The sequence below is a fragment of the Streptomyces sp. NPDC045287 genome, assembly GCF_056432325.1.
The window spans coordinates 1-115,343 of the sequence record NZ_JBWKJG010000002.1; the positions used below are offsets into that span (position 1 = coordinate 1).

87 protein-coding genes and 4 pseudogenes (1 of these 91 running past the window's edge) are annotated in these 115,343 nt (G+C 73.7%); 42 read left to right on the plus strand and 49 right to left on the minus strand.

What is annotated here, in order from left to right; all coding sequences use genetic code 11:
• A pseudogene (locus AC07D6_RS03320) lies at positions 1–284 on the minus strand (D-alanine glycine permease); the annotation flags it as partial.
• Positions 285–1,382: 1,098 nt separating this feature from the next.
• Between AC07D6_RS03320 and AC07D6_RS03325 the strand changes: the two are divergent.
• On the plus strand, positions 1,383–2,777 hold the full coding sequence (locus AC07D6_RS03325) for a cellulase family glycosylhydrolase (protein ID WP_315879093.1): 1,395 nt from the start codon (positions 1,383–1,385) through the stop codon (positions 2,775–2,777).
• A gap of 225 nt (positions 2,778–3,002) precedes the next feature.
• Here AC07D6_RS03325 and AC07D6_RS03330 read toward each other — a convergent pair whose 3' ends face one another.
• From AC07D6_RS03330 to AC07D6_RS03340, 3 genes are all read right to left on the minus strand, one after another.
• Positions 3,003–3,263, minus strand: coding sequence for a GlsB/YeaQ/YmgE family stress response membrane protein (locus AC07D6_RS03330; protein ID WP_315879092.1), 261 nt, complete (start codon positions 3,261–3,263; stop codon positions 3,003–3,005).
• A 134-nt stretch (positions 3,264–3,397) separates the two neighbouring features.
• The gene (locus tag AC07D6_RS03335) at positions 3,398–4,639 is read right to left on the minus strand and encodes a PP2C family protein-serine/threonine phosphatase (protein WP_479041595.1); all 1,242 of its coding nucleotides are present in this window, start codon (positions 4,637–4,639) and stop codon (positions 3,398–3,400) included.
• Between the two features lie 305 nt (positions 4,640–4,944).
• Positions 4,945–6,657, minus strand: a complete 1,713-nt coding sequence (locus AC07D6_RS03340) for a RecQ family ATP-dependent DNA helicase (protein WP_479041597.1) — start codon at positions 6,655–6,657, stop codon at positions 4,945–4,947.
• A 1,414-nt stretch (positions 6,658–8,071) separates the two neighbouring features.
• Here AC07D6_RS03340 and AC07D6_RS03345 point away from each other — a divergent pair.
• The 4 genes and pseudogenes from AC07D6_RS03345 to AC07D6_RS03360 all read left to right on the plus strand — a co-directional run.
• Positions 8,072–8,230: pseudogene (locus AC07D6_RS03345) on the plus strand (DUF2795 domain-containing protein); the annotation flags it as partial.
• A gap of 242 nt (positions 8,231–8,472) precedes the next feature.
• Positions 8,473–9,375, plus strand: a complete 903-nt coding sequence (locus AC07D6_RS03350) for a hypothetical protein (protein ID WP_479041599.1) — start codon at positions 8,473–8,475, stop codon at positions 9,373–9,375.
• Positions 9,375–14,039 (plus strand): caspase family protein, encoded by a 4,665-nt coding sequence (locus AC07D6_RS03355; protein ID WP_479041601.1) that lies wholly within the window; start codon positions 9,375–9,377, stop codon positions 14,037–14,039. Before AC07D6_RS03350 ends, AC07D6_RS03355 begins: the two co-directional genes overlap by 1 nt.
• Positions 14,040–14,355: 316 nt before the next feature.
• Positions 14,356–15,360, plus strand: coding sequence for a GerMN domain-containing protein (locus tag AC07D6_RS03360; protein ID WP_479041603.1), 1,005 nt, complete (start codon positions 14,356–14,358; stop codon positions 15,358–15,360).
• A 137-nt stretch (positions 15,361–15,497) separates the two neighbouring features.
• On the opposite strand, the gene AC07D6_RS03365 is transcribed toward AC07D6_RS03360, so the two are convergent.
• The 3 genes from AC07D6_RS03365 to AC07D6_RS03375 form a co-directional block, all read right to left on the minus strand.
• Positions 15,498–16,586 (minus strand): cellulose binding domain-containing protein, encoded by a 1,089-nt coding sequence (locus AC07D6_RS03365; RefSeq protein WP_479041605.1) that lies wholly within the window; start codon positions 16,584–16,586, stop codon positions 15,498–15,500.
• A 292-nt stretch (positions 16,587–16,878) separates the two neighbouring features.
• Positions 16,879–17,301 carry a DUF7848 domain-containing protein gene (locus tag AC07D6_RS03370; RefSeq protein WP_479041607.1) on the minus strand — a complete coding sequence of 141 codons (423 nt, stop codon included), beginning with the start codon at positions 17,299–17,301 and terminating at the stop codon, positions 16,879–16,881.
• Positions 17,298–17,495, minus strand: coding sequence for a hypothetical protein (locus tag AC07D6_RS03375; RefSeq protein WP_479041609.1), 198 nt, complete (start codon positions 17,493–17,495; stop codon positions 17,298–17,300). The genes AC07D6_RS03370 and AC07D6_RS03375 overlap by 4 nt, the downstream gene beginning before the upstream one ends.
• A 156-nt stretch (positions 17,496–17,651) precedes the next feature.
• Here AC07D6_RS03375 and AC07D6_RS03380 point away from each other — a divergent pair, with 156 nt between their 5' ends.
• Positions 17,652–18,374 carry a GntR family transcriptional regulator gene (locus AC07D6_RS03380; RefSeq protein ID WP_479041611.1) on the plus strand — a complete coding sequence of 241 codons (723 nt, stop codon included), beginning with the start codon at positions 17,652–17,654 and terminating at the stop codon, positions 18,372–18,374.
• Between the two features lie 57 nt (positions 18,375–18,431).
• Here the strand turns inward: AC07D6_RS03380 and AC07D6_RS03385 are convergent, their stop codons facing one another.
• Positions 18,432–18,770, minus strand: coding sequence for a hypothetical protein (locus AC07D6_RS03385; protein ID WP_479041613.1), 339 nt, complete (start codon positions 18,768–18,770; stop codon positions 18,432–18,434).
• Positions 18,771–18,867: 97 nt separating this feature from the next.
• On the opposite strand from AC07D6_RS03385, the pseudogene AC07D6_RS03390 reads away from it, so the two are divergent.
• Positions 18,868–19,269: pseudogene (locus AC07D6_RS03390) on the plus strand (tyrosine-type recombinase/integrase); the annotation flags it as partial.
• A gap of 133 nt (positions 19,270–19,402) precedes the next feature.
• Here AC07D6_RS03390 and AC07D6_RS03395 read toward each other — a convergent pair.
• Positions 19,403–19,654 (minus strand): hypothetical protein, encoded by a 252-nt coding sequence (locus tag AC07D6_RS03395; protein WP_479041615.1) that lies wholly within the window; start codon positions 19,652–19,654, stop codon positions 19,403–19,405.
• Positions 19,651–27,384, minus strand: a complete 7,734-nt coding sequence (locus tag AC07D6_RS03400) for a ricin-type beta-trefoil lectin domain protein (RefSeq protein ID WP_479042309.1) — start codon at positions 27,382–27,384, stop codon at positions 19,651–19,653. Before AC07D6_RS03400 ends, AC07D6_RS03395 begins: the two co-directional genes overlap by 4 nt.
• Before the next feature lie 646 nt (positions 27,385–28,030).
• Between AC07D6_RS03400 and AC07D6_RS03405 the strand changes: the two genes are divergently transcribed.
• Entirely contained in the window at positions 28,031–31,210 is a 3,180-nt protein-coding gene (locus tag AC07D6_RS03405) for an FG-GAP repeat domain-containing protein (RefSeq protein WP_479041617.1), read from the plus strand.
• 143 nt (positions 31,211–31,353) lie between these two features.
• Here AC07D6_RS03405 and AC07D6_RS03410 read toward each other — a convergent pair whose 3' ends face one another.
• A complete protein-coding gene (locus tag AC07D6_RS03410; protein WP_479041619.1) occupies positions 31,354–32,745 on the minus strand; it encodes an ROK family transcriptional regulator in 1,392 nt (463 codons plus the stop codon).
• A 188-nt stretch (positions 32,746–32,933) separates the two neighbouring features.
• Between AC07D6_RS03410 and AC07D6_RS03415 the strand changes: the two genes are divergently transcribed.
• From AC07D6_RS03415 to AC07D6_RS03430, 4 genes are all read left to right on the plus strand, one after another.
• Positions 32,934–34,613 (plus strand): ABC transporter substrate-binding protein, encoded by a 1,680-nt coding sequence (locus AC07D6_RS03415; RefSeq protein ID WP_479041621.1) that lies wholly within the window; start codon positions 32,934–32,936, stop codon positions 34,611–34,613.
• A gap of 89 nt (positions 34,614–34,702) precedes the next feature.
• Positions 34,703–35,692 carry an ABC transporter permease gene (locus tag AC07D6_RS03420; protein WP_315879080.1) on the plus strand — a complete coding sequence of 330 codons (990 nt, stop codon included), beginning with the start codon at positions 34,703–34,705 and terminating at the stop codon, positions 35,690–35,692.
• A 19-nt stretch (positions 35,693–35,711) separates the two neighbouring features.
• The gene (locus AC07D6_RS03425; RefSeq protein WP_479041624.1) at positions 35,712–37,706 is read left to right on the plus strand and encodes a dipeptide/oligopeptide/nickel ABC transporter permease/ATP-binding protein; all 1,995 of its coding nucleotides are present in this window, start codon (positions 35,712–35,714) and stop codon (positions 37,704–37,706) included.
• A complete protein-coding gene (locus AC07D6_RS03430; protein WP_479041626.1) occupies positions 37,703–38,701 on the plus strand; it encodes an ABC transporter ATP-binding protein in 999 nt (332 codons plus the stop codon). Before AC07D6_RS03425 ends, AC07D6_RS03430 begins: the two co-directional genes overlap by 4 nt.
• Before the next feature lie 127 nt (positions 38,702–38,828).
• Here AC07D6_RS03430 and AC07D6_RS03435 read toward each other — a convergent pair whose 3' ends face one another.
• Entirely contained in the window at positions 38,829–41,012 is a 2,184-nt protein-coding gene (locus tag AC07D6_RS03435; RefSeq protein WP_479041628.1) for an alpha-galactosidase, read from the minus strand.
• A gap of 203 nt (positions 41,013–41,215) precedes the next feature.
• Here AC07D6_RS03435 and AC07D6_RS03440 point away from each other — a divergent pair, with 203 nt between their 5' ends.
• Positions 41,216–42,238, plus strand: a complete 1,023-nt coding sequence (locus AC07D6_RS03440) for a LacI family DNA-binding transcriptional regulator (RefSeq protein WP_479041630.1) — start codon at positions 41,216–41,218, stop codon at positions 42,236–42,238.
• An 85-nt stretch (positions 42,239–42,323) separates the two neighbouring features.
• On the plus strand, positions 42,324–43,091 hold the full coding sequence (locus AC07D6_RS03445; protein WP_479041632.1) for a class I SAM-dependent methyltransferase: 768 nt from the start codon (positions 42,324–42,326) through the stop codon (positions 43,089–43,091).
• Between the two features lie 69 nt (positions 43,092–43,160).
• Here AC07D6_RS03445 and AC07D6_RS03450 read toward each other — a convergent pair whose 3' ends face one another.
• Positions 43,161–43,667 (minus strand): GNAT family N-acetyltransferase, encoded by a 507-nt coding sequence (locus AC07D6_RS03450; RefSeq protein ID WP_479041634.1) that lies wholly within the window; start codon positions 43,665–43,667, stop codon positions 43,161–43,163.
• 69 nt (positions 43,668–43,736) lie between these two features.
• A complete protein-coding gene (locus tag AC07D6_RS03455) occupies positions 43,737–44,468 on the minus strand; it encodes a hypothetical protein (RefSeq protein WP_479041638.1) in 732 nt (243 codons plus the stop codon).
• A 363-nt stretch (positions 44,469–44,831) separates the two neighbouring features.
• Between AC07D6_RS03455 and AC07D6_RS03460 the strand changes: the two genes are divergently transcribed.
• Positions 44,832–46,109 carry an RICIN domain-containing protein gene (locus AC07D6_RS03460; protein ID WP_479041640.1) on the plus strand — a complete coding sequence of 426 codons (1,278 nt, stop codon included), beginning with the start codon at positions 44,832–44,834 and terminating at the stop codon, positions 46,107–46,109.
• 28 nt (positions 46,110–46,137) lie between these two features.
• On the opposite strand, the gene AC07D6_RS03465 is transcribed toward AC07D6_RS03460, so the two are convergent.
• The gene (locus AC07D6_RS03465) at positions 46,138–47,205 is read right to left on the minus strand and encodes a class I mannose-6-phosphate isomerase (RefSeq protein WP_479041642.1); all 1,068 of its coding nucleotides are present in this window, start codon (positions 47,203–47,205) and stop codon (positions 46,138–46,140) included.
• A gap of 184 nt (positions 47,206–47,389) precedes the next feature.
• Here AC07D6_RS03465 and AC07D6_RS03470 point away from each other — a divergent pair, with 184 nt between their 5' ends.
• Both AC07D6_RS03470 and AC07D6_RS03475 read left to right on the plus strand, forming a co-directional pair.
• On the plus strand, positions 47,390–47,995 hold the full coding sequence (locus AC07D6_RS03470; protein ID WP_315879072.1) for a TetR/AcrR family transcriptional regulator: 606 nt from the start codon (positions 47,390–47,392) through the stop codon (positions 47,993–47,995).
• 156 nt (positions 47,996–48,151) lie between these two features.
• Positions 48,152–49,690, plus strand: coding sequence for an MFS transporter (locus AC07D6_RS03475; protein ID WP_479041644.1), 1,539 nt, complete (start codon positions 48,152–48,154; stop codon positions 49,688–49,690).
• 178 nt (positions 49,691–49,868) lie between these two features.
• Here AC07D6_RS03475 and AC07D6_RS03480 read toward each other — a convergent pair whose 3' ends face one another.
• The 5 genes from AC07D6_RS03480 to AC07D6_RS03500 all read right to left on the minus strand — a co-directional run bounded on the left by AC07D6_RS03480 (position 49,869) and on the right by AC07D6_RS03500 (position 56,097).
• Positions 49,869–50,399: a GNAT family N-acetyltransferase gene (locus tag AC07D6_RS03480; protein ID WP_479041646.1), complete on the minus strand. Its 531-nt coding sequence runs from the start codon at positions 50,397–50,399 to the stop codon at positions 49,869–49,871.
• 187 nt (positions 50,400–50,586) lie between these two features.
• Positions 50,587–52,956, minus strand: coding sequence for a beta-xylosidase/alpha-l-arabinosidase (locus AC07D6_RS03485; RefSeq protein ID WP_479041648.1), 2,370 nt, complete (start codon positions 52,954–52,956; stop codon positions 50,587–50,589).
• 50 nt (positions 52,957–53,006) lie between these two features.
• Positions 53,007–53,825 (minus strand): carbohydrate ABC transporter permease, encoded by an 819-nt coding sequence (locus AC07D6_RS03490; RefSeq protein WP_315879069.1) that lies wholly within the window; start codon positions 53,823–53,825, stop codon positions 53,007–53,009.
• Positions 53,825–54,772, minus strand: a complete 948-nt coding sequence (locus AC07D6_RS03495; protein WP_315879068.1) for a carbohydrate ABC transporter permease — start codon at positions 54,770–54,772, stop codon at positions 53,825–53,827. Before AC07D6_RS03495 ends, AC07D6_RS03490 begins: the two co-directional genes overlap by 1 nt.
• 17 nt (positions 54,773–54,789) lie before the next feature.
• A complete protein-coding gene (locus AC07D6_RS03500; RefSeq protein WP_479041651.1) occupies positions 54,790–56,097 on the minus strand; it encodes an ABC transporter substrate-binding protein in 1,308 nt (435 codons plus the stop codon).
• A 139-nt stretch (positions 56,098–56,236) separates the two neighbouring features.
• Between AC07D6_RS03500 and AC07D6_RS03505 the strand changes: the two genes are divergently transcribed.
• The 4 genes from AC07D6_RS03505 (at position 56,237) to AC07D6_RS03520 (ending at position 62,351) form a co-directional block, all read left to right on the plus strand.
• Positions 56,237–57,334: a LacI family DNA-binding transcriptional regulator gene (locus AC07D6_RS03505; RefSeq protein WP_315879066.1), complete on the plus strand. Its 1,098-nt coding sequence runs from the start codon at positions 56,237–56,239 to the stop codon at positions 57,332–57,334.
• 475 nt (positions 57,335–57,809) lie between these two features.
• Entirely contained in the window at positions 57,810–58,892 is a 1,083-nt protein-coding gene (locus AC07D6_RS03510) for an endo-1,4-beta-xylanase (protein ID WP_479041654.1), read from the plus strand.
• 1,364 nt (positions 58,893–60,256) lie between these two features.
• Positions 60,257–61,249 (plus strand): glycoside hydrolase family 11 protein, encoded by a 993-nt coding sequence (locus AC07D6_RS03515; RefSeq protein ID WP_479041656.1) that lies wholly within the window; start codon positions 60,257–60,259, stop codon positions 61,247–61,249.
• A 103-nt stretch (positions 61,250–61,352) separates the two neighbouring features.
• The gene (locus tag AC07D6_RS03520) at positions 61,353–62,351 is read left to right on the plus strand and encodes a polysaccharide deacetylase family protein (RefSeq protein WP_479041658.1); all 999 of its coding nucleotides are present in this window, start codon (positions 61,353–61,355) and stop codon (positions 62,349–62,351) included.
• A gap of 94 nt (positions 62,352–62,445) precedes the next feature.
• Here the strand turns inward: AC07D6_RS03520 and AC07D6_RS03525 are convergent.
• The 3 genes and pseudogenes from AC07D6_RS03525 to AC07D6_RS03535 form a co-directional block, all read right to left on the minus strand.
• Positions 62,446–62,583: pseudogene (locus tag AC07D6_RS03525) on the minus strand (GTP-binding protein); the annotation flags it as partial.
• Positions 62,580–62,750, minus strand: a complete 171-nt coding sequence (gene rpmF, locus AC07D6_RS03530; RefSeq protein ID WP_479041660.1) for a 50S ribosomal protein L32 — start codon at positions 62,748–62,750, stop codon at positions 62,580–62,582. The pseudogene AC07D6_RS03525 and the gene rpmF, both read right to left, overlap by 4 nt.
• 348 nt (positions 62,751–63,098) lie before the next feature.
• Positions 63,099–63,491, minus strand: coding sequence for a nuclear transport factor 2 family protein (locus AC07D6_RS03535; RefSeq protein ID WP_479041662.1), 393 nt, complete (start codon positions 63,489–63,491; stop codon positions 63,099–63,101).
• Positions 63,492–63,682: 191 nt separating this feature from the next.
• Here AC07D6_RS03535 and AC07D6_RS03540 point away from each other — a divergent pair, with 191 nt between their 5' ends.
• The 6 genes from AC07D6_RS03540 to AC07D6_RS03565 all read left to right on the plus strand — a co-directional run bounded on the left by AC07D6_RS03540 (position 63,683) and on the right by AC07D6_RS03565 (position 69,248).
• Positions 63,683–64,291: a TetR/AcrR family transcriptional regulator gene (locus AC07D6_RS03540; protein ID WP_479041664.1), complete on the plus strand. Its 609-nt coding sequence runs from the start codon at positions 63,683–63,685 to the stop codon at positions 64,289–64,291.
• Positions 64,288–65,298, plus strand: coding sequence for a DMT family transporter (locus AC07D6_RS03545; RefSeq protein ID WP_479041666.1), 1,011 nt, complete (start codon positions 64,288–64,290; stop codon positions 65,296–65,298). The genes AC07D6_RS03540 and AC07D6_RS03545 overlap by 4 nt, the downstream gene beginning before the upstream one ends.
• Positions 65,299–65,619: 321 nt before the next feature.
• Positions 65,620–66,504: a fructosamine kinase family protein gene (locus AC07D6_RS03550; protein WP_315881585.1), complete on the plus strand. Its 885-nt coding sequence runs from the start codon at positions 65,620–65,622 to the stop codon at positions 66,502–66,504.
• A 177-nt stretch (positions 66,505–66,681) separates the two neighbouring features.
• The gene (locus tag AC07D6_RS03555) at positions 66,682–67,398 is read left to right on the plus strand and encodes a restriction endonuclease (RefSeq protein ID WP_479041669.1); all 717 of its coding nucleotides are present in this window, start codon (positions 66,682–66,684) and stop codon (positions 67,396–67,398) included.
• A 45-nt stretch (positions 67,399–67,443) separates the two neighbouring features.
• Positions 67,444–68,106 (plus strand): ribonuclease H family protein, encoded by a 663-nt coding sequence (locus AC07D6_RS03560; protein WP_479041671.1) that lies wholly within the window; start codon positions 67,444–67,446, stop codon positions 68,104–68,106.
• 188 nt (positions 68,107–68,294) lie between these two features.
• Positions 68,295–69,248: a GNAT family N-acetyltransferase gene (locus tag AC07D6_RS03565; RefSeq protein ID WP_479041673.1), complete on the plus strand. Its 954-nt coding sequence runs from the start codon at positions 68,295–68,297 to the stop codon at positions 69,246–69,248.
• A 3-nt stretch (positions 69,249–69,251) separates the two neighbouring features.
• On the opposite strand, the gene AC07D6_RS03570 is transcribed toward AC07D6_RS03565, so the two are convergent.
• From AC07D6_RS03570 to AC07D6_RS03585, 4 genes are all read right to left on the minus strand, one after another.
• The gene (locus tag AC07D6_RS03570; RefSeq protein ID WP_479041675.1) at positions 69,252–70,343 is read right to left on the minus strand and encodes a chitinase; all 1,092 of its coding nucleotides are present in this window, start codon (positions 70,341–70,343) and stop codon (positions 69,252–69,254) included.
• Between the two features lie 147 nt (positions 70,344–70,490).
• Positions 70,491–70,895 (minus strand): DUF5955 family protein, encoded by a 405-nt coding sequence (locus AC07D6_RS03575; protein ID WP_315881580.1) that lies wholly within the window; start codon positions 70,893–70,895, stop codon positions 70,491–70,493.
• Between the two features lie 9 nt (positions 70,896–70,904).
• The gene (locus tag AC07D6_RS03580; RefSeq protein ID WP_479041677.1) at positions 70,905–73,205 is read right to left on the minus strand and encodes a hypothetical protein; all 2,301 of its coding nucleotides are present in this window, start codon (positions 73,203–73,205) and stop codon (positions 70,905–70,907) included.
• A 115-nt stretch (positions 73,206–73,320) separates the two neighbouring features.
• The gene (locus AC07D6_RS03585; protein ID WP_479041679.1) at positions 73,321–73,686 is read right to left on the minus strand and encodes an MmcQ/YjbR family DNA-binding protein; all 366 of its coding nucleotides are present in this window, start codon (positions 73,684–73,686) and stop codon (positions 73,321–73,323) included.
• Between the two features lie 150 nt (positions 73,687–73,836).
• Here AC07D6_RS03585 and AC07D6_RS03590 point away from each other — a divergent pair, with 150 nt between their 5' ends.
• Positions 73,837–74,481: a class I SAM-dependent methyltransferase gene (locus tag AC07D6_RS03590; RefSeq protein WP_479041681.1), complete on the plus strand. Its 645-nt coding sequence runs from the start codon at positions 73,837–73,839 to the stop codon at positions 74,479–74,481.
• A gap of 81 nt (positions 74,482–74,562) precedes the next feature.
• Here AC07D6_RS03590 and AC07D6_RS03595 read toward each other — a convergent pair whose 3' ends face one another.
• A complete protein-coding gene (locus AC07D6_RS03595; RefSeq protein WP_479041683.1) occupies positions 74,563–76,008 on the minus strand; it encodes a glyceraldehyde-3-phosphate dehydrogenase in 1,446 nt (481 codons plus the stop codon).
• A 198-nt stretch (positions 76,009–76,206) separates the two neighbouring features.
• Here AC07D6_RS03595 and AC07D6_RS03600 point away from each other — a divergent pair, with 198 nt between their 5' ends.
• Complete coding sequence (locus AC07D6_RS03600; RefSeq protein WP_315881575.1) at positions 76,207–76,650, plus strand: RrF2 family transcriptional regulator; 444 nt, start codon at positions 76,207–76,209, stop codon at positions 76,648–76,650.
• Between the two features lie 91 nt (positions 76,651–76,741).
• Complete coding sequence (locus AC07D6_RS03605; RefSeq protein WP_479041686.1) at positions 76,742–77,938, plus strand: globin domain-containing protein; 1,197 nt, start codon at positions 76,742–76,744, stop codon at positions 77,936–77,938.
• Between the two features lie 76 nt (positions 77,939–78,014).
• Here the strand turns inward: AC07D6_RS03605 and AC07D6_RS03610 are convergent, their stop codons facing one another.
• Both AC07D6_RS03610 and AC07D6_RS03615 read right to left on the minus strand, forming a co-directional pair.
• Entirely contained in the window at positions 78,015–79,259 is a 1,245-nt protein-coding gene (locus AC07D6_RS03610; protein WP_315881573.1) for a cation:proton antiporter, read from the minus strand.
• Positions 79,260–79,262: 3 nt separating this feature from the next.
• Complete coding sequence (locus AC07D6_RS03615) at positions 79,263–79,733, minus strand: cation:proton antiporter regulatory subunit (protein WP_479041688.1); 471 nt, start codon at positions 79,731–79,733, stop codon at positions 79,263–79,265.
• A 293-nt stretch (positions 79,734–80,026) separates the two neighbouring features.
• On the opposite strand from AC07D6_RS03615, the gene tatA reads away from it, so the two are divergent.
• Positions 80,027–80,227: a Sec-independent protein translocase subunit TatA gene (gene tatA, locus AC07D6_RS03620; protein ID WP_315881571.1), complete on the plus strand. Its 201-nt coding sequence runs from the start codon at positions 80,027–80,029 to the stop codon at positions 80,225–80,227.
• Between the two features lie 259 nt (positions 80,228–80,486).
• Here the strand turns inward: tatA and AC07D6_RS03625 are convergent, their stop codons facing one another.
• Positions 80,487–81,578, minus strand: a complete 1,092-nt coding sequence (locus tag AC07D6_RS03625; protein WP_315881570.1) for a glutamate--cysteine ligase 2 — start codon at positions 81,576–81,578, stop codon at positions 80,487–80,489.
• Between the two features lie 14 nt (positions 81,579–81,592).
• The gene (locus AC07D6_RS03630) at positions 81,593–82,120 is read right to left on the minus strand and encodes a DUF6328 family protein (RefSeq protein WP_479042311.1); all 528 of its coding nucleotides are present in this window, start codon (positions 82,118–82,120) and stop codon (positions 81,593–81,595) included.
• Positions 82,121–82,545: 425 nt separating this feature from the next.
• Between AC07D6_RS03630 and AC07D6_RS03635 the strand changes: the two genes are divergently transcribed.
• From AC07D6_RS03635 to AC07D6_RS03650, 4 genes are all read left to right on the plus strand, one after another.
• The gene (locus tag AC07D6_RS03635) at positions 82,546–82,962 is read left to right on the plus strand and encodes a CBS domain-containing protein (protein ID WP_315881569.1); all 417 of its coding nucleotides are present in this window, start codon (positions 82,546–82,548) and stop codon (positions 82,960–82,962) included.
• A gap of 119 nt (positions 82,963–83,081) precedes the next feature.
• Complete coding sequence (locus AC07D6_RS03640) at positions 83,082–84,101, plus strand: DUF72 domain-containing protein (protein WP_479041691.1); 1,020 nt, start codon at positions 83,082–83,084, stop codon at positions 84,099–84,101.
• Entirely contained in the window at positions 84,086–84,229 is a 144-nt protein-coding gene (locus AC07D6_RS03645) for a hypothetical protein (RefSeq protein WP_315881567.1), read from the plus strand. Before AC07D6_RS03640 ends, AC07D6_RS03645 begins: the two co-directional genes overlap by 16 nt.
• A 219-nt stretch (positions 84,230–84,448) precedes the next feature.
• Positions 84,449–85,795, plus strand: a complete 1,347-nt coding sequence (locus AC07D6_RS03650) for a serine hydrolase domain-containing protein (protein WP_479041693.1) — start codon at positions 84,449–84,451, stop codon at positions 85,793–85,795.
• A gap of 304 nt (positions 85,796–86,099) precedes the next feature.
• Here the strand turns inward: AC07D6_RS03650 and AC07D6_RS03655 are convergent, their stop codons facing one another.
• The 3 genes from AC07D6_RS03655 to bdeA all read right to left on the minus strand — a co-directional run bounded on the left by AC07D6_RS03655 (position 86,100) and on the right by bdeA (position 91,421).
• Complete coding sequence (locus AC07D6_RS03655) at positions 86,100–87,398, minus strand: PucR family transcriptional regulator (protein ID WP_315878963.1); 1,299 nt, start codon at positions 87,396–87,398, stop codon at positions 86,100–86,102.
• Positions 87,399–87,483: 85 nt separating this feature from the next.
• The gene (locus tag AC07D6_RS03660; RefSeq protein ID WP_479041695.1) at positions 87,484–90,294 is read right to left on the minus strand and encodes a helix-turn-helix transcriptional regulator; all 2,811 of its coding nucleotides are present in this window, start codon (positions 90,292–90,294) and stop codon (positions 87,484–87,486) included.
• 227 nt (positions 90,295–90,521) lie between these two features.
• A complete protein-coding gene (gene bdeA, locus AC07D6_RS03665; protein WP_315878965.1) occupies positions 90,522–91,421 on the minus strand; it encodes a bis(hydroxyethyl) terephthalate hydrolase in 900 nt (299 codons plus the stop codon).
• Between the two features lie 250 nt (positions 91,422–91,671).
• On the opposite strand from bdeA, the gene AC07D6_RS03670 reads away from it, so the two are divergent.
• Entirely contained in the window at positions 91,672–91,950 is a 279-nt protein-coding gene (locus AC07D6_RS03670) for a hypothetical protein (protein WP_479041698.1), read from the plus strand.
• A gap of 255 nt (positions 91,951–92,205) precedes the next feature.
• Here AC07D6_RS03670 and AC07D6_RS03675 read toward each other — a convergent pair whose 3' ends face one another.
• From AC07D6_RS03675 to AC07D6_RS03695, 5 genes are all read right to left on the minus strand, one after another.
• Positions 92,206–95,289 carry a glycoside hydrolase family 3 protein gene (locus AC07D6_RS03675; protein WP_479041699.1) on the minus strand — a complete coding sequence of 1,028 codons (3,084 nt, stop codon included), beginning with the start codon at positions 95,287–95,289 and terminating at the stop codon, positions 92,206–92,208.
• 43 nt (positions 95,290–95,332) lie between these two features.
• Positions 95,333–97,228 (minus strand): ricin-type beta-trefoil lectin domain protein, encoded by a 1,896-nt coding sequence (locus AC07D6_RS03680; protein ID WP_479041701.1) that lies wholly within the window; start codon positions 97,226–97,228, stop codon positions 95,333–95,335.
• 353 nt (positions 97,229–97,581) lie between these two features.
• On the minus strand, positions 97,582–97,938 hold the full coding sequence (locus tag AC07D6_RS03685; RefSeq protein ID WP_315878969.1) for a hypothetical protein: 357 nt from the start codon (positions 97,936–97,938) through the stop codon (positions 97,582–97,584).
• 142 nt (positions 97,939–98,080) lie between these two features.
• Entirely contained in the window at positions 98,081–98,863 is a 783-nt protein-coding gene (locus AC07D6_RS03690) for a DUF72 domain-containing protein (protein WP_315878970.1), read from the minus strand.
• Positions 98,864–98,914: 51 nt separating this feature from the next.
• Positions 98,915–99,700: a LysR family transcriptional regulator substrate-binding protein gene (locus AC07D6_RS03695; protein WP_479041704.1), complete on the minus strand. Its 786-nt coding sequence runs from the start codon at positions 99,698–99,700 to the stop codon at positions 98,915–98,917.
• A 57-nt stretch (positions 99,701–99,757) separates the two neighbouring features.
• On the opposite strand from AC07D6_RS03695, the gene AC07D6_RS03700 reads away from it, so the two are divergent.
• Positions 99,758–100,153 (plus strand): DUF5997 family protein, encoded by a 396-nt coding sequence (locus AC07D6_RS03700; protein ID WP_315878972.1) that lies wholly within the window; start codon positions 99,758–99,760, stop codon positions 100,151–100,153.
• Between the two features lie 252 nt (positions 100,154–100,405).
• Here the strand turns inward: AC07D6_RS03700 and fusA are convergent, their stop codons facing one another.
• Positions 100,406–102,400, minus strand: a complete 1,995-nt coding sequence (gene fusA / locus AC07D6_RS03705; RefSeq protein ID WP_479041706.1) for an elongation factor G — start codon at positions 102,398–102,400, stop codon at positions 100,406–100,408.
• Positions 102,401–102,954: 554 nt separating this feature from the next.
• Here fusA and AC07D6_RS03710 point away from each other — a divergent pair.
• Entirely contained in the window at positions 102,955–104,445 is a 1,491-nt protein-coding gene (locus AC07D6_RS03710; RefSeq protein WP_479041708.1) for a dienelactone hydrolase family protein, read from the plus strand.
• 316 nt (positions 104,446–104,761) lie between these two features.
• Here the strand turns inward: AC07D6_RS03710 and AC07D6_RS03715 are convergent, their stop codons facing one another.
• The 7 genes from AC07D6_RS03715 to AC07D6_RS03745 all read right to left on the minus strand — a co-directional run bounded on the left by AC07D6_RS03715 (position 104,762) and on the right by AC07D6_RS03745 (position 112,113).
• On the minus strand, positions 104,762–105,949 hold the full coding sequence (locus tag AC07D6_RS03715) for a S8 family peptidase (protein WP_479041710.1): 1,188 nt from the start codon (positions 105,947–105,949) through the stop codon (positions 104,762–104,764).
• Between the two features lie 433 nt (positions 105,950–106,382).
• Entirely contained in the window at positions 106,383–107,579 is a 1,197-nt protein-coding gene (locus tag AC07D6_RS03720) for an ABC transporter ATP-binding protein (protein ID WP_315878983.1), read from the minus strand.
• Positions 107,580–107,641: 62 nt separating this feature from the next.
• Positions 107,642–108,475, minus strand: a complete 834-nt coding sequence (locus tag AC07D6_RS03725; protein WP_315878984.1) for a carbohydrate ABC transporter permease — start codon at positions 108,473–108,475, stop codon at positions 107,642–107,644.
• On the minus strand, positions 108,475–109,425 hold the full coding sequence (locus tag AC07D6_RS03730; RefSeq protein WP_479041713.1) for a carbohydrate ABC transporter permease: 951 nt from the start codon (positions 109,423–109,425) through the stop codon (positions 108,475–108,477). The genes AC07D6_RS03725 and AC07D6_RS03730 overlap by 1 nt, the downstream gene beginning before the upstream one ends.
• Positions 109,422–110,771, minus strand: coding sequence for an ABC transporter substrate-binding protein (locus tag AC07D6_RS03735; protein ID WP_479041715.1), 1,350 nt, complete (start codon positions 110,769–110,771; stop codon positions 109,422–109,424). The genes AC07D6_RS03730 and AC07D6_RS03735 overlap by 4 nt, the downstream gene beginning before the upstream one ends.
• 156 nt (positions 110,772–110,927) lie before the next feature.
• The gene (locus tag AC07D6_RS03740) at positions 110,928–111,368 is read right to left on the minus strand and encodes a J domain-containing protein (protein WP_315878986.1); all 441 of its coding nucleotides are present in this window, start codon (positions 111,366–111,368) and stop codon (positions 110,928–110,930) included.
• A 58-nt stretch (positions 111,369–111,426) separates the two neighbouring features.
• Positions 111,427–112,113, minus strand: coding sequence for a type III effector protein (locus AC07D6_RS03745; protein WP_315878987.1), 687 nt, complete (start codon positions 112,111–112,113; stop codon positions 111,427–111,429).
• Between the two features lie 189 nt (positions 112,114–112,302).
• Here AC07D6_RS03745 and AC07D6_RS03750 point away from each other — a divergent pair, with 189 nt between their 5' ends.
• From AC07D6_RS03750 to AC07D6_RS03765, 4 genes are all read left to right on the plus strand, one after another.
• The gene (locus tag AC07D6_RS03750; protein ID WP_315879059.1) at positions 112,303–112,743 is read left to right on the plus strand and encodes an Hsp20/alpha crystallin family protein; all 441 of its coding nucleotides are present in this window, start codon (positions 112,303–112,305) and stop codon (positions 112,741–112,743) included.
• Positions 112,744–112,812: 69 nt separating this feature from the next.
• Positions 112,813–113,208 (plus strand): DUF2267 domain-containing protein, encoded by a 396-nt coding sequence (locus tag AC07D6_RS03755; protein ID WP_315878988.1) that lies wholly within the window; start codon positions 112,813–112,815, stop codon positions 113,206–113,208.
• A 59-nt stretch (positions 113,209–113,267) separates the two neighbouring features.
• Entirely contained in the window at positions 113,268–113,666 is a 399-nt protein-coding gene (locus AC07D6_RS03760; RefSeq protein WP_479041718.1) for a DUF2267 domain-containing protein, read from the plus strand.
• Positions 113,667–113,781: 115 nt separating this feature from the next.
• The gene (locus AC07D6_RS03765; protein ID WP_479041720.1) at positions 113,782–115,071 is read left to right on the plus strand and encodes an FG-GAP repeat domain-containing protein; all 1,290 of its coding nucleotides are present in this window, start codon (positions 113,782–113,784) and stop codon (positions 115,069–115,071) included.
• A gap of 82 nt (positions 115,072–115,153) precedes the next feature.
• On the opposite strand, the gene AC07D6_RS03770 is transcribed toward AC07D6_RS03765, so the two are convergent.
• Positions 115,154–115,343, minus strand: the final stretch of a protein-coding gene (locus AC07D6_RS03770; RefSeq protein WP_479041722.1) for a vanadium-dependent haloperoxidase. 1,133 nt of this gene lie beyond the right edge of the window; 190 of the gene's 1,323 nt are visible here — the last part of the coding sequence; the start codon falls outside the window, past its right edge — the gene reads right to left on this strand; it ends in the stop codon at positions 115,154–115,156.

Here is a 115,343-nt window from a genome sequence, read left to right on the forward strand (position 1 = left end):
GCGGCGGTCAGCGCCTGGAAGTGGTTGACCTCACCGGCCGACCCCTCCTCGTCGTACTTGCCGCGCACCACGTCGATGGCCAGCTTGAACTTGCGGATCTGCACGAGCCCGAACCAGGCGGTGAAGACCAGGCCGGCGACGACGAGCCAGGCGACGATGAGCGGGAGCTCCGTCCCCGCGACGGGAACGGAATAGAAGACGACTTCCCCGAGCCAGGCGGCTATGGGCTCGAAGAGGCCGCTGACGGCTTCGTCGACGGACGTGGTGATGGAGTCGAGTGACACGGTGGCTACCTCGATGGCGCAGTACCGGCGCACAGGAGGGTGCGCCGGGAAGAAGTGCGGTCTTTGAGCGAACGCCGTTGTCCGATCGGCGACCCTGGGTGGCGTGCCCGCGGACTCGGACCGTGATCACCCTGGTCGTACAGCCGGTGTGTGTACCGGCACTCCGCTCGGCCGCGATGGGTGGTGCGACCTGCGGAGTTGCGCAGTTCTACCACGCCCGACCCCTACTGGTGAGTGATGCAGATCACATTACTGTCGGTGGCATTCGAAAATGACAGCGAACGAAATAAGACCGTTATACGGCGAGGCGAGTCCGTTCATCGGACACCTATGTCCGTGAGGTGAGATCGGTGGGCTGGAGGACGGCCCTGCGACCCTCGGGCGAGGTGAGTGGGGGCGCGGGGGGCTTCGCCCCTTTCCCGGTCGTTCGCCCTCCGGTGGCCCACCCGGCCCCGCGGCTGACAGGGGCGGTGACGCGCCGGCCTGCCGGCCGGCTCCACCACTGCGCGACGCCTGCCGGAAGCGGGCGATCCGGCCTGCTCGTCACCGCGTCGCGGATCGGTCGGGCGGTGGGCGTCCTCATCTGGTGTCCTGTCGTCCCGAACCGTCGGTGGGCTGGTCACGGGCGCCGTCGGAGGGGGCGCGGTCCGCCTCGTCGCTGCGGGCGCCGCCGCCCTCGCGAGGTCCTGGACGACGCCGACGCTCCTGCTCGGTGAGGCGCCGTTCCCCTGCCCGGCGCCCGTCACCGGGCTCCTCGGACCCGCCGGCGCGGGCCCGGGACGCCGCCCGCCCGTAGGGAGCCGCGCCCGCAGCGAGGGGTGCCGGGCGCCGCGCCCTCCCGCATCCGGGCGGAACCGCGCCCGACCGGTGAGGGCGCGACGGCCGCGGCCGGTGGGGAGACGGCCCGCACGGGTGTGCCGGGTGCCGGCGCCCGCGTCCTCGGCCGAGGGGTCCCCTGGGGGCGGCGGCCGTTCGACCCGTCGCACCGTTCGGCGTCCGGATGTCTATACACGCATCGGCGGCCGGTGTACGGTCTCGGACCAATGGGCTGTGGGAGCGCTCCCATGACTGGTTCCGCTTCCTATGAGGAGGAGTGCTTTGAAACGCTTTTTGGCCTTACTGGCGACCTGTGCGACGGCCCTGGGGCTCACGGCGCTGTCCAGCCCCCAGGCGGCGGCCGCCACCGGCTGCAAGGTCGACTACACGGTCACCAGCCAGTGGCAGGGCGGCTTCCAGGCCGGAGTGAAGATCACCAACCTGGGCGACCCCGTCAGCGGATGGACCCTCAAGTTCACCCTGCCGGACGCGGGGCAGAAGGTCGTCCAGGGCTGGAGCGGCACGTGGTCGCAGTCCGGCTCCACGGTCACCGCCGCCGGCGCCGACTGGAACCGCACGCTGGCCACCGGCGCGTCGACCGAGATGGGATTCGTGGGTTCCTTCACGGGCGCCAACCCCAAGCCCACGGCGTTCACGCTCAACGGCGTCGCCTGTACGGGATCCGTCGAAGAGCCCCCGCCCGGCCCGGGCCCCGGGCCGGACCCGGGTCCGAACGACGGCACCCCCGTCGGAATCAACGGCCAGCTCCACGTCTGCGGCGTGCACCTGTGCAACCAGTACAACCGCCCCATCCAGCTGCGGGGCATGAGCACGCACGGCATCCAGTGGTTCAGCCGGTGCTACAACAACGCGTCGCTGGACGCGCTGGCGAAGGACTGGAAGTCCGACCTGCTGCGCATCGCCATGTACGTGCAGGAGAGCGGCTACGAGACCGACCCGGCGGGCTTCACCAGCCGCGTGAACAACCTCGTCGACATGGCCGAGGCCCGCGGCATGTACGCGGTGATCGACTTCCACACGCTGACGCCGGGCGACCCGAACTACAACCTCGACCGCGCGAAGACGTTCTTCGCGTCCGTCGCCGCCCGCAACGCCGGCAAGAAGAACGTGATCTACGAGATCGCCAACGAGCCCAACGGCGTGAGCTGGGCGGCCGTCAAGAGCTACGCCGAGCAGGTCATCCCGGTGATCCGGGCCGCCGACCCGGACGCCGTGGTCATCGTCGGCACCCGCGGCTGGTCCTCGCTGGGCGTCTCGGACGGCTCCAACGAGAGCGAGGTCATCAACAACCCCGTCAACGCCACCAACATCATGTACGCGTTCCACTTCTACGCCGCGAGCCACAAGGACACCTATCGCGCCGCGCTGAGCCGCGCGGCCTCGAAACTGCCGCTCTTCGTCAGCGAGTTCGGCACGGTGACCGCCACCGGCGGCGGAACGATGGACCGGGCGAGCACCACGGCGTGGCTGGACCTGCTCGACCAGTTGAAGATCGGTTACGCGAACTGGACCTACTCCGACGCGCCCGAGAGCAGCGCGGCGTTCCGGCCCGGTACCTGCGGCGGCAGCGACTACAGCAGCAGCGGCGTGCTGAACGAATCGGGGTCCCTGCTCAAGGCCCGGATCAGCACCCCTGACAACTTCCCCGTCAACTGACCGCCGACGGGGTTCCGGCCCGGCCGGAGCCCCGTCACCACCCCCGTCCGCGACCGCGCGCCGGGCACCGCACACCGGGTGCCCGGCGCGCGGTGCGCCGTCCCCGGCGGCCGGCCGCGCACGCCGCCCGAACGGACGCCCCCCCATGGGAAGCGGCGGGTCCACGCGGACGAAAGCCCCGTCGGCCGGCGGCCGACGGGGCTGCGGTGGCGGAGCTCAGCCGTGTCAGGCGTGCCGCCGGGCCCACATGGGGCTGACGAAGGAGATGAGGAGAGCGGCGACGCCCACCTGGAAGATGTGACGGATCCAGTCGATGCCACCCGTGTCGCGCACACCGAAAGCAGAGGCGAGCGCGTTTCCCACGACGGCGCCGACGATACCGAGGACGACCGTCAGCCACAGGGGGATGGGCTGCCGTCCGGGGAGGACGAGCTTCGCCACAAGACCGATGATCAGACCCGCGATGATGGCCCAGAGAAACGACACGGTGGCTCCTTCCGTTCTTGCCCGACCTTCGGGTACCACCCCGCGTGCCCGCGTGTCGCCGCCGTAAGCATCCGCCGTCGCGGACTTCCTGCCCCGGCCGTGCCCGCGCCGTCGCCACGGAGGGCCGCGCCGCTTCACCCGGAGGGGGGCAGGTCCCCCGACCGGGGCTTCGGCATCATGGCCCGGGCGCCACCGGCACCGGAGCGCCGTCCGGCGGGGTGGGCGCCGTACCAGTCCAGGCACAGGACGGTGGCGTCGTCCCTCAAACTGCCCCCGCAGGCGTCGTGGACGGCGGTGACGAGGGCCCGGACGGTCTCGCGCGGGTGGAGGAGACGGGTGTCGTGGATGAGCCCGATCAGGTCCGCGTCGGCCGCGGCGCGCTCCTGCATGCCGTCGGTGAGCAGGACCAGCCGGTCGTACGGACGCAGGGAGAACCGCTGGACCAGGTGGGCGTGGGGGGAGGGGACGCCGAAGGGGAGGTTGGCGTGCAGGGGGAGCTCCTCCACGGTGCCGTCGCGCAGCAACAGGGGCCGCGGGTGACCGGCGTTGACCAGTTGGACGGAGCCCTCGTCGAGGGAGATGCGCAGCAACTGGCCGGTGGCCAGGCCCCGGTCGTGGTCGAGGAGGGCCTGGTGCGCCCGGCGGGCCTGCTCCGCGATGTCGCAACCCGTGCGCCGGGCACCGCGCAGCGCGCCCAGCAGGAGGGTGGCCAGCAGCGCGGAGTCGGTGTCGTGCCCCATGGCGTCGGTGATGGACAGGTGCAGCGTGTCCTGGTCGACGGCGTAGTCGTACGTGTCGCCGCCGATGTCGTCGGCGGGCACGAGCCCCCCGGCCACGGAGAACTGGGCGGCCTCGCAGCACGAGGCGGAAGGCAGCAGGTGGTGCTGGATCTCGGCGGCCAGGCTCATCGGCGTGGTGCGCCGGCCGCAGTGGTAGAGGTCGGTGAAGCGCCGGTCGGTGACGATGATGTACGCCAACGCGTGCGCCGCCTCGCCCACTTGCCGCAGCACCCTCTCGTCGACGTGGGGCAGCGTCATCTCCAGCACGCCGACGCAGTCGCCGCGGTTGGTGACGGGCGCGACCGCCCGGTGGCCACCCTCCCCGTCGGCCTCCACGTGCAGGCGCTGGGATCTCAGGACCTTCTCGTACAGGCTGTCCCGCAGGACGATGCGCGTCGCCTCGCAGCCGTCCGCCGTGCCGTCCGCCGTGGCGAGCCGTACGAGCCCCTCCCCGATGAGGTCGACGAACAGGAACGACACGCAGGCCGCTCCGAACCGCTTCTGCAGGTTTCGTGCCACGACCTCCACGGAATCCACCGGGGAGGCGTTCTCCGCCTCCGCCAGGACGTCTTCCAACCCCAGCGTGTCACCATCCACGGCAGCCTCCCTCGGTTGCTGCTTCTTGTGCCCGGGCTTTCCGCGCTCTCACCTGGCAGCCGGTCACAGAGAGTGCCCTCCCGGTGCCCGAGGGGGCAAGGCCGACGCGGCCGGCCACGCGGGGTCCGTACGCCGCCGGGCACCGAAGGGGGACCGGCATCCGGCGGCGTACGCGCGTCGGAACGGCAGGCGCTCGGCGCCGGTACGCACGTCGGTACGGGGGCGCCCGCGGGCCCGTGGACGGCGGGGTCCGGCGGGGCCACGGGCCTTTCCGGCGCCGCCCCGCCGCCGGGGCGGCGCCGGGATCAGCCGGCGGAGTCCGTACGCACCGTGAGCAGCCCGTGGTCGGCGATCGCGGCCAGGGAGAGCGTCCTGTACCCCATCGAGTCGAACAGGACGGTGATCCGGTCCCCCTCCTCGCTCATCACCGTGCCGTCCCCCCACTCGCGGTGCCGGACCCGTGTCCCCGTGGGGTACGAGGCGGCCGCGGGGTGTGCGGGCGGGGCGTCGCCCGGGGCCGTCACGCCTTCGGCGGCCGTGCCGCCGGCGGGGTCGGCCGAGTCGGTGGAGTCGGCGCGGCACGCGTCGCACCGGCCGCAGGGCGGCTCGTACGCCTCGCCGAAGTAACCGAGCAGGAAGCGGCGGCGACAGCCCGGCGTCTCGGCGTACGCCCGCACCATGTCCAGCCGCGGCTCCTCCAGCCTCCTGCGCGCCTCCGCCGCCCCCGCCGCCCGCTCGGCGGCGTCGTCGGCCGTCATGCCGGGCAGGGCGCGCACCTCCCCGTCGTCGTCGGTGCGCACCGCGCCGGCCTGCTCCAGCAGGTTGGCGGCGGCCGTCACCCGGCGGCGCGACAGGTCGGTCTCCGCGCCGAGCTCGTCCAGCCCCACGGGGCCCTCCCGGTCGTGGACGGCCTCCGCGACCTCGCCGAGGGTCTCCTCGTCGGGGGTGCGCGCGGCGAACAGGCGTTGCAGGCCGCTGTCCTCCGGCCGGTAGTGGAGGACCGCCAACGCCGGTTCGCCGTCGCGCCCCGCCCGCCCGATCTCCTGGTAGTAGGCGTCCAGGGAGCCGGGCAGGGACGCGTGCAGCACGAACCGCACGTCCTCCTTGTCGATGCCCATGCCGAAGGCCGAGGTGGCGACGACGACGTCGGCGCGTCCGGCGAGGAAGGCCTCGTGCACCCGGGACCGCTCCCCGGCGGGCAGCCCCGCGTGGTAGGCCGCGGCCGACAGGCCCAGCCCGGCGAGCTCGGCCGCGTAGCCCTCGGCGTCCTTGCGGGTGGCGGCGTACACGATGCCGGGCTTGGGTTCCGCCGCCGCGCGCTCCACCACCGCCCGGCGCTTGTCCGCGTCCTCCGTGAAGCGGCGGACCTCCAAGGTGATGTTCGGCCGGTCGAACCCGGCCGCGACCAGTACGGGATCCTCCATGCCCAGCCGCCGCGCGATCTCCTCGCGCACGGGAGGTGCGGCGGTGGCCGTCAGGGCGAGGACGGGCGGCCTGCCCACCCGCCGCACGGCGGGTGCCAGGCGCAGGTAGTCCGGGCGGAAGTCATGGCCCCAGGCGGCGACGCACTGCGCCTCGTCGACCACGAAGAGAGAGGGAGCCGCCCGAGCCAGACGCTCGACCACCTCGTCCTTCGCCAGTTGCTCGGGGGAGAGGAACAGGTACTCGGCGTCCCCCTGCCGCACCGCCTCCCAGGCCGCCGCCGTCTCCCCGGATCCCTGCGCCGAGTTGACGGCCACGGCGGCCGGGCCGCCGTGGTCCGGCAGTCCGGCGATCTGGTCCCGCTGCAGGGCGATGAGCGGGGAGACCACGACGGTCGGCCCGGGCAGCGCGACCCCGGCCACCTGGTACACCGCCGACTTGCCCGCGCCGGTCGGCATGACCACGAGCGTGTCGCGGCCCGCCAACACCGCTTCCATGGCGGTCAGCTGCCCCGGCCTCAGGGTGTCCCAGCCGAACACGTCGGCGGCGGTCCGGGCCAGCAGGCCCGCGGCGTCCTCCGCGTCTTTCCCGATCATGGTCGCCTCCTCGTCGCTCCGGCGGCGCGGGCGCCCCAGGGCCCTTTGTCGCCCGCCGGGCCGCTTCCCGGGCCGCTTTCCGGGCCGTCTCCCGGGCCCGTCCGCCCCGGGCTGTCTTCCGGGCCGTCCGCCCCGGGCCGCTTTCCGGGCCGTCCGCCCCGCCCGTACGGGGCGGGGTGCGCCGCAGGCGGCCGGTCATCCGCGACGCCTCCGCCCCGGTGAGACCGTCCGGGTCCCTCACCCGCCCCTCGGGCCGGGGCGCGCGGACGGATCGGTGGCGGACCGGTGGCGGGCTCGCCGCCGGCCACCCGGTCCTCCGCGTCCCCGCGCGGGCCCTCTTCGCTCCTGGTGTCCGACTACCCCGCTTTCGCCGGCCGTCCCCACCGGGGCCGCCCTCTGGGGCGGGGCGGCCCGTGGCGTGGGGGGCCCGCGCGGAGCCGTCGACACCCGGCAGCAAGGCTGCCCGTGCCCGCGCCCGTTCGGCGCGGCGGTTGCTGCGGGGCCCGGCTTCCGGACGACCGGGGGCTCGGCTTCGTCCCGCCCCGGACGTGTCGCCCGGGGGCCCTCCGGGCGGGGCTCGTCCGGGCAGTCGGGCCCGCGGGAGGGGCCGGGGGAGGCCCGCTACGGTCACGACGCCGTACCGGCCGCGGAAAGAGCATTGGTGTGCCGCGATGACAGGCGCCAGGAGACGCGTCCCCCGCGGTGCTGATGTTCCCGTGCTCCCTCATGATCGGAAGCGGGCACCGCGGCACACTTACTCTGTCTCCTCGGAGCAACCGCGTAAACCCCGGGGAACGCGGCCGGGCCGAAGGGGCTCGGCGGCTCGTGCGGCGAAGCCGGGCCTCCGGCGTCCCCCTCCGGCACCCACCGGGACGGCCTTCATGCCCCTTCCGGTCCTTCCGCGCCGCCGACCTGCCCGCCCGCCCGCTCTGCGGCGGTCTCCTCCCGCGCTCCCAGGCCCGCCCTTCCGCCCGTCCGCCCCGTCCGGCCGCGGGCGGGGGAGTGGTGCTTCGGGGCCGCGGGCGTGGTCCGGGGGAGGCTCACTCGTCCGGACGGTACCGATGGCCGATCGGGAGGCGCGTGGCCAGGCCGGCGGGAGCGGGCGGTGCCGCGCGCGGACGAGGCCGTCAGGAGGCCGGGAGGCGGATGGCTGTGGTCGGGCAGGGCCGTGCCGGTGTGACGGGGCCCTCCCGCCCTCGGCACGGCCCCCTGCCCGGGCCGGCACCGTGGCACCGGCCACAGCGCCCCGGCCCGTGCCGGCGCCCCACCCGTCGGACGTCCCGCCGGTTCCGCCGTGCGGGGCGTCGGACGCCCCGCTGATCCCGCCGTGCGCCGCCGGGGGCCCGGCCACGCCCCGCACGCCGCTCGCACCCCGAGTCCGGCACACCGCGGCCCACGTGAGTGAAGGAGGGACATGGCCCACGCCAGCGTTCCGGAGACCCCCCAGGCGATCAAGAACGTCGACTTCCCGGCCGACAAGGACGACCTCATCGACGCCGCCCGCCGGTCGGGAGCCTCCGACGAGGTCATCAAGGCCCTGCGCGGGATCCCGCCCGAGGAGCACACCGACCGCGACGACGTGGCCCACTCCGTACGCGTCGACGCCGACAGCGACCGGCACGCGACCCCCGCCACCAAGGCGGAGCAAGCCCGGAAAGGCGGCAAACCCGGTCCGGCCCAGGACCTCCGCGAGGTCCCCGAGCCGCCCGTCCAGGAGGAGCTCGACCAGGAGGAGCAGCCGGGACCGGGAACCCCGGCGTTCACCGTCCCGGCCGGCCGCGCGAGTACGCTGGCCGCCTACGCGAGGAGGGGTGCGTGGCGAAAGTCGTCTTCGTGCACGGTGTCGGGAAGCAGTACCTCAGCGAGGACTCACTCGCCCGGGACACCGTCCCCGAACTCCTGGGCGGCGTCCGGCTCGCCGGCGGCCCCGTACCCGAACCCGCCGACGTCGCCGTCGCGTTCTACGGCGACCTCTTCCGCCCCCGCGCCACCCGCGGGGGCGACACACCCGACTACGACGCCGCGGACGTCGAGGCGGACGACGAGTTCGAGCTCCTGATGGAGTGGTGGGCCGAGGCCGCCCGCACGGACCCCGGCGTCCCGCCGCCGGACGCGCCCGGTACGCGCGGAGCCGCCGGGCGGGCGCTCTCCCGGTCGCTGCGGATCAGGCGGGTGCGGGCGGCCCTGGACGCGCTCACCGGCGCCTCGTTCCTCCGCGGCGTCCTCGACAAGGCGCTCATCGCCGACCTGAAGCAGCTCACCGGCTACTTCGGTGACGAGGACGTGCGCCGGGAGGCCCGCGGGCGCCTCGCCGCGCACATCGACGCCGACACGCGCGTGGTCGTCGCCCACTCGCTGGGCTCGGTCGTCGCCTACGAGACGCTGTGCGGGGAGGCCCGCCCCGACTGGGACGTCCACATGCTCGTCACCCTCGGCTCGCCCCTCGGCATGGGAGCCCTCGTACTGGACCGCCTCCGCCCCCCGGCGGAGAACCGCAGGGCGTGGTGGCCCCGGCCCCTGCGCGCCTGGACCAACATCGCCGACGACACCGACATCGTGGCCGTCGTACGGGAACTGCGGCCGGCCTTCGGGCCGCGCGTGACCGACGTGCCCGTGCGCAACGGCGCCCACGTGCACGACGCGGTCCGCTACCTCACGGCCGAGGAGACGGGGCGCGCCGTCCTGGCGGGCCTGGGGCGGGAGGACGTGCCCGCCTGATGCGGTACCTGATAGCCGCGGGCACCTCCGCGTACCGTCCCGACTCCGGGCTCACCGACCTGGACCAGGCACTCCGCGACGTGGAACGCATGACGGAGTTCCTCACCTCGCCCGCCATGGGCTACACGCGGGTGCTCACGGACGTGTCGGAGAACCCCACGGCCGCCGACCTCGAGGACGCCGTGGCCGAGTGGTGCGCGCACGCCCCGCTCACCCCCGACGACGTGGTCGTCCTCTACTACGCGGGCCACGGCGACCGCCCCACCCCGGGCGGCCCCTACCGGCTCGCCTGCGCCGACAGCCGCGAAGGACGCCCCCGGTCCTGGCTGTCGCCGCAGAACCTCGCGGAGACCCTGGCCGCCTCCCCCGTCCGCAACGTGCTCTTCGTCATCGACGCCTGCCACGCGGCCCTCGGCGGCGCCGAGGTCCAGTCCGTCACCGACGGCATCGTCGCCGCCCGCCCGCGCGGCGACACCAACGGGGCCGGCACCTGGGTCCTCGCCTCCGCCCGCCACCGCGACCTCGCCGACGACGGCGCCTTCGTCACCCGCCTCGCGGAGGTCTGCGGAAGGGGAGACGGGCCGTCGCAGCGCTACCTCGCGCCGTCGGCGGTGGCGACGAGGATCAGCGAGGCGTTCGCCGCCGACGGCCGCCGGCAGCGGGCGGCCTGCTCCGCGACGAACCAGACGGAGCTGCCGCCGTTCTTCCCCAACCCCCGCCACGACCCGGCCGCGGAACTCCGCGGCGACGGCCGCGCGCAGGGCGACACCACCGACCTCTCCACCCACTTCGACCCCCGCGGCCGGGGCGTGGAACACGTCCACGACCCGGGCTCCTACTTCACCGGACGGCGCAACGCCCTCTCCTCCCTGCGGGCCCACCTGGAGGGCCCCGGCGGACGCGGCGCCCTGGTCGTCACGGCCGCACCCGGATCCGGCAAGTCGGCCGTGCTGGGCCGGATCGTCCTCGACGGCGGCTGCGACGTCTCCGTCAACGCCCGCCACCAGACGCTGGAGACCCTGGTCGACCGGCTCGCCGCCGGCGCCGACGTCCGGGCGGCCCACCCCGCGGCGCTGCTGACGGCGCTCGCCGAGCGCCGCACGCCGTTCCGCGTCGTCGTCGACTCGCTCGACGAGGCCGGACCGGCCGGCGACAAGGCCGAGGCCCGCCGGATCGCCTGGGACCTGCTGCGCCCCCTCGGCGCGGTGCCCTGCGTACGCCTCGTCGTCGGCTCGCGCCGGGAACTCCTCGCGCACCTCGGCGAACACGCCCGCCGCGTCGACCTCGACAGCCCGTGGTACGCGGCGGACACCGACGCGGCCGAGTACGTCCGCCGCGTCCTCACCGACACCGGCTCCCCGTACGCCGACCGGCCCGCCGAGGCGCACGTGATCGCCCGGGAGGTGGCCCGACGGGCGGGCCCCTGCTTCCTCGTGGCGCGGATGACCGCCAGCGCGCTGCTGCGCGGCGAACCCCTCGACACGACCGTCCCCGGCTGGGCCGAGACCCTCCCGTCCGACGTGGGCGGGGCCTTCGAGGCGTACCTGCGCCGCCTGCCGCGCGCCCGGCACGCGACGGCGATGGCCCTGCTCACCGCACTGGCCTTCGGAGAGGGCCACGGCCTGCCCCGCCGGGTCTGGGTCAGGGTGGCGGCCCGCCTCTCCGGCCTCGCGCTGCGGGAGGCGGACATCGACGAACTGGTCGAGGAGGACGGCTCGTACCTCACCGCGGTCGAGATTGCCGGGGCCAGGCACTTCCGCCTCTACCACCAGTTGCTCACCGACCACCTCCGCCAGCGCGTCCTGGCCCACCGTGACCTGCGCGACCTGCAGGAGTGCTTCGTCGACGTCCTCCTGGAACTCACCCCCGCCCGGGAGTGGGCGCGGGCCCTGCCCTACGTACGCGGGCACCTGGCCACCCACGCGGCGGCGGCCGGATCGATCCGCGCCCTCGTCGCGGACCCGGCGTTCCTCCTCGCCGCCGACCCGGCCGGGCTCCTCCCCGCCGTGCGGCACGCGTCGTGCGACCCGGTGCTCGCCATGGCGGTCGAGCGCTGCGCGGACGTGCTGGGGACTTCGGCGCCCCCGAGCTACGACCGGGCGGCCCGCCTCGCCTTCGCGGCCGAGGCCCACGGGGCGCACGACCTGGCCCGGAGCGCGGAGGAACTCTCCCCGTCGGTGCGGCGCGTACGCGTGGAGGCCCGCCCGGTGACGCCCCACCGGATCGTGGGGCGGTACGACGGCGGGACCTACTCGACGACCTCGGTGACGCGCGGATGGGTCATGGACGACATGACGCTGCCCGACGGGACCCGTGTCGTGCTCGCCGCGGAGACCGACACGCCGGAGGTCCACGTGTGGCCGGTCGACGATCCGGCGCGTGCCACCGTGCTGCCGCACCCGGCCGCCGTCAGGGCGCTGGAGGTGCCGCGCGCCGTGCCCGGCCGGGCCCTGGCCGTCACGCTCGACGACGCCGGCGGCCTGCGCCTGTGGGACGTCGTGGACCAGACCGTCGCACGGGTCCTCGGAAACGGGTACGACGCGCTCCTGGACGCGGGGCGCCTCGCGGACGGCGCCCCCGCGGTCGTGTGCCGCGACAAGGGCGGCGTGGTGGTCCTGGACCTCACGGGCCGGACCGTCCTGCGCGTCCCCGTCGACCGGGCGGTCGCCGCCTTCCTGGTGTACGGCGAGGGCGACGGGTCCCACCTGGTCGTGGTCGGCGGAGCCGGCGGAGCGGTGACCCGGTACCCGCTCGGGGGCGCGTCGGGTCCGAGGACCCTCCTGGAGGGCCTGCGGGAGCCCCATCTCCTGGCGCGCGCCCCGGTCCGCTCCGGCTCCCCCGTGGTGGCACTCCTGGACGGGGAGGACGGGGACGCCGCCGCCCGCCGGGTCACGCTGCTCGACTGCGTGTCGGGCGCCGCCTCCACCGTGGCGGCGCCCCACGTCTCGTGGGGCGGCGGCCACCGCTTCGTCCAGCACTCCGCGCACGGCAGCGTGCTCCTCCTGCGGACGCACGAGGAGTTGGAGGCGCACTCCATCGGTTCGGGCCGCATCTCGGCGATGCCGATGGGCGGGTGGCACGACGTCACCCCGCTGCCCGAGGACCACGGAGGGCGCGTCTACGCCTTCACCGACGACATGACGGGCGAGGTGACCCTCTGGGACTGCACGGACGGCAGGGGCGTGGCCACGCTGCAGGTGCACGAGAGCGCGGTGTGCGGCCTGCACGTGCTCGGATCGTCGGTGAGCGGCACGCCCGAGGTCCTGACCGTCGGCAACGACGGAACGGCGCGGTTCTGGCAGTGCCACCTCGATGAACTGCGGACCGCGGGCCGCGACGAGCGGGTCGGGGAGAGGGGGCTGGCGACGGCCAGCACGGAACTGGTCCGCGGCTGGGCCGCACGCCCGCACGATCTGGTGGTCGGCTCCTGGAGTGGCCTCCGCCTCGCGGACTGGTCCGCGCTGGACCGGTCCGGACCGGCGTACGCCCCCCTCGTGCCGGCCCCGTTGCCGGAGAGCCACAAGCCGCGGGACGCCCACCTCGCCGAGGACGCGACGGGGACGATCCACGCGTTGACGAGGAGGGACGTCTCCCTGGGGGAACACGCGGAGGACTGGCGGGGGTTCAAGGTCACCTTCGAGTGGCAGCGACTCCACGGGGACGGGAGGGTCGACCACATCCGCCCGGACCCCCTCGCCGCGGTGCCGTCGGGCACGGACTGCCATCTGATCCCGCCGTCGACCGCGCCCCACACCCCCCGCGTGGTCGGGTACGACCCCCTCCACGCCCACCTCCTCACCGTCGACCCCTCCGGCGACGCCCACCGGGACGACGCCCCGTGGGCCATGGACCCCGCGACCATGACCATGTGTTCCACCGGCTTCACCGACCAAGCGGGCCGCGCCGTCCTCATGGTCGCCGTACGGCAGTTGCTGAAGGGCGACTTCACGCTCGACCACCGCTATGTGGAACACGACCCGGACGCGGCGGACGCGCCCGCGCGCGGATACCTCTGGGACGCGGGCGCCCGCCGGCTCCTCGACCCCGCGCCGAGGGAATTGCCCGCGGGGCTGTCGACGCTGGTCCCGCACCACGGCGGGGCCGGTACCCGCTTCGTCGCCCTCGACGGCCGCGTGGGGGACGCCTCCGTGCTCGACCTCCGGGAGGGGCGCGTCCACACCGTTCACAGCGGATCGGACACCGGCCGGAAGAAGCCCCTGTCCTTCAGGAGCCTGGCCCCCGGCCACGGTCACCTCCTCCGCTGGGCCGACCTGCCCGACGGCGGCCCCCTCCTGGTCCACCTGGACGGGGCGGGCGTCGACGACACCGTCCTCAGCCGGGTCGTCGTCTGGGACTCCGCCGATCCCGACGCCCCCGCCCGCCCCCTGCCCGTCCCCGCGCGCAGGCTGCTGTGGACGGGGTTCGCGCCCGGCGGGGACGCGCTGCTGGCGATCAGCGACGAGCAGGGGGTCGGCCTGTTCCACCTGCCGAGCCTGGAACGGGTGTGGTCGGCCCCCGTCCCCGCGCTGGTCACCTCCCTCACCGCCCGGCCCGGCAGCCCTCACCTCGACCTCGCCGTGGCCACCCAGCAGGGCGTCGTACTGATGCGTCCCCGGTTCGAACCCGCCTGGGAGACGCGGCTGCTGCGCCCGGCGGACGCCTGAGCCGCGCGGCCCCACTCGTCGAGGAGGGACGCCCGCCGAGGAACGGCGCCCGTCAAGGAGCGGCGCCCGTCGAGGGGAGCGCCCGTCGAGGGGGCGCCCGTGCCGCCCGTACGGGCAACGGCGCGGCGACCGGTGCCGGCTGGTGCCGCCGACCGGAGGCGGACGGCAGCCACTTCCCGGCACCGGACCCCCACGATCCGGACAGCGTGGGAGGATGACGGTCGAACAGGGCTACAGGGCGTGAAACACGGGGTACCCGACCATCCAACCCGCGGAGGAGCGACGGTGCGTCCTTGAGGGGACGGAGGAGGCTGCCATGGCATTTCGGACCCGTACGACACTTGCACAGGCCCGGCGGTCGCGGTCGGCGCCGCTCGCCTCCGCGCTGGTCCTCGCGCTCACGCTCTCCGCGTGCGCGGCGGGCACCGGCGGGGCGGTCGCGCCCGGGGACGCGCCGCGTACCGGATCGTCCGCGCCGGCGGACCCGGCCACCACCGCCGCCCCGCCGCCGACGTCCGGCGCCGCGTCCCCCGGCCGCACCACACCGCCCGAGCCGGCGACCCCGCCCCCGGACACGACCCGGCCCGCCACCCCGTCCGCGGCGGGCAAGCAGGTACGGGTCGCCGTCTACTTCCTGCACGGCGGACGGGTGTCGCCCGCCTCCCGCTCCGTGACCGCCCCCGCCACCGCGGCCGGCGCCCTGCGCGCCCTGCTGTCGGGACCGAACGGCTTCGAACGCCGGCACGACCGGACGACGGCGATCCCGGCGGGGACGGAACTGAGGTCCCTCGCCGTACGCGACGGCATCGCCACCGTCGACCTGACCGGCCGGTACGACGACGGGGGCGACACCCCGGCGCTGCGCACCCGGCTCGCCCAGGTCGTCTTCACGGCCACGCGCTTCCCCGCGGTGAAGTCGGTGCGGTTCGCGCTCGACGGCAAGCCGGTCAGCCGCTTCGGCGGCGAGGGCGTCGACCTCACCCGCCCGGTCGGCCGGGCCGACTTCGAGGACCTCACCCCCGCCGTGCTCGTGGAGTCGCCGATGATCGGCGACACCGTCCGCAGCCCGGTCAGGGTGTGGGGGACCGCGAACACCTTCGAGGCGGGCTTCGGCCTGCGGCTCACCGACGCGACCGGCCGCGCCGCGGCGAAGGTGCACGGCATGGCCTCCTCGGGCAACGGCACGCGCGGGACCTTCGACCTGACGGTCCGGTTCCAGGCCACGCGCGAGGGCGCCGGGACCCTGACCGCCTCCTGGGACTCCCCGGAGGACGGTCGCCTCGTGGACTCCGCCACCGTCCCGGTGACCCTGCGGCGCTGACGGCCCGGGCCGCGCGCACGGTCGGGACGGCCGGGGACCCATGGCCGTACCCGTCCACACCGGCGCGGCCCCGCGGCGGCTCGTCGCCGCGGGGCCGCGCCGCCGGTCGTCTCCCCGGCCGTCTACCCGCCCGTGGATCAGGCAACGGCGCAGGGGGCGCCGTTGAGGGTGAAGGCGGTGGGTACGGCGGGGGTGCCGGTGTGGGTGGCCTGGTAGCCGATGCTCACACCGGCGCCGGGGGCGATGCGGCCGTTGTACGCGGCGTTGGTGGCCGTCACCGCGCCGGAACGGGAGCTGTAGGTGGCGTTCCACCCGTTGGTGAGGGTCTGGCCCGAGGGCAGGGTGAAGCCCAGCGACCAGCCGTCGACCGGTGCGGTACCGGTGTTGGTGATCGTGAGGGAGGCGGTCAGGCCGCTGTTCCAGCTGTTCGTCGTCACCGCCACCTTGCAGGCGGCCGGGACGGGGTCCGGGCCCGGGCCGGGTCCGGCGCCGTCGAGGGCCGCGGTCAGCGCGGGGTACCAGCGGCTCTCCAGCTTCCGTATCCCGGTCGTGTCGTTGGGGTGCACCCCGTCGGTGGTGTCGGTGGCGGTGCTGAAGCCCGTCCACTGGTCGACCACGGTGATCGGCGACCGCTCGGTGCTGTGCGCGTCGGCCCACCCGGGAATGGCGTTGTTGAGGGCGACCACGCCCTGGGCACAGTCGCCGCAGCCGGCCGGGTCCATGGGCGGGATCTGCGCGACGACGAGCTTCACGTCCGGGTTCTGGGCGCGCATCTGGCCCAGCAGCGTCGTGTAGGCGCCGAGGATGGTGGACGGCGGGAGGTGGCTCCACACGTCGTTGGTGCCGAGCATCATCAGGACGATGTCCGGGTCGGTGGCGGAGAGCCAGCCGGGAAGCTGGTTGTTGTTGGCGATGCCGGTGGCCAGGAAGCCGCCGTGCCCCTCGTTGTCGATGTCGAACTCGCCCTCGCACCAGGGGTTCCGCTGGGTGCCGACGAAGTCCACGCCGGTGTACCCGGTGGACTGCAGGTGCTGCCAGAGCAGGGCGCGCCAGCAGCCGTTGTTACCGGTGATGGAGTCCCCCAGCAGCATGACCCGGGTGGGGGCGGCCGGGGCGGCCGCGGCGGGCTGGGCGGTGAGACCCGTGGCGAGGGCCGCCAGACAGGTGAGGAACAGGGCCAGGAGCCGGCCGAATCGCTGCGGTCGGCCGAGGGGTGAGGCGGGCATGGACGCTCCTCGGGGATGAGGGGGCGGTGGATGGACACGGGCAGGGCGCCGGGAGCGCCGTGGCGCGGAGGCGGACCGGCCGCCGGGCGGGCGGCACGGTTCGGCGGGACGGGGGACCGGGTGAAGGGGCTCGGTTCCTGGTCGTGATGCCGCCCGTCCTCTCTGCCGGCCGGCCCGATCGACGGTCCGGCGAACGCGCGTACGCACGCATGTGCGCGGAGGCTTCCGCGCCACCGCGTGGGAGCGCTCCCAAGATCCCAACTAGGGACTATCGGGCGCGGCGCCGCGCCCGTCAATCCCCACGACGCATGTCCGTGCGCTTCCGGCCGGATTCCACGGCGCCGCACCCGTCCCGGGCCGCGTGGCGCGTCAGGCCCACGGTCGGCGGTCCGGAGGCGACCGAGACGGCCAACGGTGATCGCGACGAACGGCACCCCCTGCGCCACCCCCGTGGGTGCGGGCCCTGTTCCGGCAGCCGAGGGGGGCATTCGGCCCGGGTGGCCTCGGCGTGGTCGGTGACAAAGCGTCTGGACACGTCGTGGCCGGTGCGTCCGGCGCGGCGCGGTGCCCAGCCCTGTGCGGCAGCCTGCTCACCGCGGGCGCCGGATTCGTCGCCGCAGCCGGCGGTGACACAGAACGTCTCGTGGGTGACACCCCCTTCGGGGGCATGGCGGATGGTGGGGGTGGCGTGCCGGTAGACGGCGCGGGGGCTCATTGGTGGCCCTCCGGGTGGCGTCGCATGGAGACGTTGCAGTCACTGACGGTGGTCATGTCGCCGACCGCGCGGGCCCGATCGCGCACGTCGGCAAGCTCGGCGCAACCCGCGCAGCCGTCGACGGGTGCCGGCTCCGGGGCCAGGCACAAGGGGAGTTCGACCGGCGGGGTCGAGTACCTGGTCGGCTCCGTCATTGCACATCGCCACCTTTCGAACGTCACATGGCCGACCTCTTGACAGGTCGGTGCTCTAGTTCAGTATTCGAGTGGCCGAAGCGCTCCCGCTACGGTTCGTAGTGCACTAGTGTGCTTTCGGTGACAACACGTCAACTCAACGGAGGGGCGCGCCTCATGCCCAGTCCCAAGACGTTCACGAAGATCGCGGACCACTTCCGGGAACGCATCCTGTCGGGAGAGCTCGAACCGGGCGCCAAGCTGCCGACGAACCGGGAGATCGCCGGGCAGTGGCAGGCCGCAGCCGCCACGGTCTCCCGGGCCTTGCAGGCCCTTCAGGTGGAGAACTTCATCCGCACCACCCCGCGCGGCACCTACGTCGCCGACGACCCGCGATGGACGCTGTCGGCACGGGATCGGCTGGCCCGGGTCCAGCGGGTGAAGTCGTTCCTGGCCGAAGGCGAGACGAGCAGGGTGACGGCCGCCGAACTGATCGTCCCGCCGCTCTACGTGGCGGAGATCTTCGACCTGGAGACCGGTGACCAGGTGGTGCGGCGCGAGTGGTTGGCGGGCCGGGGCAAGACCCGGACCGTGTTCGCGGTCACCTGGTACCCGGCCCCGTTCGCCGCCCTCGTACCGGACCTGCTGAACATCGCCCCGGGGCGCAACCACGGACTGTCCGCCCGGGTCCTGGAAGCCACCGGGCGCACGATCACCCACGCCCGCGACGACATGCACGCCCGCCCCGCCGACGCCCGAGAGGCGAGCGCACTCGGCCTGCCGGTCGGCTCCCCGATCCTGGCCGGCGCCCACCGGTGGTCGGACGCGGAAGGAATCATCGAGTACGGGGAGTGGTGCCTGCCGCCCCGGTTCACCATCGGCTACGAGTACCAGTCCTGACCAGCCGGCGCGACGCGTCCCCGAGAGCCGGCCTGCGGCCTTCGGGGACACCATCGTTCACGCGCCACCTCGGTCCGCGTCGCGGCTTTCGAGGCGTTCGACGCGCTCCTTCAGTTCCTCGATCCGCTCCAGGGCTCGTTCCGGCTTGTAGACCAGACCCGCTACTCCGGCAGCCGCCGGGAACTCCTTCTGTGGGGCAGTCGACGCTTCGTCCGACTCGTCCACCGGTTGCACCGTAACCGGTACCTCTGTGCCGAACTCGCCCCCCACGACGACATACGCCATCGACCCGTTCCGCTGATGGGCCTTCTTCATCCTGCCCTCCAGGGCGAGGAAGAGCAGGGCCTGATCTACGGATTCCGAGTCGCCGCCGATCGTGTCGACCACCTCGTCCACGGTGACCCTGGCTCCCCTGGCCAGTGATCCGCCCCTGGCCTTGCGGGCCAGGCGGCCGTGTCCGGTGTGCTCGGGTACCCACCACCGCTCCGTCTGGATCCGCGCCCTCAAGAAGCACCAGGAACGGCAGGACAAGGAGCGCGAGATCGCAGAGTCAGTCTGACAGGACAGCGGCCACGTCTTCACCACGCCCACAGGAAGGCTTCTCGCCCCGGCCAACCTCACCCGATGCTTCCGCAGCTTCCTCAACCGGGCCAGCCCCCGCCGCATCCGCTTCCACGACCTCCGCCGCTCGACCGCCACCCTGCTCCTGGAACAGGGCGTCGACCCCGTCGTCATCTAGGAACTCCTCGGACACGCCCACATCGGCGTCACCGCCGGCGTCTACGCCCACGTCCGGCTCCGCCTCCAACGCCAAGCCATCGATGCATTGGGCCACGCCCTCGGCCCCACTGACGACGACCACGACAACCCACCCGCCGCAGCCATCGTCCGTTGACGTTGCCGTCAGCGTTGCCGTCAAACGACTCAGAAGCCCCGCCGAGATTACTCCCGGCGGGGCTTCTGATATATCCAAGGACATTCCGCCTTGCCGTTGCGGAAACAGACGGATCAGAGCAGAGCTCTATCCATCAGTCCAGTTGATCCAGTTCAGCACGGATTCCTTCTGCTTCGGCGCGAGCGGCGGCCGCTTCGGCGGCAGCTCTCTGGCGATCTTCCTGATAGATGAGAACGCCGGCCAGTGAGTCCAGAGCGTCTGCAATCCTTTCCCGCCACGCGGCAAAAGATTCAGTTTCACGCCCACCCGGAGGCTTTTCGGATCGCACTTCTCTCAATTTCTTAAGTGCGGTGCGCAACTCTGGAGAGACAGGCACGAGGCTCACCCGCGTCCACCGATTTGAGGCAAGAACCGCTGGCAGGCAGGGCACGGTGCGATCAGTTCACCATGATCCTCAATTGGGAACGAATTCCCTCTACCGCCACCGCCGATCCTGACAGACTGGAACGTCGCCCCCTCTAGCGGGATGCCGGCGCTCTCGAACTGAATGGCACACCCAACTTCCCCGCACCCGCCATGGTGTCCGGAGTTAGCTACTGCTCTCGCTGTCTGCGGAGGCATTGCACCACTGCGCGTATCCGTTGCATAGGAGAAACGGACATGCTCTCCATCCGCAGAGGTAATCTTCGTAGCAACATTGGGACGCGATTCCGGACTCATACTCAGCGCCTCGTCTGCGAAGTCGAGCAAGTCATCATCGGCCTCCCCACAGTTGTGAACGAGAACCGGCGCCGCCCCCGCCAGCACATAGTACGTGTGGGAGTCGGAGACGGTCAGGTTGTGGACGGTGGCGCTCCGCGTCGTCCAGCGCTGGACCGCGGTGATCTGGACGTGGGTTCCGGCGCTGGTGCGGAGCCACTGGCCGGAGCGCAGGTCGGTGGCGTCGACCCACTCGCCGAGTTCGGGTATCCAGAAGGGGTGGCCTTCGGTCGCGGTGACCTGGGCCGTCTTCGTGCCGGCCCCGCGGTCGGTGTCGACGGTGACCTTGACCAGGTGCTTGAGGCCCTGCCCCTTGATGGCGGCGGTGACCGTCTCGACGCGGGTCTTCCCGGTCTTCGGGTCGGTGGCCAGGACCTTGTCGCCGGGCTTGACCTTCTCGATCGGCTTGGTGGAGCCGTCGGCCATCAGCACCTTCGTGCCGGGGGTGAAGCTGTTGTTGATCGGGCAGGAGCCGCCGCCTTCACCGGCCTTGCCCGCGCCGCCGCCTCCGCTGGATCCGCCGCTGCCGCGGGAGGACCCTCCGGAGTTGCCGCCGGGCTTGCTCGAACTCGCCTTGCCGCCGCCTCCGCCCTTGCCGGCGCCCACCGCGGAGGACACCTTCGGCGCCGCCTTGGCCTGGGCCTGCTTGTGGACGGGGTTGCCGGTCTTCTTGGTCTGGTTGACCGCCTTGTCGCTGGTTCTCTTCGCCTGTTCTGCGGCTTTCTTCTTGGCCCGTTGCGCGGCCTCCTTCTTGGCCTTCTCGATGGCGGCCTTCTTGGCTCTGAGGGCCGCCGCCTCGGCGGCCTTCGCGGCCTTGAGGACGATCTCGGCGGCCTTCTTCGCGGCCTTGAACGCCTTGATGGCCTCGATCGTGCGGCTGACGGCCTTCAGCACCGACGGGATCTTGCCGAGCTTGGTCCACGGGATCGCGTCGATGATGATGCTGCCGCAGGACCACATGTCGCCGCCGAAGCAGGCCATCGCGTCGCCGAGGCCGATGAAGTCGCTCAGGACGCTCCAGGCCGCGCCGAGGATCACCGAGGTCAGGGACTTGCCCATGGTGGCCTGCGCCTGGGCGACCTGCGCCGCGGACAGGCCCGCGCCCCGCAGGGCGGCGGCCCGCTCGGAGTCGGTCAGGGTGATCGCCAGGCCCGTCGGGTCGGCGTGGGTGACCGGGTTGTTGTGGGCGTACGCGTACCCGTTGGACTGCAGCGGGTCGTTCAGGTCGAGCACCGGGTCGGCGGAGAGGAAGCGTCCGACCACCGGGTCGTAGAGGCGGGCGCCGAGCGGCGTGTAGCCGGAGGCGTCGTCGCGGGTGGCGCCGAGGAACCCGGTGTGGGCCTTCATGTTGGCGCCGAGCGAGCCGGTGCCGCGCTGGTTGCCGAACGGGTCCTGCTTGCGGATCCGGACCGGCATCGTGCCGCTGAGCGAGACCTCCGCGTAGGTGGAGCCCTGGTGGTCACCGGTGAGGGCGACCAGGTACTCCGCCCCCGCCCCGTGGGCGTAGCGCAGGACCGCGCCGCCGGGGACGGCGTAGGTGCGCTGGCTGTTGAGCAGCGCACCGCCCTGCTGGACGGTCACCTCGGCCTCGCTCAGGTGCAGCGTGGCCTGCTTGCCCTTGATCGTCAGCAGTCGGCTGCCGTCGGGGCCGTAGACGTGACGGGTGTCGTTCTGCGGCGCCCACAGTTGCGCGGCGGACGTGGCGGAGCACGCGGCCAGCACGACCGGGGTGGAGTCCGCCGAGGCGGCGTCCTTCACCGCCAGGCACAGGGTGGAGGCGGTGTGGACGAGCTGCCCGGCCGTGGTGCGCTTCAGCCGCTGGGCGTCCGAGCCGTCGCACGTGCGGATCTGCACCGCCGACCCGGCCGTGTTGGCGGCCGGCTGGACGCACCAGTCGTCGTAGATGGACAGGGCGCCGACGTTCGAGTCGGCCTGTCCCGCTTCGGGGCTGAACCTCCAGCTCTGCGCCACGGAGGTGTTGCAGGAGTGGAGCTGGACCGGCTGGGCCGGTGCCGCGAGGCCGGACTTGAGGTCGAGGCACTTCTCGGCGAGGCCCACGTACGGGGTCCTGCCGTTGGCGCCCTGGCCGGTGATCCGGTCGACCTGGCCGTCCCAGGTCCACGTCAGCGACTGCTTGTCGCCGTTCTGGGTCGAGGTGATCGACTTGGTCTCGCCGGAGAGCTCGTACAGACGCTCCGCCTCGGCCGTGACCTCCGCCCCCTGCGGGGTGGTGTACTTCTTCGTCACCTTCGTCAGGGTGCGCGGCTGGGAACCGTCCGCCTTGCCGTAGGCGTAGGTGGTGGTGGTGTCCTTGGCCGTGTTGCCGGTGAGGTCCTTCTCGACCAGGCTCTTGCGGTTGCCGAGCAGGTCGTACGCGTACTCCTGCCAGTAGCCGGAGCCGTCCTCACCCGCGGCGACGTTCAGGGTGCCGTCGGTGTTCTTCGGGGAGGCGCAGCCCCCCTCCGCCTTGGCGGTCCAGGCGGTTTCGAGCTGGCCCAGCGGGTCGTAGGCGAAGCACTGCCGCTCCTCGATCCCGACCGCCTGCTCGTGGATCGAGGTGATGTTGCCGGCCGGGTCGTAGGCGTAGCCCCGGTTCGACACGAGGTTGTCGCTGACGACGGTGTTGTCGGCGGCCGTGCCGCCCTTCTCCCGGTAGACGAGCTGGTTCAGCAGCGCGCCGCTGGACTCGTCGTACGAGTTCTGCGTCCACACGCGGTAGGGGTGGGCGCCCAGGGTGGAGCGCATGAGCTGGCCGTAGGAGGAGTAGACGATCTCCGAGCCGTACCAGTCCTTGCCGGAGACCGACCGGGGCAGGCCCTCCTCGTTGTAGCGGAAGACCAGCTTCTCGGAGGCGAGTGCGCCGGCCTTCGGCAGGACGGCCTCCTTCAGCAGGCCGGTGTCGGTGTACGCGTAGGTGTACGTGTACTGCTTCGGCAGCCCCCAGGTGCCGGCGAGCGCGTCCGGCAGGGTCAGCGTGGTCGACGTCGGCTGGTAGTCCTTGGTGTAGCCGTTGACCTCCTGGACGTACGGCAGGCCGTCCGTCCACCGGGTGATGGTGGCGGGCAGGCCCTTGCCGCCGGGCACCGTGTCGTAGGCGAAGGCGGCCAGGACCTTGCCGTTGGCGTCGTCCTCCCGCTGTTGCTTGGGCCGCGACAGCACGTCGTAGGCGTTCCACACCGTCACGCCGCGGGCGTTGGTGACGGTCAGCGGACGGTCGCGGTGGTCGTAGACGGTCCTCGTCGTGCCCGAGTCCGGGTCGGTGGCCGTCTCCATCCGGCCCCGGTGGTCGTACGTCCACGTCCACGGGCGCGTCGGGTCGGCCGAGGAGACGGCCTTGTCGAGCCGGCCGCGGGGGTCGTAGTGGTAGCTCATCGACGTGAAGCCGCCGGGAGCCTTCGGGTTGAACGTGTCCACCCGCGAGGTCCGGCCCAGGGCGTCGGTGTAGACCCGGTAGGAGGAGGCCCCCTGCGGGTTGATCACCTTCGACCAGTCGGCGCCGTACTCGTAGCGGGTCGCCCGGTCGGTGGCCGGGACGCCCTTGAGGACGGGCGTCTCCTCCAGGACGCGGCCCATGCCGTCGTACGTGTACCGGGTGGCGTTGGGCATGGCGGTGTTCGGCAGCGCCGTGAACAGCTCACCGGGCTTGACGTCGAAGGTGAGGTAGGCGTTGTTGGTCTGCCTGATCTCGCCCAGGCCGTCGTAGAGGGTGTCGGTGATCAGGTGGCCGCCGCCGGTCGCCTCCTCCTGCGTCTGCCGTTCCCGGCCGAGCCCGTCGTAGAAGGTGACGGACGTTTCGACGCGGTTCTTGTGGCCGCGCGCGTAGGTGGTGACGTAGGGGGGCTTGCGCGGCTGGTCGGCCGCGACCTTCGGGATGGTGTAGACGGCCTTGAAGTCCGGCACCGCCGACGCGGACGGGGTGCGGCCGGGGGCCCATCCCTCGACGAGGCGGCCCAGCGGGTCGAACCTCGCCTCGCTGACGTGGTTGTTGGCGTCGGTCGTCCTCACCGCAACCGAACGGCCCGGGTCCAGTTCCTGCTTCTGGCTGTGGCCGAGCGCGTTGGTCTCGGTGACCTCGAAGACCTGGCCCTGGGGCGGGTCGAAGGTGATCGTGGAGGGCTGCTGGTCGGGGTCCGTCCTCCGGACGACCCGGCCGATCGCGTCGAACGCGACGGTGCCGTCGGACTGGAAGCCGGTGCCGTCGCCCTTCAGCGACCACGTCTGGGTCGCCAGGCCGCGCGTGCCGGCGCCGAGTTCGGTCTGGGCCGCGTTGTACGCCGTCTGGCCGTCGTAGCCGGTCCGGGTGGCGGAGGCGAGCGTCGCGAGGTCGGAGAAGTCCGCGTTCGCGCACGTGGTCGGGGAGACGAGGACCTGCTTGGACAGGCCGATGAGGTTCTTGCCGGTGTGGTGCAGGTATTCGAGCTTGGTGCAGGACTCGTCGCCGCTCCTGCCGGTGTCGCCGAGCGACTCCACCAGGGTCGGCAGGCCGTGCACCGGCTCGTACGTCGTCTTCGTGCGGACGACCCGCTCGGTGCCGGGGTCGGTGGTGTTGGTCCCGGAGGACTTGGTGTACGCGATCTCCTCGGGCTCGGTGACGCGCCAGGCCCGCAGGGGGGCCAGGCCGTCGCCGCGGTCGCGGCTGGCGAGTTCGGTGGCGGCGGGGACGGTGACGCTGCGCGAGAGCCAGTCGGTGTCCGCGGCGGCGGCGCTGGTGTAGGTGAGCTCCTCGGCGATGCGGCCGGCGAAGGGCTCGCGGTCCTTGGCGATCTCCGCGCCGGTGATGTCCTTGACGGACACGGTGTCGCCCATGCCGCGGAAGTAGCGGGTGACGGACTTGGACTTCTTGCCCGCCTCCACACCCTCCTCGGGGCCGGTGACGACGGTGGTCTGCTCGAAGCCCGCGAACTGCGAGTACGTGCGCGTCGCCTTCTTGGAGAACTCCTGGTCGGCGAGTTTCCAACCAGCGTTCTTGTACGCGTAGGACGTCAGCGTGGGGAAGGCGCCGTCGACGTTCGGGAGCTCCTCGACGCTGCTCACGACGTACTTGTGGAACCAGTCGATCTCTTCGTCGGTGCGTTCCGGATCGGGGTGCCAGTACATCGGGTAGCACAGGCGGGTGTTGGCCTTGAGGGCCGCCGTCTGGTCCTTGGTGGGCAGGCCCACGCCGGTCGCGCACTCGCCGGTGGCCGGCTTGTAGGTGATGACGGTGTCACCGCCGTACTCGTTGATGACACGGGCGATGCGCAGGCGCGAGAAGCCCGGGCGCTGGGGGTTGAAGCCCTTGACGCGGTTGGGCATGTCCTCGGCGTTGGACTCGAAGCGCACCGGGTTGAGGGTGACCTTCGCGTCCGACGCGCCGTTGCGGCCGTATCCCGTGCGGGTGATCGCCTCCAGCCACAGGGCCGGGTTGGGGCCGATCTTCAGCGTGGGGAAGTTCTGCGTGAGTTGGTACTCGTCCACCAACTGGTGCGCGGTCACGCCCCGGAGCCGCTGCGCGGTGGTGCTGATCTTGTCCAGGCGCTTGCGGGACCAGAACGTGGGACCGGCGTTCCAGCACATCTTGCCCGACTGGCACCGCAGGTCGGCCGGGGTGTCGTACCAGATGCGGTACTTGCCGGGGTCCTTGGAGGTGAAGTTCGTCTCCGAGCAGGTGACGCCGCCCTTGTCGTAGCAGCGTTCCTCCACGGCGAAGCTGACGCGGGCCGGAGCGGCGGTGGAGAAGATGCTGCCGTTGGCGTCCTTGCGCTGGCCGTAGTCGATGTGCGACAGGTAGCCGCCGCGGTGGTACTCGACCGGGGCCTTGAAGTTCAGGTTGCGCGCGTAGTAGTTCTTCTCGCGCTGCCACCACAGCGACATGGCGTTGCCGTGGATGTCCTCGACGTAGTCGAGGCTCCAGCGCCAGCCCTGGGTGCAGGACGAACCGGCCCAGTCACCGGCCTTGTAGCAGTCTTCCGCGGGGTGGTTGCCGTACACCGGCACGGTGAGCACGGACTGCGTCTGCGGGTCGTCGTCGGCGGTGGTGGTGGTGCCCTGGTCGGACCAGCCGGGCAGCTTGTTCTTGCCGAAGTGGTACTTGGTGCCGTCCTTGGTGGTGACGATCCAGTACTCGCCGTTGCGGGCATCGTTGTCGGTGTTCTCACCGATGACCCGCTCCACCTTGGAGCCGTCGCCGTTGGCGGTGAACCACTTCCCCTCCGTCGCGTCCCACACCAGCTCGGTGGTCGTGCCGCCCAGGGAGAGCGTGGCGTTGTTCGACCCCCAGCACAGGTCAGGCGTGCGATGGGTGGCGTTGTTCGACCCGGCCTTCTTGGAGTCCTGGCGGCAGTTGACGTACGTCCGGGTGATCGAGCCCGGATTGTAGTCCCAGCCGTCGCCGATCCAGGAGGCCTGGTTGTTCGTCGCCGAGGTGCGGCCGTCGACCGTCTGCGAGGAGTACCCCAGGGTGACCTTCGGCGTCAGACCGCCGGCCGTCTCGGGGACCTGCACCTGGTACGAGTACGTGAACGCGCCGCTCGACGCACCCGCCGACCAGGCGCCGGAGGAGAGCAGCGGGGTCGCCGCGAAGTCGCCGACGGGGGCGTTGGCCTTGTCGGTCATGCCGAGGGCGGAGGGCCCGGCCGCGTCGACCGCCGGCAGCGCGGCGTGGCGGGCGGAGGCCGTGCTCGTCCGGCTCTCGGCGGCGTCCCGGAGCTTGCCGACGGGCACGCTGCCCGAGACGAGGCTGCGCACCGCGGCGCCCTCGGCGGCGTTGGTCCGGGTGGGGGCCTTCGCGGCCGGCACCTCCTTGACCGTGCTGCTCAGGGGCTGGAAGGAGGTGGGGGCGTCCCGGCCGGCCATGGTCTCCAGGCCGCCTTCCGGGGCGCACTCGCCGGTCGCCTCACCGCTGTGCGCGCATTCGGGCAGCAGGACGAAGCCGAAGCGACCGGCGGCCTGGGGACCGAAGTAGTCGGCGAAGCCGGTCGTGTCGACGGTGACGGTGACCTGGGCCGCCGGGTCGGCGGTGGCCGGCGGCGTGACCTTCATGACCAGTCCGTGGAGGTCCACGGCCTGCGAGGTCGCGGGGGAGGCGAGGTCGACGGACCACTGCCCGGCCAGCGTGGCCGGGTCCGTGCCCGCGGGTACGCCGAGCGCGATCGGCAGGCCGTTGGAGACCGCCTTGGTGGCCCCCGGCTCGACGCCGGTCAGGTCCACCGAGCCCACTCCGTGGGTCCACGGGGCGACGGCGGTCGGTACATAGGGGCTGATCGGCACCTCCTTCGCCGTCGACAGCTCCTTGACCGCCTGCTCGTCGCCTTCGAGCGCCGTGCTCCGCGGGATGTCGGGCAGGTCGACCTGAGCGATCTCCGCCTCACGGGACATGCCGTCCCCGGGGACGGCCAGCGCCTGACCGCCCACGCTGGTCACCGTGAGCAGCGAGGACAGCAGAACGACGGTCGTCGCGCGGTTTCGCCGGCGGCGCCGTCGTTGTGAGTCCGTCACGGCCAGGCGTCCCCGCCCCAGCCATGACAGTGGTTCTGAAGCACGCATGCGCGTCGACTCCCACCCAACGAACAAAGAGAACGGATTGCGGTGCGGAAACACCAAAGAGCACGCGCCTGCCTCAGGCGCGTGCGTGCGCACACTCTGTCATGTACGGGACCGTCTTCACGGTCGTCGCGGTGGGTGCGGAGCGGCTCGCGTGACGTGCCTCACGGCGCACTCCTGATCAGAACCGGGGACCGGTGATCTTTCGAGCGGATCGGGCCAATCACTGATTCCAGGTCAAGAAGGTGTCCGTGAAAGGGATGTGGCACCGCAAATACCCGCTCGGATGGCCTGTTCTCATCGTTATGTTAAATCCCGGTAACGGGAGATCGTGTGGACGTCGCGTGGTGGCCGTGTGATCGTGTGCAGATCTGTTCGCCCTGCGGCCCGGCTGACGGGCTGTCTGTGCTGTCCTCCATCCACCTGGTCCACACGGGAGTAGACCGCCGTGTCCGCGCCGCCTCGTCTTCTCCGTCCGTTCGTGCGCACCCGCACACGGCTGACGCTCACTCTCGGCCTCGTCCTGGCCGCCCTCACCGCCACGCTCCTGCCCTGGTGGCAGCCGAGCGCGCCCCCGGCCGCCCAGGGGGCCAAGGCCGCGACCGGCGCCAGGCAGGCGTCGACCGGTCCCCGCGACGAGGCCGCCGCGTCGGCGGAGGCCCGGCGGACCGGCAAGAAGGTGCTCGTCGACACCGCGACCACCCAGACCGAGCTGACCTGGGCACTGCCGAACGGGCGGATGCGCACCCAGGTCCACGCCCTGCCGCAGCGCGCGAAGAACGCCGACGGCGTGTGGGCGCCGATCGACACCACGCTGCGGCGGGTGGCGAACGCCGGCGCCCTGGGGGTCCGCCCGGTCAACGCGGCCCTCCCGGTCCGCTTCTCCGGCGGTACCGCGGCCGCGCGCACCGACCGCTCCTACACCCGCCTGCCGCTGGCCGACCGGCCGCGCGGCGGGGAGACCGTCCTGGCCGAGGTCGACCTGGGCGGCCACACGATCGCCTACACCTGGCCCAACGCCCTGCCCGAGCCAGTGCTCGACGGCCCGCGCGCCCTCTACCCCGAGGTGCTGCCCGGCGTGGACCTGCTGCTCGTGGCGCGGCAGGAGGGCGGCTTCGGCCAGCTCCTGGTCGTCAAGAACCGCGAGGCCGCGCGGAACAAGGAGCTCGCGACCGTCACGTACGGCCTGCGTTCGAAGACCGCGGTCTTCCGTCAGGACGCGAAGGCCGCCCGCGTCCGGATCCTCGACAGGGCGGGCAAGGAGGTCGGCACCATCCCGACCCCGTTCGCCTGGGACTCCAGCGGCCGGGACCCCGAACTCCCGGCGGGCGCGCCCCGGCGCACCTCCGTCGCCACCCCCGCCGACGTCCTGAGGCTCTCCGGCCTGTCCGGCGCCGAGCCCGGCGCCCGCTCCGCCCAACTGCCGGTGGCCCTCGGCGGCGACGGCACCGGCACGGCCCGCCTTGGCCTGCGGGTCGCCGAGACCGGCCTGCTCACCGACGCCGGGACCCGCTTCCCGGTCTTCGTCGACCCGCCGCTCAACAGCGCTTCGCTGGGGTGGACCGTCGCCTACCGGCGGTACCCGAACAGCAGCTTCTGGAACGGCACGAACTTCTCCTCCGGCACCTCCGACGCCCGCGTCGGCTACGAGAGCGACACCGGCGGCCTCGCCCGTTCCTTCTGGCGGATGGAGTTCTCCTCCGCGTTCAAGGACGCGGTGTTCACCGAGGCCACCTTCAAGGTCCTCAACAACCACTCCTGGTCCTGCACCGAGCGCCAGTTCGAGTTCTGGCTGACCGGTTCGATCTCCACGAGCACCACCTGGAGCTCCCAGCCGGCCTGGAAGAAGCTGCTGCAGAAGAAGTCCTTCGCGCACGGCTGGAACCCGCCCTCCGGGTCGAGCAACTGCCCCAACGAGTACGAGGCGTTCGACGTCGAGGCCGCGGCCCAGGAAGGCGCGAACAACGGCTGGTCGAGCATCACCTTCGGCATGCAGGCCACCAGCGAGGACGACACCCAGACCTGGCGCAAGTTCCAGGCGAGCTCGGCCGTCCTGGAGGGCGAGTACAACCGCGTGCCGTCGGAGCCGACCGACGGCGAGTCGGACCCCGGCGACAAGTGCGTGCCCGGTCCGGACGCGAGCGTGACGGTCGGCCTGCAGGACATCACCCTGAAGGCCACCGCCAAGGACCGGGACGGCAACCTCTCCAAGCTCCGCTTCCGCTTCTGGAAGGACGGCACCGCCGCTCCGGTCGGCGTCACGGCCACCCCGGACACCAACGGCACGGCCCGGGTCGTCATCGACGCCGCCGACATCAACAAGCAGGACTCCGCCGTCACACCACTGGTGGACAAGGGCCTCTACTCGTGGGACGTCAGGGCCGAGGACTCCGCCGGTGGCCTCTCCACCTTCTTCCCCCCCGGGACGGCGCCCTGCCGCATCACCGTCGACGGCAGCGCCCCTCCGACGCCGACGGTGTCGAGCGCGGACTTCCCCGCGGCGACCGCCGACGGCAAGACCTGGTCGAAGCAGCCCTTCGGCAAGCCCGGAACGGTCTACTTCTTCTCGAGGGGCGCCAGGAAGATCAAGTACCGGTTCGAAGGGGTGGGGGAGTACAGGGAGCTGTACGTGCCGGGCACCGGAATGGTGGTCGTGGACGACTTCGCGCCTCCGCACGCCGGCCCGAACACCCTCCACGTCTACGCGTACGACGAGGTCGGCAACGCCAGTGCCCGCAGGGACCACTCCTTCTACGTGAAGCCGCGGGACCTGGGCGACGGCCCCGGTGACGTCGGCGGCGACGGCACCCCGGACCTCCTCCTCGTCAACTCCGGGGGGAACCTGCGCACCTACAGCGGCTCGCCCGGGGGCGAGCTCCACAGCGGCATGACCGCCTCGTACGTCACCAAGGGCTCGGCGCTCAACCCGGCCGGGCACTGGTACGACCCCGCCACCGACAAGACGGCCCTGATCACCCACTACAACGACGCCTACCCCGGCGACGGCACCACCGACCTGTTCGCCGTCACGCCCGACGGAACCCTCTGGCTCTACCCCGGCGACGGCTACGGCAGCTTCAACGTCGACCACCGCATCGAGGTCGAACTGCCCGCGGGCGTGCCCGCGCCCTCGACGTGGACGCAGATGAAGGCGGTCGGCGACATCACCGGTGACAAGCTGCCCGACCTCGTCCTGCGGACCGGCACGTCCTTCTGGGTCCTGTCCGGCTACACCGGCGCCACCTTCCGCAGCGCGACCCTGATGAACGACGACGCCTGGGCCCGCCGCGACATCGTCAACCTCGCCGACATGAACAAGGACGGCACGCCCGACCTGCTCTGGCGCAACCTGGACAACGGCAACGTCTACGTCCGCCACGGCAAGCCCGGCTCCACCGCGGGCAGCGTCGACCTCAACTCGCTGATGGTCGCGGCGAACGCCCTCAACGGCGACTTCCCGTTCGGCACCGGCTGGACCGAGGCCGCCGTCTCCACCGCCATCGGCATCCCCGACATCAACAAGGACGGCGTCCCCGACGTCTGGTCCCGCACCGCAGCCGACGGCACCGTCAAGATCCACTACCCCTCCGCCAGCACCGTCAGCGGAACCAGCAAGACCGTCATCACGACCAACTGGAACGCCGTCAAGGCCTTCGGCTGACCCGGCCGCCCCGAAAAGCCCTGCCCGCCCTCACGAGGGCGGGCAGGGCTTCGCCGTACCCATCCGGTCCGATGCCGTGGCCGTCACGCCCACCGCGCCCGTCGCGGCCGGGGCGACGGGCGCGGCCGGTCCGCCCCGCGGTGTCAGCCGCCGTGGGCCGCGCGCACCGCCGTGCCGCCCGGCTCCGCGTCCGCCAGGTTGCCCGGGAGGCGCAGGCCCTGGCGCAGGGGGACGAGTTCGGACTGGAGCACCATCGTCGCGGCGCCGATCGCCGGGGCGGTGGCCGCCGAGGTGGACAGGCGCACCTCCACCGGGTGGGTGGCGCGGGAGAAGAAGGCGCGGTCCATCTCCTCCTGGACCACCGGCAGGTACGTCGAGCCGGCGATGGCCAGGCTCGGGCCGGTGAGGACCAGGAGCTCCAGGTCCATGACGTTGGCCAGGGTGCGGGCGGCCACCGCGAGGTGGCGGGCCGAGTCCTCCAGGAGGGCGCGGGCCGCGGGCTCGCCGTCGCGCGCCGCCCGGGCGACCGCCGCGAACTCCGCGGCCACGGAGGGCCGCGGGGGCTTGTTCCCCTTGCCGCTGGTCAGGCCGGCCGCCCTGGCGAGCCTCCTGTCGGCGCGCGCGGCGGCGACGACCGCGGCGGGACCGGCGAGGATCTCCGTGCAGCCCCGGGCGCCGCACCAGCACTCGGGGCCGTTGACGTCGAGGCAGACGTGGCCGATCTCCCCGGCGTTGCCGCTGGCGCCGCGGTAGGTGAGGCCGTTGATGAGGAGGCCGGCGCCGATGCCGGTGCCCATGTACAGGGCGGCGAAGGTGGCGGTGCCGCCGACGACGCCGGACCAGTGCTCGCCGAGGGCCGCGGCCGTGGCGTCGTTGTCGAGGAGGACGGGCAGGCCGGTGGCCTCCTCCAGGGCGCGGTCGAGGGGGAAGTCCTCCCAGGAGCGCATCGCGGGCGGGGTGAGCCGCATCCCGGCGGCCGGGGCGAGCGGGCCGGGGGAGACCAGGCCGAGGCCGGTGATCCGGGACCGGTCGACGCCGATGCCCTCGATCAGGGCCTCGACCTCGCGGGCCATCCGCCCGACGACGACGGGCGGGTCCTCCTCGCCCGCTCCGGCCCGCGACATCCGGGCGACCACGGAGCCGCCGAGGTTGGTGAGGACGTAGGTGATCCCCGACAGGTCCAGGTGGACCCCGACCGCGTAGCGCGAGTCCTGGTTGAGCTGGAGCAGGACCCGGGGCTTCCCGCCGGTGGACTCCGCGCGCCCGGTCTCCAGGACGAGCCCGTCGTCGATGAGCCGGCGGACGACCGTGGAGATGGTCGCGCCGGTGAAGCCGGTGGCCCGCGCGAGGCCGACCCGGCTGATCGTGCCCGCCGCGCGGATCACGTCGAGGACGGCCGACCTGCTGCTCGCGTGAGGTGTGGTCTGAGCCGGTCCACTCACTGGTTCCTCCGCCCGCGCCTCGTGCGCGCCGTCCACGACGTCCAGGTCGAACAGCGGCGGGTCGCGCCACTTCCGCCAGCTTAGTTCACGCACCTTACGAAGTCCCCGGGCCCGCACGGCTCCGCGGCCGGGACACGGCGGGAGCGGGGTCCCGCAACCCGTGACGGGGTATTGACTTTCTTTATTCGGCGTCTTAACAATCTCGCCACCAGTTCGACGCCCCAACGGGCGGCGCTCCCAAGCACGTTCGGCGTGCCGGCCGGTGACGAGAGGACCAAGGGATGTTCCTGCAGACCAAGCACCGGCGCGCGCGTACGGCGGCGGTCGCGGCGGCGGCCGCCGCCGCGCTGCTGGCCGGCTGCTCCGGACCGGGCGAGAGCTCCTCCGGGAACGACGCGCTGGTCGTCTTCACCGGCCAGTCCGGTGACTACCAGCGCAACTACAACCCGTACTCACCGACCCTGATCGACGGCCCCGGCACCATCTTCGAGGGGCTGTTCTTCTACAACCTCACCCGGCGCGCGGAGCCCGAGCCGCTGCTGGGCACCGAGTACCGGTGGAACGAGGAGGGCACGGAGCTCTCGGTCACCCTGCGCGACGACGTGAAGTGGACCGACGGGGAGAAGTTCACGGCCGACGACGTGGTGTTCACGCTCGACATGATCACCAAGTACCCGACCATGAACGGAACCGGTTACAAGGGCAAGGCCACGGCCGTCGACGACACCCACGTCAAGATCTCCTTCGACAAGCCGGCCTTCATGGAGGGACCGCAGATCCTCGGCAAGATCTGGATCGTGCCGGAGCACATCTGGGGCAAGATCAAGGACCCCTCGAAGGACCGGATCGAGAACCCGGTGGGCACGGGCCCGTACATGGTCGACGATTTCAAGGCCCAGGCGTTCACCCTCAAGGCCAACCCCGGCTACTGGGGCGGCGAGCCGAAGGTGAAGAAGGTCCGCTACCTCTCCCTCTCCGGCAACCAGGCCGGTGCGGACGCGCTCGCCGCGGGGAAGATCGACTGGCAGACCGGCCCGGTCCCGGACCTGGCGAACGTCGAGAAGAACTACCCGGGCTACCGGGCCGTCACCGTGCCGATGAACCAGACCGCCCTCTTCACCTGCTCCAACAGCGCGCTCGGCTGCAAGGGCCCACAGACGGACCCGGCCGTCCGCAAGGCCATCTACCACGCCCTGGACCGCGGGCAGATCAATTCGCTCGCCTTCCAGAACACCTCCTCGGAGATCTCCCCCGGATTCGCGCTCCCCGGCCGCGACGACAAGATCATCTCCAGTGGGCTGAAGGACAGGACCGCGCCGATGGAGCCCGACGTCGCCACGGCGGCCCGGCTCCTCCAGGGCGCCGGCTGGACCAAGGGGTCCGACGGGATCTACGCCAAGGACGGCAGGAAGCTGGAGCTCACCGTCAAGGTCGTCTCCGGCTGGACCGACTACATCACCGCGGTCGACACGATGGCCCAGCAGCTCAAGAAGGCCGGGATCAAGCTCACCGCCCAGCAGCTCTCCTGGAACGAGTGGTCCGACGCCCGGGGCCAGGGCGAGTACGAGCTGATCATCGACGCCCTGACGCCCGGACCCGCGCCCGACCCGTACTACCTCTACTACTACTTCTTCTCCGGCGCGACGACCGCGCCCGTGGGCGAGGCCGCGAACCCCAACTTCTCCCGGTTCAAGGACGCGGCCGTGGACGGGGCCCTGGAGAAGCTGAAGTCGATCGCCCCGGACGACACCGCGGCCCGGCAGGAGCAGTACGACGTCATCCAGACCCGGCTGGAGGAGGTCATGCCGTACATCCCCGTCCTGACCGGCGGCACGACCAGCGAGTACCACGCCGACAAGTTCACCGGCTGGCCGACGCAGGAGGACCTGTACGCCTTCCCGGCCATCTGGAGCCGCCCCGACCACGCGCAGGTCTTCAAGAAGCTGAAGCCCGCCGCGTGAGCGCCGGCCCGGTCGAGAGGTCTGTGCACGGCTGAGCCCGAGCGGCTGAGCGGACGAGGAGGAGCCACGGCGATGGGCGGCGACAGGCGATGAGGTACTACTTCCGGAAGCTGGCGTTCTACGCGGTCGCCCTGTGGGCGGCGCTGACGCTGAACTTCTTCATTCCGAGGATGATGCCGGGCAACCCGGTCGACACCCTCATGGCGCGGCTCCAGCAGCGCGGCGGCTCCGTGGACCCGTCGGTCCGCAGGTCCTACGAGCTCCTCCTCGGCACGGACAGCCGGGAACCCCTGTGGGACCAGTACCTGTCCTACCTGGGCAATCTCCTGAGGGGCGAACTGGGGGTCTCGGTGAGCGCCTTCCCCGCCCCCGTCTCGGAGGTGATCGGGGACTCCCTCCCCTGGACGATCGTCCTGGTGGGGATCGCGACCCTGCTCTCCTTCGTGCTCGGCACCGTGCTCGGCACGGTCGTGGGCTGGCGGCGCGGCACCTGGCTCGACTCCCTGGTGCCGGCCACGACCGTGCTGGCCGCGGTCCCCTACTTCTGGCTGGCGCTGATCCTGGTCGCGGTCTTCGCCTCGGCACTCAAGTGGTTCCCGCTGCTGGGCGGCTACGACGTCGTCCTGGACCCGGGCTGGAACTGGGAGTTCATCCAGTCGGCCGGGTACCACGGGACCTTGCCGGCGCTGACCATCGTCCTCTCCTCGATGGGCGGCTGGCTGCTCGGGATGCGCAACATGATGGTCTCGACCGTCTCCGAGGACTACGTCCTCACCGCCCGGGCCAAGGGGCTGCGGGAGAGGCGGATCATGGTCGCCTACGCCGCCCGCAACGCGGTCCTGCCCTCCGTCGCCGGCTTCGCGATCTCACTGGGCTTCGTCGTCGCCGGTTCGATCATCACCGAGCAGGTCTTCTCCTACCCGGGCATCGGCGGAAAGCTGCTCCAGGCCGTGCAGAACAACGACTTCGCCCTGATGCAGGGGATCTTCCTGGTGATCACGGTGGCCGTACTGGGCGCCAACCTCGTCGTCGACCTGCTCTACGGCCTCATCGACCCCCGCACCCGAGCCGGTGTCTGAGAGACAGGGAGCCCGCACCGTGACGAATCCCGGCCCGGCCACCACCGAGGCGGCCGAACCCCTCGCCGCCACCGCCCCGGCCGCGCCCGGCGCGCCGCCCGGCACTCCCGCGGGCAGCGGCTGGCGCTCGCTCCTGCCCCGCTGGTCGCCCAAGCTCGGCATCGGCCTCGGCCTGGTCGCGGCCATCACCCTCTTCGGCGTCCTCGGCCCCTTCTTCGTGGGCGACCCCGACCAGGTGCGCAACATGGGGATGACCGCGCCGAGCGGCGAGTTCCTCCTCGGCACCACCCAGACCGGCCAGGACGTCCTCGCCCAACTCGCCCACGCCACCCGGGGCTCGCTCCGGATCGGCCTGCTGGTGGGCGTCATGGCCACCTTGCTGTCGGCCGTCTTCGGCATCGTCGGCGGCTACGCCGGCGGCGTGGTGGACGAGGTCTTCTCGCTCGTCTCCAACGTCATGCTGGTCATCCCCGGTCTGCCGCTGGTGATCGTCATCGCCGGGTTCGTCCCCGCCGCCGAGCGCGGCTGGTGGACCATCGCCGTGGTGCTCGCCGTCACCGGCTGGGCCGCGTCCTCGCGGGTGCTGCGCGCCCAGACGCTGAGCCTGCGCAACCGCGACTACGTGGCGGCGGCGCGGGTGGCCGGGGAGAAGCCCTGGCGGGTGGTGTCCGTGGAGATCCTCCCCAACCTGCTGCCGCTGCTGGCCTCGCAGTTCGTCTTCGCGGTGATCCTGGCGATCCTCAGCGAGGCCGGCCTGTCCTTCCTGGGGCTGGGCGCCTCCAACTCCTCCACGCTCGGCACGATGCTGTACTACGCGCAGAACGGCTTCGCGCTGCAACGGGAGGCGTGGTGGTGGTTCGTCCCGCCGGGCGTGGTCATCGCGCTGTTCGGCTGCGGACTCTCCCTGATCAACTTCTCCATCGACGAGATCATCAACCCCAGGCTGCGCGACCTCCCCGAGGCCGCCCGGCGGGGCCGCCGCAGGCACGCGCCGGCCGTGACCGCACCGACCGCGACCGCACCGACCGCGACCGGGTCGGCCGTGACCGCGCCGGCCTCTCCGGCGGAGGGACCGGGGAGCGTGTCCGGCCACCCCGACCCCGTACTCACCGTCGAGCGGCTGAACGTCGTCTACGGGGGCGAAACGCCGGTGCACGCCGTCAAGGACGTCTCCTTCGTCCTCGGCCGCGGCGAGATCCTCGGCCTGGCCGGTGAGTCCGGCTGCGGCAAGACCACCCTCGCGTACGCGATCAACCGGCTGCACCGGCCGCCCGCCGAGGTGGCGTCGGGCTCGGTGACGTTCCACGACCGCGACGGCACCGACGTCGACGTGCTGGGCCTGGAGAGCGAGGAGCTGCGGCGCTTCCGGTGGGCGAAGCTGTCGATGGTCTTCCAGGGCGCGATGAACGCGCTCAACCCGGTGATCTCCGTCCACGCCCAGCTCGACGACGTCCTCACCACCCACCGCCCCGGGATGACCAGGGCCGAGCGGCGCGAGCGGTGCGCCGAGGTGCTGCGGCTGGTCGGCGTGGACCCCCGGCGGCTCGACTCGTACCCGCACGAGCTGTCCGGCGGGATGCGGCAACGCGTCATGATCGCCATGGCGCTGCTGCTCGACCCGCAGGTGATGATCATGGACGAGCCGACGACCGCGCTCGACGTGGTCGTGCAGCGCGGCATCCTCAGGGAGATCCTGCGCTTCCGGGACGAGCTGGGCTTCGCCGTCGTCTTCATCACCCACGACCTGCCGCTACTCCTGGAACTGAGCGACCGCATCGCCGTCATGCGCGGGGGCGAGGTCGTCGAGTACGCGGACGCGGAGGAGCTCCACCGCAATCCGCGGCACCCCTACACCCGCCAACTGCTCGACTCCTTCCCGAGCCTGACCGGCGAGCGCGGCTCGTTCGTCCGCACCGGGGAGGCGAGCGCGCGGACGCGGGAGGACGACGCCCCGGCCGACGGCGCGCCGCCGGCGCCCCGGGACCAGCACACCGACGAGAGGGCCGCCCGATGACCACGCTTCACGTACGCGACCTGGTCAAGGACTTCTCCGTCCGGACCGGGCTGCGCCGCTCCAGGCTGCGCGCGGTGGACGACGTCTCCTTCTCCCTGGCGCCCGGGCGGACGGTCGCGCTGGTCGGGGAGTCCGGTTCGGGCAAGTCGACCGTCGCCCGCATGATCGCCCGGCTGGAGCGGCCCACCGGCGGCCGGATCACCGCCACCGCCGCCGACGGCACCGAGATCCCCGACCGCCGCTACCGCGACCACGTCCAGATGGTCTTCCAGGACCCCTTCGCCTCGCTCAACCCCTTCCACACCGTCGAGCACCACATCGCCCGTCCGCTGAAGCTGCACGGCGTGACCGGGACCGCGGCCGAGACCCGGGAACGGGTCGAGCAACTGCTGGAGCGGGTCAACCTGCACCCGGCGGCCGACATCGCGCAGCGCCGCCCGCACGAGCTCTCCGGCGGCCAGCGGCAGCGCGTCGCCATCGCCCGGGCGCTCGCCCCCGGCGCCCGGGTCGTCGTCGCCGACGAACCGGTGTCCATGCTGGACGTCTCCATCCGGCTGGGCGTGCTGAACCTGCTCGCCCGGCTCCAGCGCGAGGACGACCTCGCCGTCCTCTACATCACCCACGACCTGGCCACCGCCCGGCACTTCTCCGACGAGATCCTGGTGATGTACCGGGGCCGCGTCGTGGAACGGGGCGCGGCCGACGAGGTCATCCTCCACCCGCGGCACCCCTACACCCGGCTGCTCGCCTCCGCCGCCCCCAACCCCGACGTGTCCGCGGGCCGCACGGAGCTGCTCTCCGGCACCCGCGCGGTCGAGCCCACCGGACCGGGGGCGGCCCCGCCGGCCGACTCCGGCTGCACGTTCCGCGACCGCTGCCCCCAGGCCATGGACGTCTGCTCCCGGCCGGTGCGGGACCACGCCGTCGCCCCCGGCCACTTCGCCAAGTGCTGGCTGTACGCGGACGGAACGGACCGCGCCGACCCGGCCCGGTAGCGGCGCCGCCCCGCCCCTCCGCCCGGCTGTTCCACCGTGCGGAGCGGACCGGCCGGACCGACCGGGGACGGGCGGCCACCGGCCGGGGCGCCCCGCCCCTCCGCCCGTCCCCGGCCGGCACGGGACGCTACGGCAGACGCGTCGCCCTGACCAGCACCAGCCGCTCCGGGTAGAGCACGGGCGCCTGGAGGCCCGCGGCGGCCAGGACCCGGCCGGGCAGCACCACCCCCTTCGGGGTCCACCAGGGCAGCTCCGCCCCCCAGTGGTGCGCGTTGCCGTCCGGTACGTCTCCCGGGGGCTGCGGGCGGACCCGGTAGGCGGCGTCCGGGTCCAGGCCGGGCAGTACGACCGGGCCGGGCGGATAGAGCGCGGAGGTGGCGGTCGCGACGAGCGCGTAGAGCGCGTCGGAGCCGTCCTCGGCGACGACGCCGTGCACCTGGTAGGCGGGATCGGGGTGGTCGGCGTGGACGGCGGTGCCGGTGTGGAGGAGGCCGCGCAGCTCCTTGTAGAGCGCGATCCACTCGCCGAGCCGGGTCAGCTCCCCGGGGTCGGCCGAGGTGAGGTCCCACTCCACCCCGAAGTGGCCGAAGAGGGCGGTGCCCGCGCGGAAGTCGAGGACGTGGCGGCGGCCGGTGGTGTGCGCGGTGCCGGAACCGACGTGGGTGCCCATGAGTTCCAGGGGGATCAGGGCGTTGGTCCACCGCTGGATCTGCTGCCGTTCCAGGGCGTCGATGCAGTCCGAGACCCACACCCGGTCGGTGTGCTCCAGGATGCCGAGGTCGACCCGGCCGCCACCGGAGGAGCAGGACTCGATCTCGACGGACGGGTGGCGCCGGCGCAGTTCGGCGAGGAGGCGGTAGGCCGCGAGGGTCTGGCCGTGGACGCCGGCGCCGCCGGTGGGACGGTGTCCGGCCTCGACGAGGTCCCGGTTGTGGTCCCACTTCAGATAGGCGATCGGGTAGTCGCTCAGCAGCGTGTCCAGGCGCTCCAGCAGGTACGCGTACGCCTCCGGGCGCGCCAGGTCCAGCACTTGCTGGGAGCGCGCGGCCCCGGGCAGCCGGTTCCCGGCGGCCATGATCCAGTCGGGGTGGGCGCGGGCGAGGTCGGAGTCCTCGTTGATCATCTCGGGTTCGACCCAGAGGCCGAACTCCATGCCGAGGGCGGTGACGTGGTCGGTGAGGGGGGTCAGCCCCTCGGGCCAGACCTCGTCGGAGACGTACCAGTCGCCCAGGGCGCGCCGGTCGTCGCGGCGGGAGCCGAACCAGCCGTCGTCGAGTACGAACCGCTCGGCGCCGACCGCGGCGGCGGCGTCGGCCAGGGCGCGCAACCGGTCCAGGTCGTGGTCGAAGTAGACGGCCTCCCACGTGTTGACGACCACCGGGCGGGGGGTGGAGGGGTGGTGCGGCCGGGCGCGCAGTTCGCGGTGGAAGCGCGCGGAGAGCTCGTCGAGGCCCCGGGCGCCGTAGGAGCCGTAGCACCAGGGCGTGGAGTAGGTCTCGTCCGGGCCGAGCAGGACCTCGCCGGAGAGCAGCAGTTCGCCCGCGCCGAGCAGGGAGACGCTGTGGAAGGTGCGTTCGGCGAAGGTGCGGTGGTTGCCCGACCACGCGGTGTGCACGCCCCAGACCTCGCCGGAGCGGTTGCCGAAGCCGCCGGTGCCGGCGACGAGGAGGTAGGCGGAGTCGTAGCCGGTCCGGCCGGTGCGGTTCTCCCGCATCCGCAGCCCCTGGGTGAAAGCGGTGCGCTGGGGGCTGCGTTCGCGCAGGTGGTGGCCGGTGAAGTCGAGCAGTTCGGTCGCGGTGGCGGGAACGGGCAGCGTGAGGCTCACGGCGTCGACGGCGAAGGGGACGGCCCCGCGGTTGGTGACGGCGGCGCGCTGGCGCACCAGGCCGGCGGCGGTGAGTTCCACGGTCAGCTCCAGTTCGAGCTCCGCGTCCGCGTCGGCCGCGCGGACGACCACGCGGCCGCCGTCGCCGTCCCGCCCGCCCACCGCCAGGGACGCGTCGCGCACCCGGAAGGCCGTCGAGAAGTCCCGGCCGGCCCGGTTGCCGGACAGGCCGGGGGTGCCGAGCCAGCCCGCGGACTGCTCGGGCAGGACGGAGACCTCCACGGGGCCGTCCACGGAGAAGCCGATGGGCTGTGGCCGCCGGGCCAGCCGGAGGGCCTCCAGCCCGGCGGCGTCGAGCGGCCCGAGGTCCGCGCCCCAGTGCGGCACGCGCGGCAGGGTGTCACCGGTGAGGTCCAGTACCAGGCTCACACCCGCGGCACGCAGGTGTACGAGACCCGGATCGAGCGGGGCGGAAGGCGCTGCCACGGTGATCAACATCCTTATGTCGGTCCCCAGGGGGAGACGCTCATGACTGGTTGACTTACTTTGTTCAGCGACGTAAGAATCACCGAGTGAGCCGGTCCGCACAAGGAGGAGCGACCGGTCGCCCTCCTCGTCCCCCCTCCGCCGGGCCGTCACCGCGCGCGGGCGCGGAGCGGATCGGCCTCGTCTCCGCCGGCCCCGGTACCGTGACCACCATCGAGCCGGACGTGCCGCCCCGCGCGGTCGCGTACCGCGAACCCACCGGTGAGCCGCTCGCGCCGGCAGACCCGGAGAAGGAGGTGCCCGTGACCGGACGGGACGGCACCCGCGCCCCGCGCCCCTTCCCGGAGGGCCCCGGCACGCCCGCCGGCCCCGGAGGGGCGGCGGGCTCCGGCGCGGTCGGACTGGTCCTCGCCCGCCCCGCCCGACTGCTCGGCGTCGAACCGTTCTTCATGGAGTTCATCACCGGGATCGAGGAACGGCTGGCCGAGCGCGGCATGTCCGTGCTGCTGCACATCGTCGGAACGCACGACGCGGAGACCGAGGCGTACCGGCGCTGGGCGGCGCGGCGGCTGGTGGACGCCGTGGTGGTCGTCAACCTCACCGGTGGCGACCGGCGCCCGCGTGTCCTGCGCGAGCTGGGGCTGCCGTTCCTGCTCGCCGGCACCTGGGAGGAGGACCCGGCGGCGCCCGCCGTCCGCACGGACGACGCCGGCCCCGTACGCGACGCCCTGGGGCACCTGCTCGGACTCGGCCACCGTCGCGTCGCGCGGGTCAGCGGCCCCTCCGAACTGCTGCACACGCGCGCCCGCACGGCGGCGCTCCTCCAGGGCTGCCGCGAGGCGGGCGTGCCCGAGCCGGTGACGGTCGAGGGCGACTACTCCCACGAGGCCGGCGAACGGCTCACCGCCGGGCTGCTGCAAGGCCCCGAGCCGCCGACCGCCATCCTCTACGACAACGACGTGATGGCGGTGGCCGGTCTGGGCGCGGCCAGGGACCTCGGCGTCGACGTGCCCGGGAGGCTGTCGCTCGTCGCCTGGGACGACTCCACGCTGTGCCGACTGGCGTCCCCCGCGCTCACCACCATGAGCGTGGACGTGCACCGGTACGGGTTCTCCGTCGCCGAGTCCGTGCTCGAACTGATCGACGGCCGGCCCGTCCGGGAGCGCTGGTCGCCCACGGCCCGTTGCGTGCCGCGCGGATCCACCGCCCGCCGCGCGGAGACCTGACCGGGCCCCGGGCGCCCCGCCCGGGGACGGGGGCACCACCGTTATTCCGTTGCCGGCCCGCACCGCCCTTCGGTCGAATGTCCCCATGACTGCTCATGGCGATCGATCCGACCACGCGGAGCTGAACCGGCGTTACTGGGACGACAGGGCGGCCGCCTGGCACGGGCCGCTCGCCCGCGACCAGTGGGCGCTGCCGGAACCGCGCTGGGGACTGTGGGCCACCCCGGAGTCACAGGTCCGCGTGCTCCCCGACGGCCTGGCGGGGACGCGCGCGATCGAGCTGGGCTGCGGCACCGCCTACGTCTCCGCGTGGCTCGCCCGGGCGGGCGCCCACCCGGTCGGGATCGACTTCTCGGAGAAGCAGCTCGCCACCGCGCGCGCCATGCAGGCGGAGTTCGGCCTGGACTTCCCCCTCGTCCTCGCCAGTGCGGAGCAGGTGCCCTGCGAGGACGGCGCGTTCGACCTGGCGATCAGCGAGTACGGGGCCTCCCTGTGGTGCGATCCCCACCGGTGGATCCCGGAGGCCGCCCGGCTCCTCGCGCCCGGCGGCCGGCTCGTGTTCATGCGGTACTCCCCCCTGTTCGCCCTGTGCGTACCGCCGGGAGGACGGGCGTCCGCGACCCTGCTCCGCGGGCAGTTCGGCATGGGCCGACTGGACTGGGGGGAGCGCACGGAGTTCGTCCTGCCGCACGGCGAGATGATCCGGCTGCTCCGGTCCCACGGCTTCGTCGTCGAGGACCTGATCGAGGTCCAGGCCCCCCGGCCCGCGCACCGGGACTACGCGGAGGTGTCGGCCGCCTGGGCCCACGCGTGGCCCAGCGAGGAGATCTGGAAGGCACGACTGGCCGGGTGAGCCCTTCTGGCGGCGCCGCCCCGGGAGGGGGCGGTTCGGGCGGGGGCCCGGAGCGGCGGGCGGGCGGCCTTATACGACGGTCCCCGCCCCCGGGGGACGCACCATGAAGACGTCGACCGGGTCCTGTGCCTCCACGACGAACCCGTGGCGCTCGTAGAGCCGGCGGGCGGGACTGCCCTGTAGGACGTTCAACCCCACGGCCAGGCCCCGCGCGTCGGCCCCCTCCAGCACCGCGCGCAGGACGGCGGAGCCGAGCCCCCGGCCCTGGTGGTGCGGAGCGAGGTAGAAGTGCTCCAGCCACTGCCTGCCCCCGGCGGGCCGGACCGTCACGCACCCCGCGAGTTCGCGGCCGACCACGACGACCGACGTGTGCCGCGGGGAGAAGGAGTCCCGCAGCCGCTGCCGCACCCGGTGCTCGTCGTACCGCCCGAGGCGTTCCAGGTCCGCGCGCATGACCGTGGCCCGCAGCTCCGCGATCACCTCGACGTCCGCCTCCGTCGCGGAACGCAGCGCCCAGGCCGCGCCGTGCGCCGACGCGTCCGCCCGCGTCCCGTTCCCCACCGCTTCGCCGTCCACGACCGGAGTATTCCAGCCCGCCCGTCACCGTCGACTGCCGCCCGCCGCCCGTCCCCTGCCGTCCGCCGGTCAGGCCGGTGGGTCCCAGGCCGTCGTGAGCCCCTCCAGCCACGCGGGCGGCAGTTCGGCGGCGTCCCACTCCTCCCGCAGCGCCACCGGCGCCGTGGCGAGGCGTTCCAGTACGGCGACGCTGGTGGGGGAGTGGACGAGGGAGTAGCGGCCGTGGATCGCGATGGTGCTGCCGGGCCCGTACCGCGCGTACAGCCGCTCCAGGCGTGCGCGGTGGGCCGAGACGAACTCCGCCAGCGATCCCGGGTATCCGGCCCGCCGCCGGGGGTCCATGGTGCCGAGGACGGCGGTGAGCACCTGGTCGGAGACCTCCGGATCGAGGTCGGAGGCGGTGGTGAACGAGAGGTAGAGGGGGGTGACCGCCGCCTTCGCCCGTTCCACCTCCATCCTCCTGACGGGAGGGCGGGCGTCCGGGGTGGGGGACGGCGGGCCGGAGGCGACGGCGCTCCGCAGCGCCCGTTCGGCGAGGTCGCCGAGTTCGTCGGCGGCGGCCCGGGCGCCGTCGAGCCAACCGGACGCGTAGAGCTCGCCCTTCCCGCCCGGAGCGCTCCGCCCGGCCCCGCCGATCTCCCGGTGCGCGAGGGCGAGGGCACCGGCCTCGACGAGGCCGATCAACTCCTCCGCCTCGCCGGGGGAGACCCCCGCCCGGCCGAGGAGCTGGAGGAGTGTCGTCTTCGTGTTGAGGACGCTGACCGCGTCCAGTCGCTGCCGTCCTTCTCCGGCGGCGTCCATGGGGCCCTCCTCATCGCATGGGCGGCGTGGTGCGCGTGCGCGAAACGCTTCGCTCCGGAAGTCCGGCGCCCGACGGCCGACGAACTCCCTCACGGCGTACCGTACGACTCCGCGCCCCGTTCGATCACCGCGTCGGGACGCCGGATGCCGTGACGGGCCCCGGCGGTGGGCGCGGATCGGCGTCCGGGCCCTTGACAGGCCATCTGTTCACTCCTTAAATCACGCAGTGAACTAAGCCTTTCGGTCCCGGGCGGCCTCCCGCTCGTCCCGGTTCGGCGCGTCGGCCGTCCGGCCCGCGCCCCCGCGCCTGTCATGTACCTGCCATGTCGAGCCTTCCTCGTCGTGCTCCCCGAAGGGAGAGTCATGGACTTCCCGCGTCCGCCCCGACGCCTGCTGCTGCCCCTCGTCGTGGTGCTCGCCCTCGCGTCGCTGTCCACCGGACCGGCACGGGGCGCCCCCGCGCACCCGGCGGAACCCTCCGGCCGTACCGCCGCGGCGGCCCCATCGGCCGCCGTCACCTTCTCCGACGACTTCGACGGGCCGGCGGGCGCCGCCGTCGACAGCGGGAAGTGGCAGATCGAGACGGGCGACAACGTCTCCAACCACGAGCGGCAGTACTACACCGCCGGGAACCGCAACGCCGCCCTCGACGGCCAGGGGCACCTGGTCATCACCGCCCGCCGCGAGAACCCCGGCAACTACCAGTGCTGGTACGGGCGGTGCGAGTACACCTCCGCCCGGCTCAACACGGCCGGCCGGTTCACCACGACGTACGGCCGCGTCGAGGCCCGGATGAAGGTCCCGCGCGGACAGGGCATGTGGCCCGCGTTCTGGATGCTCGGCAACGACATCGGCCAGGTCGGCTGGCCCGCCTCCGGCGAGATCGACGTCATGGAGAACGTGGGCTTCGAACCGTCCACCGTCCACGGCACCCTCCACGGTCCCGGCTACTCCGGCTCCGGCGGCATCGGCGCCGGATACACCCTGCCCGGCGGCCAGGCGTTCGCCGACGCCTTCCACACCTTCGCCGTCGACTGGAGCCCGAACGCGATCACCTGGTCCGTCGACGGCACCGTCTACCAGCGGCGCACCCCCGCCGACCTCGGCGGGCGCCCGTGGGTCTTCGACAAGCCCTTCTTCCTGATCCTCAACCTCGCGGTCGGCGGCTACTGGCCCGGAGACCCCGACGGCAGCACGGTCTTCCCCCAGCGCCTCCTCGTCGACCACGTCCGGGTCAGCACGAACACCGGGCAGCCTGGCGGCGGTCCCATCACCGGCATCGGCGGCAAGTGCGTGGACGTGGCCGGCGGGAACGCCGCCAACGGCACGCCCGTTCAGCTCCACGACTGCAACGGCACCCCCGCCCAGCAGTGGACCGTCGGCGCCGACGGGACGATCCGCGCGCTCGGCAAGTGCCTGGACGTCGCAGCGGGCGGAGCGGCCGACGGCACGCCCGTCCAGCTCTACGACTGCAACGGCACCCCCGCTCAGCAGTGGGCCGTCCCCGCCGCCCGCGACATCGTCAACCCGCAGGCCGACAAGTGCCTGGACGCCACCGGCGGCAGCTCCGCCAACGGCACCCGACTGCAGATCTGGACCTGCACCGGAGCCGCCCACCAGAAGTGGACCGTGACCCGGTGACCGCGCGGCCCGGCCGTCCCTCCGCGGCTCAGGAGAGCCCTTCCCCCAGCGCGGAGACGACGGCCGGGCCGTAACCCGCGGCGGACAGGGGGCGCCGGACGTCGTGCGTGAGGTCGGGCAGGTAGCCGGCGAGCACGTCCGCGGGGCCGTGGACCCGCACCCGGCCGAGAGCGGCGGGCAACAGTACGGTCCGCGCCCGGCCCAGCTCCTCCCGCGTCCGGTCGTCACCGAGGTCGAACGAGACCGGTGCCCCCGCGTTGCTGAGGACGTGGGCGGTGTCGAAGGGGCGGTCGAGCACGGCCCCGGCGCGCACGCGCCACCGTTCCAGGGCGAAGTGGGGGCCGGCGCACAGGAACACCCGGTCGACGCCGTCGCCCACGGGCAGGCGCAGGCCCGGCACGAAGTCCGGGCGCGGGCTTGGCCTCCACTGGGCCAGGAGCGCGTCGATGTTGGCGCGCCACTGGTCGTCGCCGAGCGCGGACCCGTCCTCCATGCGGTGGCGCATGGCGTGCTCCTGGAGGTCGGAGGTCTGCTCGATCTCGTAGACGAGCGTGCCGGGGCCGAAGCTGTGCAGGGTGCCCGCCGGGACGTACAGCGTCTGCCCGGCGCTGAGCGGCAGGCGGCGCATCACGGCGTCGAAGTCCTGCTCCAGCAGGGCGCGCCGCAACCGCTCGCGGTGCACGCCCGGCTCCACACCGGCCAGCGCCGTGGCGCCGGGGTCGGCCGCCAGGACGTGCCACGCCTCCGTCTTGCCGTTCGGCTCGCCCTGCCCGCGCGCGGCCTCGTCGTCGGCGTGCAGGTGGACGGGGAGGGGGCCGGTCGCGTCGATGTACTTGGTCAGCAGCGGGAAACGCGGTCCCCGCCACCCCCGGCCCACCAGCCCCTCGGGGTCCCGCTCGGTCAGCTCGCGCAGCGACAGCCCGGCCAGCGGGCCCTCCCGCACCCGCGCCCCGTCCCCGGGCACGTCGCTGACCTCCCAGGTCTCGGCGATCCGCCCCGCGGGCAGCCCGGTGCGCCCGAGGCGGTCCGGGATGGCCCGGCCGCCGAAGAGGTGCTGCTTGACGGGGGTGGTCAACCGCAGCGGACACCAGTCCATCGGCGCTCCTGTGGGAGGGGCCCGCCGCCGGCCGGAGGCGGGCGGGGAGACGGGACGGCCACTGCGCCGAGTAGCCCCCTCCGGGACCTTCATGCCGGTGACCGGCCGCGGGCGCGGCCCCTCTCCGCCGTCCCAGCCGCGATCAAATTTGCAGTCCGTGCATTTTTGCATAGTATGCATCTTCGTGACCCTCTCCGACCCTCCCCTCGGCCTGCGCGAGCGCAAGAAGCGCGCGACCCGCGACGCCCTGGCCGACACCGCGCTGCGCATGGCGGCGGAGCGCGGACTCGACCAGGTGACGGTGGAGGCGGTCACGGCGGAAGTGGGCGTCTCGATGCGGACGTTCTTCAACTACTTCGGCCACCTCGACGACGCGATCCTCGCCGCCGCCCCCGACAGCACCGCGCGGACCTGCCGCGCGATCGTCGGGGCTCCGCCGGGGCGCGCCACCCTCACCGTACTGCGCGAGGCCATCGCCGAGGAGCTGACGCACATCGAGGACGGCCACGACCGCTGGGAACTCCAGTGCGCGGTGCTGGGGAACAGCCCGTCACTGGTCCCGCGCTTCCTCGCGGCGCGCGGCGCCGACGAGCAGGCGTTGATCGCGGCGGTGGCCGAGCGGCTGGGCGTGGACGCCGACGCGGACCTGCGGCCGCGGCTGCTGGTCCACACCGCCCTCGCCGCCGTGCGGTCCGCCGTCGAGCTCTGGACGGCCACCGGGCGCGCCCGGCCCCTCAAGGCCATCTACGACGAGGCGTTCACCGAACTCGCCCGCGCGCTGCGCGACTGAAGCCGCCCCGGCCCCGTCGCCCCTCCGTCTTCCCGGAGCCCCTTCGGGCCCCGGAGAAACCCGCCCTTCCCTCCCGGGGGAACCGACCCTCAGAGAACCGAGGTACGTCCACCGATGTCCGCTGCCGAGACGCCTGCGACCGAGGCGTCCCCGTCCATGACGAAACGTCAGATAATTCAGGCCATGTCCGGTCTGATGGCCGGAATGTTCGTGGCCATTCTCGCGTCCACCGTCGTCGCCAACGCCCTGCCCCGGATCATCACCGACCTGCAGGGCAGCCAGTCGTCGTACACCTGGGTGGTCACCTCGGAGCTGCTGGCCATGACGGCCACCGTGCCCATCTGGGGGAAGCTGTCCGACCTCTACGACAAGAAGCTGCTCATCCAACTGTCGCTGGGGATGTTCGTCGTCGGCTCGCTCGTCGCCGGCTTCTCGGACAGCGTCGCGGTCCTCATCGTCAGCCGCGTGGTCCAGGGCATCGGCGCCGGTGGCCTCACCGCGCTCGCCCAGGTCGTGATGGCCTCGATCATCCCGCCGCGTGAACTCGGGCGCTACTCGGGCCTCTTCGGCGCCGTGTTCGCCGTGGGCACCGTCGCCGGACCGCTGATCGGCGGCGTGCTGGTCGACACCTCGTGGCTCGGCTGGCGCTGGTGCTTCTTCATCGGGGTGCCGTTCGCGGTCCTCGCGATCGTGCTGCTCCAGCTCACGCTCGACCTGCCCGTCGTCCGCCGCAAGGCGAAGGTCGACTACCTCGGCGCGTTCCTCATCATGGCCGGCGTGAGCGCCCTGCTGCTGTGGGTCACGCTCGCGGGCTCCCAGTTCGACTGGGTGTCGTGGCAGAGCTTCGCCCTCGTCGCGGGCGGCGTGGTGCTGATCGGCCTGGCCGTCCTCGTCGAGGCGCGGGTCGAGGAGCCGATGATCCCGCTGGACATCTTCCGCAACCGGACGGTCACCCTGACCACCCTGGCCAGCTTCCTCGTCGGTGTGGCGATGTTCGGCGGCACGGTCTTCCTCTCGCAGTACTTCCAGATCTCGCTCGGCGCGTCCCCGACCGCCGCGGGCCTGATGAGCCTGCCGATGATCCTCGGCCTGATGACCTCGACCACGGTGGCCGGCCAGATCATCACCAAGACCGGCAAGTGGAAGGGCTTCCTGATCGCCGGCGGCGTGATCATGACCGCGGGCATGGGTCTGCTGGCCACGATCGGCGCGGGCACCTCGTTCTGGATCCTCGCCCTCTACATGGTCGTGCTCGGCGTCGGCGTCGGCATGCTGATGCAGAACCTCGTGCTCGCCGCACAGAACGACGTGCCGGCGACCGAGCTGGGCGCGGCCACCTCCGTGCTGTCCTTCTTCCGCAGCCTCGGCGGCGCCGTCGGCACCAGCGCGCTCGGCGCCGTCCTGAGCCACCAGGTGACCGGCGAGATCGAGAAGGGCCTCGGCGGGGGCGGAGCGGCCGCGGACGGCGGCGGCAGCCACGCCATCCCCGACCTCACGACCCTCCCCGCCCAGGCGCGCGAGGTCGTGGAGCAGGCCTACGGCAACGCGACCGCCGACGTCTTCCTCGTCGGCGCGCCCTTCGCGCTGCTGGCCCTGGTGGCCGTGCTGTTCATCAAGGAGAAGCCGCTCAAGACGCAGAGCGGCCTGGAGCGGCTCGCCGCGGAGAGCGGACAGCCGCTCACCCCGACGCACTGAGCCCCGCGGGGACCGGATCACCGCAACACCACCCGAAGGCCGCCCGGAACCCGGGCGGCCTTCGCCGTCGCTTGCCGGCCGACGCCCGACGCCCGACGCCCGACGGCCGGTGAACGCGCCGCCTGCCGCCTGCCGCCTGGCGCCCGGCGAACGTGCCGCGCGCCGCCCCCGCCCGCCGTCAGCGGACCCGCCGGGCCAGTACCTGCCCCGGCCACGTCCCGGACAGGAAACGGTCGGTGGGGGTGAACCCGTTGCGCTCGTAGAACGCGACCAGCTCGCCCCCGCCGCCCGCCCAGCAGTCGACCCGCAGCAGCTCCACACCGGCCCGCCGGGTCTCCTCGACGGCGTGGGCCAGCAGCGCCGCCCCGATGCCCAGACCGGCGTACCGCCGGTCGGAGACCAGCAGCCTGACGTACCGCTCGGGCTCCCCGGCCGGCGCGATCGGCATCTGCGGGCTGGGCCCGGAGTCCAGCACCAGGGCCCCGACGGGCGCCTCGTCCCTCTCCGCGATGTACGGGGTGTTCTCGGTCGTGTACCGCTCGACCCGCTCCGCCCCGCCGGGCCTGCGCGAGTACGGTGTCGTACCCCACTGCTCGGTGTTGCCGCGGCCGTTCATCCAGGCGACCGCGGAGTCGAGCATGTCCAGGACGGCCGGTGCGTCGGCCGGGCCGCCCGGTCTGATCCGAGTGCCGTGTGCGATGACGTTCACACCGGCAGCCTAGGCGTTGACGGTCGGACCCCGGATGGTCTCCGGGTGGCCCCGGACGGACCCCGGGCGGACCCCGGGCGGGCCCCGGCAGGAGCCCCCGCCCGACCGCGGCGGTCGCGACGGTGCCGTGGAGGACATGGCTCCGCCCGGCCGGGGCGGAGGCCCCCGGCCGGGCGGAGCCGGCTGGTCAGCGGGACGGGTGCGGGACCACGGTGAACTCGGCGTGGAGCCGCCGACGGTGGTCCACCTGGCGCACGGGGCCGGTGAGGGCGACGCGCGCCGTCAGCCGGGGATCGGTGCTGGACGCGCTGAACCGGAGCTCCAACTCTCCCGGTTCCACGATCCGCGTTCCGTGCCGGCCGGTGAAGGAGGCCAGGTCGGCGGGGACGGTCACCCGGACCCGGGCGGCCCGGCCCGCGGCGAGGTCCAGCCGGACGTAGCCGATGAGCCGCTGCAGGGGCTGGACCACCGAGGCCACCGGGTCGTGCAGGTACAGCTGCACCAGTTCGCTGCCGTCGCGGCCACCGGTGTTCCGTACGGTGCAGGACAGTCGGAACTCGCCGTCCGTGGGCGCCTCGCCCTCCTCCACGACGAGATCGCCCCACTCGAAGGTGGTGTAGGTCAGGCCGTGCCCGAAGCCGAACGCCGGTGCCGGGTCGATGCTGGACACCTCGCTGGCGTGGCCGAGGCGCGCCGCCAGGTAGGTGGACGGCTGGGCGCCGGGGTGCCGGGGGACGCTCACGGGCAGCCGGCCGCTCGGAGCCGTCCGCCCGCTGAGCACGGAGGCGATGGCCGTCGTGCCCGCCTCGCCCGGGAAGAAGGACTGGACGACGGCGGCGGACTCGGTCGCCGCCCGGCCCAGCGCATAGGGCCGCCCGGCCAGCAGGGTCACCACGACCGGCGTGCCGGTGTCGAGGAGCGCGTCGAGGAGCTGCTGCTGCACGCCCGGCAGGGCGAGGGAGTGCGCGTCGCAGCCCTCGCCGCTGGTGCCGCGGCCGAAGAGGCCCGCCCGGTCGCCCAGCGCGGCCACCACGACGTCCGCCCCACGGGCGAGTTCGACCGCCTCGGCGAACCCCTCGGTTCCGGGGCTGTCGATGCCGGCCCCCTGCGCGACGTCGAACCGGCAGTCGGGGAACTCCGCCTCCAGGGCCTCGCGGAGGGTCGGCAGTTCGATGCCGAGCGGGACGTCGGGGTGCTGTCCTCCGACGTGGACGGGGAACGCGTAGCAGCCCAGGACCGCGGTGGGGACTTCGGCGTTCGGGCCGATCAGGGCGATCCGGCGGGGCGGCCCGCTCCGGTCGAGCGGCAGGGTGCCGTCGTTGTGGAGCAGGACGACGGCCTGCTCGGCGATCCGGCCGGCCAGCTCCCGGTTGCTTCCCGGGTCCAGGTCGATCGTGCCGCGCAGGGTGTCCGGGGCCGCCGCGGGGTCGGCGTCGCCGAGGGCCGGGGGGATTGGGCTCCAGTCCGGGTCGAGGAGGCCGAGCTGGACCTTCTGCGTCAGGACCCGCCGTACCGCGCGGTCCACCAGGGCCTCGGGAACGTGGCCCTGCGCGATCGCGTCCAGCAGGGGCTCGCCGAACGTCTTGACGGTGGGGAGCTCCACGTCGACACCGGCGGCCAGCGCGGCTCCCGCCGCCTCGCCGAGGGTCCCGGCCACTCCGTGCAGCGTCTTCAGGAACGCGATCCCGAAGTAGTCGGCCACCACGGTGCCGGTGAAGCCCCAGGTGTCGCGGAGCAACCGGGTCAGCAGCCGGTCGTCGGCCGCGGAGGGGATTCCGTCGGTGTCGGTGTAGGCGTGCATGACCGACCGCACGCCGCCCTCCCGCACGGCCATCTCGAACGGCGGCAGGATCACGTCCGCCTGTTCCCGGGCGCCCATGCCGACCGGGGCGAGGTTGCGCCCCGCGCGGGAGGCGGAGTAGCCGGCGAAGTGCTTCAGGGTGGCGACGATGCCCGCGGACTCCAGGCCCTGGACGTAGGCGGTGGCGATCGTCCCGACGAGGTACGGGTCCTCGCCTATCGTCTCCTCGACGCGGCCCCAGCGGGCGTCGCGCACGACGTCGAGGACCGGCGCGAGCCCCTGGTGCACGCCGACCGCGCGCATGTCCCGGCCGATGGCGGCGGCCATCTCGCGGATCAGCGAGGGGTTGAAGGTGGCTCCCCACGACAGGGGCACGGGGTAGGCGGTGGCTCCCCAGGCGGCGAAGCCCGCGAGGCACTCCTCGTGCGCCACGGCCGGGATGCCGAACCGGTTCGACGCGGCGATCCTCCGCTGGGTGCGCATGAGGGAGACCGCGCCGACCGCGGGGTCGACGGGGACGGTGCCGAAGGGCCGGGTGAGCTGGCCGAGCCCGTCGGGCAGGAGCGCGTCGAGGGCGACCGGCTCCTCCATGTCGTGCTGGTGCGGGGCGACGTCGGCGCCCTCGTCGGACGCGCCGACCCAGACGCCGAAGAGCTGGGCGATCTTCTCCCGCAGCGTCATCTCGCGGATCAGTGCGTCGGCGCGGGCCTCCGCGCTCAGTGACGGATCGCGCCAGGCGGGGAGCGGAGCTCTCACCCGGCTGGGATCCGTGGCGTCGGTATGGGGCTCTGCGGCCACGTTCTCGGTCACTTTCCTCCGACTCCCATCAGCCCCTGGACCAGGGCGCGACGGGCGAACAGGTAGACGAGCAGGATGGGGAGCATGGACAGGACCACGGCGGCGAGCAGGCCGGGGATGTCGACGCCGTGTTCCGTCTGGAAGTCGTACAGGCCCATGGTGATGACCTTGTTCTCGGTCGACTGCGTCAGCACCAGCGGGAACAGGAAGCCGTTCCACGCCTGGAGGGAGGAGAACACGACGATCGTCGACAGGCCGCTCTTGGAGAGCGGCATCACGAGCTGGAAGAAGATCCGCCGGGAGGAGGCGCCGTCGACCGTCATCGCCTCGTAGAGCTCGGAGGTGATGTCGCGCATGACCCCGGAGAGGATCAACGTGCACACCGGCATGGCGAAGGCCGCGGTCGGCAGGATGACGCCGATGAGGTTGTCGTAGAGACCGGCCTCGTTGATCAGGTAGAACATGGGGACGATCACGGCCTGCGACGGAATGGCGAGGCCGAGCAGGAACAGCCGGAAGACCGTGCTCGTGGCCCGCCCCCGGCTCCTGACGATGGCGTAGGCCAGCGGCGGCACGAGCAGCAGGACGATGGCCACCACGCAGACGGTGACGATCACCGTGTTGAGGAAATACTGCCCGAAGCCGTCGCTCAGGTCGTTGACGTAGTTGTCGAGGGTGAGGCGCTCGGGGAAGGCCAGGGGGCCGTTCGCCGCGTAGTCGGCCCGGGTCTGGAAGGTGGCGATCAGCATCACGTACAGCGGGAGGCCGACCACGAAGAGCCAGACGAGCGAACCGAGACCCGCCAGGTAGTTGGGACGGCCCTTCATCACACGCCTTCCATGGTGCTGCGCATCTTGTCGTACCCCGTCAGCCGCACCATGACCAGTGACACGAAGCTGGCCACGAGGACGAGGAGCAGCGCGATGGCGGCGCCCGTCCCGAAGTCGAAGCCCTTGAACGCCTTTTGGTACATGTAGTACGCGCTGATCGTCGTGTCCGTGCCCGGGCCGCCCTGGGTGAGGATCAGCACCGTGTCGAAGGTCGTGAGCCCGCCCACCACCATCAGGATCATCGACGTGACGATGCTGTTGCGCAGTTGCGGCAGGGTGATGTGGAAGAACTGGCGGACCGTGCCGGCGCCGTCGATCTGGGCGGCCTGGTAGAGGACCGGCGGGATGGCCCGCGCCGCGCCCTGGTAGATGAGGGTGTGCAGCGGGGTGAACTGCCAGGTGCTGACGAAGACGAGGACGCCGATGGCGCCGCTCTGCACGCCCAGCAGGTTGCCGTCGCCGAACAGCCACTTCGCCTGTGACGGGACGCCGAAGTTGGGGTCGAGCACGGCGCGCCACAGGACGGAGACGGCCGTGATGGACAGGAGGAGCGGGACGAAGTAGATGGCGGACAGAACCGCCCGGTTGCGCTGGTGGCCGGCGGCCCAGACGCCGAGCAGGATGCTGATCGGGGTCTGGACGACGACACCGAGCACGGTGAGCAGCAGGCTCAGCCAGAGACTCTTGATCATCACGGGGTCGTCGAGCAGTCTCCTCCAGTTGTCCAGACCGGCGAACTCGGGCGAGCCGAGGCCGTTCCAGCGGGCGAAGGACAGTACGACGACCATGAGGAGCGGCACGATGGCGAACAGGCCGAAGAACACCGCGGCGGGTGCCGCCCAGACGAAGCCCGGGCGGCCCACACCGGTCACGGACCGACGGCTGGGCCGGCTCCGACGTACGGTCTTCTCGCTGTCCACGGCGGGGGCTGTGGCAGTGGTCATGTCAGATGTTCCGGGGTTCAGGACGCGGGCAGGCTCTGCATGGACGCGATGAAGCCGTCGGCGTCGATCTGCCCGTTGAAGAACTGCTGGACGGCCTGGTGGATGGTGGTGGAGGCGGCGGGCGGGTACGCCTGGTCCCAGGAGAGTTGGAAGGAGAGGGCCTTCTTGACGAGGCCGTACTGGTACTTCGAGTAGTCCGGGTTGGCGGACTTGTCCAGGAACTTGGCCGTGTTCGTCGTGGTGGGCAGGTTGCCGATGCCGAGCTGGGCCTCGACGAACTGGTCCGAGTACATGAGCTTCAGGAACTCGGCCACCGCCTCGGGGTGCTTGGTGCTCTTCAGCACCGAGTAGAAGTTGTTCGCGTTGCCCGCGATGTTGTTCGGGTCGCCCTTGCCGCCCTCGACCGTCGGGAAGGTGCCGTAACCGAGGTCCTTCTTGACGAAGTCCGGGTAGGCCTCCTGCAGCGTGGAGTACTCCCAGGAGCCCATCAGCTCGAACGCGGCCTTGCCGGTGGCCAGCAGGGCGGGCGAGCCGCCGTCCGTGAACTTGACCGAGTCGTAGTTGGTGCCGAAGGCCCCCGCGTCGACCAGTTCCCTGAGCATGCCGAGCGCCTTCTTGCTGTCGGCGCTCTCCCAGGCGCTCTTGTCGCCCTCCAGGGCCTTCTGGAAGAGCTCGGGCCCGGCCACCCGGTCGTAGACGTACTGGAACCACATCTGCGTGGGCCACTTGTCGCCACCGCCGAGGGCGATGGGGGTGATCCCCTTGCCCTTGAGGGTCTTGACCGCGGCGAGCAGTTCGTCCCAGGTCTGCGGGGCGGCGACGCCGGCGTCCGCCAGCACCTTCTTGTTGCTGAACAGCAGGACCGGCTGGGTGCCGCGCATGGGCACGCCGTAGGGCTTGCCGTCCACCACCGCCGTGTCGAAGACCGAGGGCAGGAAGTTGAGCTTCAGCCCGGAGTCCTTGGCGATGAAGTCGTCGAGCGGCATCAGCAGGCCCGCGTCGACGTACGGCTTGATGCTGCCGCCGCCCCAGTTGAAGAAGATGTCCGGGGCCTGCTTGCCGCTGATGATCGTCTGCAGCTTGGACTGGTAGTCCGCGCCCGGGACGGTCTCCAGTACCGCCTTCACCTCGGAGGTCTTGTTGAAGGTGTCGACGAGTTGCTTCTCCACTTTGTTGGCGGCGTCGCCGTAGACCAGGACGCGGATCGTGCCCGATCCCCCCTCGGCCGAATCCCCGGACTTGCCACAGGCGGCCAGAGCCACGGTCATGGCCAGCGACACCCCACCCACGACAGCGGTTCTCAGGAGCTGTGCACGTCGCTTCATCGCCCCACCTTTCGAAATTATTTCGATCCGGCTACCGAAACTTGACGTGTCGGGACGCTAAGGTTGTCGCGCCGGGTGGGTCAACCCTCGGGGGGCGAGTTATCAAAGCGTGACTCCGTGGCCGCGCACGGCGTGCCTTATGCTCCTCACCATGGGAGATGACGAGGAGCTCGGGCGCATCACCTTGGCGCAGGTGGCGCAGAAGGCCGGTGTCTCCATTTCGACAGTTTCGAAAGTCCTCAACGGACGACAGGACGTGTCGCCGCCCACCCGGATCAAGGTGGAGCGCCTCCTGGAGACCCACTCGTACCGGCGCACCACGCGGTCGGGCCGGGAGGCACCGCTCATCGAGATCGTCTTCCACGAACTGGAAAGCGTGTGGGCGATGGAGCTGATCCGGGGCGTGGAGAACCTCGCCAAGGCCCACCAGGCCAGCGTGGTGCTGACGGAGAGCGGCACGCGGCACTCGCCGAGCCCCGAGTGGATCGAAGGCGTCCTGCAGCGCCGGCCGATCGGGGTGATCCTCGTCTTCTCGGCCCTCCCGGACGGGGTCAAGCAACGGCTCAGGGCCCGGTCCATCCCGTTCGTCATCATCGACCCGGCGGGCGACCCCGATCCCGACGTGCCGTCCGTGGGGTCGGCGAACTGGAACGGCGGCGTGGCCGCGACGCGCCACCTGGTCGAGCTGGGGCACCGGCGGATCGGGATCATCACCGGTCCCGAGGACATGCTGTGTTCCCTGGCGCGCCTGGACGGCTACCGCTCGGCGATGAACATGGCCGGCCTGGACAACGACCCCGCCCTCGTCCGGTTCGGCGACTTCCACGTGGACGGCGGGTACGAGCAGGCGATGGAGCTGCTGCGCCTCCCCGAGCGGCCCACCGCCATCTTCGCCGGGAGCGACCTCCAGGCGCTCGGGGTGCTGGAGGCGGCGCGCGTCTGCGAGTTGCGGGTCCCCCACGACCTGTCGGTCGTGGGCTACGACGACGTGATGGTCGCCCGCTGGTCCAGCCCCGCGCTGACCACGGTGCACCAGCCGCTGCGCCAGATGGCCGAGGAGGCGGTGCAGATGCTGTTCCGCCTGCGCGCCGGGGAGTCCACGGCGACCCGGCTGGAGCTGGCGACCAGTCTGGTCGTCAGGAAGAGCACGGCGCCGCCGCCCGCGGAGGGCGCCGCCGCGCCCCGGGACCTCGCGGAGCCGTCGGCCGTCGGGGCGGAGCCGTCGGCCGTCGAGTGAGCGGGGCCGGTGCGGGGCGGTCCCGGACCGGAACGACGCGCCGGGCGGCGGTATCCCGGCGGTCATGATCCGCCCCGCCGCTTCGAAATTTTTTCGATCATCCGGCTCTATTGTTTCGAAGCCGTGCATCCCCCAGGATCTGTCTCGCAGGCGCGACTCGGTCGGCGGGCGCGGTCGTCATGGAGCCGCATGCCCGAGGCGGAAGGGATGTCCCCGGACCGTGGGGCGGCGGCTCCTCGCGGACGCCGGCCCGAGTGCGAGCGCGCCCGCGCCGACAGTTTTCGCCGGCTTTCCGAGAAACGCGAACACGGCGGTGGTGGCGCCGGCGGCCCGCCGGTCCCCCCTCCCGGACACCGGGAGGCGCACCGCCGGCACCGACCGGCCCGCCGCGGACCGCGGCGGGTGGAACCGACCGGCCCGTGTCCCGGCATCACCGCCCCCGTGCCCGCACGTCCCTCACAAGGAGTCGTCCACGATGTCCAGATCACTCGGCCGCGCCGCGGCGGCAGCCGTCGCGACCCTGCTCGCGCTCGGCGTCGCCGCCCCGTCGGTGTCCGCCCAGGAGCCGCTCCGCTCCGGCCACGACAAGCCGCTGCGCGACCTCGCCGCACGCCAGGACCTGCGGATCGGCACGGCGGTCGACATGGAGGCGCTCGGTTCCGACCGGGCGTACCGGTCCCGTACCGCCCGCGAGTTCAACTCGGTCACGGCGGAGAACGTCATGAAGTGGGAGGTCGTCGAGCCCGAGCGGGGCGTTCACGACTGGGCGGAGGCGGACGAGCTGGTGAGGTTCGCCCAGCGCAACGGGCAGGCGGTGCGCGGCCACACGCTCGTTTGGCACAGCCAGCTGCCCGCCTGGCTCACCTCGGGGGTCGCCGACGGGTCGATCGACGCGGTGGAGCTGCGCCGGATCCTGCGCGACCACGTCACCACCCAGGTCAAGCACTTCAAGGGCAAGATCTACGAGTGGGACGTCGTGAACGAGGTCTTCAACGAGGACGGCACCCTGCGCGAGTCGATCTGGCTGCAGAAGCTCGGCCCGTCCTACATCGCCGACGCCTTCCGCTGGGCCCACGCCGCCGACCCGAAGGCCAAGCTGTTCTTCAACGACTACAACGTCGAGGGCGTGAACGCGAAGTCCACGGCCTACTACGACCTCGCGGTACGCCTCCGTCAGCAGGGCGTACCGGTGCACGGCTTCGGCATCCAGGGCCACTTGGACATCGGGTACGGCTTCCCGCAGGACGTGCAGGCCAACCTGGAGCGCTTCGCCGCCCTCGGCATGCGGACCGCGTTCACCGAGGTCGACGTGCGGATGACGCTGCCCGCGGACGACGCGAAGCTCGCCCGCCAGGCCGACGACTACCGGCGGTTGCTGGCCGCCTGCCTCAATGTCCGCCGCTGCACGTCGTTCACGGTGTGGGGCTTCACCGACAAGTACTCGTGGGTGCCGGAGTGGTTCAGCGGCCAGGGCGCGGCCAACCTGCTGGACGAGGAGTACGCGGCCAAGCCGGCCTACACGGCGGTCCGTCACGAACTCGCGGCACACCGCCGGTGACGCGGTGCCGGTGCTGCGGCACCGGTGACGCGGTGCGGTGACCGTGCGGCGCTGATCCGGTGGTCCCCGCCCCGCTCGGGGCGCCCGGCCGGGAGACCCGGCCGGGCGTTCCCCCTCGGCGGGCCCCGGTCGGGCTCCGCCCCCGCCGTGCAGGGTGCGGCCGTCGCCCGTGACGGACAGGGAGGGGTGCGTGCCGTCGAGGGAGGACCGCCCCCGGACGATCCGGCTGCTGTAGCGGCCCACGAGGGCACCGACGTATCCGCCGGAGGCGAGGTGGCCGTCCGGTCCGTCGGAACCCGGGGAGACGTCCGCGTGCCCGCGTGCCGGTCGGTGCCTCCGGAAGGGCACGAGGCCCCGTGGTCGAGAACCGCCGGGCGCGTGCCCCCGTTCTCCAGCCCCCGGCGGCGCACCCCGGTTCCGTCGGGCAGGCGGCCGAAGGGCTCGGAGGCGGGAGAGCGGACCTGGAGAGGGCGCGTCGTCATGCGCGCCTCCGAATCGTGTCGAAGGGGCGGGTGGTCCGGCGCGGAGTGCCGCCGGGACTGTGCACGGGGCGGGCAGGGTGGGTCGGGTGGGTCGGGCCCACGACCCGGGGCGCGCCGACCGCGCCACCATGCTCCCCCCCAGGGGCGGGCGGTACCGGTCCCGGCCGGGTCCACGACGACTGCGAGCGATTGTGGGACCTCACCGCGAGGCCGGTCAATGCCCTCGTTCGCATAATTTTCCGAAACTTTTCGGCTGGTGGGGGTTTTATAACGCCAGCTCAGATCAACTTCCTGAAAGCGTCTGGGGATGAAAGCGCGAGGAAGAACGGAATGACTCCATCAGGTGCGCGAAAGATTGTCGGCCTGCTCGGCTGAGCGGGCGGGTCGGCGGCGGGAAGATCGTACGTGGAGCCCCGTGTCGCCCCGGGGCGAAACGGTCCCCCGATCCGCAGGTCGGCCCGGATCCCCGCGCCCTGGCCGGCTCGGGCACACCTTTTCCCGCCTTTCGGGGGCATTTGTCCCGGCCGCTGATCGAGGAAACAAAGCTCATTCCGCATGATTCCGGTGTGTGTAGGGCGAGGATTCGCATACCGCTCCTCGGTCGCGCCCCCCTGATGTCGAACCTTTCGAAATTTCGACCGAAACCATTGACAGGCGTAGGGGGCGGACCACACTGTTCCGCAGCGGCAGGGCTTCATCACTGCCCGCCCGGGGCGCTCCCACGACCCGGCCCTGCGGTCATCGAACAGGTGACGCCGGGCCCGCTCTGCCGTGCCGCACGACGCCGACGCGCGATCGACGCCACCCCATGGCCACTGACGGCTCGTTCGGCTCGTGCCGTCCTGCTCCCCGTACCGGCGCACCCAAGGAGGAAGCAAGTACATGCGCGTTTCCGCTCGACGCGAGAGCCGTAGAGGCGGCCGTTTCGCACGGACCGTCAGGGCCCTCTGCGTCACCGCGCTGGCCGCGGTGGTCACGCTGGTCGCGCCGGGCACGGTCTCCGCCGACACGCTCGTCACGACCAACCGGACCGGAACCGACAACGGCTACTTCTACTCGTTCTGGACCGACAGCCCCGGCACGGTCTCCATGAACCTGGCCGCCGGCGGCAACTACAGCACCTCGTGGAGGAACACGGGCAACTTCGTCGCCGGCAAGGGCTGGAGCACCGGTGGCCGCAGGACGGTCACCTACTCCGGCACCTTCAACCCCTCGGGCAACGCGTACCTCGCCCTCTACGGGTGGACGACCAACCCGCTCGTGGAGTACTACGTCGTCGACAACTGGGGCACCTACCGGCCCACGGGCGAGTTCAAGGGCACGGTGACCACCGACGGCGGCACGTACGACATCTACAAGACCACCCGCTACAACGCCCCCTCCATCGAGGGCACCCGCACGTTCGACCAGTACTGGAGCGTGCGGCAGTCGAAGAGGACCGGGGGAACCATCACCACCGGCAACCACTTCGACGCCTGGGCCCGGGCCGGCATGAACCTGGGCACCCACAACTACATGATCATGGCGACCGAGGGCTACCAGAGCAGCGGCAGCTCCACCATCACGCTGGGCTCCGGCGGTGACGGCGGGGGTACGACTCCGCCGGGTGGTGGTTGCAGTGCGACCCTGTCCGCGGGGCAGCAGTGGAGTGATCGGTACAACCTCAATGTCGCGGTGAGTGGTGCCAGTAACTGGACGGTGACGATGAACGTTCCGTCGCCGGCGAGGGTCTTGTCGACCTGGAACGTCAGTGCCGGCTATCCCAGTGCCCAGACGTTGGTGGCCAAGCCCAACGGCAGTGGCAACACGTGGGGCGTGACCATCCAGCACAACGGCAACCGGACCTGGCCCACCGTCACCTGCACCACGAGCTGAGTCCACCGCCCGAAGCCTCCGCGAAGGCCGAGGGCCCCCCTACGAGGCAGCTCGGGGTCCCACCCCGAGTGGCCGAACCGCCGGAACGAGGAGGACCCACCCCATGCGCACCACACCACGCCTGTCGTTGCGCTCGATGGCCGCGAGACTGACCGTCGTCGCGCTGGCCGCCACGAGCGTCCTCACCCTCGACACCGGCCCCTCGCGGGCCGACACCACCCCCTCGCGGGCCGCCGCCTGCACCGGTTACGTCGGGCTGACCTTCGACGACGGTCCGTCCGCCCAGACACCGGCCCTGCTCAACGCGCTCCGGCAGAACGGGCTGCGGGCCACGATGTTCAACCAGGGCCAGTACGCCGCCGCCAACCCCGCCCAGGTGCGGGCCCAGGTCGACGCCGGCATGTGGGTCGCCAACCACAGCTACACCCACCCGCACATGACCCAGTTGAGCCAGTCGCAGATGGACTCGGAGATCTCCCGGACCCAGCAGGCCATCGCGAGCGCGGGCGGCGGCACTCCGAAGCTGTTCCGCCCGCCCTACGGGGAGACCAACGCGACGCTGCAGTCCGTGGCGGCCAAGTACGGCCTCACCCAGATCCTCTGGGACGTCGACTCGCAGGACTGGAACAACGCGAGCGTGGACGCGATCGTGCAGGCCGCCGGCCGGCTCACCAACGGGCAGGTCATCCTCCTGCACGACTGGCCGGCCAACACGCTCGCGGCGATCCCGCGGATCGCGCAGGTGCTCAACAGCCGCGGCCTGTGTTCCGGCATGATCTCGCCGCAGACCGGCCGCGCCGTGGCCCCCGACGGTGGGGGTACGACTCCGCCGGGTGGTGGTTGCAGTGCGACCCTGTCCGCGGGGCAGCAGTGGAGTGACCGGTACAACCTCAATGTCGCGGTGAGTGGTGCCAGTAACTGGACGGTGACGATGAACGTTCCGTCGCCGGCGAGGGTCTTGTCGACCTGGAACGTCAGTGCCGGCTATCCCAGTGCCCAGACGTTGGTGGCCAAACCCAACGGCAGTGGCAACACGTGGGGCGTGACCATCCAGCACAACGGCAACCGGACCTGGCCCACCGTCACCTGCACCACGAGCTGAGCCCCCAAGGGCCCGGGCCGTCGTCGTCGGCGCGGCGGACGGCGCGGCCCGGGACCGGACCGGGGGACCCGGTGCCGGGGTGGCCGATGGCGTCCTCGCCCAGGCCGTTGACGACGACCGCGACGCGCAGGCCCCCGCGGTTGCCCGGCACGTGGCCGAGCAGGGTCGGCTTCCCCGCCCCGAGGAAGCCGGACAGGGCGGTCACGGGCAGGCGGCCGGTCGTGTCCGTCAGCCCTCGGGGCGCAGCAGACCGCGCTCGTACGCCTTGACCAGCCGCTGCGGCACCAGGTGGACGGAGCCGTCCACCGTGAGGGGCACCAGTTGCGGTGTGGCGGCCTTCCACTGGGCGCGGCGGTGCCGGGTGTTGGAGCGGGACATCTTCCGCTTGGGTACGGCCATGGGTTCGGATTCCTCTCTGAACGGAGCGGACCCGAGGCTATATGAAAATGAATGCCATTACTAATTCGTCGTGGTGTGCGCGGCCCTTCCCGGGACGCGTGCCGCCGGAGGGGTGGCGCACGTGCCGTGCGGGGTGCCGCGGCGGGGGAGCGCGACAGGGGAAGGCCGGTACCGGCGGGGCCGCGGCGTCCGACTGCGCAGTCGGACGGTGGCGGCGCGGGGCCGGGGGCTCGTGGGCCGGGAGGTGGAGCCCGGGCGCACTCGCCGTACCGGCCGGACGCACGGCCCCGACCGCCGCCCGGTCGCGACCGCGCTGCGGGGAGGAACCCCGCGGCGGCGTCCACGCCGTCAGTCCCGGGTGGTGGGCGTCCCCTGGTTGTGGAACATCTGCCAGTGCCCCGGTGCCGCCCGCCGCCACAGCGAGGTCCGGTTCGACCACCGGCCGTCGATCCTCACGGTGTACTTCACCATCACCAGTCCGTCGGCCAGCCTCACTCCGCGCATGCGTTCCGCCGCGATCGGCTCGCCGGCCGGATCGGTGCGCGCCGCGACGCGCTCCGCGGTTCCCTCGAACCCGACTTCGACGCCGGAGGCCCCGAACTCGTGGAAGTCGGGTGCGAGGAACCGGTTCAGCCGCTCGGGGTCGGCCCGGCACGCGGGCGTCAGCGTCTCGCGCTCCGCCGCCAGCACCTCTGCCACCTGGGGATCGTCGCCGCCGATGTCCTCGCGAGTCGTCACCATGCGCCGAAGGTGTATCACCCGCGCTCCCGGCGCCGCCGGGAATTTCCCGGGGGCCGCCCGGCTCGGGAGGGGGGTGACCGGTCCGTCCGGTGGGTCGCCGCGGGCCCGGTCGCGCACGCCGTTCGGACCCGGGAAGGACCTGCCCCACTTATTGGGTAGACTGACCTACCTAATAACTGGGAGGGAACGCGATGAGCGACAGCGGGACGGCGGCAGCGCGCCCCGGCAGGCGGCGGGGGGCCGCGCGCGAGCGGCTGCTCGCCGCCGCGGCACGCCGCTTCTACGCCGACGGCGTGGCGGCGACGGGGATCGACACGATCACCGCCGAGGCGGGCGTGGCGAAGATGAGCCTCTACAACAACTTCTCCTCCAAGGCCGACCTGGTGAGGGCCTACCTCGACGCACGGCACGAGGAGTGGCTGGGCCTGTACCGGCGGCGGCTGGAGGAGGCCGCGGACGCCCGCGGCGGCGTGCTGGCCGTCTTCGACGCGTACGCCGATCACGCGGCCTTCGCCTACGAGCACGGTTTCCGGGGCTGCGGCCTGCTGAACGCGGCTGCCGAACTGCCCGCCGGGGACGAGGGCCGGGCCGTGGTGCGCCGGCACAAGGAGGAGGTCGAGTCCCTGCTCGCCGGGCATCTCGCGGAACTGCTGCCCGGGCGGCCCGAGGAGGCGCGCACGGTGGCGGAGCACCTGTCGTTCCTGCTGGAGGGCGCGATGGCGCGCGCCGGCCTGGAGGGCGCGGGTACGCGTCTGGAGCACGCCCGGGCCATGGCGGCCGACCTGCTGGACCGGCTGTGACGCGGCCCGCCGGACACGCGGCCGGGTCGGCGGGCATGGGAGCGGCGTGCGTGCTGGTGGCGTCGGTGCTGTGGGGCACCACGGGCACCGCCGCGACCCTCGCCCCGGCAGTGGGGCCGCTCGCGATCGGGGCCGTCGCCATGGGGTTGGGCGGGCTGCTCCAGGCCCTCGTCGCCGCGCACCGAATACGCCGGCAAGCTCCCCGGTTGCGCGCGCAGAGGGGCGTGGTGCTGCTCGGCGCGATCGCGGTCGGGACCTACCCCCTGGCGTTCTACACCTCCATGCACCTGGCCGGGGTCGCCGCCGGCACCGTGGTGTCGATCGGCTCGGCCCCGCTCGCCTCGGCCCTGATCGAGCGCCTCGTCGACGGGCGCCGCCTCACGGGCCGCTGGACGACCGGAGCCGCCCTGGGCCTGTCCGGGACGGTGCTGCTGTGCACCGCCGAAGCGGCCGGCGCGGCCGGCCCCGGAGGCCGGTCCGCGGGGGCGACCGCGCTCGGTGTGGGGCTCGGTCTGGTCGCCGGCCTCACCTACGCCCTGTACTCCTGGGCGGCCCACCGGCTGATCAGCCGCGGTGCCACCTCCGGCGCCGCCATGGGCGCCGTCTTCGGGCTGGGCGGGCTGCTGCTGATGCCGGTGCTGCTGGCCACCGGCGCCCCCCTCCTCGCCTCCTGGTCCAACGCGGCCGTCGGCGCGTACATGGCCCTGGTGCCCATGTTCGTCGGTTACGTCCTGTTCGGCTGGGGTCTGGCGCGCGTCCCGGCGAGCACCGCGACCACGCTCTCCCTGCTGGAACCCGCCGTCGCCGCCGTACTGGCCGTACTCGTCGTCGGTGAACGCCTGCCCCTACGGGGCTGGTTCGGCGTCGCCCTGGTCGTCGGCTGCCTCGCCGTGCTCACCGCACCGACCCGCACCACCGCGAAGCCCCGGGGGACCGCCACGGAGCCGAACACCACCGTCCGGCAGCGGACCGGTCCGCTGCCGGACGGTGGTGTGCGGAGTCGCTGAGCAAGGGAGGTCACCCCATCCACCGCGTTCCCGTGATCCCGTCGTCGACCTTCACGTAGAGTGCGATCAAGAGGATCCCCAAGTCGGGCCTCGCGAGCGGGCCCTGGAGGTCTTCGCCCGGTCCGCAGGCTCGAAGCCCCGAAGTCCCGAAGTCCTGGCCCAGCGCTCGAACGAACTCGTCCGGACGTCGACCGAACGGAGTCCACCAGCCGTGCCGGACACGACCCTGGTCCCCGTGAGGTCGTGACCCGCTACCAGCGGGTGGTGCCCGGCACGTCCGCGGACGACCGTGATGCGTGACCAGTGGAGAGGAGCACACCCGTGACGGACGCGTCGTCCTTCCTGCTCGGACGCCTGCACGCGGCCGGCCTGACCGACGTCGTCGCGGTCGAGCCGGCCACCGGGGGCCTCGCCGCGATCGCGGGACTCGCGCGCCGCGGTGACGGCACGTCGGTGTTCGTCAAGGCGTTCGGCGAGCCGCCGTCGGACGACGCCTTCGCCGCGGAGGCCGAAGGACTCACCGTGCTGCGCGAGGCGGGCGGCATCGCCACGCCGGAGGTCGTCCTCGCGGACCGCGACCTGCTCGTGCTGTCCGTGTTGCGGCCCCGGCCGGGCACCGGGGCCTTCTGGGAGCAGCTCGCGCATGCGCTCGCCCACCTGCACACCACCACGCGGCACCCCCGATTCGGGTGGCACCGGGACAACTGGTTGGGCCGTCGTCGTCAGGTCAACACCTGGAACGACGACGGGTTCGAGTTCTTCGCCCAGCACCGCCTGCTGCGCTGGCTCGGCGAGCCCCGCGTCCAGGAGGCGCTCGACGCCGCGGACCGGGCGGCGCTGGAGCGGCTGTGCGACCGGCTGCCCGAGCTGCTGCCGGACAGACCCGCGTGCCTGACGCACGGCGACCTGTGGGCGCTGAACGTCATGGCCACCCCCCACGGACGGCCCGCGCTGATCGACCCGGCCGTGTCGTACACGTGGGCCGAGGTGGACCTGGCCCACCTGTGGACGACGACGCCGCCGCCCGAGGCGCACGCGTTCTTCGAGCTGTACGCCGAACTGACCGGGCTCGACCGCGACTGGCGCGCACGCATGCCGATCCTCCAGTTGCGCCAGCACCTGGCCGTGATCGCCCAGTTCGACCCCGACTGGGGCGCCGCCGCGCTCGTGCGCGCCACGCTCGCCCCGTTCCGGCAGCGGCCCTGAGCGCGGTTCGCTTCCCCGCGCCGGTACGGCACGTCCCGTGCCGCGGCGCCGCGTCCAGCAGGTGCTCCGGGGCGGGACGGTGCGCCGGACCCGTACGCCGGGGGTGCCGGGGAGGTTTGGGGGCGGGGCGCGCGGCCAGGCGGGGTGGTGGGTGTCCGACGGCGGAGGGGGACGTGCGTGGCTGTGGCGGAGCGGGTGAGAGGGCGGGGCGGGCGCGCCGGGTGGCGGGACGTGGTGCTGGCCGTGGGGCTGGTCGGGGCCGTCGGGGGCGGACTGGCACTGCTGGCGCGGACGGCGTGGGGCACCTCGTCCGGGGCCTTCGGCCCGGTGGCGCTGGTCTGCGTCGTCGCCGCCCTCGCCGCGGTGGCGCGCCGGGGCGGCCGGGGCGCGCCCCGGGCGGCGCCCCCGGGCGACGGCGCGCCCGGAGCCGTACCACCGGCCGAGGCCGCGTCCGGGGCCGGTGGCATCGTGCCCGTACTGGACGGGGACGCCGTCGACCACGAACAGGTGGACCCACAGGGCTTTGAACACACGGTCGCGGCGCTCTGCGTGCGCGACGGCTGCACCCGCACCGAGGTCTCGGGCGGCCCCGGCGACCTCGGTGCCGACGTGGTGGCGACCACCCCGGACGGGCGGCGGCTGGTCGTGCAGTGCAAGCAGTACGCCGCCGACCACCCCGTGGGCTCGCAGGACCTCCAGCGTTTCGGCGGCACGTGCTTCGCCGTCCACGAGGCGGAGGTCGCCGTCGTCGTGACGACCAGCGGCTTCACCGCGCCGGCCGCCGAGTACGCCGCCGCGCTCGGCATCGTCTGCGTGGACGGCGAGGCGCTCGCGGCCTGGACGGACGGCCGCACGCCCCCGCCCTGGGAACCCGCCCCGCCCCCCGGCCCCTGACCGGGGCGGGCGGCACCGGGCGGCAGGCATGGCAGGATCGGAACAATGACGGAACGGATCATCGCCGCGTGTGACGGGGCGTGCAAGGGCAATCCCGGGCCGGCGGCCTGGGCGTGGGTCATCGCCGGTGCGGACGGGGAAGTGGCCTCCTGGGAGGCCGGCCCGCTGGGGCGGGCCACGAACAACGTCGCCGAGCTGACCGCGCTCCAGCGCCTGCTGGAGGCCACCGACCCGGCGACCCCGCTGGAGGTCCGCATGGACTCCCAGTACGCGATGAAGGCCGTCACGACCTGGCTGCCGGGCTGGCGCCGGAAGGGCTGGAAGACCGCGTCCGGCTCACCGGTGGCCAACCGGGACCTGGTCGTGGCCATCGACGGCCTGCTGGCCGGCCGGGACGTGCGGTTCGTCCACACGCCGGCCCACCGGGTCGACGGGGACCGCCTGAACGCCGCCGCCGACGCGGCCGCCGGCCAGGCGGCCGTCACCCAGCAGCCCGCGGGCTCGGCCGCCGGCTCGGTCCTGCCCCCCGCCGACACCCGCGAACGCCCGCCGGCGCCCCGCCGCCCGCGCGCCGCGACCGCCTCCCGGGGCACCGTACGGGCGAAGTTCCCCGGCCGCTGCCGCTGCGGCAGCCCGTACGCGAAGGGCGAGACGATCGCCAGGAACGACACCGGGTGGGGACACCCGGCGTGCGCGACGGCGTCCTGAGACGGCCGGCCGCGCCCGACGGGCGAAGGCCCGCGCGAAGGCCGTGCGCAGCCGGGGCCGCCCCGGCGTCGTACGGTCTTCGCGTCGTACGGTCTTCGCGACGCACGGCCTCGTGTCGTACGGTCTCGCGCCGCACTGGGCCGGGAAATCGTTTGCGGGGCGCGGGCGGCAGGACCGAAAGTGACCTGATGCACTCCGAAGCCCCCTTCACCGTACGCCCGGCCACCACCGGTGACGCACCCCTGATATGCGCGCTGCTCAACGAGATCGACACCATCGAGACCGGCCGGCCCGACACCGAACTGCACGCCGTCGAGACCGACCTCGCCCACCCCGGGGTCGACCTGCGGGAGGACTCCTGGCTCGCCTTCCAGGGCGGCAGGCTCGTCGCGTACGCGCTGGTGTGGGACGACTCCGGTGCCGAGCGCGTCGACACCGACCACTACGTCCTGCCCGGCCACGAGGCCGCCGGCGAGCGGCTGTTCGAGCTGGTCGAGCGGCGGGCCGCCGAGCGGGCGCGGGCCAACGGCGCCTCCCGCACCGTCCTCCACCTCCACCTCAACGCCCGGCCCACCACCGACCTCGACATGCTGGCGCGGCGCGGCTGGGGCCGCGTGCGGAAGTACCACGTGATGACGCGGCCCCTGACCGGCGCCGACCGGGTGATCCCCGAGCCGCCGGCCGGCCTGGTGCTGCGCGACTGCGCCGACGAGGCGGACCGGCGGCGCGCCCACGCCCTGGTCCAGGAGACGTTCAGCGAGCACTTCGACCACCAGCCGCGCACGTACGAGCAGTGGCTCGACGACATCGGCGGCGGTCGCGTCGACTGGTCGCTCGTGTGGATCGCCTCGCTCGGCGCCGACGACGTGGCCGTGCTGTACTCGCGCAACGACCGGCAGAGCATGGCGTGGATCGGCAACATCGGCGTGCGCCGGGCGTACCGCGGCCGCGGCGTCGCCGGGCACCTGCTGCGGCACGCCTTCGGCACGTACGCCGCGCTCGGCCGCGACACGATCGGGCTCGGCGTCGACACGCTCAACGAGTCCGGCGCGCTGCGCCTCTACGAGGCGCACGGGATGCGCACCCACTTCGCCGTGGACACCTGGGAAGTGGTGCTTCCCGCGGTGCCCGCCGGCGTGTGAGGCTCAACGTCCCTGCAGCGCCCTGACGTTGTCGCCGAAGGTCCAGTTCCGCGAACCGTCCCAGTTGATCGACCACGTCATCAGGCCCTTGAGCCTGCCGCCGTACGCGTTCCACGCCTGGGCGACCGTGCCCGGCTGCATGTGCCCGCCGCCCGCGCCCGGCTGGGCGGGCAGGCCGGGGACCTGCTTGTCGTACGGGACCCGGACGGTGGTGCCCTGCACGACGAGGCCCCGGTCGAGGCAGTCGGTCTGCGCGGTGAAGCCCGCGACCGTGCCCGCCGCGTACGAGTCGCCGGAGCAGCCGTACATGCTGCCGTTGTAGTACTGCATGTTGAGCCACCACAGGCGGCCGTTGTCCGCGTACTTCTTCACGATCGGCAGGTAGGCGCCCCAGATGGAGCCGTAGACGACGCTGCCGCCGGTGACGTACGCGGTCTCCGGGGCCATGGTCAGGCCGAAGCCGGGCGGCATGCGCTCCAGGACGCCGTCGATGATGCGGATGAGGTTGGCCTGCGAGGCGGAGAGCCGGTTGATGTCGCCGCTGCCGATCAGGCCGGTCTCGATGTCGATGTCGATCCCGTCGAAGTTGTACGCCTTGAGGATCGGCACGATCGTCGCGACGAACCGGTCGGCGACGGCGGTCGAGTTGAGGTCGATGCCGGCGGTGGCGCCGCCGATCGACAGCAGCACGGTCAGACCGGCGGCCTTGGCCTCGCACATCTCGGCCGGCGTGGGCACCTTCACGGTGTTGTCCATGCCGTCCTCCCACAGGACGGTGCCGTCGGAGCGGATGACGGGGAAGGCGGCGTTGACGACGTTGTAGCCGTGCTGGCGGATGCGGGGGTCGGTGATCGGGGTCCAGCCGAAGGGCGGGTGGACGCCGTTCGCGGCGCCGTCCCAGTTCTCCCAGTAGCCCTGGAGGACCTTGCCCGCGGGTTTCGGCTTGAGGGGGCAGGTGGTGGCCGCCGCGGTGTCGCCGGCGGCGGGGGAGGGGCGGGCCGCGGCCGCCGGCACCGCCGCGCCGCCCAGTAACTGCACGAGGCCCGCGACCACGAGTCCCATGCCCAGAAGCCTTCTCCTTGCGCGACGTGCCATCTCCGCGTCTCCTCCCTCGGGGCCCTGCCGGGAACCTCAGAGTCTTCTGGTCCAGACCTTTCGTCAAGAGGTCTGGACCAGGCGTGAGGGAGGGCGAAGGCGGGGACGAGGACCGCGGGTCCCGGCGGTGCTGCGGGGAGCGCCGGGTCAGAAGGACTGGACGAGACGGGACAGTTCCGCGACGGCCGCCGCCAGCGGTGCCGCCGGCTCCGCGAAGGCCGCCAACCGGTCCAGGGCGCGCCGCACCACCCCCGGCTCGGGCGAGTCCTCCGCCAGTTCCTCCCGCAGCCGGCGCAGCTCCACCCGCGGCGCCTCCTGGTCGGGGAGCGCCGCCCGGTGCTCCTCCAGCAGGCGCTCGACGAGCAGGATCAGCTCGTCGACCCGGGCGAGCTGATCCGCACCGGGGGCCTGCACGGTGATCCGGCCGGCGACCGCCCGCGCGTTCGGGCCCACGGCCTGGTTGCCGACGCTGCTCTGCCCGCCGTACTGCTGCACGCCGAAGTTGAGCACGCGGGACGGCTCGTCGGGCGGTCGCTGGTTCTGCTGGGACACGTTCCCCTCCTATCGTTCGGCCGTGCCGCCGGGCGGCGGCGGGCCCCCGGCCCGGGCCGGGGCGGGCCCGGCGGTCGCCTGGGCCCCGGTGCCCACCGCCTGGTTCCCCACGACGCTCACCCCACCCGTCTGCAGCACCCCGTGGTTCAGGATCGTCTGGGTCTGGATGCGGAAGTCGGCCGTGTCCACGCCGTGTTCGTCCAGGAAGTCGCGGACGGCGGCCAGGGTGTGCCGGTCCAGGGCGTTCAGCACCCGCCGCGCGTCCACCAACTGGGAGTGGTGGAAGTACTCGGGCCCCTGGGCGTCCTCGCGGATGCTCAGCCGGGCGCCCCGGTCGAAGGCGGGATCCTCGCGGGCCGCCCGCAACTCGCTGCGCAGCCGGCGCGGCCTGCGGTACTCGGCGAGGAGGTCGGCCAGGCACGACCGGGGCGCGCCCCACAGGGCGCCGCCGGCGCGCCGCAGCGCCCCGGGCAGCAGGGAGCGGCGGCTCCTCGCGGCGAGGGCGGCCGGGGGCAGCAGGTCGACCGCGTGCATCCCGCGCCGCACCGGCCCCAGGACGAACCGCTCGCACCGCAGGTGCAGCGTCCTGCCCACCACGGCGACGTGCAGGAACTGGCTGGGTACCACTTCACCGCCCCACAGGGGAAGGTGGCTGACCAGGAAGTGCCGGGCGACCCCGTCCGGGTGCAGCGCGATCCGGCGCACGGCTTCCTCGGGCAGGCGCGTGACGGGTGCGCGCAGCGGGTCGGGGAGGAACCGGCCGTCACCGGCCAGCTCCCTGCCGCTCACGAACACCCGGTCCTCCACGACGAGGCCCGCCCCGCCGCCGGGGCCGGCGGGCGCGGGAAGCCCGTCGGCCGTCTCCGCCAACCGGCGGCGCAGCCGGCCCACCACGTCCCAGGCGTCGAAGTCCGCGACCGCCGCCGGTGGCCGCCGCACGTCGCCGACGGACGGCTCGGCGGGCAGCAGCGGCAGCGACAGCGTCCACTCCGACTCCCGCCTGCCGTACCCGACGAACGGCGAGAAGCCGCTGTGGCAGGTGACGTTGCCCCGCTGGGCGTCGGCCAGCGCCGCGATCCTGGCGGCGACCCACGGCTCCACCGCGGCCGGCCGCGGCAGCCTGTCCGGGTCGAACACGCCGCGCCGCAGCGCACCGCGCATCCGCGCGTCGACGTCCCTCTCCTCGTCGAGGAGGGTACGCATCGCCAGGACGGTGCCCGCGACCACCGCGAGCAGCGGCGGCACGCCGTACCCGTAGCCGCCGGCCAGCCAGCGCAGGAAACCCGGCAGGGGCAGGGCCGACAGCCCGGCCCCCGCCAGCGCGCCGGCGACGAGCAGGGAGACGGCCGTGACGGCCAGCCGCCGCACGGACGGGTACGGCAGGTGCCGCCCCCGCACGGCCGGGTACTTGCTGCGGGGCGCGGACGCGGCGCCCAGGTACCGCAGCGCCAGCCGGGCGAACAGCAGCCACAATGGACCGAACAGCGCGATCAGGCCGAACGCCGCCGCCAGCTTCCGGTCCCGTTCGCGGCGCAGGCGGCGGGCCGTCAGGCTGTGCCGGGCCACGGGCACCAGGTCGACGCCCGGCGACACGGCGATCGCCCCGAGCCGGTCCCCGAGCACGCCCTCGACCACGTGGCGGGCGAACGCCGGATCGGTGTAGGCGGCGGCGCACAGGTAGCGGGTCGCGTCACCCGGCTCGGTGCCGGTCGCGACGGCCACCCGTAAGTCCCCCGTGCCGGTGGCGGCGTCGGCCATGGCGGTTCTCCCTTCGCGAGTACGGGACGGCCTTCGGCCCCCGGCGCCCGGCGCGGTGGCCGCCCCGGCGTACACGACGGCGACGACGAGGCCGAACAGGACGCCGAAGACCAGGCCGTCTGCGAGGAACGTGACGAACACCGCCCCCGCGTCCCGGCCGAAGACGAGGACGGTGTGGGGCCCGTGGGTGATGACGGCCGCCCACGACAGGACCGAGCCGACGAGCGAGACGAGCACACCGGTCCCCAGGGCGGCCGCGAAGCGGACGCCCCGCCAGGGGGGCGCCCCTCCCACGAGCCGGGGCACCAGCAGGGTCGCTCCGGCCAACAGGCCGACGCAGGCGACGTTGCCCCGCAGGTCCACGACGCCCAGGTACGGGTCGGAGCGCGGCGACAGCTCCCAGCCGGGGGCCAGCAGCGCGCGGTTGAGCATCGAGAGGAGGGAGTCGTCCGTCCAGAGGCCGATCAGCAGCTCACGCGCCCAGGGGCTGCCGAGCGCCACCAGGAACACGCACAGCCCGATGACCCTGCCCCTGTCATCCGCCCGAACCATGGCACCCCCCGGTCCACGTCAGGATCCGTACTCTAGGAAGCCGGCGGCGGCGTGTCAGCCGTTTGGACGACACGGTCGGGACGGGTCGCCCGCCGCGGCCGTCCGCCGGCGCGGCTCATCCGCCCGTCACCGCGCCCGGCCGCAGGTCGGGGTGCTGATCGACCAGACGGTCCGGCGCGGCCTGCCGCCAGGAGTCGACGAGGATGTCGCGCAGTTCGTCCAGGTCCTCCAGCGCGGCGAGACGTACCCGGACCCATCCCGAACCCGCCTCGTGCGGCGGCACCCAGAACTTCTCCGGCTCGGCGGCGATCAGCTCGGCCCGCTCGTGCCGGGGGCAGCGCACGGCGAACGACGTCTGGTCGTCGGGGACCGTGACGTACATCTTCCCCGCGACGCGGAACGTGGGCATGCTCCAGGCTTCCTTCTCCACCGTCTCGGGGAAGGACAGCGCGATACGGCGGACGTCCTCGGCATCGATCATGCCGTCCACGGTAGCCAGCACCACTGACAGCGCCCGCCGCCCGGTGCCGGTCCCCCTGGCCGGGCGCCCTTCGCACGGGTACGGTCCGGACTGTCGGATCCGGGTCCGCCGCTCCCGCGCCGGGCCCGACCGCGACACGGAGGTGGTGCGGTGAGCCAGGAGCCACGGCCCGGCGGCAGGTCCGCCGCCGAGGTCTTCGACGAGGTGGGCGCGCGCTACGAGGAGGTCTTCGCCGAGGTGCCGGGCCAACTCGCCGCGCTGGACTGGCTCGTCGGCACCCTGCCGCCCGCGGCGCGCGTGCTCGACGTGGGCAGCGGCACCGGCCGCCCCACGGCCGAGAGGCTGGTGCGGGCCGGGTTCGCCGTCACCGGGATCGACGTGTCCGCCGAAATGGTGCGGATCGCACGGGAGCGGGTGCCCGGCGCCCGCTTCGAACAGGCCGACGTGCGCTCCTTTGAAGCGCCGGAGGGCGGGTACGACGCGGTGTGCGCCTTCTTCCCGCTGCTGGTCATGGACCAGCCCGAGGTGGCGGGGGCGCTGACCCGGATGGCCTCCTGGATCGCCCCCGGCGGGGCGTTCGCGATGGCCACCGTGCCCGGTGACATCAGGGGGCTGGACATCGTGTGGATGGGCCACGAGGTCACGGTCAGCAGCCTCTCCGTGGAGGACCACCTGGCCCTGCTGGAGGGGGCGGGGCTGGACGTCGTCCACCACCACACGGCGGTGTACCGCCCGCACGGGCCGGACACGGGGCCGGAGGAGCACCTCTACGTCCACGCGCGGCGCCCCGCCTGACGGACGGCGCCGCCCCGCCGCCCGGGGGACCGGACGACGGGGCGGCGGGGCGGGGTGCCCGCGGGGCCCGGAGCGCCGGAATCAGGCCGCCGGGGCCGGGTACGTCGGGTACTCCACCCCGGAGACGTGCTGCACGACGCGGATGACCTGGCAGGAGTAGCCGAACTCGTTGTCGTACCACAGGTAGAGGATGGCGTTGTCGCCGTCGACCTTGGTGGCGCCGGCGTCGACGATCGACGCGTGGCGCGAGCCGATGAAGTCGCTCGACACCGCGTCGGGGGCGGTGATGAAGTCGATCTGTCGCTTCAGCGGGGAGGTCAGCGACACGTTGCGGAGGTAGTCGAGGACCTCCTCGCGGGTGGTCTCACGACCCAGGCGCAGGGAGAGGATCGCGATCGAGACGTCCGGGACGGGGACGCGGATCGAGCTGCCGGTGATGGGCGCCTTGAGGTCCGGCAGCGCCTTCGCGACGGCGGAGGCGGCGCCGGTCTCGGTGATGACCATGTTGAGCGGCGCGGAGCGACCGCGGCGGTCGGCCTTGTGGTAGTTGTCCAGCAGGTTCTGGTCGTTGGTGAACGAGTGGACGGTCTCCACGTGGCCGCGCAGGACGCCGTACTCGTCCGCCATCGCCTTCAGCGGCGGGACGATCGCGTTGGTGGTGCACGACGCGCAGGACAGGATCTTCTCGTCCGGCTTGACCGTGTCGTGGTTGACGCCGTGGACGATGTTCGGGACGTCGCCCTTGCCGGGCGCGGTCAGGACGACCTTGGCGATGCCCGGGCGCAGGTGCTGCGACAGGCCCTCGCGGTCGCGCCACTTGCCCGTGTTGTCGATGAGGATGGCGTCCTTGATGCCGTACGCCGTGTAGTCGACCTCCGACGGGTCGCCGGCGTAGATCACCTTGATCTCGTTACCGTTGGCGATGATCGTGCTGTTCGCCTCGTCGACGGTGATCGTGCCCTGGAACTGGCCGTGGATGGAGTCCCGGCGCAGCAGCGAGGCGCGCTTGACGATGTCCTGGTCGCCGCCCCGGCGGACGACGATGGCCCGCAGCCGCAGCCCGTTGCCGGAGCCGGTCTTCTCGATGAGCAGGCGGGCGACGAGACGGCCGATGCGGCCGAAGCCGTACAGGACGACGTCGCGGGGCTCGCGGCGCTCGGCCTTGTCCGCGCCGGTCGCGCCCGCGACGGCCTCGGCGGTGAACTCCTCCACCGACAGGCCGCGGGTGTCGGTCCTGTACGTCGCGGCGAGCATGCCGATGTCGATCTGCGAGGGGCCGAGGTCGAGCGTGGTGAGTGCCTGCAGGAACGGAAGGGTCTCGGTGACGGACAGCTCCTCACCGGCGATCTGCCGGGCGAACCGGTGGGTCTTGAGGATGCTGACCACCGACTTGTTCACCAAGGAGCGGCTGTGGAGCAGGACGGTGACGTCCCGCTCCCGGTGCAGCTTCCCGATCATCGGGATCATCGACTCCGCGATCTCCTCGCGGTTCTTCCAGTTAGTGAACGAGTCGTCTTTGACAGTCACAGGATTATCTTTCGAGCTAGGCGGTGCTCATATGTTAACCACACGCTAGTTTGATCTATCAATCGGCCGGTTGGGCGGGCGGGGGGGCGGAACGGAGCGGCCCCGAAGACGCCACCGTCGCGCGGCCCGGCCCGCGCTGGGCGCCGAACCCTTCCCCAAATGCACATGCGTCATATGTGTTTGTTAGCGTCGCGCGGTGTGAGGCTGACCAAGTTCACCGACCTGGCGCTGCGCGCCGTCATGCGGCTCGCCGTCTTCGAGGGGGACGAGCAGCCGACCACCCGCGAGGTGGCCGAGGCCATGGGCGTGCCCGCCACCCACATGGCGAAGGCGGTCACCCGCCTCCAGCGCCTCGGCGTACTGGAGGCCCGCCGGGGGCGCGGCGGTGGTCTGGCGCTGACCGCGCTGGGGCGCGGGGCGTCGGTCGGCTGGCTGGTCAGGGAGTTGGAAGGGAGCGGCGAGGTGGCCGCCTGCGAAGGCGAGGCACCCTGTCCCCTCCGTGCCGCGTGCCGGCTGCGCTCCGCGCTGCGCGACGCGCAGGGGGCCTTCTACGCCGCGCTCGACCCGCTGACCGTGGCCGATCTGGTGTCCTCGCCCACCGGGCCGGTCCTCGTCGGCCTCGTCGGCCGCCGCCCGAGCTGACCCGCACCGCCGCCCCGCCGCGGGGTCGGTGCCGACGTCGTCAGTCGCCTCTCTTAATGCGAAGATCATTTACTTGTTTGAGGAGCCCGTCATGCTGTCCGAGCGGTCCGTCCCGGTGATCCGTGCCACCCTGCCCGCGGTCGGCGCCGCCATCGGGGAGATCACCGAGCTGTTCTACGCGAAGCTGTTCACCGAACGGCCCGAGTTGCTGCGGGACCTGTTCAACCGCGGCAACCAGGCCAACGGCGAGCAGCAGAAGGCGCTCGCCGGCTCCATCGCCGCCTTCGCCGGCCTGCTCCTCGAACACCCCGGCACCCGTCCGGACGCGATGCTCGTCCGCATCGCCCACAAGCACGCCTCGCTCGGCGTCACCTCCGAGCAGTACGAGCTCGTCCACCGGCACCTGTTCGCCGCCATCGTGGAGGTCCTCGGCGACGCCGTCACCGAGGAGGTGGCCGCCGCCTGGGACGAGGTCTACTGGCTGATGGCCAACGCGCTCGTCGCCGTCGAGACCCGGCTCCACCAGGAGGCCGGTACCGCCCAGGGCCCGACGTGGCGGCGGATGGAGGTCGTCGAGCGGCGCGAGGAGACGGCCGACGCGGTCTCCCTCGTCCTGCGCCCCGCCGACGGCACGCCCGCCGGGGCGTTCCGCCCGGGCCAGTACGTCGGCGTCCGGGCCGAACTGCCCGACGGCGCCCGCCAGACACGCCAGTACAGCCTCTCCTCCGCCCCCGGTGCCGCGCAGTGGCGGATCACCGTCAAGCGCGTCCGGGGCGGCGCCGCCGGGCCGGAGGGGGAGGTGTCGGCGTGGCTGCACGAGCACGTCCGCGCCGGTGACGTCCTCGACGTCTCCGCGCCGTTCGGCGACCTCGTCCTGCCGGACGGCGACGGGCCGCTGCTGCTCGTGTCCGCCGGGATCGGCTGTACGCCGATACTGTCCGTGCTCCACCACCTCGCCGCCGAGGGGGCCGGCCGCCCGGTGACCGTGGTGCACGCCGACCGCACCCCCGCCGACCACGCCCACCGGGACGAGCACCGCCGTCTCGTCCAGGCGCTCCCCGGCGCCCGCCTGCACCTGTGGTACGAGGAGCCGGGCGACGACGCGGAGGCGTCCCGCGGCCGGGCCGACGTGTCCGCGCTCGACCTGCCGGAGGGCCTCACGGCCTACCTGTGCGGCCCGCTGCCGTTCATGCGCGCGGTGCGCGGCGACCTCCTCCGCCGCGGCGTGCCCGCCGGGTCCGTCCACTACGAGGTGTTCGGCCCCGACCTGTGGCTCGGCCGCGACTGAACGACCCCGTCCCGTGAGGCCGCCCGGAGCGCCCGGCCCGGCGGCGCCCCGCGGCGCGCCGCCGCCGGGCGGGTGCTCAGGCGCGTCCCGCCGTGCCGTCCTCCACCGGGTCGAGCATCTCCTCGCGCGGCGGCGTGGCCACCACGTCCGGCGCGGCGCCGCGCCGGCGCGCACCCAGCCTGGTCGCGATCGGCTCGGTGTAGCGGGCCGTCAACGGGCCCAGGACGACGAGGATCAGCACGTAGGCGGTGGCCAGCGGCCCGAGGGACGGCTCGATCCCGGACGTGACGGCCAGCCCCGCGATGACGATGGAGAACTCCCCGCGCGCCACCAGCGTGCCCCCGGCCCGCCAGCGGCCCTTGGCGGAGACGCCGGCGCGCCTCGCCGCCCAGTACCCGGTCGCGATCTTCGTGGCGGCCGTCACCACGGCCAGCGCGAGGGCCGGCAGGAGGACCGGCGGGATGCTCGCGGGGTCGGTGTGCAGGCCGAAGAAGACGAAGAACACGGCGGCGAACAGGTCCCGCAGCGGGCTCAGCAGGTTGTGCGCGCCCTCCGCGACCTCGCCGGACAGGGCGATGCCGACCAGGAACGCGCCGACCGCGGCGGACACCTGGAGCTGCTGGGCGATCCCCGCCACCAGCAGCGTCAGCCCCAACACGACCAGCAGCAGCTTCTCCGGGTCGTCGCTGGAGACGAAGCGGGAGATCAGCCGCCCGAAGCGCAGGGCGAGGAAGAGGACCAGGCCGGCGACTCCGAGCGCGATGGCGAGGGTGACGCTCCCCGCGGCCAGCCCGACGCCGGCCAGCAGGGCGGTGACGATCGGCAGGTACACGGCCATCGCCAGGTCCTCCAGGACCAGGATGCTCAGCACGACCGGGGTCTCCCGGTTGCCGAGCCGGCCCAGGTCACCGAGGACCTTCGCGATGACGCCGGACGAGGAGATCCAGGTGACACCCGCCAGGACGACCGCCGCGACCGGGCCCCAGCCCAGCAGCAGGGCCATCGCGGCGCCCGGCAGCGCGTTCAGCGCGGCGTCCACCAGACCGGCCCGGTACTGGGTCTTGAGGTTGGTCACCAGGTCGGTGGCCGTGTACTCCAGGCCCAGCATGAGCAGCAGGAGGATGACGCCGATCTCGGCGCCGATCGCCACGAACTCCTCGCTCGCTCCCAGCGGCAGCAGCCCGCCCGTACCGAACGCCAGCCCCGCCAGCAGGTAGAGCGGGATGGGGGAGAACTTCAGCCGTCCGGCGAGGCGCCCCAGCAGGCCGAGGCCCAGGATGATCGCGCCGAACTCGATCAGGAAGACAGCGGACGAGTGCACGTATCACTCCCTTCCGAGCAGCGCGGCGGCGGCGTCGACGCCTTCGCGGGTGCCGATGACGATGAGCGTGTCCCCGCCGGCGAGGCGGAAGTCCGGCCCCGGCGACGGGATGGCGTCGGCCCTGCGCAGGACGGCGACGATGGACACGCCCGTCTCGGTCCGCATCCGGGTGTCCCCGAGGTGCCGTCCGCACCAGTGCGACGTCGAGGACAGCTCGATGCGCTCGGCCACCAGCCCGAGGTCCGTCGTCGACAGGAGGCTGGGGCTGTGGTGCGAGGGCATCAGGGCGTCGATCAGCGCCTCCGCCTCACGGGCCGTCAGCTTCACGGACAGGGCGCATTCGTCGGGGTCGTCCCGCCGGTACGCGTTCAGCACGCGCGTCCCGTCGCGCTGGGCGACCACCGACAGGCGGCGCTCCTCGCGGGTCGTGAGGTCGTAGCGGACCCCGATGCCGGGCAGCGGCGTACTGCTCATCCGTGGAGCGTGCACGGTGGATCTCTCCTTGGTGGGGCGGGTGCGGGTGCGGGGCACGTGCGGGCTTCTTGACGATTACTTTACCTGGGCAACTAATAGGGTGATTTTCGGGTGAACGGTGGATTCCACCGCATGTCGGTCGGGTTTCCCGGCTCGTCGGGGCGTGCGGTCGCGTGTGTTCCTGTGCGATTCCGTGACGGCCCTCTTGTCCGCCGTACACCTGCGGCGGTTACGATCCGAAGGGTTACGGCCACAGGCGCTCCGGCGCGCGGCCCGATCGGAAGGTAGGGAACATGGGAACGTTCAGCGCTTGGCACCTCGCCATCGTGATCGGAGTCGTCGTCCTCCTCTTCGGGAGCAAGAAGCTGCCCGAGATGGCGCGCTCCCTCGGCAAGTCCGCCCGGATCCTCAAGAGCGAGGCCGCCGCGATGAAGGCCGAGAACAACAAGCCGGAGGAGACGACGACGCTGCCCCCGTCCCGCCCGGCCTCCTGACCCCGGCACCCCGGCCGGCGCCGGTGTGCCGAGCGTCGGCACCGGAACGTCCACGCGTGATGTTCCAGGCCGCGCGGTGCGCCGCGCCGGGCGGCGGCCCGTACGAACGCCGCCCGGTGGCCCGGGGCACGCCTGAGCGCCGGCACCGGCGGAGGAACCGCCGGGCCGGCGCTCAGGGGTCCCGCGCACCCGGTGCGCGGAAGGGGCGGTAGGGCTTTCCGCGGCGGACCGGGCGCGCCCCGGGCCGTCCTGCCGGAACTCAGGCCAGGGTGCGGCGGACGCACTCGGCCACCACGGACCGCAGACTGCCCGTGCGGTGGAGGAGCTGCCGCTGGACGCGGGCGCCGTTGCCGGTCTCCAGGAGACCGGCGAGGGCCGTCTGGGCGGGCATCGTGTCGCCGTTCTCGTCCAGGGCGTCCCGTACGTGGTCGAACAGGGCCCGCACCACCGCCTCCGCCGGGGCCGGGCGCATCGTCACCGGGTGGATCAGCTCGCCCTCCAGGCCCGACCGGGCCGCCCGCCAGCTCGCCAGCCGCAGCAGCGCCACACCGTGCCGCGTCGGCGGCACCCCGTCGCGCCACTCCCGCGCGGCCGTGTCCACCAGGCCCCGGATCAGCGTGGCCAGCAGGACCGTCGTCGACGGGTCCAGGCACACGTCCGCGACGCGGATCTCGACGGTCGGGTACGCCTTCGACAGGCGGGCGTCGAAGTACACCATCCCCTCGTCCAGCAGCGCCCCGCTGGCGATCATGTCGGCGACCTGCTCGTGGTACCGGTCCGCCGACCCGAACACCTCGACGGGCCCGGCCGACGGCCAGCGTCCCCAGACCCGGTTGCGGTAGCTGCTGTAGCCGCTGTCCTCGCCCTGCCAGAACGGCGAGTTCGCGCTGAGCGCCAGCAGGACCGGCAGCCACGGGCGGATCCGGTCCAGTACCCCCACGCCCTCCTCGTCGGACTCCACCGACACGTGGACGTGGCAGCCGCACGTCAACTGCTCCTGCGCGGTGAGGCCGAAGTGCTCCTTCAGCCACTGGTGGCGCTTGTCGGTGCCGAGGGCGGGGTCCACCTCCAGCGGTGACGTGGCCAGGGCCGCGACGGACGCGTCGACGCCCTCGGCGTGCCGCGCCGCCTCCGCCCGCCAGCGGCGGATCTCCTCCTCCAGGTCCCGCATGTCCGTCCGGGGGCTGGTCGCGAACTCCAACTGCTGGCGCTGGAGCTCGCTCTCGAACACCTCCCCGTTGCCCAGCGGGTCGCGCGAGGCCGCCGCCAGGACCGCCGCCGACAGGGCGCGCGGCTCCCCGCTCTGACGGTCCACCAGGAGCAGCTCCTCCTCGACACCCACACTCCGCACACGAATCACCTTTCTCAGTTCCGGGCCGAACGCCGCGCGAGCCGCCGGGCGGACCGGCGGCGCAGCCACAGGGGAAGTACGTACCAGCACAGCGCGAACCACAACATCACCGCGCCCACCAGCAGGTCGGCGAGCAGCCCGGGCACCACGACGTGGAGGATGAGCAGCAGGGTGCAGCCGATCGTCAGGGCGAGCAGCACCATGCCGCACATCATCAGCCGGTGCGCGGTGTCGACCATCTCGTCCTTCATCTGCTGCCCGGACAGGAACCGGTGCAGGGACACCGGCGCTATGAGGGAAGCGGTGGCGGACGCGCCCAACACCACGGTGATCACGTAGATCACCCGGTCCGTCGTGGCCAACTCCCGGAACAGCGGCGTGAACGCGACGCTCAGCAGGAAGCCGAAGAGGATCTGCACGCCCGTCTGCGCCACCCGGGTCTCCTGCAGGATCTCGTTCCACCTGCGGTTGACCCGTTCCCGCGCCGTCTCCGGCGGTTCGGACTCCGCCTCGCGCTCCGCGGCCTCCACGGCCTTCGCGATCTCCACGGCCGGGGCCGACGCGGCGGCCGGGACGATCAGGGTGGCCGGCGCGCCGTCCCCGCCCCGGGCGGACGCGCCCGCCGCGTCCAGGTCGACGGCTCCCGCGGCCCCCGCGACCGGGCGGGCGCCGTCGGGTTCGGCACTCTGCGCGCAGGAGGGGCAGGGCCCTCTCCGGGGGCGCCCCGCGGGCCCCCCGACCGGCTGCTCCGTCATGGTCATGCGTCGTCCTCCGTACTCGGGGACGTCCTTGTGCCCGCTCCCCACCGAACCATTCCGACCGGCCGAACGGGTTGCGAATGCCCCCGAACGGGGTTAGCCGGACCGGATCCCGGGGGACCCGTGTTGCGTCAGGGCCCCGCCCACCGGCCACGACGCCGGCGGGCCCGGGGCGCAAGGGCAGAACGCGGAGGAGGGATCGTCGCACCATGACGACGGCACGAGAGATCATGACCGAGGGCGCCGAGTGCATCGGCGAGAACGAGACCGTGCTCGACGCGGCGAAGAAGATGACCGACCTCGGTGTGGGCGCCCTGCCCATCTGCGGGACCGACAACAAGCTCAAGGGCATGCTCACGGACCGTGACATCGTCGTGAAGGTCCTCGGCGCGGGCAAGGACCCGGCCGCGTGCAAGGCCGGCGACCTGGCCCAGGGCGAGGCGGTGACCATCGGGGCGGACGACGACGCGGAGGAGATCCTGCGCACGATGACGCAGCACAAGGTGCGCCGGCTCCCCGTCATCGACGGACACGACCTCGTCGGCATCGTCGCCCAGGCCGACGTCGCCCGGGCGCTTCCCGAACCGAAGGTGGGCGACCTCGTGGAGGCCCTGTCCACCGACTGACGTCCCGTCGGCACCCTGCCGGCCACGGGCCCCGGCCGCCCCGCTCACGCGGCCGGGGCCCGTCCTCGCCCGGGCGTGGGCGAGGACGACGACGCCCCGGGGAGGGGAGGCACAGGCCCATGGGCGCCATCATGATCGGAACGTGCTCGTGGACGGACCCGGCCCTGGTCTCCAGCGGCTGGTACCCGCGCGGGAAGCGGGACGCGGAGGGACGGCTGCGGCACTACGCGGACCGGTTCCCCGTGGTGGAGGTGGACTCCTCGTACTACGGCCTGCCCAGCGCCCGCAACAGCCGGCTCTGGGCCGAGCGCACCCCTGACGGGTTCCGCTTCGACGTGAAGGCGTTCTCACTGCTCACCGGCCACCCCACCCGCCCCGCCGCCGTCCCCGCCGACCTGCGGCCCGCGCTCGCGCGCAACGCCGGGGCGCGCGGCGCGCCCGCCGACCCCGGCCTCCTCGACGAGGTCTGGAACCGCTTCGGCGCCGCCCTCGAACCGCTGCGCGAGGCGGGCCGCATGGGCGCGGTGCTGTTCCAGCTCCCGCCGTGGGCGGCCCCCGGCGCGCGCGCCCGCGCGTTCCTGGAGGAGTGCCGGGAACGGACGGCGGGATGGCGGGTGGCGGTCGAGTTCCGCCACCCCGGCTGGTGGGCGGAGGGCGAGCGGACGCGCACGGCGGCGCTCCTCGGCGACCTGGACCTGGCCTCCGTCGCCGTCGACACGGCCCCCGGCCTGGCGGGCTCGCTGACGCCCGACGTCCCCGTCACCGCCCCCGCCCTCTCCGTCGTACGGTTCCACGGCCGCAGCCCGGCCTGGGGGACCGGTACGAAGGAGGACCGCTTCCGCCACACCTACACGACGGACGAACTGCGCGAGTGGGCGCCCCGCGTGCGCGCGTTCGCCGACCGCGCCGCCGAGGTCCACGTCCTGTTCAACAACTGCTGCGGGGACGCCGCCGTACGCGCCGCCGAGGCCATGCGCGGCGTCCTCGACGACGGGGCCGCGGAGGAACCGCCCCGAACCGGCACACATGGCGACGGCCCGGCGGGGCAGACGCGTTCCCATACGAACGGCCCGGACCGGCGCGACGCGCCGTCCGCGACCGGAACCGGCACACAGGAGGTGTCATGTCGCAACTGCTGAGGCGCATCAAGAGGTTCAGCCGCAGTCCGCAGGGCCGCCGTCTCGTCCGGACGGCCCGGCGCGCCGCCATGGACCCCCGTCGGCGCACGCGCGGCCGCGGGCTCCTCGGCCGGGTGCGCCGCCACTGACGGCGCGCCCGCCCGGCACCACGCCGCGGCCCCCGGACGGTCGACCACCGCCGGGGGCCGCGGCGCGTCCGCGCCCGGACGCGGTCCTCCGCCTGACAAATGTCACGGCTTCCCGTGCGCGACCTCCTCCTCCGGGAGGAGACGAGGGCCGGCGCGACACCGTGAGGATGGGTGCGGGGCGCGGACCGGCGCCCCGCACCGACCCTCGCAGGAGTGCCCATGGACCCCTCGCCGCGCCGCGCCCGCCGCCGGCCGCGCCTCGCCGCCGTCACGTCGAGCGCCGCCCTGCTGTTACTCGCCGCCGGCACGCTGCCCGCGCAGGCGGCCCCCGCGGCGCCCCCGGCGGCCGTCGCCGAGCGCCACGGCCGCGGTCTCGACCGGGAGGCGCTGCGCGCCTCGCTCGACGCCCTCCACCAGGCCGGCATGTACGGCGCGTACTCCGCCGTCCGTGACGGCGCGTCACACTGGCGCGGTGCCGCCGGACACGCCGACATCGACACGAAGCGCCCGGTGCGGCCCGGCTTCCAGCACCGCGTCGGCAGCATCACCAAGACCTTCACCGCCGTCGCCGTCCTCCAACAGGTCCACGAGGGCCGCGTCGACCTCGACGCGCCCATCGGCCGCTACCTGCCCGACCTCGTTCCCGGCGAGCGGGGCCGCCTCATCACGGTCCGGATGCTGCTCAACCACACGAGCGGCCTCGGCGACCACGTGGCCGCCGCGTTCCCCGGCCTCCAGACGGACCCCGGCAAGGCCCTCGACGACGGCCGCTTCCGCCACTTCGCGCCCGAGGAGCTCGTCCGCCTCGGGCTCGCCGCGCCCTCGCCCGTACCACGGGGCACGTACGGCTACTCCAACACCAACTACGTCATAGCCGGGCTGCTGCTCCGCGAGGTCACCGGCCAGGAGCCGGAGGAGTACATCACCCGCCACGTCATCCGCGAGGCCGGGCTGCGCCACACGTACTTCCCCCGCACGCCCCGCCTGACCGGGCCGCACTCCAGGATGTACGAGTCGATGTACGGCACCATCGACCCCGCCCGCGACTACAGCGTCTACGACATGTCCTGGGCCGGTCCGGCCGGCTCCCTCGTCTCCACCATGGACGACCTCAACTCCTTCTACCGGCAGCTCCTGACCGGCCGGATCCTCGGCCCCGCCGAGCTGCGCGAGATGAAGACCACCGTCCCCGCGTACGAGGCGCCGCCCGGCCAGGAGGTCGGCATGCACTACGGCCTCGGCCTGTACACGATGAAGCTGTCCGACGGCCGCTGGTACTGGGGCCACGACGGCGCGGTCTTCGGCGCCGGCACGGTGGCGCTGTCCACGGAGGACGGCCGCCGGCAGGTCGCGATCGGCATCAACCTGATGAAGTACCAGCGCGTCGGCGACGACGGCCTCCCGCAGCCCCACCCGATCGACGAGGCGATGCTCCGCCACGTCGAGGGCGCCCTCGCGGGCACCCCGCGCGCGGCCTCCGCCCGCACGGCGGCGCCGGTGCTCGACGCGCTGCCCACGGCGGCCGCGCCGCGGCCGCTCACCGCGCCGGACCTCCTGCGGCGGTGAGGCCGGCGCGGCCCCGGGGCGCCCCGGGAGCGGACCGCCGCGCGGGCACGAGGAGCCGTACCGGCGCCGGGACGGCCGGTGGTTGCGGCCGGTGGCGGGGCGGCCGGTAGGGGGGACGGCCGGTGGCGGTGCGGTCGCGTCCGCCGGGCCGCCCGCCGCCGCGCCCCCGGAGCGCCGCCGACCGTCCGCGCCGGTACGGCCGGCCCCGCCTCCCGGGCGGTGGCCCCGCGCGCCGCGCCGGTGCGGGCGGACCGCCTCGGCGGGGCCGGGTGCGACGGCCGCCCCGGCCGGACCCCGCGGCGCCCTACGGGTGCCGGTGGGGGAGGAGGCGCCGGGCGCTGAGCGCCAGTGCCAGCTCCACCAGGTCGGCGGGGCGGCCCAGGGAGCGGCCGGTCAACTGCTCGCAGCGGCGCAGGCGGTTGAGGACCGTGTTGCGGTGGCAGTACAGGCGGGCACCGGCGCGGCGCGCCGAACCGTCGCACTCCAGCCAGACGGCCAGCGTGTCCAGGAGCAGATCGCGGTCGGCGGGGTCGAGGCGCAGCAGCGGGCCGAGCACCCGCTCGACGAGGGCCGCGCCCAGACCCGGCGAGGAGACGACGAGGGCGGCGGGCAGGTGGTCGTCGAGCAGGACGGTCCCGCCGTCCTCGGGGCAGATGCGCAGCGCGGTGTCCGCCAGCCGCCGCGCCTCCCCCACCGCGGCCAGGCCCTCCACCACCGCCCCCACCCCGACGCGGGTGCCGGGGGCGGCGCCCAGCCGCCGGGCGAGCGCGGCCAGGGCGCCGCGGCCGTCGCCGTCGTCCTCCTCGACGAGGACGATGCCGTACTCGGCCTCCGCCCCGACGTGCCAGTGCACCCGCGGGCCCGCCGTCGCGCCCGCCTCCGCCGGCCCGACCGCGCAGGCGGCCGGGTGCCCGCCGGACGCGACGGCGACGACCGCGTACCGGCCCCGCTCCGGCAGCCCCAGCACGGCCGCCGCCTCCGGCAGGTCCGCGATCCGGGTCGCGCCGTCGAGGAGCGCGCCGGCGGCCAGCCGCAGCCGGTTCTCGCGCCGCCACGTCAACTGCCGCTCCACCTGACGGTACGCGTCGGCGACCAGCGTGCAGTGCTCGTCGACGAAGTTCCACACGTCACCGGCCACGTGCACCAGCAGCCGCACGTCGTCGGGCGCGCGGCGCGACGTCTCCTCGACCAGCGCCTCCCAGACGAGCGACCCGCCCAACCGGAACGCGTGCAGCAGGGCGTCCAGCGGCATCCCCTCCTCGGCGCGCGCGGCCCCGATCCGCCACGAGGAGCGGCGCGCCGCCTCCCGCGCGGCCCGCGGGTCGAGCAGCGAGGCGATGCCGTGCCGCAGCGCGCGGTGGGCCTCCTGCCACGTGTGGCCCGGATCGCCCTCCACCGCCGCCCGGTACGCCGGTTCCCTCTCCCGCAGGACGGCGACCAGGTGGTCGGTGAGGTCCGGCAGGTCGTCCAGGAGGGCGCGGGCCGCCCGGTGCAGCACCGCGAGGGCGGCCCCGCCGTCCGTGGCGCGCCCCGCCGCGAGGGCCCGCGCGGGGCGCGGCTCCCGCGGCGGTGCCGGAACGTGCGGTCGTACGGCGTTGCGCATCGTGTCCCTCCCCGAGGTCGGTCGGTTCGGGGGCCGGCGGCGCCCCTGCTGCCCCAGGAAGAATGGCATACCGTCCGGTCGGTCCCTAGGGGTGTGCACGGGTCGGTTCCCCGGGCTCGGCGGGCTCCGCCGGGTGCGCCCGGTCGACGAGGCGGGCCAGGTCCACCCGCGACCGGACGCCCAGCACGGCGAAGACGTTGCGCAGGTGGTGGTCGACCGTGCGCGGGCTGAGCGACAGGCGCACCGCCACCTCGCGGTTGGTGGCGCCCTCGGCCACCAGCCGGGCGATGCGCAGTTGCTGGGCCGTCAGCCGCGACAGGCCGCCCTCGGGCCGGCTGCGCGGGGCGCTGCCCGCCGCCCGCAGCTCGCTGTCGGCCTGCTCCGCCCAGCCCCGGGCCCCGCACTGCTCGAAGGCGACCAGCGCCTCCCGCAGCCGGTCCCCGGCCTCGCGCGGACGGCGCTGCCGCCGCAGCCACTTCCCGTACAGCAGCAGCGTCCTGGCCCGCTCGAACTCGCCGCTCGCCAGATCGTGGCGGTGCAGCGCCCGCTCGTACCAGCCGCCCGCCTCCGCCGGGTCCAGCAGCGCCCGGCACCGCGCCAATTGGGCGGGCGCCTGCGGGTCCGCCCCCAGCGACGCCCACACGGCGAACTCCTCGACGGCCGTGCGGGCCGCGTCGGGCTGGCCGGCGAGCGCCATCGCCTCCACGTAGCAGGGCAGCGCCAGGATGCGCACCGCGAAGTGCCCGCCCCTCGCCCCCGACCGGACGACCGGGCGGAGCCGGGCGGCGGCCTCCGGGACGCGGCCGCGGCACAGGTCCGTCCGCGCCGACGCCCACTGCGCCAGCGCGGCCGCCTGCGCCAGCCCGTGGCGCCGCGCGGTGTCCAGGGCGCCCGCGGCGTGCGCGGCGACCCCCGGCTCGTCGCCCTCGACCGACAGGGCCAGCGCCAGTACGGCGTGGAGGTGCGCGGCGACGTTGCGCTGCCCGGAGCGGAGCGCGGCCCGCAGCCCCTCCTCGGCGTGGGCGCGGGCCCGCGCGTGCTCGCCCGTCCGCAGCTCGGCGTAGGCCAGGTACTCCAGCGCCCGCGGCACCGACGCGGCCGAACCCGCCGCCCGGGCCGCGGCGAGCGCCCGCGCGCTCACCCGGCAGGCCGCGGCCACGTCCCCGATGAGCAGCGCAGCGGCCCCGGCCCGCAGCAGGAGCGCCGGATCGGCGTCACCGGACCCGGCCCGCTCGACGGTCCGCCGCAGGGGGCCCCGGGCCAGGTCCAGCCGCCCGCGGAGCGCGGCCCGCAGCCCGGCCAGGTACTCCTCCCCGCTGCCCGCCCGGTGCGCCGGGGACGCCGCGGCCCCGCCCTCCGCCGCGGCCTCCAGGAACGCCAGGCACGCCGCCACGTCACCGGCCACCCAGGCGGCGTCCGCCGCGGCCAGGCGGGCCGCCGTGGCGTGCCCGGGGTCGTACGGGGCGAGCAGCGCCGCGGCGGCGCGCAGGGCCTCGTGGGCGTCGACCACGGGACCGTCGTCCAACGTCAGGACCCCGTCGAGCAGTTCGACCCGGCCCCGCACCGCGTCGTGCCCGCCCGCCGCCCGCGCCGCCGCCAGCAGCTCCCGCGCCCGCCGCGGCGCGCCCGCCAGCCGGGCCTGGTCGGCCGCGGCCGTCAGGCGCTCCGCGCGCGCGCCCGCCCCGGCCGTCAGCTCCGCCGCGCGCACCAGCGCCGACGACCGCTCGTGGTGCGGGTGGCGGGCCTCGGCCCGCGTCGCCTCGGCGGCGAGCGCCGCCGCCAGCCGGGGGTCCGGGCCCCGTACGGACAGCGCCGTGTGCGTCAGGCGGGCGAGCGGGTACCGGTCCGCGTCCACCGCCAGGGCGAGCGCCCCGTGCGCCGCCCGCCGCCGGGCGGGCGGCGCCTCCGAGTACACCGCCCTGCGCAGCGCCGCGGTGGCGCAGCCGATGCGGCCCCCCGCCCAGCGGACCAGCCCGGCCGCCTCCGCGGCGGCGAGCGCGGACACCGGCAACCCCCAGTGCCGCGCGGCGTCCTGGACGAGCGCGGCGTCCGCCGTGCCGCCGTCCGGGCCGTCCTCCGACGCGGCGGCGACCAGCAGCAGCGACTCGCGCACCTCTTCCGGGAGCTCCGCCGGGCCGGGGCTCACCACCCGGGTCAGGGCCGCCGCGTCCACCAGCGGACGCGGCAGCGGCGCGCGGCCGGCCAGCTGCGCCGCCGACAGGCGCTCCACGAGGAAGGCGAGGAGCGCGGGGTTCCCCTCCGCCTCCGTCACCAGCTCCTCCCGTACGGACGCGTCGACGGGCCCGGTCGACAGGTCGTCGACCACGGCCGCCGCCGCACCGCGCGACAGCGGCCCGAGGACGACGGACGGCAGCCCCGCGAAGTCCCGGCTCCCCGGGTGCCGCCGCACGGTCGTCACGAGCACCGCCACCGGCCCCGTCCGCCGGGCGTCCCGCAGGAGGGCGGCGAGCGACCGCCGGGACGGCTCGTCCCACAGGTGCGCGTCGTCGACGCACAGCAGCAGCGGCCCGGAGGCGGACGCCGCCCGCAGCGAGGCCGCCAGGGAGTCGGCGTCCGGCACGCCGGCCGGGGCGCCGTCCCCGTGCGCGCCGCGCGTCGGCCGGTGGTGGGCCAGGGCTCCGCACAGGGCGCGCAGGCCGCTGCCCGGGGCACGGCTGTCGCCCGGCGTCGCCCCCACCCGCAGGGCCGGGCCCGCGGCGAAGGACGCGACCGCGTGGTCCAGGAGCGCCGTGCGCCCCAGACCGGGGTCGGCGGTCACCACCAGCAGCCCGCCGCCGCCGTGGCGCGGCGCGTCCAGGGCGGCGGCGACGGACCGCAGCTCCACGTCCCGGCCGCGCACCGGGGAAGGTCGTTCGAGGATCGGCTGTACGGTCATCTCCGGGACGGTAATGACACGCGCCCCGCCCGGGAAGGCGTCCGTCCGTCCTTCCACGCGCGGCCACCGCCCGCCGCGCGACCCCTGTGACCTGCGCCGATGCCGCCCGGTTGGGCCGGTGCCCAGAGGGCCGTCCGGGACTTTGTGCCGCTGCCCGGACACGCGAGCGGCGGCCGCGCGCAAGGCGCGGCCGCCGGGGGCGGGGAGGCCCTGCCGGGCCCCGGGGATCAGGACACGTGCGGGCAGTTGCCCCGGTACTCCTCGATGGCGAGGCTGGGCCGCGGCAGCGGGCACAGGAACTGCTCGTAGCGGGTGTCGTTGTCGATGAACCGCTTCAGCCACGAGATGCTGTACTTCGCGATCGTCGTGTTCGAGGTGTTCGGCGTGAAGTGCGTCGCCCCGTTCAGCTCCAGGTAGGCCCGGTCCAGCGACGACGGCAGGTTCTCGTAGAACGGCTCCGCGTGGCTGGACACCGAGGCGATGGTGTCCCCGTCGGCGCCCACGATCAGCGTCGGCGTCCGGAGCTCGGGCCAGGTCTTGTCCAGGTTCCACGGCGTCAGCGGGATGGCCGCCTGGAGGGACGGACGGCTCTTGGCCGCCTCCAGGCTGCCGCCGCCGCCCATGGAGTGGCCCATCACGCCGAGGCGGGTGCTGTCGACGCGGGTCCGCAGGGGGCTGACGCGCGTCAGGTAGTCCAGCGCGGCCAGCAGCTGGTTGCCCCGGCTGTCGGGCTGGTCGACCGTCGTGTTCGTGTCGATGGTGAACACGACGAACCCCTGCGAGGCGAGCCGCGGGCCCAGCCAGGCGATCGACGACTGGGTGGCCGTGAAGCCGGGGGAGATGGCGACGGCGCCGAACGTCCCGTCGCTCGTGGTCGTCGGGTAGTAGATCGTCCCTCCGCCGAAGCCGGTCACCGCCAGCGAGGAGACGGTGGACTCCGAGACGGCGTACGGGCCGCGCACCGCCTCGATGCTGGAGTTGGTCGGCGCGGGGCCGCGCTCGTACGGGTTGTCCGCGGCGTGCGCGCCGGGCGTCGGTCCGAGACCGAGGCCGACGACGACCGCGACCGCCGCGAGGGCGCTGCTCAGCGAACGGGTCTTGCGCTTGGTGTGGGGGTGCTGGTGCACGACAAAGTCGTCCTCTCCGTCGTTGGCGGGACCCCGGTGCGGCGGGCGCGCCGCCGACCGGCGGTGGCGCACCGCTCCGGGGGTGGGTGACCCGCCGGTAGGTGGCCGTGTCACTGTGGCGGCGCGCCGGGGCGCGGGGCATCGGCTATATCACCGGTCTTTGCGGAGCGGCCGGCCCGCCGCGGCGCCGTCGCGCACCGCGGCCCGTCCGGTGGTCGACTGGAAGGGGGAGCGACGAGAGGAGCCGACGATGTACGTCCTTCGCGTCGAGCTCGCGGCCCCCGACTACGCCGCCTGGAAGCGGGCGTTCGACGGCGACCCGCTGGGCCGCGGCGCCGTCGGCGTCCGGCGCTACCGCGTGATGAGGCCGGTCGAGGGGCCCGCCCGGATCATGATCGACCTCGATTTCGGCGACCTGGAGCGGGCCGAGGCCGTGCTGGCGCGGCTGCGCGAGCTGTGGGCCCGCGTGACGGCGGCGGCCGGTCCGGAGGCGGAGATCACCGAGGTCGTCGAGACCGGTCGGCACTGACCGCGCCCGGCCGCGGACGGCGGGGCGCCCCGCGCCCGCCACCGCCCCGCCGCGCCCGCCACCGTCCCGCCGCGCCCGTCCGGGAACGGCGGGGGCCGCGCGGGCGCCGGTGCCCGGCCCCGGCCCGTACGCGCGCGCCGCGGGAAGGCCCGCCCGCGTCCCGCGCCGCGGCCGACGCGCGCCCGGTTGCGGCCCGACGACGGGTCCGGGGTGCCGCCCCGGCAGCGGGCGGCACCCCGGACGGGCGGGACGGGGTCAGGCGGCCCGGTACGCGACCGCCAGCCTGGCCATCGCGGCCGACGGCTTGCCCCGCAGCAGGAGCTGGTCCGCCTCCGCGAAGGGCTTCGCGGACGCCGCCGTGATGTCACCGGCCATCTTCTGCTGGACGATCAGCCGGGCCTTGCCGACCAGTTCCCGCGCCGCCGGGGACGTGCCGCGGCCGGCCGCCTCCAGGGCCCGGGCGCCGGCGGCCAGGGCCTTCAGCGCGGCCTCGCCGCCCCGCACCGGCTTCGCCGGGGTGGTGAGCCCCCAGCCGTAGGGGAACTGCGGGTCGTACACGGCGTCCCCGACGTTCACCGGGAGCTGCGCCTCCGACTTCGGCCACGTCACGGGCAGTTGCCCGGTGAACGGCCGCCTGCCGTACAGGACGTCCGCGACGCCGTCGCCCTCCGTGCCCGGCAGCCACGACGCGACCAGCGCGTCGACGGCGCCGAGCCGGTCCCCGAGGAGCTGCGGGCGCCCGGAGACGACGAGGACCGCGCACCTCATCGCCGCGCACACCGCGTCCACGGCCGCCTCGTCGGCGGGAGACAGCTCCAGGTCGTGGCCGTTGCCGACGTCGCCGACGCCCTCCGCGTACGGGGTCTCGCCGACGACGACCACCCCCACGTCGTGGCCCGCCGTGTTCGCCGACGCGTCCTTGGAGTACGTGATGTCCGCGTCCGGCGCCGCCTTCCGCATGGCCTCCAGGATCGTCGTGCCGGTGGTGATCCGGCCGGAGGAGCCCTGCCAACTGATGGTCCAGCCGCCGGCCTGGTTGCCGAGGTCGTCGGCGTTGGAACCGGCCACGTACACCTTCTGCGACGCCTTCAGCGGCAGCACCCCGCCCTCGTTCTTCAGCAGCACCTGGGACTTGGCGACCGCCTCCCGCGCGACCGCGCGGTGCGCCGGCGAGCCGACCTCCGCGAGGTGCGTCGTGTCGGCGTACGGCTTCTCGAACAGGCCGAGCCGGAACTTCTGCGTCAGGATCCGCGACACGGCGTCGTCGACCCGCGCCCCGCTGATCCGGCCCGCCCTCACCTCCTCCTGGAGGACGCGGGTGAAGTCCTGGTAGTTCGTCGGCACCATGATCATGTCAAGTCCGGCGTTGACCGACGTGCGCACGTCGCTCGGGTAGTCGCCGGGGATCTGGTCGATGGCCTGCCAGTCGCTGATCACGAAGCCCTCGAAGCCCATCCGGCCCTTCAGCACCCCGTTGATCATCGCGGCGTCGGCGTGCATCTTCACCGGGCCCGCGTCGTCCCCGATGACGTCCAGCGACGAGTACGACGGCATCACCGTGCCCGTGCCCCGCTTCACCGCCTCCGCGAACGGCGCCAGGTGCACGGCCTCCAGCTCCTCGCGCGTGACCCGGGTGACGCCCTGGTCGGTCGTGTACGAGCCGGTGGTCGACGAGCCGAAGGCCGTACCGCCGTCGCCGACGAAGTGCTTGGCGCTGGTCAGCACCTTGTCGTCGCGGTCCAGGTCCTCGCCCGAGGCGCGGCCCTGCATGCCGTCGATGACCGTCGCCATGGCGGTGACCAGCGCCGGGTCCTCGCCGAACGACTCGTACGAGCGCCCCCACCGCTCGTCGCGGGTCACGCACAGGCACGGCGCGAAGTCCCACGGGACCCCGGTGGCGCGGACCTCCTTCGCGGTGACCGCCCCGGTGCGCCGGGCCAGCTCCGGGTCGCGGCCGGCGCCGATGCCGATGTTGTGCGGCATGATCGTCGCGCCGACGACGTTGTTGTGGCCGTGCACCGCGTCCACGCCGTAGATCAGCGGGACCTGGAAGCGGGTCGCCCGGGTGCGCAGCTGGTACGCGTCGACCATCCGCGCCCACGCCTCGGGCGTGTTCGGGGTGGGCACCGAGCCGCCGCCGGAGAGCAGCGAGCCGAGCGCGTGCGAGGCGATGTCGCCCTGCGACCTGAGCGCGTTGCGCTCGGCCTGCGTCATCTGCCCGGCCTTCTCGGCGAGCGTCATCCGCGACACGAGGTCCGCGACGCGCCTCTTCACCGGCAGGCGCGCGTCGAGGTACGGCAGTCCGTGCGCGTTCACGACCACCTGCGGGTTCTCGGCGGGCGACTTGGCGCCGGTCACGGTCAGCCGCAGCGGAACCGTTTCGGCGGCCTCCGCCGCGCCGTCGCGCAGGGTCGGCACGTCGACCGTGAGGGACTCCCCGGACGGGGCGCCGGCGGGGAAGGTGACCGTGCCCGAGACCGGGGTGAAGTCCTCGCCGGGCCGGGCGGAGCCGCCCTCGGTGGTGTACGCGACGGTGACCGGCTCGGTCAGCGGCCCCGATCCGGTGGTGGCGACGGAGAGCCTCACGCGGGCGGTGCCGCCCTCGTCCACGGGGTGGACCGCGGCGTCGGCGACGATCCTGGCGGTCAGGGCCGGGTCGGCCTTCCCGTACAGCTCCACGCCGTCGACGGCGAACGCGCCGGGCGACCCGGGCGGCAGCGTGAAGGCGTACCCCCACATCGCGTTCAGGCCGAGGACCTGGTCGATGCCGCCGACCGGCTGGTAGTCGGCGCGGTAGACGAAGTCGGAGAACGGGATCTCGACGAGGCGCCAGCCCTCCCAGTCGTCGGTGAACGACGTCGTCCACAGCTCGGACGTGGCGCCGCTGCTGCCGCCGTCCTTGATCTCGAAGTGGATCCGCCTGCCCGAACCGGGCGGCAGCGGCGCCTCGTTCTGCCCGTACCACCAGAACCGGACGCCCCGGTGGGCGGTCCAGTCGCGCGCCGGGCGGTCGGTGGCGAACTCGTGGCTGAAGCCGCCCCAGCCGCTGATGTCGTAGCGCCCTTCGAGGACCTTGGCGCCCTCGGGCGCGTCGGGGCGCTCCACGAGGGACAGGGCGGGTCGGTCGTCGGTGTCGCTGCCCCAGGTGAAGATCCCGTCGGCGGGCGGGTCGGCGAACGGCACCTCGCCCTCGAACCGGTCCACGGCGACGGGCGCCGGGTCGTCGGCGGCGGTGCTGGGCGGCGCCCCGGCGAGGAGGCCGGCGAGGACGGCCGCGGCCGCGAGGACCGCCGTCCTCGTTCTCCCGCGGCGGGGACGGGGTGGGTGGTGTCCGGGCATGGAGGCTCCTTCGGCGCTCGTCCGGCTCGGGTGGGGAGGGGGCTCAGGCGGCGTTGAAGGTCCACTTCTGGTTGCCGCCGCCCGTGCAGGTCCAGATCTGTGTGCGGGTGGCGTCGGCCGGGGAGTTGTCCCGGACGTCGAGGCACTTGCCGGCCGCCGTGTTGACCAGGTCGTGCGTGGCGGCGTCGTACGCCCAGCGTTGGGCGCCGGTCCCGTTGCACGCGTACAACTGCACCGGGGCCCCGTCCGCGGTGGAGCCGCCCGCCACGTCGAGGCACTTGCCGAGCGCCCGTACGCTGCCGTCCGCCGCGAGCGTCCAGCGCTGCGCGGCCGTGCCGTTGCAGGTGTAGAGCTGCACGGGCGTGGCGTCGGCGGTGGCGCCGCCGGCGACGTCGAGGCACTTGCCGGCCAGGCCGGTGAACGTGCCGCCGGCCGGGCCGCCGCTCGGGGTGCCGGTCCAGGTGAAGGTGGCGGTGGTGCGGGCGGGCAGGGCGTACGTGAAGGACTGGCCGCCCCAGTCGACCCGCACCGACTGGGCGGTGGTGCCGCCGTTGTGGGCGATGAGCGCCTTGGAGCCGTCCGGGTTGCGCCAGGCGACGTTGGGGACCGCGCCGCTGGCGGTGGAGGCGATCCGGTGGGCGCCGGGGCGGACGAACTTGGTGAGGTGGCCGGTCGTGTAGTACTCGACGGTGTAGTCGACCTGGCCGGCGCGCGGGCCGCCCTCCTGCACGGTGATCAGACCGGTGCAGGTGCCACAGCCGCCGTTGTGCGGGCCCATGTTCTGGTTGAGCGCCAGGCTCCACTTGACGAGGCTGCTGCTCCAGTTGCGGGCGTAGGCGATGATGTCGGCGAGGTCCTCGTTGTGCTGGTTGGCGATCCAGGTGCCGCCGGAGTGCTCGGTGCTGAACTGGCGCACCGCCGGGTACCGGTCGTGGACCTGGCTGCCGACCGCCGGGTCGCCGGAGTAGCCGTGCCAGGCGATGCCGCCGAACAGCGGGTCCTCGCGGACGCCCGCGTCGGCGAGGACCGCCGCGCCGAAGCCGGCGTAGTCGCCGTAGTTCCAGTCGTGCACCAGCACCTTGGTGGTGAGCCCGGCCGCGCGGAACGCCGGGTACACGTGGTTCTTGGTGAACTCGACCAGCCCGGACGGGTTCCAGCTCATCCCCGGGTAGTCCATCGCGGTCGGGTTGTCGGCGCGGCAGCAGTTCGGCTCGTTCTGCACCGAGAGGTAGTCGACCTCGATGCCGGCGGCCCGGTAGCTCTGGACGTACTTGACCAGGTACTGGGCGTACGTGGGGTAGTGCTCCCACTTCAGCCAGCCCATCTGGTCCATCCGGCCGTTGTCCTTCATCCAGCCGGGCGCGCTCCACGGCACGCCCTTCACCCGCAGCGCCGGGTTGAGCTGCTTGGCCTGGGCGGTCAGCAGCCGCACGTTCGTGTCGTAGCCGTTGGCGCCGAAGTCGGCCAGGTCGCAGCAGGTGTCGTCGAGCGAGACGTGGCCGGGCCGCGACAGGTCCGACGCGCCGATCGGATTGCGTACGAAGGACAGCCCGATGCCCTCCGTCGGCGAGAACAGCCGGCGCATCACCGCGTCACGCGTCGAGGCGCCGACCGCCCCGCCGCGCAGCAGGTGGGCGGTGGTGTCCGTGAAGGACGCCCCGCCCCCCTCGAACTGCTGGTACCTGGTGTTCTCGTCCACGGTGACGGTGTGGGCGGCCCCGCCGCCGGCCGGACCGAAGGCGATGGGCGCCTGCGGGGCCAGACCGCGGGTGACCACGCGGCCCCCCGCGTCCGACGTGGTCGTCAGCCACACGTCGACCCGCTCGTTCGCGGCCCGCGCCGTGTCGGGGCCGGTGGCGACGAGGGCGCCGGCCGCGAGGACGCAGGCCACCAGTGAGGCCGCGAGGCGGCGCGGTCTTCCGCTCGGGGTGTTGCGCATGGTGCTCCTTCCCGGGGGTGGACGCGCCGCCCGGAGGGGCGCGGTGGGGGTGGGGCGGGCGAAGGGCGGTCGCCGGAGCGGGCGGGGGAGGCCCGTGCGTTCCGTGCGGCCCTCCTTCAACTCCCGAATGCGCTTCACTGCTTAACTCGCGGCTTGATTTAAGAGGCGTGGCGTAGTGGCCGTCAAGAGATCGCACACGGGCGGCCCACGGGCCGCCCGCGTCCCCGGAAGTCCGGGGAGCCGGACGGAGCACCTCGGCCGCGTTCGACTCCTGGAGCCCGGAGCGGCCCCGGGCCGTGCCGAACGCGGCCTTCCCGGCGCGTCCCGGCGATCCGGAGCGGACGGCGCCGGCGTCACCGCTCCCGGTGGGGGCCGGCCTGCTTCAGACGGGCCTCCATCAGCTCGGTCTCGTACTGGTCGAGGACCTCCTGCACCGTGCGCCCCGTCTGCGCGGCGACGTCCTTGATGGCCGCCGTCGCCCAGTTCGACAGGGACAGCGCGAACGCCATCAGCCCGTCGTCGCCCCGCCGGCGCCGCACCCCGAGGAGGTACGCCAGGTTCAGGTACGGCACGAGCTCCGGCGGATCGGCCGGAGCGCTGTGCCGCAGCATGCCGATCGTGGTCCGCGTCGCCTCCTCCCGCAGCGGAAGGAGACGTTCGCGCTCCACCTCCACCTCGGCGACGACGCGCCGCCGATCTTCCTTGTCCACGGAGTCCTCCCGGTAGCCGACGGCTCTCGCCCAGCACGGTACGAGCCGGGGTCCGCCGCGCGGGCCGCCTTCCGGGGATCCGGCTCGATCCGGGCGCCCCTTCCCCCGGCGCCGCCTCCCAGTCGGTAGGATGCGCCGCCCCCTACCCGGCCCCCGGGGCGGGCGGCAGGCGCGGCGGGGTGCGCGTGACGGCCAGCCCGGCCGCCCGCGCCGCACCGGCGAAGACCACGGCGTCGGCGGGGGCCGCGGCGTTCGGGTCGTTGTTGAAGTAGGCGTACACGTCCCGGTCGTCCGCCCAGGTGTCGGCGACGCGCCGCGCCCACGTCTCCAGGGAGCGCCGCCCGTAGCGCGGCCACGCCCGTGCCCGCCCGGCGTGGAAGCGCACGTAGCCCCAGTCCGCCGTCCGCCACAGCGGGGTCACCGGGCGGGCCCGCACGTCCGCCCAGCACAGCGCGGCGCCCCGCGCCTCCAGCACGCCCCGCACCCCGTCCGTCCACCACGAGGCGTGGCGCGGCTCCACCGCGACCCGGACGCCCGCGGGGAAGGCGCCGAGGCACGCGTCGAGGAGGCCGGGGTCGGCCCGCAGCGTCGGCGGGAGCTGGAGCAGCACGGGCCCGAGCCGGTCGCCGAGCCCGGCGGCGCGTCCCGTCAGCCGCCGCACCGGCTCCTTCGGGTCCCGCAGCCGCTTGACGTGCGTCAGGAAGCGGCTGGCCTTGACGGCGACGACGAAGTCCGACGGGGTGCGCTCCCGCCACGCCTCGAACGTCCCGTACGACGGAAGCCGGTAGAACGCGTTGTTGACCTCGACGGTGGCGAAGGCCGCCGCGTACTCCTCCAGCCACAGCCGCTGCGGCGTCCCCGCCCCGTACAGGACGCCGCGCCAGTCCGCGTACTGCCATCCCGACGTGCCGACGAAGAGCACCATGCGTCCATCACACCACGCGAACCGGACATGTCGACCGGTGGGGGAGGAGGGTCAGGAGCGGCGGCGCGGTTTGCCGCGCCGGGCGCCCTGCGGCGCACCGGCACCGCGCCGCGCACCCCTGCCGGCCTGCTGCTTGCCCCCACCGCTGCCGCCGCCGCGCCGCTCGCCGCCGCCCGTTCCCGCCCCGGCGCGCTTCGCCTTCGGCTCCTGCGCGCCGGCGGCCGGGCGGCGGCCGCGCGTGCTGTTCACCGTCCGCCCGCGGACGATCCCGATGAAGTCCTCCACCCGGTCCGTGGTCCGCTCCTCCGGCCACGACAGCGCCACCCGCGACTGCGGGACGCCCGTGACCGGCCGGTACGTGAGGTCCCTGCGGTGGTGCAGCCGGGCCAGCGACTGCGGGACGACCAGCAGCCCCACGCCCGCCGCGACCAGCTCCACGGCGTCCGCCGTCGTCGCGGGGCGCTCGAACGCGGGCCGCCCCGGGGGGCGCTCCCAGTCGAGGGTGTCGTCGAGCGGGTGGAACACGATCTCGTCGGCGAGGTCGTCGGCGGACACCTCCTCGACGGCGCTGACGACGTGGTCCTTGGGGACCACGACCACCGTCGTCTCGGTGTACAGCGGGATGGCGCTGAGGTCCGTCCGGTCGACCGGGAGCCGGACGAACCCGGCGTCCGCCTCCCCGCGGCGCAGCACGTCCGGCGCCTCGGCGGCGGACACCGCGACGAGGTCCAGCGGCACGTCCGGCAGCCGCTCCTGCCAGATCCGCACCCACTTCGCGGGTGTCACACCCGGGACGTACGCGAGCCTGAACGGGGAGGGAGCTTCCGAGCCTGTCACCGGGCCAGGCTACCGGGCGTGGTCGGGAGCCGCGCACATGCTCGATATCCTGGACGTATGACGTCGCACCGCACCACCCAGACGATGAAGCCCGCGACCGCGGCGAAGAAGCTGGGTGTCTACCTCGAGGCCACCCCCGCAGAGTTCCAGGAGGGTGTTGTCTCGCGCGACGAGCTGAACGCCCTGCAGACCGACCCGCCCGAGTGGCTGCGGGAGCTGCGGCGCAACGGCCCGCACCCCCGCCCCGTGGTCGCGGCCCGGCTCGGCGTCTCCATCTCGGGCCTGGCCCGCGGCGGGGTCACCGAGGCGCTCACCACCGACCAGATCGAGGCGCTGAGGGCCGAGAACCCCGAGTGGCTGCGCAAGGAGCAGGCCACGCAGGCGGAGGTCCGCAAGGAAGCCGCGCGGATCAAGGAGAAGCGCGCCGAGAAGGACGGCGCCCCGCGCGCCTGACACCCGCCCCGCCCGTGTCCGGCGGGGAAAGCACGAACCCGGCCCGGCCGTCCCGCACGGGGGAGGCCGGGCCGCTCCGCGCGCCGGCCGGCACCGGCGGGGCCCCGGCCGCCCCCCGATCCTCCGGAGCGCACCGGGGCCCGGCTCCGGCAGCCACCGGCCGCGCGCCTTCCCGACACCCGGATGCCCCTCCGGAGCGCCCCGGGACCCCGCCCGCGGGCGGGGCCGGGCGGGCTCACCGGACCGGGCGGGCTACCGGGCCGGGGGACGGTCCGGCACGGTAGCCGGCACGGGGGCGTAGCCCGAGGGCCGGGCGGTGAAGGTGCCCCGGCCCTGCGTGCGGCCGCGCAGCCGGGTCGCGTAGCCGAACAGCTCGGCGAGCGGCACCGTCGCCGCCACCACCGTCGTCCCGGCCCGCGCCGTGGAGCCGGTGACCCGGCCGCGCCGCGCCGCCAGGTCGCCGAGCACCCCGCCCACCGCGTCGTCGGGCACCGTCACCGCGACCTCCGCCACCGGTTCCAGCAGCACCGGCCCGGCGGAGCGCAGCGCCTCGCGGAGCCCGAAGCGGCCGGCCGCGCGGAACGCCGCCTCCGAGGAGTCCTTGGAGTGCGTCGCCCCGTCCGTCAGCGTGACCCGCAGCCCGGTCACCGGGTGGCCGCCGAGCGGGCCCTCCGCCAGCGCGTCCCGGCAGCCCGCCTCCACCGCGCGGACGAACTCCTGCGGCACCCGGCCCCCGGTGACCACCGACCGGAACACGAACTCCCCGCCCGTCCCGGGCACCACCTCCAGCGGCTCCACGTCCAGCACGACGTGCGCGAACCGGCCGGCGCCGCCGTCCTGTTTGACGTGCCGGTACACCAGCCCCGACACGGCCCGCGCGATCGTCTCCCGGTACGACACGCGGGGCCGGCCCACGACGACCTCCAGCCCGTGGGCGCGGCGGACCTTCTCCACCGCGACCTCCAGGTGCAGTTCGCCCATGCCGGACAGCACGGTCTGTCCGGTCTCCGGATCGTTCCGCACGACCAGCGAAGGATCCTCCTCGGCCAGCCGCGCCAGCGCCACCACCAGCCGTTCCGCGTCCGGCGCCCGCCGGGCCTCCACCGCGACGGACACCACCGGCTCGGCCGCGCCGGGCGGTTCGAGCACCAGCGGGGCCCCCGGCGCGCACAGCGTCGTCCCCGCGCGCGCCGACTTCGGCCCGACCACGGCGACGATGTCACCGGCGAGGGCCTCCTCCGTCTCCGCGTGCCGGTCCGCCCGCACCCGCAGGATCCGGCCGATCCGCTCGGTGCGCCGCGCGCCCGCGTCCAACACGGAGTCCCCCTTCCGCAACGTGCCCGAGTAGACGCGCAAGTACGTCAGCCGGCCCGTCGCCGTCGACTGCACCTTGAACACCAGCGCCGCGAACGGCGCCGCCGGGTCGGCGGCCCGCTCCTCCACCGCGCCGCCCAGCGCGCCCCGTACCGGCGGCACGTCCAGCGGCGACGGCAGGTACGCCACCACGGCCTCGAGGAGCGGCTCGACGCCCCGGTCGCGGTAGGCCGCGCCGCACAGCACCACGACGCCCTCACCGCCGAGGGTCAGGTCGCGCAGCGCCGCCGCCAGCGTGTCCGTGGAGAGCGCCGACTCCGCGCAGAACTCCTCCAGCGCGGCCGGGTGGAGCTCCGCCACGGCCTCCTCCAGCAGGGCGCGCCGCCGCGCCGCCGCGTCCCGCAGCTCCTCGGGCACGGGGGCCTCCTCGTACCCGTCGCGGCCGTCGGCCCACACGAGGGCCCGCATCCGCAGCAGGTCGACGACGCCGGTGAACCCGTCCTCGCGCCCGATCGGGAGCTGCACCACCAGGGGTACCACGGCGAACCGCTCCCTGAGCGAGGCGACCGCCGCGTCGAGGTCCGCGCCCGCGCGGTCCATCTTGTTGACGAACGCGATGCGGGGCACCCCGTGCCGGTCGGCCTCCCGCCACACGGCCTCGCTCTGCGGCTCCACCCCGGCGACCGCGTCGAACACGGCGACCGCCCCGTCGAGGACGCGCAGGGAGCGGGTCACCTCGTCGGAGAAGTCGACGTGGCCGGGCGTGTCGATGAGGTTGATCCGGTGGCCGTCCCAGACGCAGCTCACGGCCGCGGCGAAGATGGTGATGCCCCGGTCGCGCTCCTGCGGGTCGAAGTCGGTGACGGTCGTCCCGTCGTGGACCTCGCCCCGCTTGTGGACGGCGCCCGTCAGGTACAGGATCCGCTCCGTCACGGTGGTCTTCCCGGCGTCCACGTGGGCGAGGACGCCGAGGTTCCGTACGCGTGGCGGGGGAAGCGGTGGTGCGGTGTCGCGGGTCGGTACGCACGGCCCGTGGCCTTTCTGCCGGGTGGAGCAGTGGGTGGGCGGCGCGATTCCCCGTGCCGGACGCGCCCGGGCACGGCCGGGTGGCCCCCGTGCCCGAACGGCACGCCGGAACGGCCCCGGCACCACGGCCGGGCGGGGGAGGAAGGGGCGACGTCTCGTCACGGGACGGCCGGTGCCGGCCGCGCAGCGGGCACCGGGCCTACGAGGACACCAGGATCACGTCGTACCGCGACCAGGGGGCGGCGACAGCGGTGTGGTCTCGCACGGCCGGGCCCCCTCCACTCGTCGTCCGGTCACTCGTGGCGGCACGCCGCGGCGGTGTGCCGGCGGCGCGCACCGCGAGTGTAGTGAGCGGCCCGGGCCTGCGGCACCGGGTTTTCCGCGCCCCGGTCCTCCTTGAATCTCCCCCTGGGGGAGCTCCTAGCGTGCGGTGCGGCACGAAACAGCGGCAAGGAGGGCTCATGACGGCGTTCGTACTGGTGGGAGAGGTCTTCACCGGCGGGTGGATCTGGGACGAGGTGGTGGACCGGCTGCGGGGGGCGGGCGCCGAGGTGCACGCGGCGACGCTCCCGGCGGACCCCGACGCGGACCTGGACGCCCACGTCCGGCACGTGGTGCGGCTCGTCGACGGGGCCGCCGCCGCGGAGGTCGTCCTCGTCGGGCACGGGTACGGCATCCACCCCGTGCTCGGCGCCGCCGACCTGCGCCCCGGGCGGACCGCCCGGATCGTCCACCTGGACGCGGGCATGCCGCAGGACGGCGATCCGGCGCTGAAGCTGGTCCTCGACGAGGCGGTGCGCGAGCGGCTGCTGCGGCAGGACGCCGGGGACGAACCGGTGGAGCCGCCCGCGACCCCCGGCGCGTGGAGCCGCTGGGGCAGCACCGAGGGCGTCCCCGCCGACGCCCTGGAGCGGCTCACCCGGCTGGCCGTGCCGCAGCCGCCGCGCACCCTCACCGCGCCGCTCCGGCTGACCGGCGCGGCCGGGAAGGTGCCGGTGACCGGGGTCCTGTGCCTCGCCAGCGGGGCGGGCATCGCCACGGTCCAGGCGCTCGTCGAGCTCGGGGACCCCCGGTTCCAGGCGCTCGTCGACCCCCGCGTGACGTTCTTCGAACTCGCCACCGGGCACTGGCCGATGCTGTCGGTGCCCGCGGAGCTCGCGGACGCCCTGCTCGGCGCGGCCGCCGGTGAGGGCCACCGCCTGGCCCCCGCCGGGACCGAACCGCCGTCGCACCTGCGCCCCTTCCTGCTGGACGTACCCGAACGGCCCCGCGAGCGGCACGGCGCCGTCGACCTGTACCTCCCCGACGACGCCGGCCCCGAACGGCCCGCGCCGGCCGTCGTGTTCGTCCACGGCGGCCCCGTGCCCGCCGGAGTGAGCCCGACCCCGCGCGACTGGCCCGCGTTCACCGGTTACGGCCGGTACGTCGCCGGTCTCGGCGCCGTCGGCGTCACCCTCGACCACCGGTTGCACGACATCTCCGACTACGCGCGCGCCGCCGAGGACGTCGCCGACGCCGTCGCCCTCGTACGGGCCGATCCGCGCGTCGACGCCGACCGGGTCGCGTTGTGGTTCTTCTCCGCCGGCGCCCTGCTGTCCGCGGAGTGGCTCGCCGCGCCGCCGCCGTGGCTGCGCTGCGTGGCCGCGACGTACCCGATACTCGTGCCGCTGCCCAACTGGGGGATGTCCGGGTCGCGCTTCCGGCCCGCCGCCGCGGTCCGCACGGCCGGCCGGCTGCCGCTCGTGGTGACCCGCGTGGAGCGGGAGCGGCCCGAGATCGCGGCGACCGTCGAGGAGTTCCTCACCGCCGCGGCCGACTGCGGGGCGGCCGTCGAGGTGGTCGACGTGCCCGGCGCGCACCACGGCTTCGAGACCGTCGACCACACGGACGAGGCCCGCGGAGCCGTGGAGCGGGCCGCGCGCACGGTCCTCGACCACCTGCGGGGCGAGTGAGGCGGGGGGCCGTGCGTCTGCGGGAGCACGGCGGCCCGGCCCTTGGTCCTGGGTGAGTGGGGTGGAGGGCCGTGTGCCTGTGAGGGTATGGCGGCCTGGCTCCTGGTTCCGGGTGAGTGGGGTGGAGGGCCGTATGCCTGTGGGGGTATGGCGGCCCGGTCCCTGTCCCGGGCGACTGAGGTGAAGGGGCGCGCCTGCGCCGAAAGGGAGAGCGCGCGCAGGCCCCGACGAAGGAGGGGCTGAGCACGGTCGACCGTCGGCGCAGGCTTCCGGCGCTCCGGAGCCGAAGGCGCCCCGAAAAAAAGGGGGGAGCGGGTCACAGGCCGCCGGTCTGGACGAGCCGGTTCGGGGAGCTCTTGGTCACCGTGAGGACGTCCTTCACGGACTGCTCGACGATCCACGCGGCGACCGCGCGGGACGACGCGGTCGGGTGTCGCTGCTTGTAGAGGGCGGCGACCCCGGCGACGTGCGGGCTGGCCATGGACGTGCCGCTCATGTGGGTGCTGCCGCCGCCCAGCTTGGCCGATTTGATCTGCGTGCCGGGCGCGTAGATCGTCAGGCAGGGGCCGAAGTTGGAGAACGACGCCTCCTGGTCCAGGTGGTTCGTGGCGCCGACGGTCATGGTCCGGGCCGCGCTGGCGGGGGAGACGCCGCACGCGTCGGCGGAGCTGTTGCCGGCCGCGACGACCGGCAGGACGCCCTTGTCGGACAGGACGGTGGTCGCCGTGTTGACCACCTCGGAGCGCGGGCCGCCGAGCGAGGCGTTGAGCACCGAAGGCCGGTTCGAGTTCACCGCCACCCACTCCAGTCCGGCGATGATCCCGGCGAAGGAGCCCCTGCCCTCGCAGTCGAGGACCCGTACGCTGACCAGTCCCACCTGGCGGGCCACCCCGTGGGTGGCGCCCCCGACGGTGCCCGCGACATGGGTGCCGTGGCCGTTGCAGTCCCGGCCGTTGCGCCCGTCGCCGATCGCGTCGAACCCGGGGCGCGCCCGGCCGGTGAACTCCGGGTGGCCGTAGTCGATGCCGGTGTCGAGGATGAACGCCGACACGCCGGCGCCGGTGCCTTTCACGTTGTACTGGCCGTTCAGCGGCAGGAACGGCTGGTCGATCCGGTCCAGGCCCCAGCTGCTCGCGGGGGCCCGTGTCTCCGGGACCGGGACGGTGCTGACCACCGCGTCCTGCTCCACCGCCGCGACCCCCGGGGTCGACCGTACGTTCGACAGTTGCGCCGGCGTCAGTTTCGCGGCGAATCCGCGCACCACCTTCTCGTACGAGAACAGCGGGGTGACCCCGGCGTGTTGGGTCACTTGGGCGGGGGTCGCGTCCGGTTCGAGGGTGACGATGTACTGGCCGTCGATCCCGTCCGCCGGGGCCGGGCGCAGCGGGGCGGGGGTGGTGCGGGGCGGTTCCGTGTCGGACCCGGCCGCGGTGGCCGGGGTGGCCGCGAGCGGCATCAGCAGGAGGAGGAGGGCGGCGGATGCGCGGCGCGCGGGCAGCCTCATGGGGTCTCCGATCGGTCGGTGACGGGCGAGCGACGTCGTGCTTCACCTCGTCCGCCCCGGGAGGGCGAGGTGACGTCGTCAGGTATCTGGTCTCGCTGGGGTCACACCACGCGACCGTGTCAGGATCACGCCACTCATCGGATGAGGTGACGAACGGCCGCGACCGTGCCGTTCGCCCCGTCCCGGCCCTGCGCCGGTCTTGTCCCGGCCCAGCCCCGGCTCCCGCGCCGGCCTCGCCCCGGCCCCGTCCCGGCCTCACCCCGGCTCCCGCGCTGGCTCCGCCCCGGTCTCACCCCGGCCTCCGTGCGGGTCTCGCCCCGGCCCCCGTCCCGGCCCCGCGCCGGGTCTCACCTCGGCCCCCGACCGGCCTCGTTCCAGCCCCCGTTCCAGCCCCGTCCCGGTCCCCGTCCCGGCTCCGCCGGCCGGGACGCCGTCAGACCTCGCCCTCCGCGGTCTCGCGGCGGGTGAGGTTGGCGCCGGACCGCGGATCAAAGACGTGCATGCCCGACGTGTCGACGTACAGCTCCGCCCGGGCGCCCTCCCGCACCCGGGTCGCCGTGCTGAGCCGGGTGATGATCTGGTGCCCGCCGCCCCCGGTCTCGGACGCCCCGGAGTCCGCCGCCAGCTCCGCGAGGTCCTCGCTCGCCGCCGGCTCCCAGCCCTCCTCCGTGAAGTGGGCGTACACGTCGGAGCCGAGGGACTCGACGACGTCCACCGTCGCCGTGAACCGGGCGCCCGGCAGGTCCGGGTCCACCAGCGCCGCGTCCTCGAACGCCTCCGGCCGCAGGCCCACGACCAGGTCCCGCGGCGCCCCGGCCCGCTCCAGCAGCCGGCGTACCCCCGCGTCCAGCGGCAGGTCCCCGACCGCGGTGCGCAGGACGCCCTCCTCCAGCGAGGCGTGCAGGAAGTTCATCGCGGGCGACCCGATGAACCCGGCCACGAACAGGTTGCGCGGCTGGTCGTACAGGTGCTGGGGCGTGCCGACCTGCTGGACGACGCCGCCGCGCATCACCACCACGCGGTCCCCGAGGGTCATCGCCTCGGTCTGGTCGTGCGTCACGTACACGGTCGTCGTGCCGAGCCGCTGCTGGAGCCGGGAGATCTGGGTGCGCATCTGCACGCGCAGCTTCGCGTCCAGGTTGGACAGCGGCTCGTCCATCAGGAACGCCTTGGGGCTGCGGACGATGGCGCGGCCCATGGCGACGCGCTGCCGCTGTCCGCCCGACAGGTTCGCCGGTTTGCGGTCCAGGTGTTCGGTGAGGTCGAGGACGCGGGCGGCCTCCTCCACCTTCTCCCGGATCACCGCCTTGTCCGTCTTCGCCAGGCGCAGCGCGAAGCCCATGTTCTCCCGCACGCTCATGTGCGGGTAGAGGGCGTAGCTCTGGAAGACCATGGCGATGTCGCGGTCCTTCGGCGCCTTGTCGTTGACGACCTGCCCGCCGATGCGGAGCGTGCCCTCGGTGATGTCCTCCAGGCCCGCGATCATGTTGAGGGTCGTGGACTTCCCGCAGCCGGAGGGCCCCACCAGGATGACGAACTCCCCGTCGGCGACGGTCAGGTCGACGTCCCGCACGGCCACGGCACCGTCCGGGTACCTCTTGGTGATGCCCTCGAGAACGATCTCGGCCACTGTCGGTGCTCCTTGGTGGGGATGCCGTAGGCGTAGGCGTAGGGGACGGGGCGGGGCGCGGGTCAGCCCTTGACGGCCCCCGAGGTCAGTCCGGCGACGATGCGCCGCTGGAACAGCAGCACGAAGACGATGATCGGCACGGTGATCACCATCGCGGCGGCGGCGATCGACCCGGCCGGCTCCTGGAACTGGCTGCTGCCGGTGAAGAACGCGATCGCCGCCGGGACCGTCCGCGCCGACTGCGTCGAGGTGAGGGAGATCGCGAAGAGGAAGTCGTTCCAGCAGAAGATGAAGACCAGGATCGCCGTCGTGAACACCCCGGGCGCCGCCAGCGGCGCGATCACCAGTCGGAACGCCTGCGCGGGCGTTGCCCCGTCGACCTTCGCCGCCTTCTCCAGGTCCCAGGGGATCTCCCGGAAGAACGCCGACAGCGTGTAGATCGCCAGCGGCAGCGAGAAGGTCATGTACGGCAGGATCAGCCCCGGCCACGTGTCGAACAGCCCCAGGGCCCGCTCGATGTCGAACAGCGGCGAGACCAGTGAGATCGGCGGGAACATCGCGATCAGCAGCGACAGCCCGATCAGCAGCCGCTTCCCCGGGAAGCGCAGCCGGGCCACCGCGTACGCGGCCATCGTGCCCAGCACCACGGCGACGGCCGTGGCGATCAGCGCGATGCCGATCGAGTTGACCAGCGCCCGGGTGAACACCGACGTCTCGAAGATCCCCCGGTAGTTGTCCCACGTCCACTTCGTCGGGACGACACTGCCGTCCGTCAGCGTCGAGGGGTCCTTGAAGGACAGCGCCGCGATCCACCAGACGGGGAACAGCGCGTACGCCACGACGGCGACGTTGGCGATCGCCCACCCGGTCACATGCCTCTTCCCCGCACGTGCCATCAGCGGTCGCCCTCCCCGGCCCCGGGGGCGGCCGCCCCGAACAGCTTGACGAACGCGAAGGCGATCAACGCCACACACAGGAAGATCAGCACGGAGACCGCCGATCCGATGCCGAGGTTGAGCGCGGTGAACAGGTTGTCGTAGCCGAGGATCGACACCGAGCCGGTGCCGTGCGCGCCCGCCGTCAGCACGAAGACGCTGTCGAAGACGCGGAACGCGTCCAGGGTGCGGAACAGCAGCGCCACCAGGATCGCCGGCTTCATCAGCGGCAGCATCACCCGGGTGAACCGCTGCCACCCGCCCGCCCCGTCCACCATCGCGGCGCGCAGCGTCTCCTCCGGCACCAGCGCCAGCCCGGCGAGCAGCAGCAGCGCCATGAACGGTGTCGTCTTCCACACCTCCGCCAGGATGATCAGCCCCAGCGCCGGCCACCGCTCCGTCAGCGGCGCCTCCCCGGCCGGCAGCAGCGCGGCGAGGTAACCGATGCCGGGGGTCCAGGCGTACTGCCAGGAGAACGCGGCGACGACGGTGACGATGCCGTACGGGACGAGGACCGCCGTGCGGACCGTGCCGCGCCCCAGGACCGTGCGGTGCATCACCAGCGCCAGCGCCATCCCGAGCACCAGCTCGACCGCGACGGACACGACCGTGATGAGCAGCGTCACCCCGAACGCCTCCCACCAGAACGGGGACGACAGCACCGCCGCGTAGTTGCCCAGCCCCACGAACTCCGCCCGGTCGGGGAAGCGCAGGTCGTGGCGTTGCAGCGACAGGTAGACCGCGTAGCCGATCGGGTACGCCGTCACGGCCGCCATCACCAGCACGGCGGGCGCGCACAGCAGCCAGCCGAGCCGGCGCTCCTGCCGCGCCCCCTCGGGGAGCCGCGCGGAGGCCGTCGCTCCCGGCCCCGCCGCGCCGTTCCCGACCCGTTCCCCGGCGGCGCGCCTCACGGGATCAGCCCCTTCGACTGGAGGGCGTCCTCGATCTGGTCCCCGATGGTCTCCACGGACCGGCGGGGGTCGATCGCCGAGGGCGGGGACAGCGTGTGGGCGATGACGACGGACACGTTCTGGTAGGCGGGGGTGCGGGGGCGGACGCTCGCGTTCTGCAACGACTGGTAGATGGCGTCGGCGAACGGGTAGCTCCGGACGAACTCCTCGTCCGCGTACAGCTCCCGCAAGGTCGGCGGCAGTCCGCCGTCCACGGCCGCCGCGATCTGGTTCTCCCGGTTGCGCAGGCACAGCGCCGCTTCGAACGCCTGCCGGGGGTGGCGGGAGTACGCGCCGATCGCGAGGTCGATCCCGCCGACCGTCGGCCTGGCGGGCCGCGAGGCGTCCACCCTCGGGTACGGCGCCCAGCGGAAGTGCCGGAACAGCTCCGGGTTGTTGGCCTTCATCGACGGGTGGACGAACGGGTAGTTCACCTGGAACGCCGCCCGCCCGGACTCCATGGCGAGCCGGTTCTGGTCCTCCATCTGGTTCGGCAGCGACGGGTCGGCCGCCGGCGACCTGGCGAGGTCCCGCATGATCGTGGCCGCCCGGACCGCGGGCCGCCCCAGCGACGGCGCGGTCGCGTCGGCGTCGAGGATCGAGCCGCCCGCGCTGGCCACGAGCGTGTTGAACCAGACCGTCAGCCCCTCGTACTGGGCGCCCTGGACCTCGACGTGGTGCGGTTTGCCCTCGGCGGCCAGCCGGCGGGCGACGGCCAGCATCTCCGCCCAGGTGCGCGGCGGGCGGTCGACGAGGTCGGCGCGGTACCAGAGCAGTTGCGTGTTGGTGTTGTACGGGACCGCGTACAGCCGGCCCTTCCACGTGCCGGTCCGGAGCGGTGCTTCGAGGGTGCCCCGCTCGGCGCGGCGGCGCGCCCCGCCGGTCCACGGCAGGATCCAGCCCGCCTCGGCGAACTCGGCGGCCCACGTGACGTCGAGGCCCATGATGTCGATCGAGTCGTCCTCGGCGGCCAGCCGGCGCACCAACTGCTGCCGCTGCCCGTCGGCGGTGCGCGGCAGCTTGTGGTACGCGATCCGGTAGCGGCCGTTCGACGCGCGGGAGCAGTTGCGCGCCGCGGCGGCCAGCGCCCCGGAGTCGTCGGGGAAGTTGTACCAGTTCAGCGTCGTCGGCCCGGCCGGCTCGCCGGAGCCGCAGGACGCCAGGGGCGAGGCCAGCAGCGGCAGCACGAGCAGCGCCCGCAGCCCGCGCACCGCGCCGCGCGCCCGGCCCGGGCCCCTCCCGGTACCGCGCCCACCGGCCCGTACCGGCCGCCGGCGGGCGGAGTCCTCCCGGACCTCTCCTGACATGGGGTCGACGGTAGGCCCCGGCGGGGGCCCCGCACGCGCGGCACAGGCGGTTGCGGCACACGGCCACCCGAGTGGCCGACGCCCCGACCGCCGCCTTTGGCCGGGGCGTCCACGGGGCCCCGGCCGGGGCGGCGGTCGGGCCTGTGCCGGTCGCCGCTACCCGCCGGGCCCGTACCCCGGTGCGTCCCCGGCGTCACGGGGCCGCGCGCGGCCCGGGTCCCACCGCGGCGGTCGTACCCGGACCGGCCCCACCCACAGCAGCCCGCCGCCGTGCGCCGGGGCCTCCCGGCGGGGCTCCACCCGCACGGCGGGGGCGGGGCGGGGCCGCCGCCGGGCGTCGTGCGCGCGGCGGCCGTCGTCGTACGCCGCACGTCGCGCCGGGTCGCGCAGCACCCGGTACGCGGCGACCACCTCGTCGAACCGTCCGGCGGACGCCCGGCGCTCCGCCTCGCCCCGGCCCGGGGCGCCGTCCGGGTGCAGCGCGCGGACGAGCCCGCGGTACGCGGAGGCGATCTGCTCGGCCGACGCCGTCGGCGCCACCCCCAGCACCGCGTAGGGGTCGCGCCGGACGCCGCCCGCGTCCTGCCCTGTCGCCACGGTCATCACCTCGCAGCGGTCCGTACCCCCGTCCCTCCTCAGGCGGAACCCGCGGGGGTCAGCCGAGGGAGCGCCGGTCGTGGTCGCTGGCCCGGCGCAGCTCGTCCGTCCGCCGCGCCACGTCCTCGACCCGCGCGGCCAGCTCCGGGTGCCGGCCCCGCAGGTGCGGGCCGGTGGCGGCGAGCGGGCCGATGAGGCCGGCCGCGTCGTCCCCGGCGAGCGCCTCGGTGAGCCGGCCGATCGGCGACCGGGCCTGCCGGGCGAGGTCGTCGAGCGCCGTGATCTGCCCGGCGAGCTGCCGCAGGTCCGCGGCGTTGCGCCGGGCCCACGCGCTCACCGAGCGGTCGGCGGCCCGCCGGTCGCGGGTCGCCTTGACGCGCTGGTCGCCCGTCGTGCCGTGGCCGCCGCCGGGCCGCAGGCGCAGGTAGCGGCGCTCGGCCGCCTGCCGGCTGGCCACGCCGAGCGGACCGGCGAGGTCGGCCCAGCTGGCGCCGGCCGAGCGGGCCGCCTCGATGAGCGCGGGCTCCCAGTCCGCCAGCCGCCGCCGCACCTCCCTGAGCAGGAGCAGGGCCGCGAGGGCGTCCTCCGTGCCGGGCGGGGGGACCTGCGGTCCGCTCCCCCCCTCGCCCGCCGGGGCGCCGTGCGCCGTGCGGATCGCCTCGTCGATCGCGCTCAGCGCGGTCGCGGCGGCGACGAGGGAGCCGGGGGCCGGTGAGTGCGGCGTCGGCTGCTCGGCTTCGCTCACAGGGCCTCCTCCACGGGAACCAGTGGTCATCGGTCCGATGACGCGGGGGATTGTCATTCTTTCGATGACGAAGGGCATTGTCATCACTTAGATGACGGAGGGGATTGTCATCGTTCCGATGACATGTTACAACAGGACACAGGTGACCGCATTGGCATGGAGCGTCCGAGCCAGTGGAGGTGGTTCACGATGTTGATGCGCACCGATCCGTTCCAGGAGTTCGACCGGATCGCCCAGAGGCTGCTGGGCGCGTCGGGGACGTGGTCGCGGCCCACCGCGATGCCGATGGACGCGTACCGCGAAGGCGACGAGTACGTGATCGCCTTCGACCTGCCCGGCGTGGACCCGGACGCCATCGACGTCGACGTCGAGCGGAACATGCTGACGGTGAAGGCCGAACGCAGGCCGCAGGCGAAGGCCGAGGGCGTGCAGATGGAGCTGTCCGAGCGTCCCCTGGGCGTGTTCTCCCGCCAGGTGATGCTGGCCGATACCCTCGATGTGGAGAACATCAAGGGCGACTACGACGCGGGTGTCCTGACCCTGCGCATCCCGATCGCCGAACGCGCCAAGCCGCGCAAGATCGCCATCAGTGCCGCAGGCGACGGCTCGCGCAAGGAGCTCGGCGGCTGATCGGACCCCGCTCGCAGCGCGGACGGAGGGCGGAGGAATCCGCCCTCCGCAGGCCGGAAAGGACGCGCGATGCAGATGAGATGGGAGCCGTTCCTGGACGCCGTCCAGGACCGCGGCGAGTACGCGTCACCGCAGGAGGCGGAGCGCGCCGCCAGGGTCGTCCTGGCGCTGCTCGGCGCGCACCTCGTCGGAGAGGTGCGGGCGGAACTGGCCGCCCGGCTGCCGGAGACCTTCGAGCTGATCCTGCTCAACCCCCTCCAGGCCGCCGAGCCCCTCTCCCCGGAGCGGTTCGTCCGCGCCACCGCGGCGTGGATCGAGGGAGCCACCGAGGAGACCGCCAAGTGGGACGTCGGCGCCGTGCTGAGCGTGGTCGCCGATGCCGCGGGCGACGACCTCATGCGCCGCGTCCTGCTCCAGCTCCCTCCGGGGTACGACCTTCTCTTCGGCCGCCCGCGGGCGGCCTGACCACCACAGACGACACACGGCCGCCCACGGGCGCGACCGGGGAGGAAAGGCTTTCCAGCATGACGTGGCAGGAACTCGTGGACCGCATCCGCACCGCCGGCCGCTACGACTCCGACGCGGAGGCGGAACGCGTCCTGCGGGCCGTGCTGACGGTGCTGGGCGGCCACGTCATCGGCGACGAACGCTGCGAACTGGTACGGGTCCTGCCCGCCGAGGCCGGCGCCCTCCTCGCCGCCCAGATCCCGGTCACGGAGCCCGTCGCCGCGCCCGAGTTCGTCGAGCGCGTCGCCCGCGCCCTCGCGCCGCTCACCCCCGCCGAGGCCCGTTGGGCCACCTCCACGGTCCTGAGCGTCGTCGGCGCGCACGTGGGTGACGCCCTCACGCGGCGGATCCTCGCCGGCCTGCCCCGGGGCTACGCCCTCCTGTTCGGCCTGGTCGAACTGGCCCCCGCCGCCTGACGACCCGCCACCCACCCCTTTCCGTGCGGGTAGTGTTCGAAAATACGTCGGCCGCGTCGAACGCGTCGACGGCATCGAGTACACCACGTACGAGGATTAGGGGAGGGACCGCGGTATGCGGAAGATCCTGCGCGGAGGGCGGCGCCGGCTGGGCGCCCTGGGAGCGGCCGGGGCGCTGCTGGCCACGGGAGTGGCGGGGGCGAGTGGGACGGCGGCGCACGCCGCGGACGGCGCCAACGGCCCGGTCGTCCTCACCACGCCCGGCGTCGCCGCGGGCGGTCAGGCCGTCCACACGGTGACGGTCGACGCGGCGGAGGGCGGCGTACTGACCCTCGGCTTCCAGACCGCCGACGACCAGCGACCCTGGGGCATGCGCGACGAGTGGTCCATCGGCCTCACCGTCGGCGCCCCGGACGGCGTGGAGCAGCCGTGCACGTACCCCGGGTCCGCCCTGCTCCTCGAAAAGGTGAGCTGCGAACTGCCGGCGGGCCGGCACACGCTCACCTACCGGGTCTCCGCGTCCGCCTCCGTGCCCTCCTGGCACGTCGCCGTCGACGCCCGCTTCGCCCCCGCGTCCGGGGCGGCCGACGCCACCGCCGCCGGCCGGTTCGACGTGGCCGGCGTCAGCGCCGTGCCGATGGACTGGGACGTCCTCGCCCGCGACCGGAGCGGCGACATGCGCGCGTACGGCTCCTACGAAGGGGAGGGGTCGGCGCTGGACGTCGAGTGGGGCAAGGACCTCGGTGTGAACTGGGGCCAGTACGACCGCCTCACCAAGCTCGCGCCGATCGACGTCCGCGGCCGCGGCGGCGACGTGGTGGCGCGCGACGCGTCCGGCGTGCTCTGGTACCACCGGCTCGCCGGCGGGGGACGCACCTCCTTCGAGCCCCCGGTGCGGGTCGGCTCCGGCTGGGGCGCGTACCGGTCGATCCGCGGCGCCGGCGACCTGACCGGTGACGGCCGGCACGACCTGCTCGCCGTGGACGGGTCGGGCGTGCTCTGGCTGTACCGGGGCACGGGCGACCCGGCGCGGCCCTTCGAGGCCCGTCGCCAGGCCGGCACCGGCTGGAACATCTACACCTCCCTCACCGGTGGCCTCGACGTCACCGGTGACCGGAAGGCCGACCTGATCGCCCGCGACGGCTCCGGCGCGCTCTGGCTCTACCAGGGCACCGGCGACGGCAACGCCCCGCTCCAGGCCCGCCGCCAGATCGGCACCGGCTGGAACATCTACGACGTGCTCGTCGCGTACGGCGACGTCACGGCGGACGGCCACCCGGAGCTGCTCGCCCGCGACACGGCCGGTGTCCTGTGGCAGTACACGGGCACCGGGAACGCGGCGGCGCCGTTCCGGTCGCGCGTCCAGGTCGCCCAGCACTGGGACGGGTTCGACGCCGTCCTCTGACGGATCGTCAGGCCCGGTGCGCCGCCGCCCGCGGCCGGCCGGTCAGCCGGCCGGCCGGCGGGTCGGTCGGCGGGCCGGCCGGTCAGCGGGTCGGTCGGTCGGCCGGTCGGTCGGCGGGCTGGTCGGTCAGCGGGCGGAAGTGGCGGGCGAGCGCCCAGGCGGCGACCCGCTCGCCCGTCCGCGTGCCGACCGTGTTCGCCGTACGGGTGTGGATGCCCGCCCAGGTGCGAGCGTTCACGACGTCCCGGTTGTACTCGTGGGCGGAGGCGTAG

What these genes read in the sequence shown, in the direction of transcription:
- AC07D6_RS03535 (WP_479041662.1), bottom strand. Translation starts at nt 63,491, where the DNA reads ATGGTGACGACTCGCGAGGACATCGGCGGCGACGATCCCCAGGTGGCA.
- AC07D6_RS03515 (WP_479041656.1), top strand. Translation starts at nt 60,257, where the DNA reads ATGCGCGTTTCCGCTCGACGCGAGAGCCGTAGAGGCGGCCGTTTCGCA.
- AC07D6_RS03365 (WP_479041605.1), bottom strand. Translation starts at nt 16,586, where the DNA reads ATGCCCGCCTCACCCCTCGGCCGACCGCAGCGATTCGGCCGGCTCCTG.
- AC07D6_RS03375 (WP_479041609.1), bottom strand. Translation starts at nt 17,495, where the DNA reads ATGACGGAGCCGACCAGGTACTCGACCCCGCCGGTCGAACTCCCCTTG.
- AC07D6_RS03605 (WP_479041686.1), top strand. Translation starts at nt 76,742, where the DNA reads ATGCTGTCCGAGCGGTCCGTCCCGGTGATCCGTGCCACCCTGCCCGCG.
- AC07D6_RS03735 (WP_479041715.1), bottom strand. Translation starts at nt 110,771, where the DNA reads ATGTCAGGAGAGGTCCGGGAGGACTCCGCCCGCCGGCGGCCGGTACGG.
- AC07D6_RS03520 (WP_479041658.1), top strand. Translation starts at nt 61,353, where the DNA reads ATGCGCACCACACCACGCCTGTCGTTGCGCTCGATGGCCGCGAGACTG.
- AC07D6_RS03645 (WP_315881567.1), top strand. Translation starts at nt 84,086, where the DNA reads ATGTCGCAACTGCTGAGGCGCATCAAGAGGTTCAGCCGCAGTCCGCAG.
- AC07D6_RS03650 (WP_479041693.1), top strand. Translation starts at nt 84,449, where the DNA reads ATGGACCCCTCGCCGCGCCGCGCCCGCCGCCGGCCGCGCCTCGCCGCC.
- AC07D6_RS03430 (WP_479041626.1), top strand. Translation starts at nt 37,703, where the DNA reads ATGACCACGCTTCACGTACGCGACCTGGTCAAGGACTTCTCCGTCCGG.
- AC07D6_RS03460 (WP_479041640.1), top strand. Translation starts at nt 44,832, where the DNA reads ATGGACTTCCCGCGTCCGCCCCGACGCCTGCTGCTGCCCCTCGTCGTG.
- AC07D6_RS03655 (WP_315878963.1), bottom strand. Translation starts at nt 87,398, where the DNA reads ATGCGCAACGCCGTACGACCGCACGTTCCGGCACCGCCGCGGGAGCCG.
- AC07D6_RS03760 (WP_479041718.1), top strand. Translation starts at nt 113,268, where the DNA reads ATGACGTGGCAGGAACTCGTGGACCGCATCCGCACCGCCGGCCGCTAC.
- AC07D6_RS03660 (WP_479041695.1), bottom strand. Translation starts at nt 90,294, where the DNA reads ATGACCGTACAGCCGATCCTCGAACGACCTTCCCCGGTGCGCGGCCGG.
- rpmF (WP_479041660.1), bottom strand. Translation starts at nt 62,750, where the DNA reads ATGGCCGTACCCAAGCGGAAGATGTCCCGCTCCAACACCCGGCACCGC.
- AC07D6_RS03690 (WP_315878970.1), bottom strand. Translation starts at nt 98,863, where the DNA reads ATGGTGCTCTTCGTCGGCACGTCGGGATGGCAGTACGCGGACTGGCGC.
- AC07D6_RS03380 (WP_479041611.1), top strand. Translation starts at nt 17,652, where the DNA reads ATGCCCAGTCCCAAGACGTTCACGAAGATCGCGGACCACTTCCGGGAA.
- AC07D6_RS03670 (WP_479041698.1), top strand. Translation starts at nt 91,672, where the DNA reads ATGTACGTCCTTCGCGTCGAGCTCGCGGCCCCCGACTACGCCGCCTGG.
- AC07D6_RS03415 (WP_479041621.1), top strand. Translation starts at nt 32,934, where the DNA reads ATGTTCCTGCAGACCAAGCACCGGCGCGCGCGTACGGCGGCGGTCGCG.
- AC07D6_RS03455 (WP_479041638.1), bottom strand. Translation starts at nt 44,468, where the DNA reads ATGGACGCCGCCGGAGAAGGACGGCAGCGACTGGACGCGGTCAGCGTC.
- AC07D6_RS03680 (WP_479041701.1), bottom strand. Translation starts at nt 97,228, where the DNA reads ATGCGCAACACCCCGAGCGGAAGACCGCGCCGCCTCGCGGCCTCACTG.
- tatA (WP_315881571.1), top strand. Translation starts at nt 80,027, where the DNA reads ATGGGAACGTTCAGCGCTTGGCACCTCGCCATCGTGATCGGAGTCGTC.
- AC07D6_RS03750 (WP_315879059.1), top strand. Translation starts at nt 112,303, where the DNA reads ATGTTGATGCGCACCGATCCGTTCCAGGAGTTCGACCGGATCGCCCAG.
- AC07D6_RS03710 (WP_479041708.1), top strand. Translation starts at nt 102,955, where the DNA reads ATGACGGCGTTCGTACTGGTGGGAGAGGTCTTCACCGGCGGGTGGATC.
- AC07D6_RS03635 (WP_315881569.1), top strand. Translation starts at nt 82,546, where the DNA reads ATGACGACGGCACGAGAGATCATGACCGAGGGCGCCGAGTGCATCGGC.
- AC07D6_RS03360 (WP_479041603.1), top strand. Translation starts at nt 14,356, where the DNA reads ATGGCATTTCGGACCCGTACGACACTTGCACAGGCCCGGCGGTCGCGG.
- AC07D6_RS03465 (WP_479041642.1), bottom strand. Translation starts at nt 47,205, where the DNA reads ATGGACTGGTGTCCGCTGCGGTTGACCACCCCCGTCAAGCAGCACCTC.
- AC07D6_RS03370 (WP_479041607.1), bottom strand. Translation starts at nt 17,301, where the DNA reads ATGAGCCCCCGCGCCGTCTACCGGCACGCCACCCCCACCATCCGCCAT.
- AC07D6_RS03725 (WP_315878984.1), bottom strand. Translation starts at nt 108,475, where the DNA reads ATGGCACGTGCGGGGAAGAGGCATGTGACCGGGTGGGCGATCGCCAAC.
- AC07D6_RS03505 (WP_315879066.1), top strand. Translation starts at nt 56,237, where the DNA reads ATGCTCCTCACCATGGGAGATGACGAGGAGCTCGGGCGCATCACCTTG.
- AC07D6_RS03580 (WP_479041677.1), bottom strand. Translation starts at nt 73,205, where the DNA reads ATGGTTCGGGCGGATGACAGGGGCAGGGTCATCGGGCTGTGCGTGTTC.
- AC07D6_RS03715 (WP_479041710.1), bottom strand. Translation starts at nt 105,949, where the DNA reads ATGAGGCTGCCCGCGCGCCGCGCATCCGCCGCCCTCCTCCTCCTGCTG.
- AC07D6_RS03445 (WP_479041632.1), top strand. Translation starts at nt 42,324, where the DNA reads ATGACTGCTCATGGCGATCGATCCGACCACGCGGAGCTGAACCGGCGT.
- AC07D6_RS03355 (WP_479041601.1), top strand. Translation starts at nt 9,375, where the DNA reads ATGCGGTACCTGATAGCCGCGGGCACCTCCGCGTACCGTCCCGACTCC.
- AC07D6_RS03475 (WP_479041644.1), top strand. Translation starts at nt 48,152, where the DNA reads ATGACGAAACGTCAGATAATTCAGGCCATGTCCGGTCTGATGGCCGGA.
- AC07D6_RS03585 (WP_479041679.1), bottom strand. Translation starts at nt 73,686, where the DNA reads ATGATCGATGCCGAGGACGTCCGCCGTATCGCGCTGTCCTTCCCCGAG.
- AC07D6_RS03500 (WP_479041651.1), bottom strand. Translation starts at nt 56,097, where the DNA reads ATGAAGCGACGTGCACAGCTCCTGAGAACCGCTGTCGTGGGTGGGGTG.
- AC07D6_RS03400 (WP_479042309.1), bottom strand. Translation starts at nt 27,384, where the DNA reads ATGTCCCGTGAGGCGGAGATCGCTCAGGTCGACCTGCCCGACATCCCG.
- AC07D6_RS03490 (WP_315879069.1), bottom strand. Translation starts at nt 53,825, where the DNA reads ATGAAGGGCCGTCCCAACTACCTGGCGGGTCTCGGTTCGCTCGTCTGG.
- AC07D6_RS03570 (WP_479041675.1), bottom strand. Translation starts at nt 70,343, where the DNA reads ATGGCACGTCGCGCAAGGAGAAGGCTTCTGGGCATGGGACTCGTGGTC.
- AC07D6_RS03565 (WP_479041673.1), top strand. Translation starts at nt 68,295, where the DNA reads ATGCACTCCGAAGCCCCCTTCACCGTACGCCCGGCCACCACCGGTGAC.
- AC07D6_RS03675 (WP_479041699.1), bottom strand. Translation starts at nt 95,289, where the DNA reads ATGCCCGGACACCACCCACCCCGTCCCCGCCGCGGGAGAACGAGGACG.
- AC07D6_RS03560 (WP_479041671.1), top strand. Translation starts at nt 67,444, where the DNA reads ATGACGGAACGGATCATCGCCGCGTGTGACGGGGCGTGCAAGGGCAAT.
- AC07D6_RS03495 (WP_315879068.1), bottom strand. Translation starts at nt 54,772, where the DNA reads ATGACCACTGCCACAGCCCCCGCCGTGGACAGCGAGAAGACCGTACGT.
- AC07D6_RS03765 (WP_479041720.1), top strand. Translation starts at nt 113,782, where the DNA reads ATGCGGAAGATCCTGCGCGGAGGGCGGCGCCGGCTGGGCGCCCTGGGA.
- AC07D6_RS03510 (WP_479041654.1), top strand. Translation starts at nt 57,810, where the DNA reads ATGTCCAGATCACTCGGCCGCGCCGCGGCGGCAGCCGTCGCGACCCTG.
- AC07D6_RS03755 (WP_315878988.1), top strand. Translation starts at nt 112,813, where the DNA reads ATGCAGATGAGATGGGAGCCGTTCCTGGACGCCGTCCAGGACCGCGGC.
- AC07D6_RS03340 (WP_479041597.1), bottom strand. Translation starts at nt 6,657, where the DNA reads ATGATCGGGAAAGACGCGGAGGACGCCGCGGGCCTGCTGGCCCGGACC.
- AC07D6_RS03540 (WP_479041664.1), top strand. Translation starts at nt 63,683, where the DNA reads ATGAGCGACAGCGGGACGGCGGCAGCGCGCCCCGGCAGGCGGCGGGGG.
- AC07D6_RS03615 (WP_479041688.1), bottom strand. Translation starts at nt 79,733, where the DNA reads ATGAGCAGTACGCCGCTGCCCGGCATCGGGGTCCGCTACGACCTCACG.
- AC07D6_RS03420 (WP_315879080.1), top strand. Translation starts at nt 34,703, where the DNA reads ATGAGGTACTACTTCCGGAAGCTGGCGTTCTACGCGGTCGCCCTGTGG.
- AC07D6_RS03700 (WP_315878972.1), top strand. Translation starts at nt 99,758, where the DNA reads ATGACGTCGCACCGCACCACCCAGACGATGAAGCCCGCGACCGCGGCG.
- AC07D6_RS03640 (WP_479041691.1), top strand. Translation starts at nt 83,082, where the DNA reads ATGGGCGCCATCATGATCGGAACGTGCTCGTGGACGGACCCGGCCCTG.